This window comes from Sulfurimonas sp. (assembly GCF_026196735.1).
GTDB lineage: Bacteria > Campylobacterota > Campylobacteria > Campylobacterales > Sulfurimonadaceae > Sulfurimonas.
The window spans coordinates 57,672-173,014 of sequence record NZ_JAPHUF010000007.1; the positions used below are offsets into that span (position 1 = coordinate 57,672).

Here is a 115,343-nt window from a genome sequence, read left to right on the forward strand (position 1 = left end):
TGTTAGGGCGCGTTTACGAATTTTCATTGGTTTCCTTTTGGTAATAAAAGTCTGTTTTCTAAAATTCTTTGGATTGTATCTTTTTTCTTGTTAAAAAGAGGTTAATAAAAGCCCTTAGCCTGCAACACCGTTGCAATCGGGCGGTACAAAATTGTACCTTTTTAAACAACCTTAAATCTAATTTTGGGGTTGTTCAAAAATCTTTTTTAAATCTTTCTCAATTACACTACTGCTAATGGCACCTAAATAAAAATTATTATTTGGATTATTGCCATAAATATCTGTCAATTTTTGATACTTTGTATCTTTGAGAATAACTTTAAAAGGAATTTGCATAGACGGTTCGTATTTTATATCTTTTAAGATTGTGTCTATAATTATATTGTTATGCTTGGAATTACTTATAAAATAAAAAGCACCGTATGAATATCTAAACTTGTCATCAATGTATGTATCGCTAACATCTTCAAAAGTATTAAGTGCTATGATCAAAAGTTTATCTAAATATTTTACCTGCAAATCTGTTAAGTGCGGTGCTTCTTTTCGACATGGCGGACAATAAGTAGCATACATGTCAAACATAATAACTTTATCTTCGTGTCCCTCTACAACAAAACCGCCATTTTCTCTTTTTAACACAAACTTCTCTCCACTACTAATATCTTCAATAGTGTATGATGATTGTGCTACAGTTGTATGTTCTTTTACGGGAGGAGTGTTCTCTTGTTCAGGTTTGTCATTACACCCTGTAAAAACTAAAATAGTAAAAAGCGCAAATAATGTGTAAATAAATTTCATTTAAAATCCTTTTTTAAAGTTCTGATTCTATCAATCTAATGAGCTGTTTTTGCCCAAATTCTTGTAACATTTTGCCATTTACAAAAAATTGAGGTGTTTTTTTAACACCTAGTGCTTTTGCATCAGACACCTCTTGCTTGATTAGCTCATCTAGTTTAGGGTCATTAAAATCTTTTTTAAGCTGCTCAATATCTAAACCTAAATGTGCCATAAGTTTCCATACCACTTGTTTATTTGGAACATGATGAACTACCCATTGATTTTGATACCTAAAAAGTGCTTCCAATGTTTCTAGGTATTTACCCTGTTTTTTAGTTGCCTCTAAAAGTTTTACTACATAATCTGAATCTTGATGAAAAGGAGCATATCTGATAACATGTTTTATTTTACCTTCGTAATTAGCCATTATTTCCTGTACAATGGGATAAAAAGCTCTACAAGTTTCACAAGAAGGATCTAGAAATTCCACTAAGGTTACTTCAGCATCCTTATTGCCAACAACGGTTGAGTAATCTCTAATGAATTTTTCTTCATTTGTTTTAGCAATTAAAGCGGCTTCGTCCGATTTGTTGTTGTTATATGCGAAAGTTCCAAATGCGAATAAAATCAGTAGTGATACCACCGACAACAGTATGATTTTTTGTTTGTTCATGAGTTTTTCCTTTTTAAAAATAAAAATAATAGAGCTAATATAATAGAAAATGCGATAAATGAAAGCATTGGTATTGATATAAAACCGAAAAAATTAATATATTTAGTCGAGCATGGTATTCCCTTAGCGCATGGTGTTATGCTCTTTGAAATAATTCCATACTGCAAAAGATTATGATAAAGTGCAGTTAACCATCCTATCACAACAAAAGGTGCAGAGTATTTAAGTATGTTTTTATCAAGCGGAAAGAGTCCAACAAGCAATATAATAACTAATGGATACATTAAAATTCTTTGATACCAGCAAAGAATGCAAGGCGGATACTCCATTACTTCACTAAAAAATAAACTTCCAAGAGTTGCAATAGTTGCAACCAGCCAAGCAAAAAAGATAATATTCCAATCTCTGCTGGATTCTATGCTATCATTTTTCATATAATAAATATCCTAATAATTATATTTTGAGTGAATAGTAGCATATTTTTTTTATGTAAAATTAACAAGAAGTTTATTTGAGCATATATTCTATTTTTTGAATCTCATTTATATCATCCACTAACTCTTGAATATTTTCAAACCCATCTTGAGAACCAAGTATCTGTGCAACGACCATAAAGCGTGCAGAACTGTCTCCTCCGGCTTTTGAATTGTTTATCATAAGAGTTTTAAAATCATCATCTATTGACAGCAGATGTATTACACCACTAAAGCCACCGTCAATTCCACAAGCTGGACCAAAACCTCTAATGGCATCAAATGTATCTATATCTTTAGAATTGACACCTTCATCTATCCACTCTGCAAGTTTTGGGTACTTAATCTTTAGTGTTTGAATATTGTTTTTTATATCTTGATTCTCTTTTGATTCCCAAAGTAGTTCGGCGAAAAACTGCGAAGCTAAATGAGCAAGCTCAGAGTTGTGAGTTATAGAAGTGAAATCTTTCACACGCGATAAAAACTCCTCTTTTGAATATACATGTATAAGTAGCGGGGCAATGCGGCCACAAATGCTCAAGTCACTTGATGTTGAACCCATCTCAACTAATGCATTGCGTGTAGCTCCATCAATATATCCATCATACTTAGACATTTTTTCTTTCCAAAATGAGTAATAATCCTCTTGATTGAACTCTCTGTTTTTTGACATGTACTCTAAAAGATAAAGAGCCTGATCGCCGTAATGAGTAAAATCACCTTTTGTCTTGCCTTTATGCCAGATTGATTGTGCATCATTAAGTGTTTGCCAGTCTATTGGTAAATTATCTAAGTCTTCTTCATCATAAATCCAATGAGCACCAAGAGCATAAGCATCCGCGGTTAATGAAGCGAGTATAGAGTTTTTAATTTTAGCATCCATTTTTTATGCCTTTTTGCAAATATTTTTTTTTATTTATATTATCAGTATAGTCTAAAATAGAGTGCTTTATTTATTTATGAAGCAATAAAATAAGTTGTAATTAAATATGTTTATTTATACATGTAGGATTAGATTTCTTCGTTTTTCCAGGCTTTTATAGCATCAGGAAGTGTTTCAAAACCGCTAACTCTTCCGATAATAAACACTTCATCAAAGACATAACAGCAGATATTGCCGTTTGGCTCCAACATAAAGACGGCATACTCATCTTCGCGTACATCTTTTGAGATAACCCTCATGCCGTCAACAGTATCATTTATCTCTACAATGTCATCATACTCTACATCAAGAAGTTCTTTGCCGTTACTAATATATGTAGCCATTTTTGCCTCTTTAAAACCAACTTCTTGGATAGTGTCTTTTTGGATTATTCGAAAGGTTATTTATTACTAAAGCTATAATGAGTAATATAAACGCCCCGACTGCAATAGGAGATATAACATACATGTAATCCAAACCATGGATTGTATCGCCTCCAATTACTGCAATAAGTGCAGTTGCTCCGCCTGGAGGATGCATTGTACATGTGTATTGCATTGCTATTATTGAGAGTGATACGGCAATGGCTCCTAACATAGAGATGTCAAGGTTGATGTATTTGTAAACTGTTATACCAATAATGGCAGATATAACATGACCGCCTATCAAGTTTCTAGGTTGTGAAAAATCAGCTTGGGGAGCACCGTAAAGGAGCACTGCAGATGCTCCAAAAGAACCCACAAGTAACATGCTGTTGAGTATATCTATTTGCATAAGTTTAGGAATAATTGAAACAAGATAAATTCCTATAAATGAACCGATTCCAGACCACATAATTTTACTAAATGGCTTTCTAGGTAAAGATCTCTCATGTCCTTTCATTCTGCTAAAATATGATTTAATCATTGTTAAATAATTCCTTGAAAAATATTAAAGTATTATAGCTATTTATAATACGAAAAATTACGATTTAAATCAAGATTTTGTTTTTAGACTGAGTTAGCCTTCTTTTTTACACCAACAAGCCAATATGCGATTGCTAAACTAACTATAACAAAACCGATAATTAAAAGATCATCTACTTTTTCGGAAGAGAGAGAATAAATCAATACCTTTCTAATAAGTGCCGCCATCGCCAACATAATAAAAGCACCAATGGCAAAGCCTTTGCCTTGAAGATGATTTATCTCTTCATGAATCAATTCAATAGCTGCCCATAAAACCAGCAAACTTCCTAAAACAGTTAATATGCCTTTTTCTATGCCGATATCGGAGAAAAACAGCAGATAAATGTCATAAACAAACAAACCAATTGCAAAAAAGGCAACAAGAGCCAATGCACCGGCAAGAAATAAATTTACATAAGAATTGAATTTTTTTAGACCGGATAAAATTGTTTTTTCAAATGAAGATAATGATAAAAATTTACTCAACTCCTCTTCTCTGTAAGAACTTGTGAGAACATCAAGGTTCATATCTATTATTTTCTCTACAGCATTGATTTCTTTAAGATGTTGCTCTTTATTATGAAAATGTACCTCTATGCTGTTTAAAACAAAAGTTCTTACAAAAGTGAAAGCTGAATTAACATAGTGAGTAGGCAGTCCAATCTTTACATGTATCTCACCAATTTTATATAGATACATAAAATACGGCATATCATATTTGCCGCAAAACAGGTTAATAAACCACTCTTTGATTTTTTTGCGATGGTGTGCAATAATATCTTTGTTCTTTAAAAATTGAGCAGTTTGTCCAAACCCCCAGATGTAATCATAAAACTCATCTATAAACTGATCTGCAAGTTCTTCCATTCTAGGTTGCAGATCTTTTAGTATTTTAGCTTCTTCTTCTGTGAACTTGTAGTCTGCTCTTAAAGAGTTATATTGTTGCATTGTTAATCCTTAGAATTTGATTGTCTAATAATTGATCTGTTTTTCCAAACTTAGCGCACCATCAAAGAGTGTCTGCTCATCATAAGCTTTAGCTATGAGCTGAAGTCCCACAGGCATGCTGTTTTTACCTTTGTTGATAGGAAGAGAAATAGCCGGAAGACCTGCTAGATTTACACTGATAGAGTAGAGATCACTCAGGTACATGTCCATCGGGTTTTTAAGCTCACCAAATTTAGGCGCAGTACCCGGTGCAATAGGTGAAAGTATCAAATTTACATCTTCAAAAATCTTAGCGTATTGGTCTTTGATGATGTGTCTAGTCTTTTGTGCTTTTACATAGTAGGCTTCATAGTATCCGCTTGAAAGTACAAAGTTTCCAAGCAGTATTCGGCGCTTGACTTCATCGCCAAAACCATTGCTACGAGTCTGGATAAAAGTATCTTCAAGATTTTTGCCCACTACACGGTTACCATAACGAACACCGTCATAACGAGCAAGGTTTGTAGTAGCTTCAGCAGTTGCCGTGATGTAGTAAGCTGAGATATCAAACTTAGCGTCCATTAACTCGCGTTCTACTATCGTATGACCTGCATTTAGAAGCTCATCTACCGCTAATTCATAAGCTTTTTTTACATCTTCACTAGCATTTTGTATGTGCTTGGGAAGTACAGCAATAGTGAGTTTTCTAGAAGAGTCTAATTTGTCTGAAACTTTGTCGTTCATATTTGCAGAAGTTGAGTCTTTTTCATCATGACCGCTGATGATGTCATATAAGATTGCTGCATCTTCAACATTTTGAGTCATCGGACCAATTTGATCTAGTGAAGAAGCATAAGCACCTAATCCATAGCGGCTCACACGACCGTAAGTCGGCTTCATCCCAACGATACCACAAAATGAAGCTGGTTGGCGGATAGAACCACCGGTATCACTTCCTAGAGCAGCAATAGCTAAACCTGCACCAACAGCAGCAGCACTCCCACCAGAACTTCCCCCCGGTACATGGTCTGCATTGTGAGGGTTTTGAGTCTTACCGTAAAAGCTAGACTCTGTAGTTGAGCCCATAGCAAACTCATCCATATTTGTTCTACCAAATGGGCTTAGTCCCGCTTTAGTCATCTTCTCTATTACTGTAGCGTTATATGGAGCTATATAGCCTTGAAGTATGTTTGACCCAGAAGTTACTGACCAGTCTTTTACTTGGATGTTGTCTTTTATAGCGATAGGCACGCCTTCGCCGACATTGTTTACATCTATGTAAGCATTTAATTCTGGTCTTGCTTGTATCTTTGCTTTTAATTCATCTTTAAATTTGTTTAATTCATCTTTATTTAATTTTAATGCTTCTTTTAGGGTAATCACAAAATTTCCTTATTTGAATTTTTTTACTAAGAGTATTCCAACAGCTACGAGAGCAAATATTGCGGCAATACTAGCTACGATAAATGAACTCTCAACAGGTTGTGAAAAATCAGGCAAGTGTTTTCCTGTCAGTATCTGCATTCTTAGAGTCTGAGTCTGTAGATGCAATTACTCTCTCACATCTTTGACATGTAGATTCTTCGTTTGGAGCTTGGTATTTCCAACATCTAGGACATTTAGCCTCTGTAGCTTTACCAAGAACAAAAACATCACCATCTACTGTAAATTTACCAAGTTCTTCTTCTGCTTCACCGCTTGTAACGCCTGAAACAACAAACCAGTCTTCTACTTCAGTTTTGTCCATGCCAAGAGCTGTTGTGGACTCAGTATATAAAACCAACTCTAAAGTATTTTTAATAATTTTTTCTTTTTTAAGAGCATCAACTATCTCATAAAGGCCTTCTCTAGCTTCATTCATATATTCAGGCTTGAAGTTTGATTCAACTGCTTCTATCTCTGTGTATAAAAAGTCAAAAATATCTGTTGCGTCACCTTTTATGATGGCAGGAGCATTCTCTACAATCTCATCTGCTGTGTAAGTTAAAATCGGTGCAACTAAAACTAAAAGAGATTTTGTCATGATTGCCATAGCGCTTTGAGATGAGTTTCTCTTAGCGTCTTTTAGACCGTCACAGTAAAGAGAATCTTTAGTGATATCTATGTAGATTCCACTTAGCTCATTAACAATAAAGTTGTTTAAAAGGCTCATACCGTGAACAAAGTTGTAGTGGCTAAATGATTTATGAACTTCGTTAAATACATTTCTAGCAACACTTAAAATCCATTTATCTAATTCACCCATTTGAGAGTATGGAGTTAGAGTTTGCAAATCATTGATATTTGCAAGCATGATTCTGAAGGTATTTCTAAGTTTTCTATAGTTTTCTGATGTCTGTTTCAAGATGCCGTTAGAGATTTTCAAATCACCTTGGTAGTCACTTGAAGCAACCCAAAGGCGAAGAATCTCACTACCGTACTCTTTTAAAATCTTGTCAGGGGCAATAACATTACCCTTTGACTTAGACATCTTTTCACCTTTTTCATCAACCGTGAAACCGTGAGTAAGAACCGCTTTGTAAGGCGCTTTATGCTCAACTGCACAAGACAAGAACATAGATGATTGGAACCAGCCGCGATGTTGGTCACTCCCTTCTACATAAAGGTCTGCTTGGTATTCACCGGCATCATAGTTGCGAGATTTTAAAACTGAGTTCCAAGTAGAACCAGAGTCAAACCATACATCTAAAATGTCAGTAACTTTTTCTACTTCATCGTGCGTATACCCAGAACCTGGATATAAAAGATGTTCTGTCGGCAGAGAGTACCAAGCGTCACTGCCTTGCATCTCAAATACCATAGCAGTAAAGTTAAGAACTTTTTCATCAAGGATTACTTCGCCTGTAGCTTTTACTCTAAAGAATGCAATAGGAACTCCCCAGTCGCGTTGACGGGAAATACACCAATCAGGACGGTTTTCAACCATAGACTTAAGTCTGTTTCTTCCAGTTTCAGGATAAAAAAGAGTCTTTTGCACTTCGCTAAGAGCAATGTTTCTTAGTGTTTCATTTTCGCCTTGTGGTTTTTCATCTACAGAGATAAACCACTGCTTAGTTGCACGAAAAATTAAAGGAGTATGACTTCTCCAACAGTGTGGATATGAGTGAGTAAACTTAGATTCATAAAGCAGAGCATCACCTAAAAGCTCTAAGATTCTATCATTGCATTTGAAAATAAGCTGACCGACAAACTCCTCAGGATTTGGAAGAAGTTTTTCTTTTACGACAGTCTCATCAAAACATCCAGTCTCATCAACGGGCATAACAACTTCAAGGTCATATTTTAATCCAACACGGTAATCGTCTTCACCGTGCCCTGGAGCTGTGTGAACACCACCGGTACCGCTGTCCATAAGTACATGATCGCCTAGAACGATTTTTGAAGTTCTGCCGTTTAGAGGGTTAGTTGCAACTTGGTTTTCAAGAAGTTTAGAGTCTACTTCTTGAGCTATTTCACCTTTTACAACGCCTAGTTCTAATAGTGACTCAAAGAGAGCTTTAGCAACGATATAACCATCAGTAGTAAGGACATACTTTTCCTCTGGATGCAAAGAGATACCTGTGTTTGATGGAAGCGTCCATGGAGTTGTAGTCCAGATAACTAAAGCAGCTTTTTTGCCAGCTAAATTGGCTTTTTCTTTTGCTGCGTCACTTAACTCAAATGCTACATAGATAGAGTGAGACTCTTTGTCTTCATACTCAACTTCAGCTTCTGCAAGTGCAGTTCTCTCAGCCCATGACCAATAAACCGGTTTACTTCTCTCAATTAAAAGACCTTTTTTAGCAACAGAACAAAGTGTACGGTAGATATTCGCCTCAAATTTAAAATCCATGGTAACATAAGGATTTTCCCAGTCGGCTAGTATTCCAAGCTGCTTGAACTCATCTCTTTGAATATCTACAAATTTAGCTGCATGAGCACGACAAAGCTCTCTTACTTTTGCAGTTTCTAAAAGCTCTTTTTTCTTTTTACCGCCAAGTTTTTTCTCAACTTGCTGCTCAATCGGTAGACCATGACAGTCCCAGCCCGGAGTAAAACGAACAGATTTACCGCTAAAATAGTTGTGTTTGACAATAATGTCTTTTAACACCTTGTTTAGTGCATGCCCAATATGTGTGTTGCCGTTTGCATAAGGAGGCCCGTCATGAAGAGTAAAAGCAGGAGCACCTTTGCGCTTAGCTTTCATTTTCTCATATATCTTTTTATCGTCCCAATCAGCATATCTTTTTGGTTCGTTATTAACAAGATTGCCTCTCATAGCAAAGTTTGTAGTAGGTAAAAGTAGTGTCTCTTTGTAGTCCATCTGTACCTCAAAAGTTTTTAAAATTTTTGGATTGTATCTTTAAAGGGTTTAAAAGCTACTTTAAAATATATAAATAGTGATATAATAAGCGAAATTGATTTGCTACAAAAGGCTCTAAACAATATGAAATTGCATGTGATATTTATCGGTAATAAATTTATATATAACACCTCTTTGCAAGAGTATGTTATTAGAAAAATAGAGCAAAAATCTGATTTTATTAGCTCAATAACATATTTTAAAGAGAGTGATAATTCACTGTTTTTATACTTAGAAAATGAATTAAATTCTTCAGCTAAGTTGTTAATCGTTACAAGTAAACATCATTTTTCTACTATAGGAAAGTTAATATGTACAGCTACAAGCGATAACCAGATTTTAAAAGACGGTATGTTAATCCCATCAAAAGTTAGTGTTTTTGAAAATGGAAGTTATCTTCTAGAGCATAACAACTCTGCTGCAAATGTTCTACATGTAGATGAGATGCAAGAACTTCCGGAGATACTTTTACACTTTGAAGATTCTAAGGCGACTATCCATATATTTGAAGAAGATAAAGATAGTGCAGCGGCTATGCTTAATCCGATTGCGCAAATGTACGATGTGAGATTAGATATTGTAAATCTAATCGATGGATGGCTTAGAGTTGATGTCAGAAGTAAAAAATATGGGGATATATCCAAGTTTATTCATTCTGCCAAGCAGTTGTTGCCAAATAAGCTTATCGGAGCCGCCTGTGTTGTCAGCTACATCATAGACAGGCTATCTGTAAATGAAAAAAGGATTACATTTGCTGAGAGTTGCACCGGCGGGCTCCTAACATACTATTTTACAAAAAACAATGGGGCTTCAAAAGTTCTTGACGGCTCTTTAGTTACTTACTCAAATGCTTTAAAAGAGAATTGGCTTGGAGTTGAAAACACAACACTAGAAAAATATGGCGCTGTAAGTAATGAAGTTGTGTCAGAGATGAGCAGTGGTGCGATAAATGTGAGCAGTGCAGATTATGCTATATCAGTCAGTGGTGTAGCAGGCGAAGGCGGCGGCACAAAAGAGAAACCGGTTGGAACTATACATGTAAGTGTTAGAACAAAAACAAAACATCAAGAAGCTCGTCTGAATTTGAGTGGAGACAGGAACTATATACAACATCAAAGTGTGCTATTTGCAATCAAAATGCTCATATTAATAGATAAAGAGATGTTTTTTTAAATTTGACTCTTTTTATCTTGACAATTGAAACCTATTTGTCTATAATTTCGACCTCTTAAGAAATAGAGAAAAATGTCTTGTTAGCTCAGCTGGTAGAGCACGTCACTTTTAATGATGTGGCCGATGGTTCGAATCCATCACAGGACACCATTTTAAACTTAAAAATAATGAATGCGGTGGTAGTTCAGTTGGTTAGAATACCTGCCTGTCACGCAGGGGGTCGCGAGTTCGAGTCTCGTCCACCGCGCCATTTTTTTGATTATTTGCACTCAAAACTTTGACTCATGTACTTTAAGTACACTTCGCCAAAGCTTTAAGCACAACTAAATTCAAAAAGCAATTTTTAAGCTTGATGGGCGCTTAGCTCAGTTGGTAGAGCGCTACCCTTACAAGGTAGATGTCACTGGTTCGAGTCCAGTAGTGCCCACCATTATTGAATAAACCTTTTGTTTATGAAAGTGACCCTTTCGTCTAGTGGCCAAGGACACTATCACTTCATGGTAGGGACAGAGGTTCAAATCCTTTAGGGGTCGCCACAAAATGGTGCTTTAAAAGTTGAAAAAATGGGCGCTTAGCTCAGTTGGTAGAGCGCTACCCTTACAAGGTAGATGTCACTGGTTCGAGTCCAGTAGTGCCCACCATTTTTTGCATTACGCTTCGTTGAATTTCAACCCGCTTAGTTTACTAAGCTTCGTTAAAATGCGCCTTGCCTAATACAAAAAACAATATTAATTATTGGTTATTAATTTTTTTCTTAGAGTGCGGTGGTAGTTCAGTTGGTTAGAATACCTGCCTGTCACGCAGGGGGTCGCGAGTTCGAGTCTCGTCCACCGCGCCACTCATAAAAATCATCAATATCTCTTATCTGTATCAATCAACACCCCAACTATAAAAAACTTTTTGTCCCTCGACCATCATACATGTCTTTATATCTGAAAGTGATTAGATTTTGCATAATTGCAAAAAGAATGATAAAGTTTATGAAACTACTTCCTCCATAGCTAAACATTGGCAGTGGAACACCAACAACCGGGGCATAACCAATAGTCATGGAGATATTTACTCCCATGTATATGAAAATCATAAAAGATATGGCTATGGTTACAACTTTTATATAATAATCATTATTAAATATACTTAAACTCATAAGATGAAGAATTAACATAACATATATGAGAATAATTCCCAATGCACCCAAAAAACCACTTCTCTCTACAAGAAAAGCAAAGATAAAGTCACTTGTAGCAATTGGCAGAAATCTCATCTGTGTTTGAGTTGCTGCATCTTTTGATTTACCTGTTAACCCGCCTGAACCAATAGCAATAATGGACTGCTGAACATGATAAGAGGGCTTTTCACTTAGAAAATCTATTATTCTTGTTTTTTGATAGTCATGTAGAAGAAATTTATATGCAAGAGGAGAAAAAAGAAGTATCCCGCCGACAATAAAAGCCCATATTTTCCAATATACGCCAATATAAAAAAGCACTCCATAACCAATTAGAAGAAGAACCAGCGCTGTACCTAAATCGGGTTCTCTAACAATTAAAAAAAATGGCAAGAGAATATAGGCGCTTATTTTTAAAAAATCTTTTATTCTGTAACCGTGTACCGGTGGCGGATTTTTATGTATAAGGTATGCCAGCATTAAAATAAGGGCAGGTTTTACAAATTCAGATGGTTGAATGGTAGCATTGATAAATGGTATATCTATCCATCTCTGTGCACCGAGTCTGGCATGTCCGAAAAATTCAACTGCTAAAAGCAGAGCTATATTTATCCAATATATTAAAGGGATAAGCCAGCTCATTCTGCGAATAGGAAGTAAAAAAACAGCGATAAATGCTAAAAATGCCACACCTACATATGCAGTTTGCTTCTGTGCCAAAGCTGGTACAACTTCGCCAATCAGCCAGTTGGAAGTAATTATTAATGGAATGATTAAAATAATAGAAAAGAAATCAAATTGTGCTAAAATACGCTTATCAATTCTCCACAAATTTATAACTCCATAAAGTTTTAGAAATTGTATCATAAAGGTTATTTAAATGGGCGAAATACAGAATTATATATGCGATAATGCACAACGATTGGATATTTTCTTGGCATCAAAACTTGAGCAGAGTCGCTCACAAATAGCACAGCTAATTAAAAAAGAGTGCGTTTATGTTGATGAAAAAAAAGTTCCTCGTGCCGGTGTTAAGTTAAAACTAGACCAAAAAGTAAGAGTCGAGTTACCAGAAGCACAAGCACAGCCGGCTTTAGAGATTGACTTTGAGGTTGAGATACTTTATGAGGATGATGATGTTTTGGTTATAAATAAACCAAGTGGAGTTACCGTGCATCCTGCTCCTAGTGTAAAAGAAGCAACTTTAGTCGACTGGCTAAAGCACAAAGGCATAAGGCTCTCAACAATAAGCGGCGAAGAGAGACATGGAATAGTACATAGACTCGACAAAGGCACAAGCGGAACAATGGTTGTTGCTAAAAATAATGAAGCTCATGAATTTTTATCTTCTCAGCTTCAGGATAAAAGTATGGGAAGATACTACATTGCAGTGTTAAATCCACCGCTAAAAGATGATATAACTACGATTGAGAAACATATTGCAAGAAATGCGCACAATAGACTTAAGATGGCATGTGAAGATAATACAGGTAAATATGCGAAAACTATGTTTAAAAATCTAGCACTCTCAAGCGATGAAAAAAATCAATTAGTTGCTTGTAAATTGTTTACCGGAAGAACGCATCAAATTCGTGTTCATTTAGAAACAATTAATCGTCATATAATTGGTGATCATATTTATGGAATAAGCCCAAAACAAGAGAAATCGGAACGCATTTTGCTTCATGCTTACATGATGTACTTTATTCATCCAACGACTAAAGAAAAGGTTTCATTTGTTGCACCATTTGATGCATATATGAAAGAATATGTTAATAAAAAATTTAATACGGAGACTATAAATGAAGTTATGGATACTAGCTACATTCTACACAGCTTCACTGCTGATTCTTAGTGGTTGTGGTGCGAAAGCCACACCAAAAAAGAAGGCGGTAATTGATGAGACACTGCCAATTGTTAAACTTACAAAAAATGGAACTATAGTAGATACTAATGCAATAGCGCTTGAGTGGGCTTCTATAAATGACCAAAGAGTAAAAGGCGTTTATATCTATAAAGCTGAACTCAATGAAGATGGAGGCGCGGCTGCTAAAGACGAATATTATGATACAGTTGACAATCGATTTTCTACTCATTATTTGGATAAAAAAATCAAGCCAAACACAAGTTATAACTATTATTTTAAAACATACAGTGCCGGAGCTGAATCTCATAAAAGTGAGACAACTCTTATAACATCTCTGCCTGTAATGGACTCTGTCACATGGATACACAGTATTGCCGGTATGCCAAGGAGTGCAAAAGTCATCTGGAGACCACATACAAACAACATTGTAAAATCATATATAATTCAAAGAAGAACTTTACAAGATACAAAATGGAAAGATATAGCGACCGTTGATGGAAGACTCAATGCAGAGTATATAGATAAAGGTTTAAAAGATAAATTTACATATAAGTACCGTATTAGAGCATTGACTTATGATGGTATGGTTTCAAATCCTAGTGAGGAAGTAAGTGTAATTACAAAAGCATTACCAAATGAACTCACCCAGATAACAGCAACAACTAACCTACCTAGAAAAATAAAAATTAGCTGGGAAAAAACAGACACTCAAGACTTCTTAAACTATAATCTGTACAGAGCTTCAAATGTTGATGGAAATTATAAACTACTTTTAGGATTAAAAGGAAATTCTTATGTTGATGTTGTTGAAGAGGATGCAAAACAGTATTTTTATAGAGTAAGTGTAGTTGATAGAGATGGACTAGAGAGTAAGTATGATAACTATTCTGTTCATGGCAAAACATTGGTAAAACCGACAACACCTTCACTAGTAGAAGCAAGGTTGATTAATGAACAAGTTAGAATATCTTGGAGTAATGCAGACCCAAGAGTTAAAAGCTACATCGTACAAAAAAGATATAAAAAGAGCCTTTTTGATGAAGCGATAGTTGATTTTGAAAACATAAAAGATGTCAAATTTATAGATGGTGAGATTAGTCCACAATCGGTTTATTATTATAAAGTGTTTTCTGTTGATGAAAATGACATAAAATCACAACCTAGTATAGAGGTTAAACTTAAAATAGGCAACATTCAACTAAATAAGCCAGAACAAACACAAACAAATTTTGTAGATACGAATTATAATGATAATAACGAAGAAGAAGAAGATGTAATCACACCAGTACAAGACTTTAACTAAACGAGGATAGATGCCACACTTACATATAGAAAAATTTAAAGAGATTACATTTCCATCTGAGCATGATGGAGTCTCTTTTAATTTTATAGCAGATAATATAAACCATAATAATGAAAAACTAATTGCCGTTACTGTTGAGGGTGATGATTTTTTTCTGCTGCTTAAAGAGGAAGAGAATAGAAGTCTTTTAAAATCAGACAAATTAACTCGACCGGCCTCTATATATAATGTGCATAAAGCACTTCTAGCTTACGCAAAAAAAGCAAATCTAAATGTTATAGCTTCAAATGTACCAGAACAGGAAAAAAATGTGCATCTTGAAGATGTAAATGCTTTAAAAAACATAGAATATTTTGCTTCAAGTTTTACTACAGATAAAGAGCTAAGAGTTGAGGTTGGTTTTGGTTCGGGCAGGCACCTTCTGCATCAAGCCGCGAATAATCCTGAAATTCTTTTTATAGGTATCGAGATACACAGACCCTCAATCGAACAGGTGTTAAAGCAGATAACTATACAAAAACTTGACAACTTGCTTGTGCTTGATTATGATGCAAGGCTTTTTATGGAGTTGATACCATCTAATATTGTGGGAAAGATTTATGTTCATTTCCCAGTTCCATGGGATAAAAAACCCCACAGAAGAGTTATTTCTACCACATTTATTGAAGAAGCAAGAAGAGTGCTTAAAGTCGGAGGACAGCTAGAGTTAAGAACAGACAGTGAAAATTATTATGCTTACTCTTATGAGACATTTATAGCCTTTAATAAAACTACTCTTTATATAAATAAAAATAAAGATATAGTAATAAGCTCTAAGTATGAAGACAGATGGAAAAAAATGGAGAAAAATATTTATGATGTAACAATGATAAATGAAGAAGATTCTCCGATTCTCTCTTTAGAAGGTGATTTCACTTTTTCTAAACCCAATCTTTCAAAAACGGACTTAGCGAAACTTCATAGTCAAACAAAAAAGTTTGATGGCGGCTTTATTCATTTTGAGAGAGCTTATAAGATTAAAGATGCGGTAATGCTTCGTATATCTATGGGCAGTTTTGACAGACCGGAGCATCTTTATCTTATAGTAAAAGATGATAGTGTAGAGTACTTCCCATCTTTACCGCTTAAGTCAAAAAGCAATCTGCTTGCGCATAAATTTCTAGATAAGGTTATTCATGGATAAGGTTATAATAGCTAAAAATTTATCTTTATCATACTCAAATAGTGAGACGATTATTAACAAAATTGATTTTTCCGTAAATTCCGGCAGCTTTGTCTTTATAACGGGAGCTAGCGGTAGCGGAAAATCCACACTATTAAAATCAATCTTTGGTGCATTAAAACCAAAACAGGGAAGTTTGATTGTTGGAGGAGTAGAACTTAACGGTGTTTCTCGTTCAAAGTTAAACTTTTTAAGACGACATGTAGGAATAGTATTTCAAGATTATAAGCTTATAAAAGAGTGGACTATAGATAAAAATATTATGTTGCCTCTTCTTATTAACGGTTATGTAAAAGATGTTGCTCAAAGCCAAGTCGATAAACTTTTAAAACATGTTAGACTAAATCATCAAACCGGAAAATATCCTTTAGAACTTAGCGGTGGTGAACAACAAAGAGTCGCTATGGCTAGGGCACTCTCACATAATCCCATACTTATTTTGGCAGATGAGCCTACGGGTAATCTTGATGAGTATTCTGCGGACTTGATTTGGAAACTATTAGAGGGTTCTAACGAGCAGTTAGGTACGACTGTCATAGTAGTCACCCATAATATTCCACAAAATCTGAATGTTGATTATAAACATTTTCACATAGAGTATGGGAGCATTCATGAAGTCAATTAAAAACCATCTCTCACTTGTAATAGCACTGCTTAGTATACTCTTCTCTATGCAGGTTTTTCTTATTGTGGATAGGTCTATAGATGCATACAAAGCAAACCTTGCAAGTAACTACTCTGTAATTGCTGTTAGTCAAAAAAAGTTAAGCAATAGTGCTATTTTAGATATAAACAAAATAATAGCAAGTGTTGAAGAGCTCTCGCCTGAGAGTGTCATAAAAAGATTAAACAGCAATATGCAGAGTAAAAATGTGGAGTTGTTGAAATTATCTTTACCAAAGTTTTATAAGTTGAGTCTTGCCTACTATCCAAGCCCAAAAGAAGTTAAAAAACTAACCAGTGATTTATTGCGTACAAGCTCTATAACAAAAGTGGAAGATTTTTCACATAATCACGACACTACCTACAAACTATTGCTCCTTTTTAAAAGTGTTGTTGCTATTTTTGCAATTGTTGTCTTAGTTGTAACGCTACTGCTTATCTTTAAAGAACTTAGAATTTGGCAATATAAACATAATGAGCGCATGAGTATTATGGGGCTTTTTGGCGCAGCAACATGGCTTCGTTCAGCAGTGCTTTTTAGATTAGCAATAGTTGATGCACTTATTGCAAGCGTTGTGGCATTTGGAGTTTTTCTATATGTCTCTTCGCTGCCTTGGGTGCTTGAGCAGTTTAATAATATAGGAATCAGTATAGTTGTTTTTAACCCAGTAGAGGACTTTTTGCTGATTTTAGGAGTTGCTATGTCTATTTCTGTTGTTTTAGCATCTTTGATAGTTTTAGGGCATAAAGAAGAGGTATGATTCGTTTATTAATAATATCAATTTTATCATTTTTGCTTCTAGAAGCAAATAGCAGTGTTGATACAAAGATAAAGAAAACAAGTTCAAAAATAAGTACATATAAAAAAGATTATAATAATTTAAATAAGAAGATGGACCAAAACGCAAAGGCCATTTTAAAACAAAAAAAAGAGATTGAAATACAGCAAAAGTATCTTAAAGAGCTAAAAGAAGAATTAGAAAGTAAAGCAAACTCATATAAAGAAAATATTACACAGCTAAAAGTATTGGTAGATCTTCAAAACAGTCTAAAACAAGACGGGAACAAGCTAGAGGAAGAACTTGCGTTTACAATAGCTCAAAGTGTCTCTTTATCAATTATACTAGAAGAAGAGTATACTGCAAATGAAGAGTCTTTGATAGAGTTTGAGGTTCTTAGTCTTATGCTCAAAAATGCAAAAGCCAAAATAGAAGATTTAAACAGTAAGTTCTACAACAATTCTAAAAACATAGATATAATTGTTTCTCAATCTGCATATTTAGAAAAAGAGATAGCGAATATTGATGCAAAAAGAAAAGATCTTATCGCTACACAAGCAAAAAATAAAAAAGCTCTGCAAAAATTAAAAACAGCAAAAGCATCATATAAAAAAGAGTTGAAAAAAGTTTTAAAAAAGCAAGACACTCTTAAAAATACTCTAGCAAAATTAAATATCATTAAAATAGATGAAATAAAAAAAGCTAAAGAAGAAGCTGCCAGAGCGAAGGCATTTGATGCCAAGAGTATTATCTCAGACAAAGATTTACCAACTGTAAAAAAACACGGCAGCAGCTATAAAGCTGCAAAAACAAAAAAATATAAAGGTGCAAAAACAATAGCACCATTTGAGCCATACACAATTACAAAAAAATATGGAACATATACAGATCCTATTTACGGCATAAAAGTTTTTAATGAATCTATATCACTAAAACCAAGCCAAAAAAATACAAAAGTTAAAACAGTATTTAACGGTAAAGTTATTTATGCCGATAAAACAGCTGTTTTGGACAATATTGTTATTGTTGAGCATAATAATGGGCTTCATACCATCTATGCAAATCTTTCTCAAATATCTCCAAATATTAAAAAGGGCAAAAAGATTAAAAAAGGTTATACTATCGGGCGAGTTAATGATGAACTAGTGTTTGAAGTGACCCAAAAATCATTTCATATCAATCCAATAAGACTTTTTCAGTAAATTAAAACTACTTTAAAACATTTTTGGTTACTATGTATTAGAAAAGTATTATTATAAATTTGTAGTGGGAGCTTTAAATGGATTCTAAAGAAGATGTTGAAAATCATCATCACAATCTTTTATATTTCAATCAAATGGTTGAAAAAGGCGGTCGCGGGGAAAAATTCAGAAAACCCAAAAAGCAGGAGCCTAGCTCTTTTTCGTCACAAAAGGTTGAATTAAGCGATTATTTAACGGTACCGGAAGGGTATGAAGGTATTGCTTACGCTTTGTATTTTTTGTTAGTTCCATATATAACAGGTCTTGTTTTCCTTTTTATATTTATAGCTGGAGGAAGTTTTGAAAATTTTGCACTCTTAGATTCAAGTGCATTTCTAATAGTTTGGATGATTGGTTATGAAATTGTTGCAAGCTGTATATTGATTGCTATTTTTATTTCATATTTGAGGTATGATAAGTCACCTAAAAAAAGAAGGCACTAAAACAGTACTAATTTTGCTATAATTTCAAAAAAATTTAGGTAAAGAAAAATATGAACTTTATTCAAACTCGCGGATGCGATAAAAACAAACCTCAAAGTGTTACATTCTCCGAAGCTATTTTATCCCCTATAGCTTCATTTGGCGGTCTTTATGTGCCCCAAAAATTACCAGACCTCGGTGAAGAGTTTTTAAACAAACATTTAAACTCATCATACAAAGAATTGGCATCTGACATGTTGAGTCGTTTTGAGATTGACATAGATAAAAGTGTTATTGATGAGGCTCTTAATCTTTATGATAAATTTGATGATGCAAATAACCCTGTTCCTGTAGTAAAAGTAAAAGAAAATCTTTATGTTAGTGAACTTTATCACGGGCCGACTCGTGCATTTAAAGATATGGCACTTCAACCATTTGGTGTTGTTCTATCTTCAATAGCTCAAAAGAAAAATGAAAATTATTTAATACTTGCTGCTACAAGCGGTGATACGGGCCCCGCTGCACTAGAAACTTTTAAAAATCGTGCAAATGTGCAGGTAGCCTGCCTTTATCCAGATGGTGGGACTTCTGATGTTCAAAGACTACAGATGGTTACAGAGGATGCAAAAAACTTGAAAGTTATCGGGATTAACGGTGTTTTTGACGATGCTCAAAATGCACTCAAAAGACTTTTGGCTTCTGATAGCTTTAAAGCTGCGCTAAAAGAGAAGCATGTCTCTCTCTCAGCTGCTAACTCTGTAAATTTTGGAAGAATTATTTTTCAAATTATTTATCATATTCACAGTTATCTAGAGCTAGTTCGTCAAGATGCTGTTGCTATGGGTGAAAAGGTTTACTTAAATGTTCCAAGCGGAAACTTCGGTAATGCTCTTGGTGGTTACTATGCTTGGAAAATGGGACTTCCAGTTGAAAAAATTATCATCTCTTCAAATGAAAACAATGTTTTAACTAAACTTATTAAAACCGGAAAGTATGATTTAAGAGACTCAAAAGTAATTTTAACCACTTCTCCGGCGATGGATATTTTAAAATCATCAAATGTAGAGAGAATTCTTTATGACATGTTTGGAGATGATAGAACAAGAGAACTTATGCAAGACTTGGAAAATCAAAATTTTTATGAATTGACAAGCGATGAGCTTGCACAACTGCAAAATAGTTTTGATGCCGATTTTTGTAACGGTGATGAGGGAAAAGCATATATTAAAGATTATTTTACAAATTTTAATTACCTTATGGACCCGCATACTGCTACATGTATTAAATCTTTTGAGACTTGCTCAAACCCAGAGATAAAAACTATCGCTTACTCAACTGCCGAGTGGACAAAGTTTTCACCTGTAATTGCCAATGCTTTAACAGGTGAAGTTGACGCAGAAGATATCATTGCTTTAGAGTCTATCTCAAAAGAAGCAAACTTAGAAATCCCGGCTATGGTCAAGGAACTTTTTTCTAAAGAGATTGTACAAAGTACAATTATAGAAAAAGAAGATATAGAAAAAGAGATATTAAAGTTTTTATAACTAACTTATGAGCAATAAATTTACACTTATTGCTCTAGGGCTACAAGTGAGTCAGAATTTACTACGATAGTATTTGAAACAATGTCATGGAGTCCTTGTTTTCTCTTACGAAAAATCACCATTAAAAATCCAAAAAGAAAAATTATACTTGATAATATATACCCTAAGAATCTTATAGTTCCTTGTTTATAGTCAATAGTCTGAAGCGTGTCGGCATCTACAATCTTTATTTTCATTATTTTTTTTCCTGGCGTAGCACCGTCAAACTTTACCCAAAATGTAATCATTAAAAAAATCAAAATAAGAGTTGTAAAAATTCTATAAAGTCCCACATTGAATGAGTTTTCAAAATCAGGAAATGGGAAAATAAGTATAATTGTAAAAATAGCAAACAACGCGTTGTCGATGGTAAAAGCTATCCATCTTGCTATGAAACTAGCATACTCAACTTTTGTTTTGTCATATTCTTTTGTTTTTTGCATATTTTCCATCCATATTTATTATGGAGATTGTAGCAAAATTGTGATAAATATTAGCTAAACAAAAAATAATATATATTTTGTAATATTAAAGCTCTGTAGCTTTTTTATAAGCTTGTGCAATAGCGTCTATACAAGCAGCTCTAACATTTCCATCTTCTAATGCACCATAACCGGCTGCTGTTGTTCCGCCTGGGCTCATAACAGCATCTTTTAATAGTGCAGGGTGGATATCTTGTATAAGTTCACCAAATCCGGCAAAAAGGCCGCGCATAGTTGCCATGGCATCAGCTCTTTTCATCCCCTGTTTGACAGCACCATCAGCCAAGGCTTCGGCAATAAGTGTTAAATAGGCAGGACCGCTTCCCGCAAGACCGGTTGCAATATCTAACTCTTTTTCAGATGATAACCAAAGTGTCTCTCCAATAGCACCTAAAAGCTCTTTGGCTTCAGCTTTAAACTCCTCATCACCGGTAAGTGTAGTCATAGATTTTCCAATACTTGCAGCAAGATTTGGCATAGCTCTTACAACAGCATTTGGATGTAGATTGTGTTTTAGCTTACTGATAGTTGTGCCGGCTAAAACCGAGTAGACAACTCTTGCTTTACCCTTGATTCTTGCAGCAACCTCTTCAACATTAACAGGTTTGACACAAAATATCACGGTTTTGTTTTCAATACTGAAATCATCCATAAGTGCTTTATCTATTTCTATGCCAAGTTCATCTTCAAATTTATTTAGTTTGTCTATGCTTCTGCCAATAACTTCGATTTTGTAACTTTCTTTTAAACCCTTAGCAATGCTAAGCGCCATATTTCCGTTTCCGATAAAAGTGATAGTTTTCATAGTAGTCCTAAATTTTTTATGGTAGTATAGCATTATTAGAACAAAGGTGAAAATATGGAACAATTTTTAAAAGAAGCTAAGAGCGGGAGTAGGGTTTTATCTACGATTAGCGGAGCAGATAAAAATAGAATTTTAAGACAGATGGCTGAAGCTTTAAGAAGCAACACTATGGATTTGCTTGAGGCGAATGCTATTGACATGTCAGATGCAGATAAAAATGACTTAAGTTCAGCCTTGAAAGATAGACTGCTTTTAGATGAGAGTCGTATTGATGCGATGGCGGTGGCAATAGAAGAGATAGCAGCGCTTAAAGAGCCGGTTGGCCGTGTTATTGATGGATGGGTGACAGAAGATGGACTAAAGATAGAAAAAGTATCTATCCCTATCGGTGTTATCGGTATCATTTATGAATCTCGTCCAAATGTAACATCAGACACTGCAGCCCTGTGCTTTAAAAGTTCAAATGTATGTGTCCTAAAGGGCGGTAAAGAAGCTGAAAATTCAAACAAAGCTATTGCAAAAGTTTTGCAAGCTGTTTTAGCTAAAAATGATTTGCCGATATCTTTGGTGTCGCTTATCCCCGATTCATCAAGAGAGGGTGTAGCAAAACTTATAAAGATGGATAAGTATGTTGATCTGATTATTCCCCGCGGCGGAGCAGGGCTTATAAAATATGTAAGTGATAATGCAACTGTGAGTGTTGTAAAGCACGATAAAGGACAATGTCATACTTACATAGACAAAGATGCAAAGCTAGATAACGCTATAGCTATCGCAATAAACGCAAAAGTTCAAAGACCAGGTGTTTGTAATGCTATGGAGACTCTGCTTGTTGATAAAGCTATAGCATCAGAAGCACTTGTAAAGTTAAAAGCAGAATTTGATAAAGCCCATACAGAGTTAAAAGGTTGTCTTGAGACTCAGGCAATTATAGATGTTGCAAATGCAACTGACGAAGATTATGATACTGAGTATTTAGCAAATATATTAAATATAAAAGTGGTTGATGGAGTTGATGGAGCAATTGAACATGTAGTTAAATTTAGTTCAGGTCACTCTGAGGCTATAATAACTGAAAATATATCTGCAGCAGAGAAATTTTTAAATGCTATTGATGCAGCAGCTGTCTATGTTAACGCTTCAACTCGTTTTACAGATGGCGGAGCTTTTGGCTTCGGTGCAGAAGTCGGAATAAGCACAAATAAGCTTCATGCTCGCGGACCAATGGGGATAGAAGGACTCACTACTTATAAGTTTAAAATCTATGGAAGCGGACAAATTAGATAATTGTTAGCAAAGGTTGACACACATCAACTAAATAAGCAAAGATATACAATATAATCAAATATATAAAAACAAAGGATTATAAACATGTCTTTAATACCAAGTGAAGCTTCTAAAGTAGAAGTTGCCGGAGCAACGGTAGATTTTTTTGAGTTAAAAAAAGATGGAGAGAGTACTTACTATTTTGATACATCAAAATGCGGTCCTCCTGATCCAATGGTAAATGCAATGAGTGGCTTGAGACTTATAAAAGGAACAAACAATAAGCTTGTTATGATTAACCATAAAACACCGGGTGGATTGTTTTCAAAACTTGAAGATGATATATCTCATGAAGCCCAAGAAGTTGATGGCGGTTTAGTAAAAATTACATTTACAAGTAATAATTCTTCAGCTGCAAATACAGATTTTGAACAAAATGCTTGTCATTAAATAATTAATGTTTTCAGTTTCGCAAGATTTTGCACCTCCATTTAAATTAATATCTCCCTTTTTTATATTGGGGAGTTTTTTTTATTTGGCAGCAATCATATATTTATTTTTTTTCTCCGCTGAAAATATATCACTTTTAGATACCAAGGTATTGAGTCTAACTCATCTTTTTTTACTTGGATTTGTTATGATGACAATTTTTGGTGCAATGGCTCAGTTAGTGCCTGTGGTTTTGGAAGTGGGACATTTTGGTGTAGAACTTTTTTATGCTATATGGCCGCTTCTGTCAATCGGAACCATACTAATGGTTTTAGGATTTTTAAATTATCCACAACTTCTTCCTTATGGTGGTACTGTAGTCCTAATCTCGATGATGATATTTGTTATGGAGATATTTTTAACAATCAAAAAAGTTGAAAAATTAAATCTTGTTATAACTAGTATTTTAATCTCAAATATATTTCTGTTTTTTGGAATAATCTTTGGTCTTGTTATGGCATTAACATACGCAGGAATCATAGAAACAGATATATATGCGCTTCTTAGAAGTCATGTATTTTTAGTAATAGGAGGTTATATAACTATAACTCTTATGGGACTTTCAGTTGTGTTGCTTCCAATGTTTGGACTTTCACATGGATTTTCTAAAAAACCACTAGAAATAGCTATGGCTATGATGAGTGTTGCTGTTTTGATAGTTGTATCATCTTCATTTATAGAGTTAAAAATTTTAAATTATATTGGCTATATTTTATCAATATTATCGCTCATTGTATATTTTTACATGGTGCAGACTATCTATAAAACAAGAGCTAGAAAAGAGATAGATATATATGTTAAATCGCTTCTATTCTCATATTTTTCTATGATTGCAGCTTTGTTTCTAGCTGCTGCTTATCTGATTTTTGATTTTGAACCATTGCTTTTGAGTTCTGCTTGGTTGATATTTTTTGGTTTTTTTGGATTTGCTATTACAGGACATGTATATAAAATTATTCCATTTCTTGTGTGGTTTGAAAGATTTTCACCGCTTGTCGGAAAAGAAAAAGTTCCAATGTTAACAGATATGCTTCCAAAGAAAAGCTCATCAGCGCAGTTTGTTTTTTCTGCAATTGGGGTGCTAGTGATTGCTATCGCAATTTTACTTCAAGATGACGCTCTCATAAAGGCAGGTGCTTCATTTTTACTAATGGGCGCATTAGCCTTAGTTAGAAGTGTGTTTTTTATGATAAATTATAAATAAAGGAATTAAGAAATGTATTCAAAAGAAGAATTATTTTTAGCTATATCAAATGTAATCGACCCGGAAGTTGGTTTTAACCTTGTTGAGATGGGGCTTATTTATGACGCTTCATGTGACGATGAAGGAAATGTACATGTGACTATGACTCTTTCAACAAAAGCTTGTCCTATGCATCAACTTATACAGCAGTGGGTAAAAGAAGCAGTTCAAAAGATGGCTAATATAAAAGAGGTAGAGATAGAGTTAGTTTGGGAGCCTGAGTGGAATGTCACTATGGCTGACGAGCATGTAAAAAAAGCACTGTCACGCTAGTACATGTAAAGAAATCTTTAGAGGATGAATGACTCTAAAGAACTTTGTAGGCTTTTATTTCTTCAATAACAAGACTGAGAGATCTTTTATAAGTTTTTAACTTATTGATGTACTCTAAATCATTAGGTTGTGCAATACTGTTTTTTAAAGCCAAGGCTGAATCATGTAGTGCATCAGCACCAATATTTGCGGCAACGCCGAGTATATCTAAGAGTATTTTATCGGCACTCGTACTGTCGCTGTTGTTGAGATATTTTTGAATTTTTTCTGAAGAGTCAGTGTATTTTGACATAAAATCATTAAGAATTTCCAGGTAAAACTCTTTATCTCCTCCACATATATCTAAGCCTTTTTCAATATTAAACTCAAGTATTTCATCATTTTGAGCAGATGTATCTTTACTTTCATTACCTGTAGTGTAAGTGTATAGTACATCATAAAGAGCATCCATTTTTAGTGGTTTTTCAAGATGTGCTTCCATGCCGACATTCATCATGTTTTTAATATCATCTGCTGCAGTATCTCCGCTAAGAGCTACAACTGGTATATGGTCGTAATTTTTGTTTTCTCTGATTAGTCTAGTGGCTTGAAAACCGTCAATATTTGGCATATGCGCATCCATTAGAATAACTGCATAATCATTGTCATTTTCTAGTATATTTAAAGCTTCTTGCCCATCATTTGCTATAGTGACTTCTATGCCTGAGTCAGCCAAAAGAGCAGTAATAACTTTTTGATTTATAATATTGTCTTCTGCTACTAAGATTTTAACACCCTCAAATATTTTAAAGTCATCTTTTACAATCTTGTCATGATAAACAGGTTCTCTTTTTTTTCTATTGATTTCAGTGGAAGCACTTTTTTCAACTTTTTTTGTTGCAGTTGATATTTCAACTTCTGGACTTTGCTCAGGTTTACTTGGAGTCTCTACCTTTGCTTCTTCTGGTTTGATTTCTTCTTTTTTTGTTTTAACATCAACTTTTTTCTGTGAGATTTTAAGAAAAATATATAAGACAAGTAGCGTTACAGCAGTAACTCCTGCAAGAACCTCTATTAAGTTTTCATTAATTATTGCTTCCATTTTTTTCACTTTTTTTGTTTAATGGTACTATAATTAAAATTAAATTAAACAAACTTAACGAACTTAATGTATAATATTGTAAAAATATCATAGGTCTTATATGCAAAACACCCCACATGTTCCAGTTTTATATCGAGAAGTTGTTGAAGTTTTTAAAGATATAGAAGATGGGATAGTGATTGATTGCACGATGGGCTATGGTGGTCACTCTTCTATGATTCTTGAAGAAAATCCAAATATAAAACTTATAGCAATTGACCAAGATCAAACAGCCATAGATTTTTCAACTACAAGGTTGAAAAAATTTGGAGATAGAGTAGAGATAAAAAAAGGTCGTTTTTCATCAGTGATCAAAGATATTGTAAAAGAGTATGATATAAATAATATAAAGGGCGTATTAGCAGATATAGGTGTTTCATCTCTTCAACTTGACCAAAAAGAGAGAGGCTTCTCGTTCGAGAGTGATAACCTTGATATGAGAATGGATAAAGAAGCAATGTTAAATGCTGCTGAAGTTGTAAATGAATATTCTACAAGCGAACTTGAGAAAATACTTTTAGATTATGGTGAGCTGAGAAACTATAAAAAAATAGCATCACATATAGTCAATAACCGACCATTTTCTTCTGCAAAGGAGCTTGGTGAGTCTTTAAAACCATTAATGCCTCATGGAAAGAAAATTCATCCAGCAACACTTTTAATGCAGGCGATTCGTATAGAGGTTAATGATGAGTTGGGTGAGTTGAAATCACTTTTAAAGACTATAGAAGATGCAAAATTTTTAAATGCGAAAGTCGCTATAATATCTTTTCATTCTTTAGAAGATAGAATTGTCAAGCAAGCGTTTAGTGATTGGAAGAAAAATTGTATCTGCCCGAGTGAAGCAATGAGATGTACATGTACAAATGATTATTCACTTGGGAAGATTTTAACAAAAAAGCCTATAATGGCAAAAGATGATGAGTTAAGACAAAACCCTAGAAGCAGAAGTGCTAAAATGAGAGTTTTTCAAATGGATAATATAAATGAGTGAAAAGATAGAATTATTAAATGAAATTGATGTAGTTCTTAATCCAAAAAAAGTGCTTGATTTTAATTATCTTTTATATGTTTTGTTAAGTGTATTGCTTGTTGCGGTAATACTTTTTCCAAAGATATATATCCAACAGCAGATATATTTTATGAGTAGAGATATTTCAAAGTTAAAAGGTGAATATGATACTCTTAAAGAAGAAAATAAAGTAATAAGCTCATCTGTTGAGTCAATTCGATTTAAAAATCAAATACTTGATACACTTTTTTAAAGATATAGTATGATTCGCCGTTTTTTAGAGTTTGCAATTGATAAACCACTTTTAAATCATATACTTCTTATCTTTATACTTTCTCTGTCTATCTTGGCATATATGAATATTCCAAAAGAGATATTTCCACCTATGACTATGGATAAAGTGACGATATCCGGTGGTTATGCTGGGACTTCCGCAGATGTACTTGACAAGATGGTTGTTCAAACAATAGAGGATGATCTAAAAAACATTGATGAGCTTGATACAATCAAAAGTACAATCAAAAACGGTTCATTTATAATACTTGCAGATATCAAAGCCGGCTCTGAAAATATTAATGTACTCAATGATGTAAAAGATGTAGTAAGTAGTGTTAAAAAAGATTTGCCTGCTGATATGGCAGAGCCAATTGCAAAAATACGATTACATAGTTTTCCCTTAGTGCTTATAGCCTTAGCCGGAGATAAAAGTAAAAAAGAGTTGTTAGATAGGGCAGAAGAGTTAAAAAGCCAGCTTAGCAACTTCAAAGACCTAAGTGAGATAACTATTCGCGGTGATGCTGAGGATGAGCTAGTAATAAAGATAAACGAGCAAAAACTTTTAGCCTTAGGACTTCAGCCGACATTAGCAGTAGCTTCGCTGCAAAATATAAGTTCTATATTTCCAATAGGTACTATTAAAGAGAGAGGCTCACATCTTTATATCTCAACATATAATGGAGAAAAAGATAAAGAGAGCATTGAGAGTACAATCATCGGTGTTGGGGATGTCAGAGTTCGTGTAGGCGATATAGCGGATGTATCGTTTAAGCTTAGTGACGAGGCTGAACTTTCTCACTATAATGGCATTAGAAATGTATCTCTAAATATTGCCAAATCAAAAGATGGCAACTCTATAGAACTCGTAAAGCAGATTAGAGCACTCTTAAAAGAGAATACTCAAAAGTATCCGGATTTGAAATATGAAATATATACGGATACATCTATCTGGATAAAAAATCGTTTAAATACAGTTTTTGCAAATATAACATTCGGGCTTATGCTTGTTTCTATTGCAATGTTGATTTTTATAAATCGTGGAATAGCAATGGTTGTGGCTATCGGTATACCTGTTAGTTTTATGATGGGTCTTATAGTCACTGAGATTATGGGCGACTCTCTAAACATGCTTTCACTTCTTGGAGCGTTAATAGCACTTGGAATGCTCGTTGATGAGGCTATTGTTGTTGCAGAAAATATATACAGACATTTAGAAAACGGTATGGATAGAAGAGAGGCTGCTATAGTTGGAGCAAGTGAAATGTTTCCAGCAGTATTAACGGCTACTTTGACAACTGTTTTTGCATTTTTGCCTATGCTTTTACTAACAGGCGAGATGGGAATGTTTATAAAGATAATCCCAATAATGATTACAGTTTTACTTCTCGCTTCACTTTTTGAAGCATTTTATTTTTTGCCTCTACATGCTCACGACTTCTTGAGAGTTTCACATGATGAGAGCTTTACAAAAAAAATCTGGAAAAAATTTGGATTTTGGCATAACAAAATTTTACATTTTGTATTTAGAAGAAAATGGATATCACTTATAGTTATGGTCGTTTCCATCTTGTCTTTGACATTTGTATTTATAAAAAATTCCAAATTTCAATTATTTCCTGATTTTGACAATACACAAATATATGTATATGGTAAAGTAAATATTAACAGTGAACTAGAAGATACAGAAGCTATTATTACATCCTTAGAAAAGAAGTTATTAGCTAATGTGGATAATGATGAGGTTTCTTCTATTACTTCAGTCATAGGCTTTAAACTCGATGCTAAAAATATGGCTGAGACGGGTGAGAATCTTTTTCATATATTTATTGATTTAAAAGAACGCGCGCCTAGCAATGCTTTTGACAAATATATCAGCCCTTATCTGTCAATAGAATACGATAAAGAGAGAATGCAGAGAAATAGAGACGGCAAAGATATCGCTCAAGACATTGAAAAGCTAATAGAACCGTTTAAAAAGTTAAGAGACAAGGGTGACCTGGTTTATGAAGAGTTAGTTGTTAAAGTTCCAGGGGCAGGTGTTGTTGCTTCAGACATCGAGATTAGTCTAAGCGGGCAAAATGAGCAAAAAACTAAAGAGGGCATTTTAGAGCTGAGAAATGCTTTGAGTGCTATAGAGGGTGTTGGAAACATATCTGACGATGCTACTTTAGGTGAAAAAGAGCTAAAACTTCGTGTCAATGAATATGGACAGCAGCTAGGATTTAATGAAGAGTTGATTTCACGAGAACTTCGTTCATATTACTTAAAAGGTGAATATGGCAAGATGTTCAACGATGAAGGACTGGTCCGTATAAGAATAGAGAGCGGAATTAATGAAGATATAGATTCTGTAAATAGTATTGAAGTTCAAGTGCCGTCTTCAAATAAATATGTACTTCTGAGCGATGTGTGTGATTTTATAATAGTTCAGGGATTTGTAGCATTGCAAAAAGAAGATGGCGTTAGAATTCGCACGGTTGTAGCTTCTTTAGATAAAAAGCTTATCACTTCTGCTGAGGTTATGAAAAAATTAAAACCTACATTTAAAAAACTAGAAAATGATGGTTATATAGTTGACATCAAAGGTGAAGAAAAAGAAAATAAAAAGAATATGAATGAGATGATGCAGTCAGCACTTATAGCGATATTTCTTATATTTATAACTTTGGTATGGCTTTTTGATTCTATTAAAAAATCACTCATAGTTATAAGCACCATACCTCTTGTACTGCTTGGAGTGTTTTTTGGGCATATGGTAATGGGGATAAATCTTACAATGCCAGGGTTAATCGGAGTTGTTGGTCTTGCGGGAGTTGTTGTAAATGATGGTCTTATAGTAGTAAACTTTATAAAAGATGCAAAAAATACTGAAGAGCTGATGAAGCAGGCACAGACAAGATTAAGACCAATTCTTTTAACATCATTAACAACAGTTTTAGGATTGTCAACACTGATATTTTTTGCCTCAGGTCAAGCAATGATACTTCAACCTATGGCAATTTCACTTGGATTTGGTATCGCTTGGGCTACTGTTTTGAACCTTATTTATGTACCACTTCTTTATGCTGTTGTTTTTAAAATAAAAGATGCCCAAGAAATCAGAAATATATAAGGATATCTTCACTATAATTGCGCCCTGATATTAGTGGGTTCGTAGCTCAGTTGGTTAGAGCCCTCCGCTCATAACGGAGTGGTCCCGTGTTCGAGTCACGGCGAACCCACCACTATTACATCGGACTTTCACATATTTTTCAAATCACTCATTTTTTAACAATCATTCCTACTGAAGTGTGTTTTATAAAAATCTACAAATCCACAGTTTAAAACAAACAAATTGATTAAGATATTTCGTTATAATCATATAAATGAAGGATACACAATTTGCAAAACACTGCATTAAATATATTAAAAACAGGGAATAATGTTTTTATTACTGGTTCTGCAGGAACGGGTAAAACCTATCTATTAAATCAATTTACATTTTATTTAAAATCAAGAAAAATAATCCCAACAATTGTAGCACCAACTGGGATAGCAGCATCACATCTACAAGGTCAAACTATTCACTCATTTTTTAGCTTAGGTATTCGTGATACAATCGATGATTATTATATTGAGTCTTTATTACAAAAGAAATATTTACAAACTAGATTTTCTAAATTAAAGATTCTTATCATCGATGAGATTTCAATGGTTTCTCCTGAGATGTTCTCTGCAATGGATAAAATATTAAGAGCTTTTAAAAAGAATGATACTCCATTTGGTGGTGTTCAAACAATACTGTCTGGAGATTTCTTCCAACTTCCTCCCATCTCAAAAATAGCTAAGGATAAACGCTTTGCTTGGCAATCTTCATCATGGAAAGAGTTGGAATTAAAAACATGCTACTTAGAAGAAAAATTTAGACAAGATGATAATGTTCTCATTAGTATTTTAGATGAGATAAGAAGCGGCAATGTATCAAGTAACTCTTATGATATTTTAAACTCAAGACATCATAAAGATCTTGACATTGATTTTACACCAACAAAACTCTACACACATAATATAGATGTTGATAGAATAAATAATGATGAGCTTAGTAAAATCAAAAATCCTGCTCATTTATTTAAGTATAAGTCAGAAGGAACAGCTAAAAATATTGAGAAAATATTTAAGTCTTCCCTTGTTTTAGAGGAGATAACTCTAAAAAAAGATGCAGTAGTGATGTTTATAAAAAACAATCATGAGCAGGGCTATATAAATGGCACCACAGGTGTAGTAGTAGACTTTGACAAGGAGACAGGTCTTCCGATAGTTAAAACATCTTATGGGTCATTGATTAAACTTGGATTGGAAGATTGGAGTATAGAAAATGATAACGGCAATATAGTTGCTAAAGTTTCACAAATTCCACTCAAACTTGCATGGGCAATTACTATACATAAATCTCAAGGTATGACACTTGATTCTGCTGAGATAGACTTGTCTAAAACTTTTGAAGTGGGGCAGGGTTATGTTGCTCTTTCTCGTATTAAAAATATAGATGGATTGCGTCTTATGGGCTTGAATGATACTGCACTAACTGTTGATCCTCTTATTTTACATATTGACGATAGAATCAAAGCAGCATCTCAAAAAACAAGAGATGAAATATCAGCACTCTTATCTGAAAATCTTGAAAAAATATTTGATTCATACATCCAGAGTATAGACGGCATTACTGATATAAGTAAAATAAAAGAACAAGAAACAATTTTAAAATCTGAGAAGAAAATAGTGGCTAAAAGTGCTACTCCTACTTATATTCAAACAAAAGAGTTGATTGAAAGTTGTAGCTCCATTGCAGAACTGGCTGAAAAAAGAGGTATGAGCAAGGGGACGATTATAAAACATCTTAGTATTTTAAAGGAACAAGAAACAGATATAAATTTGGATAAATTTATGCCAGATGTAGCTACTCTTGACCTTATAAATGATGCAGTAACGAAAATAAAAGAAAAAAACAATAAAGATGATTTTAGTGAAGACGGCAAGCCTCGCTTAAAGCCTATATTTGAAGCCCTGAATGCTAAAGTTCAATATGATGATATACGAATTGCTCTTTGCTAGCTTTAGTAAATAATTTATTTGATTGCCAAAGATAATTTGTAATATACATTACAAATATTTCTACACATACCTTACACACTATACAGATAAAATATAAAAGCTAGTAAATAATTCGGAGGTGTGTTATGAGTATTGAAGATAAAAAATATACATGTCCTATGCATCCAGAAATAATAGAGAATCATCCTGCTTCATGCCCTAAATGTGGTATGGCACTGGAACCTATGGTGGCTGTAGCAAATGATGAAGAAAACGATGAACTAAATTATATGAGTAAACGCTTTTGGATTAGTATTGTTCTTGCCTTACCTGTGTTTGTAGTAGCAATGATAAGCGATTTAGTTCCGGAGTATTTACCACAGAGCGTCACAATGAAAAATGTTCAATGGTTTTTATTTATTTTAGCCTCTCCTGTAGTTGTTTGGGGTGGTTGGCCTTTTTTTGTGCGTGGATATAACTCTATTAAAACATGGAATCTAAACATGTTTACACTAATCGCAATAGGGGTAGGAGCAGCTTATATGTATAGTTTAGTTGCACTATTTTTACCTGAAGTTTTTCCTCCGCTTATGCAAACAAAAGAAGGTCTGGTGCATGTCTACTTTGAAGCTGCCGCAGTTATTATAACTCTCGTACTTTTAGGGCAGGTGTTGGAATTAAGAGCAAGAAGTAAAACAAATAGTGCAATTAAAACACTGCTAAATCTTGCGCCAAAGCAGGCACATCGTATTGACAATGACGGTAACGAAGAAAATATAAGTTTAGAGTTAATACATGTAGGAGATAAACTAAGAATTAAACCCGGTGAAAAAATCCCTGTTGATGGTGTTGTTGTTGAGGGACAAAGCAATATTGACGAATCAATGATAACAGGCGAACCTATGCTTATATCTAAAACTAAAGATGATTCTTTAATTGGGGCAACATTAAATAAAAATGGCACTCTAGTCATGGTAGCACAAAGAGTAGGGAGTGATACTATGCTTTCACAAATCGTGCATATGGTTGCTCAAGCTCAGCGTTCGCGCGCACCTATTCAAAAATTGGCAGATACCGTAGCTAGCTATTTTGTGCCGGCCGTTGTAATATCAGCGATATTGGCTTTTTTGGGATGGTTTATCTTTGGGCCTGAACCTCGTTTAGCCTATGCTATTGTAGCGGCAGTAGCTGTTTTGATTATTGCATGTCCGTGTGCTTTAGGCCTTGCAACACCAATCTCTATAATGGTTGGAACCGGACGAGCAGCGCTGTCTGGAATCTTGATAAAAGATGCCAAAACATTGGAGACGATGGAGAAAATTAACACTTTGGTTGTAGATAAAACCGGAACTCTTACAGAAGGAAAACCTAAAGTAACTACTCTGAATGTAGAAGATGGTTTTGATGAAAAAGATGTTTTAAAATATGCTGCAAGTTTAGAACAAGTTAGTGAACATCCCCTAGCAGAGGCCGTTGTTGAACATGCAAAAGAGAGTGATTTAGACTTTCTACATGTAGATAACTTTGAAGCTATTATTGGCAAAGGTATTACAGGTGAGATAGAGAATAAAAAAATAGTTTTAGGTAGTGAAAGTTTCTTGGATAGTTTAAATATTTCAACAAAAGATACATCACAAAAAGCAGATGCTTTACGAAAAGAAGGCAAGGGTGTTATATTTATGGCAATAGATTCTAAATTTAGCGCTATTATTGGGATTGAAGACCCGATTAAACTAACATCAATTGAAGCGATTAAAGAGCTTAAAGCCGAGGGTATAAAAGTTGTTATGCTTAGTGGGGACAATAAAACTACAGCTAATGCAGTGGCAAGAAAACTAGACATTGATGAAGTTTATGCCAATATTATGCCTGATGCAAAAGCAAAAGTGATTAAACAACTACAAGATGGAGGAGCTATTGTGGCTATGGCTGGCGATGGAATAAATGATGCACCGGCACTTGCTCAAGCAGATATAGGTATAGCAATGGGAACCGGTACCGATGTTGCCATAGAGAGTGCAGGAGTTACGCTTATTAAAGGTGATTTGCTTGGAATTGTAAAAGTTCTAAAACTTAGTCATGCTACTATGAAAAATATTAAACAAAATCTATTTTTCGCTTTTGTTTACAACAGTGTTGGCATTCCGATAGCGGCAGGGGTGTTTTACCCATTTTTTGGTATTTTGCTTTCACCGGTAATCGCAGCAGCTGCAATGAGTTTTAGTTCTGTATCAGTTATAGTTAATGCTTTGCGCTTAAAAAATGTAAAGATATAGTTATATTTACAAACTGCTAACATGAGGAAGATGCATACTAAAACTTAATGTGATACAATTTCATCAATAAGGACTACCATGAAAGAAAATCATAAAATAATCAAACATGAAATATTTGCACAAGGAAAACTTGAAGAATGATAGATTCGATTATTGAAATGATAAAACTTTTATCTCTTATGATATTTGTCTCATCAATTGGTGCCCAAGGCTGGATAGCATTTTTGGATATTACAAAGTATTTTACAAATAAGTTAGAAAAATATCGTCCACTTCCATCTCAAGATAAATATTCAAGAATTGCTATAATAATTGGCGTTTTTGTAATATTAATGGACTAATGCATATTTATTATATTAATATTTTTTGTCTATACTTCGATTTAAATTAAAATTAGGAATAGTGTATGTCTTATTTACAACCTAACGACTTTGTTACAAAAATGGTTGATGCGGGAGAGTCTAAAGTCTACATGTCAACTAAAGATACACTTATCCGTGCTTTTATGGCTGGTGCAATTCTAGGCCTCGCTGCCGCATTTGCGATTACTGTTGCTATACAAACCGGTTCATTATTAGTCGGTGCAATGCTGTTTCCCGTTGGGTTTATAATGCTATATCTTATGGGTTTTGACTTACTCACAGGAGTTTTTGTACTAGTTCCGCTTGCTTTGCTCGATAAGCGACCGGGTGTTACTGTGAATCAAGTTTTAAGAAATTGGGGTCTTGTATTTTTAGGAAACTTTGCCGGAGCGCTAGTTGTGGCAGTTATGATGTCGTTTATACTGACATATGGCTACTCAATTGACCCCGATATTATTGGAGACAAAATAGCTTCAGTTGGAGAAGAGAGAACGCTGGGTTATAAGGAGCATGGCATAGCTGGATGGCTGACAATTTTTGTCCGTGGTATGCTATGTAACTGGATGGTTTCTATGGGTGTTGTAGGCGCTATGGTTTCTAGTTCTGTAAGCGGTAAGGCTATTGCTATGTGGATGCCAATTATGCTGTTTTTCTACATGGGTTTTGAGCACTCTGTTGTAAATATGTTTCTATTTCCATTTTCGATGATTATGGGTGGTGACTTTACTGTTGTGGATTATTTAATTTGGAACGAGATACCAACCGTTCTAGGAAATCTAATAGGTGGTCTTGCATTTACCGGTTTAACTCTATATTCAACACATGTAAAAACCGGGCCAAAAAGAGATTTAAAGTAAGATGCAGATTATATGAAAATTTATATCTTATATTACCAGACAATACACTGATTTAAAGCACCATAAGCATAACAACCGCTTGAGTCTTTTTTAGCGTTATAGTAGTTATGCTGTTGTATATCTTTAGTCTTTGTGAGTAAGTCTTTTGTAGTGCCATATGAGCTACTCTCTTGCTTTATTGCTATATTTTTTGTTGCTGGACTTGGTTGGCTTGCTTGATTGTTATGATTAGCATTTTGTTCATGTTGCACTTGCTTATTTTTTAAGTTTTTACTTTTTATAACCTTTACAGATTTGTGAGGCTGTACTTTTTCACTTTCTGCATGGTCACAATAAAGCATTTTTGATTTTAAAATATTTTCAACTTTTTGAATGGGGTCAATTTTTGTCATTCCCTCTTTCCAAACGAGAAAAGTTCTGTTTGATTTAGTATCTTTTAAATATATATCTAACTCTCCGATGGTAGAGGAGTCAAAATACATTACAAAGTCATAGTTTTTATTATTTGAGACAGTGTTTATACTCTCAACATATTCAGTGCGAAGTTTGGTAAAAGTTTTTCTTTTTTTAAACATTTCATATATTAAATTCTGCTCTTCATTATACGCATTTAAATAATACTCTTGTGACATAACTCCTTTATCAGACAAAGGAATTAGCCGAGTAATAGCCTCATCGGTAAGTAATAATATCTGCATTGAGAATGGGTATGACATAAATAGCGCATTTGTTTCGTTAATTATCTTATCATTTATAGGGCCATGTTTATAGTATGCAGATTTTTCAACTGCATATGAATTTATAGGAGGAGGAAGTACCTCTTTTTTAAAACATCCCGTAGTAGTTATCAAGACTAGAAAAATGATACATGTACCAATAATTTTAAATATCATTTTAACTCCAATATCTGCTAAGCTTGATTGTAAGGTAGTATTCTATACCCGATGCCATAAATACTTTCTACGCAATTACTTGGTAGTTTTTTTCTAAGTTTTGATACGAGTTTTCTAATATTTACTATATCTAGATTTTCATTTTGCGCTTTATACTCGGCAGTTATATCTTCATTTGGAAATATTTTGCCAATATTATTAGTAAGAAGTTGTAAAAAAATAATCTCGTATTTGGTTAGAGGGATTATTTCTTCTGTATTTTGAAGAATACTATTATTTTTACAAAAAGAAAAAGAATCATTAAGTTTTATTAATGATTCTTGTTTTTGCTCAACATTTGGTAATGTTAAGTTGTTTACATTTTTAGATGCGTTTAGAAGTGCTTTAAGAAATTCTTGATAGTCAATTGGTTTTTTAATAAACTGCTGTATTCCTAGGTTAATCAAAGGTAGTAGATATTTTGTATCGTCATGTGCTGAAACTATAATAATAATTTGATTTGGATTTATTTTATATATTTTCTCTACTAATTCAACTCCATTTAGACGAGGCATTCGTATGTCAGAAATAACAATGTCATAGTGCTTTGCATTGGTGTCACTATACTGCCTGTATTGAGCTAGCGCCTCTTCTCCGTTTGATGAAGAGTTAACTGTATGAAAAAAAGTTTTTAAAATTTCAGTTACATTCTCTCTCAAATCTTCGTGATCTTCCGCAAAAAGCACCGATAATTTTTGAGTGTGATTTAATAAATTTTTAGAATTTAGCATCAGAACTCTCTCGTTTGTATAGATTTATTTTAGTTATTGTATCTTTATTATTAATATATTAAACTTAATAAGATATTATTAGACAAAGAGAGAGATAAAAATGAAACTAATAATAAATGGCAATACAAAAGAATTTAATACAAATGCAACATTAGAAAAAGTTTTACAAGAGTTGGGTTTAACCGGAAAGGTCATGGCTGCAGCAGTTAATATGGAAGTAGTAAAACAAAACCTTTGGCCAACACATAAGCTAAATGATGGAGACAAACTAGAGTTACTAGATTTTGTTGGTGGTGGATGATTCAATAGCCACTACAGCGATAGCATAATCACCGTCATGTGTTATGGATAAGCTAGTATCTGTAATATTGAAGTTATTTAAAAGTTTTTGTGATAGTCTTAATACCGGCGCACCCTTTGCGGTTTTGCTAATTGAAATATCATGAAAGCCACACTCCGAACCTATACCAACTCCAAGGGCTTTTGAACATGCCTCTTTAGCAGCCCAAAAACCAGATGCCGTTTTATAGTTTTTTATAAGAGATATCTCATCATTTGAAAGAAATTTTTGAAGTGCTTTGTCGCCAAACCGCTCTATAAAGCGGTCCATACGAGATGTTTTTATAAGATCAATACCGATCATTTACTGAATAACGAACTCTGTAAAGTATATGCCTTTTATGTGACCATCAACAATCATAGCATTGAGTGTATCCATAATCTGTTGTGAAACTTTTGCCTTACCTTTTTTAGAAGAAATTTCTTCAAGTGTTTTAGAGGTTAAAATTCTAATAATTCTATCTCTGATAACAGGGGATTTATTGTCTAGTTCTATGCTCAGTTCTTCACCGTTTAACTCTAATGAGATAGTCACTTTTAAATAGCGGCTACCTGAATCACTTTTGAGATTTACAGTGAATCCGTCAAGTGGGTACAAAATACCAATATCACTTAATTTTCTTGACTCAGCCATGTCTGAGCTTCCTCTTGTCCTGTTTGATATAGTTTTAGTTTGAGCCTGAGGTGTATTTTGTTGTATTTGAGCTTCTGAACCATCATCACTCATCAATAAAATCGCAGTAACTGCAGCACCAAGAATAATAAGTACTAAAACTGCGATAATAACAATCATCAGTGTATTAGATTTTTTCTTTTCTTGAGTAGTTTCTTCTTCTTTATTCTCTTCCTCAGCCATTACTCTTCCTTGATTTTAGTTTTGTTAGTATATCAAAATTTATATTATTATATCAATTAATCACATTTTGTTATATTTAAAGTTTTCATAATCTCTTCAAATATTTCGCCAGCTTCACGATTATTGTCATCTTGATACTCTATTACAAGAACTTCTCTACCATTTGATATATTACATGTATAAGTCTCAGGTTGAATTCTATACTTAGAAGTTATTTTTTCTATTGTTGAACAAACTAAATGACCTTCTTCTTTTCCTTCATAAGCTATTGACAACTTGGAAAATTTTTCTTCACTTCTAAACTCGGCATCAATCATGTATATCCTTTAAGATAAATATATTTTTGAAAGTATACATCTTTTATAGTTAAAATGTGTTTTAATCAATACCATTCTAGAAGTTTTGTTACTTCATCTACTATAAATGTTTTAATTGCGGGTTTTTCTAGAGGCTTTTTAGATACAACTGCCTTATTGATATTTTGCATTTTTGCTTCTTTTAGTCGTACATCCATTGCATATACTTCCCTGACATCTCCAACTAATGAAACTTCACCTATAAAAATAGTCTCTTTAGATATGACTCTATCTCTAAAACTACTAATAATTGCGGCTAATATGGCTAAATCTGCAGAAGTTTCTGTAATCTTTATACCGCCGGTTATATTGATAAAAACATCATAACCAGATAAAGGAATTTCGAGTTTTCTCTCAAGAAGTGCTAAAAGCATGTTTAATCTATTGTTATCAAATCCGGTAGCTTGTCTTTTTGAGTTTGGAGTATGTGACTCAGAGACAAGGGCTTGTACCTCCAAAATTATAGGACGAGAACCTTCCATGATAACCGTTAAAGCAGAGCCTGCCTGCTGGGAATTGCGATTGAAAAATCTTGATGCGACATCTGTTGCAGATATTAGACCATCGCTTCTCATCTCAAATACACCAATCTCACTTGTCGGTCCAAAACGATTTTTAAAGCCTCTTAGTATCCTAAGTTCTTGTGATGAATCGCCTTCAAAATACAATACAGTATCTACCATATGTTCAAGGACTCGGGGACCGGCTATTGAGCCTTCTTTTGTAATATGCCCGATAATGAAAATTGCTATCTCTCTCTCTTTGGCTATCCTCATTAGTTCAAAAGTAATTTGTCTTACTTGAGTTACAGAACCAGGTGCTGATGTTATGTTTTCAGAGTACATTGTTTGAATTGAGTCAATAATTAAAAAATCATATTCACGATGTTCTAACTCCACTATAACTTGTTCTAGCCTTATTTCACTTAACAGGTAAAGTGTGTCTTGATTTGCTTTTAGTCTGTTGGCACGAAGCTTAATCTGTCCACTTGATTCTTCACCCGTTACATATAAAACTTTTTTTCCAGTTGAGGCTATATCACCTCCGACTTTTAGCAGTAGGGTTGATTTTCCAACTCCAGGAGAACCTCCGATAAGAGTTAGTGAACCTGGCACAATGCCACCACCAAGTACAGTGTCCAGCTCAATATCCTCAGAACTAAATCTAAATACTTCTTCTTCTTTTATATCATTAATGCTTACGGCTTTTGTAGAACTCGAAGTATTGGACTTTGTTTGCTTAACTACTTCTTGTTGATGTTCGCTGAGTTCGACAAATGAATCCCATGATCCACAGTTGGTGCATTTCCCCATCCACTTCGGTGTTGTAAGTCCACAGTGTTGACACTCAAAAAGAATTTTTTTCTTAGCCATATAATCAGCCTTATATTTAATTATGCAAAATTATATACCCTTTTACATGTAAATATAAAATATATGACAATTTGCCATATTTTAGTTTTTGCAATATTTATAAGCTATCTATTCTTCTTCAAATAAAATATCAAGTAGTCCGTCAACAAACTCATACTTGTCAAACGGTGTTAGATTCTCTGGCTGTTCACCTGTTCCAACAAAAAGAATAGGAAGTTCAAGCGCGTAAGCGATGCTAAAGATACTTCCACCTTTTGCTGTTCCATCAAGTTTGGTGATAATTATGCCATCGATTCCTATCATTTCGTTAAATGCTTTTGCCTGAGCTATGGCAGAGTTTCCTTGTGTTCCATCAATGACAAGAATAGTCCTGTGTGGTGCACCGCTATGAGCTTTATCGCAGATGCGGTTTATCTTTTTAAGCTCGTTTGCAAGGTTTGTTTGTGTGTGAAGTCTTCCAGCAGTATCTATGATAACATTGTCAAAACCTTTTGATTTTGCAGAGTCTATAGCATCATAAGCAACAGCAGAACTGTCATGTCCTTGTTTTGAAGAGACTATTGGAATATCAAGTTTTTGAGACCATTGCGTCAGTTGCTCAATAGCAGCTGCACGAAAAGTGTCTCCAGCACCAAGTAAAACTTTTTTACCTTCATTTTTGTATCTTTGGGCTAATTTAGAAATAGTAGTAGTTTTTCCTGCACCGTTTACTCCAACTATCAGCTCTACAAAAGGTTTTGTAAACTCAGGTTCCTTATATGTAGTGTACGCCAGCGTTGCTAAAAGTTTTGAGCGAAGAATATCTCTTGTGATTTTACTCTGATACATTTCATTTAAAATAATCTCTACTAAATCGTACTCGACATCAGCTTCGAGTAAAATATCTTCAAGTTCATCTTTTGTAAAACTGACTTTTCTTTTTGGAGCTACTGTTTTTATCGCCTCGGCAGTTTTGGCGAGAGATTTTTTTATAAACCCAAGCATATTATATGTCTCCTTTTTCCAGAAGTATACCCACAAGAGGGCACGCTGATTCTGTAAAAATTCCTCTCACTAAAGCTTTGCCTATCGGCAAGAAAAAATAATTTCATTATTTATATATCCAAAGCTCTTTTGATATCACTCTCTACAAACTCTTCTTCAGTCGCGCCGACAAAGTAGTTTATTAGTTTCCCATCTTTATATAATGCCATTGTTGGAATAGGGTATCTGTCTCCAAGTTCTAGCTCTGTAGCTATTGCATTGCATAAAGGGCGGTTTTGCTTTGAGTTGACTATGATGTACTCTGCGTTGTACTCTTTTTTAAACTCTTGTAGTTTTTCATCTAAAATACCGTCTTCAATAGTTATGCCGATAATTACTAAATCATCTTTATATTTTTCTTGAAGTGAAGTTAGGTGTGGTGCTGCTGCGCGACAAGGTGGACACCATGTTGCAAATATATCAAAGATTACAACTTTTCCCTCTGCTCCATCGAGTACAAATCCTTCACCCTCTTTTTTTACAATATACTGTTTTTTATCAAGACCTGTTAGGACATACTCATTACTAGAGACCATATCGTTTACATTTGAATCTTCCCCGCTTGAACATCCTTGAAATATTAGTGTAAAAAGGATTGATATAAATAAAATAGACTTTTTGAACATTTGTGTTACCTTGTTTTCTGTTTTTAGAGTAAAATAAGCCAAATTATATCCACAAAGATTTAACATGCCTCTTACAAAGACAATATTTAGGCAAGATTGCTTAAAAAAGATTAAAAATAGTCCAAAACATAATGCTATGTATAAGAATGCAAAGTTAAATAATCAACTGCTTTATGAGATAAGCAAATTTAAAAATCCTAAGGTATTGTGCTATGCACCACTGCCTTTTGAGCCGGATATTAGAAAAACAATCAATACAATACGAAAAAAATGTGATATTTTTGTGCCATTTATGGAAGGCGAAAGTTTTAAGATGGTACCATTTAGGTTACCGCTTAAGAAAAAAAAGTTTGGTATTTATGAAGCGGGAAATACTTTAAGAAATATAAAAAAAATTGATATAGCTATAGTGCCAATAGTCGGTGTAGACGGAAGATTTCAAAGAGTTGGTTTTGGAAAAGGGATGTATGATCGTTTCTTTGCAAAGTTAAAAAAGAGACCATATATAATTTTTATACAATCAGAATTTTGTTATACAAAAGAGTTTATTTGTGATGATTACGATGTCACATGTGATTTAATTATCACGCCAAATTTTAAAATAAAAAATAAAACTATTGACACAAGAGCTAGAAATAGGAAATAAGAATGTTGACAGAGATACTAATGGGTGGCTTTATTGCTACTGTTGGTGGAGTTGTGGGATTTTTTGTTTCTAAGAAAATAACTAATGCTAATTTTGATATTTATGTCGATAAAGCAAAGGCTCACGCAAGTGCTATAGAGAATGAAGCACATATACTTTTGAGTAAATCTAATATCAAAGCTCAAGAGATTGAACTAGAGGCAACAAAAAAGTATGAAAATGCAAAAGCTAGAGCTAAAGAAGATCTCAGTCAAAGAGAAGATGATTTAATACGAAAAGAGCAGAGTTTTAAACGCTATAAACAGAGTGAAGAGAGACGACTTCATGATGATATTGCTGCACTTAAAGCTAGAAAAGTTGATTTACAAAGAAATGAAAAATCTCTAGAGTCACTAAAAAAGAGATATGAAAAACAAGTTGATGAAGCATTAAATGCAATGGAGCATTGTGCAGGAATGACAACAGATGAAGCTAAAAGTTTATTGCTTGAAAAAGTTGAAGAAAAATCTCGTGCGGATATTGCTCATATTGTCAGAAAGTATGAAAATGAAGCAAAACAAGAGGCGAAGAAAAAAGCAAATTATATTTTAGCACAGGCAACGAGTCGTTTTGCCGGAGATTTTGCTTCTGAAAGACTTACAAATTTGGTGCATCTTAATGATGATGAACTTAAAGGCCGTATAATTGGAAAAGAGGGCAGAAATATTAAAGCCCTTGAGACGCTGCTAGGTGTTGATATTATTATTGATGATACGCCAAATGCAATCTTAGTTAGTAGTTTCAACCTTTATCGTCGAGCTATTGCAACTAAGACAATACAGCTTCTTATAGAAGATGGCCGCATTCAGCCGGCTCGTATTGAGGAAATTTATACAAAAGTTTGCAATGAGTTTGAAGACTCAATACTAAATGAAGGTGAAGAACTTATAGCTGACATGGACATAGGTGTTATGCACCCTGAACTTGTTAAACTTATAGGTAAACTTCGTTATCGAGCAAGTTATGGTCAAAATGCGTTGGCTCATACGCTTGAAGTTGCTCATTTAGCCGGAATTATGGCTGCTGAAATGGGTGGAGATGTAAGACTTGCTAAACGCGCTGGCTTACTTCATGACATAGGTAAAGCGCTGACTCATGATCACGACGGAAATCATGTTGATTTGGGTGCAGATATTTGTAATAGATACAATGAAAATAGCGTTGTTATAAATGCTATTTATGCGCACCATGGACATGAAGAGATTAATAGTATTGAGTGTGGGGCTGTTTGTGCTGCCGATGCGCTCTCAGCTGCTAGACCGGGAGCTAGAAGAGAAGTACTAGAGAGCTTCTTAAAACGCGTTACAGAGATAGAAGAGATAGCATCAGAACATACAGGCGTAAAACAAGCATATGCAATTAATGCCGGACGAGAGGTAAGAGTTTTAGTAAATGCTTCGCTGGTTAATGATGACGAGTCTGTTTTAATGGCTAGAGAGATTGCTAAAGAGATAGAAGAAAAAGTTCAATATCCAGGTGAGATAAAAGTAAATGTAATCCGCGAGAGCAGGGCTGTGGAGTTTGCTAAATAATATAACATGTGAAAAGTCACATGTTATATTATTTTTTAGGAGCTATTTTACACTCTCCAATGCTTCTTTTTTCACAAATACTGCCATCTATCCAAGTCGCGCCTTCAAATCTTGCTCGATTTAATGTTGCATCTTTAAAATTGGCACCTTTAAGATTTGACCATCTAAAATCTGTTACAGTAAGATTTGCTCCTGTAAAATCAGCTTTTTGAAGGTTTGCACTTTTAAAAGTTACTCCCATTAAGTTTGCTTCTTTAAAGTTTGTTCCCGATAGTGAGGATTTTATAAACTTAGACCCTCTAAGATCAGCTTTTTCAAAATTTGTATTATCTAGATTTTTTCCAGATAAATTTTCACCTCTGAATTTAATGTGACTTTTAACTACTTTATTTTTTGAATCACTTGTAAAACGACAGATGCCTATGCTGTTTTTTGTACATTTTAATCCATTGGACCATGTTGCACCGCCAAGTTTTGCATTTTTAAATTTTGCAGAGGTTAAATCTGCATTTTCTAAATTAGCATTACTAAGGTCAGCATAACTAAAGTTTGTCTCTTTGAGATTTGCATCTTTAAGATTTGCATCTTTAAGGTTTGCAGCTTGAAAATAAGAACCTTGAAGATTTGCTTTTGAAAGGTTTGCTTTTGACAGGTTAGCACCGTGAAATTGCAAATGTGATAAGTCTTTTCCTGACAGGTCTGCTTTAGAAAGATTTGCTTCGGGTTTTATAGTGTATTTACCCACAGTAACCGCAACTAATTGATACGGTAACAATAGTAACATTATGCTTATTAAGTGTCTTTTCATATAGTATCACCTTCCTTTTCAAGTTAAGATTGTAATAAAAATTTAAACGGATGATAACATATAAAAAAGTAATCTAATATGCCACACATCAATAAAAATAATAATCTATCTTTTGTGATGATGTATTTTTAGAGTTATATAAGCCTATCACACATCTTCTATTTCATTAATCTCAGAGTCATCATAGGGGTCCATATGTATTATAATATGAACTTTTTTATCCTCAAATAATTCTTTGATTTTTGCTTCTATTTTATCAGAGATAAGATGTGCATCATATAGAGATATGCTAACATTAAAGACTACATGTACAGATATGAAAATGTCTGAACCAGACTCTCTTGTTTGAAGATAATGGTAATCTGTACTTCCATTGTCACTCTCAAGAATATCTTTGATTTTTTGTATATCTTCTTCAGGCAGAGATGCATCAAGAAGCATTAATGTTCCCTCTTTAATAATAGGAAAAGATGAGTAGATCATATAGATTGCTATACCAATACCTAAAATAGGGTCAATTAATTGCTCTCCTGTCATAGAGATAAGAACAAGTGCCATTAAAACCGCACCATTTGAGAAAAGATCTGTTTTATAGTGAAGCGCATCGGCTTTAATAACCATATTGTTTGTTTTATTAGCAACATAATTTAAAAATGTAACAAGTAAAGCTGTTATTATTATGGATATTAACATTACCCAAATACTCTCTGCCATAAAACTCATCTCTCTTGGATGAGCAATTTTAACAAGTGCTTCATATAGGATAAACAAAGCCGATAAAGATATGACTGTTCCCTCTATAACGGCAGCAAGAGGTTCTATTTTGCCCCTACCAAAGTTAAAGTCTTCATCTGGATTTTTTTCGGCATTGTGCAGTGCAAAATAGTTAAATAGAGAAACTGTTAAGTCTAAAAAGGAGTCAATAGCCGAGGCTAAAACAGCAATGGAACCACTAAGCACTCCTACCGTCATTTTAATAAGAACCAAAACAGCAGCAACAGAAGTTGATACTACGGTAGCTTGTTTTTCCAATCTCATGTGAATATTCCTTAACTGGCATTGGTATTTGTTTTAGGTACAATTATAATTAAATAAATATATTATAGTGATTAAAATGAATTTAAAACAGATACGAATAGATAGAGAAAAATGGATGACATGGAAAAATATACTTCCACTTCGTGAGGCACTTGAGAGTTTACAAGAGGGAACTTGGAATGTAGAGCTTGGTGATGTCATCAAAATCAGCGGCGAGGCACCAGAAAATATACAAGAGATAGCTAAGTTGATGATGCCTTGGAGAAAAGGTCCATTTGAACTTTTTGACACTTATATAGACAGCGAATGGCAAAGTAACATAAAATATAACCTATTAGGCAAGCATTTTAGTTTAAAAGATAGAAGAGTTGCCGATATAGGTTGCAACAATGGTTACTATCTTTTTAGAATGCAAGAAGATAGTCCGAAGTTGTTGGTTGGATTTGATCCATCACCTTTGTATAAAACGCAGTTTGATTTTGTAAACCATTTTATTAAGAGTGAAATAGTTTATGAACTTTTAGGTGTGGAACATTTAGAATTTTATGAAGAGAAGTTTGACACCATTTTTTGTTTGGGTGTTTTGTATCACAGAAGTGATCCTGTGGCAATGTTAAAGTCTCTTTTTAAAGGGCTTGATAAACAAGGTGAGGTTATCTTAGACACTTTTTATATAGAGGGTGATGATGAGATGTGTTTGTGTCCGGAGTCTTCATACTCCAAGATACCAAATATATATTTTGTTCCAACTATAAAAGCTTTAAAAAACTGGTGTTTAAGAGCAGGGTTTTCTAGCTTTGAAGTATTGGAAACTTCTGTAACTGAGGCAAATGAGCAGAGAAAGACAGAGTGGATTGATGGTCAATCTTTAGAGGATTTTCTTGATCCAAACGATAGTACTAAAACTGTAGAGGGTTATCCGGCACCTGCAAGAGTGTATGTTAAACTTATTAAGGATAAGAAATGAGCGAGTTGAAATTTGAAGATGAAGTAGAAGAAGAGCTATCAGAAAAACAAGAGAAAGATTTAAATATTGAGCAATATAGTGATAAAAATGAAGTTGATATAAGAACTCATCAAAAAATCAACCATGATTTATGTGGAGAAATACAAAAATTAGAAAATGGATATGTTGAGTTAAAATTAGTAACTACACACGAAATGATTGCTGATGATCAGGGTTTGATACACGGTGGATTTATTTTTTCTGCGGCAGATTATGCCGCTATGCTCGCTGTTAATGAAAAAAATGTTGTTTTAGTCGGCAGCGATTGTCAATTTTTATCTCCTGTTAAGTTTGGAGATATTGTAAACTTTGTTGCAAAAGTGCGACATAAAGAGGGAAGAAAAAGAAATGTACATGTAACGGGGCATGTATTGAATATAAAAGTTTTTGAGGCAGAACTCAAGACAGTTGTAACAGAGAGGCATGTTCTAAAGTTAAATCTTCTTGAAGCTGAAAAAGAAGATTAACTATTTTTAGAAGTTAGTGAAAATATACCAATATCATAGATTTGCTATCCAGTAATCTGCGTATTGCTGCTCTTGCTTTATAGTTGAAGTACCACCATGACCAGGATAAATGGTCTTGTCATAATCTAGCTCTTTAAATCTCTTAAGAGAAGCTCTCATATCATCAGGCGATGAGTATGGAAAATCTGTCCGACCAATTGAGCGCTCAAAAATAAAATCACCGCTAAACATAGCGTCACCTATCTCTATAGTTGAATTTCCTTCACTGTGTCCGGGAAAGTGACGAAATTTTACTTTTACTCCGTCAAAATCAAACTCTTGATTTGGTTGGACTTCTACATCAGGCTTTGATGGTGGTAAGTCAGGTCTCCATCCACTGCCGCTAAGAAGCATAACATCACCTATTGGAGTATAGAGCGGGATATTTAATTTCTCTTGAAGTTCGGCATTAGACCAAACATGATCAAAATGTCCATGTGTGTTTAAAATAGCTACGGGGTTTGTAACATTCTCCATTACCCATTTAGTAGCACCAAGACCAGGGTCAATGATAAAATCTTTGCCATCAATAGTGGCAATATAACAGTTCGTTTGGTACTCGCCCATAGGTTGAACTTTTATCTTCATTTGTACTCTTTTTTAACATGATTATAACATTAAAAAATATTGGAGTTGTTAACACTCTATTAACAAAAAATTAACACCTAGTTTATATAAAACTCATATACTTATAACAATAAGTTTCTTCCCCAAGAGATTTAACATTAAGACCCTTAAATGAGGTCAATTTAAAGGATGTGTCAAATGAAAAAAATTCTACTAGCGTGTATCTTAGCTGTTTCTGTGTGGGCAGCACCAGATACTAATGTATATACGGTTTCTTATAAAGCTGATATGGATACAGTTGAAAAAAATATACTTTCTCACTTTAAATCAGTGAAGCTTGTTGTTACTTATAAGTTGGATATTCTTGAAGAGTTTAAACATAAAGGTCTAGACAAAAAGTTTGGTGCTGAGTTTAATAAGAATAAGCTTACTAGTGTAAGAACTATGATTATTTGTAACGGTAAATTTGGAAACATGATAATGAATACTGACCCTAGTATGATGGCTTATTGTCCAGTTCGTCTTACACTTGTTGAAAAAGATGGTAAAACTCAGGTTTTATTTGTTCGTCCAAGTTCAGCTCCAAAATCTTCAAAAGCTTACGGGGCTCTAGTTAAATTAGAGCAAAAAGTCGTAGGTGCGATTGAAGCTGCAAATGAAATGGAAGAAAAAGTAAAATAGTCTCACAGAGCTTTCGCATCAGCCGAAAGCTCTGAACATATGAATCCTCAATCAAACCTTTTTTAAACCTCTTAAACCCATCAACTAAGCAATTATACACTATCGTAATTTATCTGTAAATCAATCGTTAAACCGCATATTACATGTACATGATCATAAGCTTCTATAATCAATTAAACAGCATCAATTAACAGTGTGTGAAGTATCTTGTTAAGAGGTTACTCTACAACAGATAGGCTCTTGTATGCTATAAATAGATTATGTTAAGTAGATGAAAGTCTTCGAAGGTTTAGAGCAATACAGGTTGCTGAGAATGACAACCTGTATTTAAGTATAAGACAGTTTAGGAGATATATTATACTTTTTAGATCTAGGCCAGAACCTGGCCAAGATATTTAACATCGTAGGAGAATGTTAATTTTAGATTAGAATGTGTATGAAGCAATCAAACGATAATGATTTTGTCTTGCACCGTCTGTTGATGCACCTGTAGTACTATTATACTCACTAACGCGTCTAGCATTAAAAACTTTAAACATCCACTCTTTAGATGGCTTATATACTAAAACAGTGTCTATTTCGTAAGCATCATTTCCTGCTGCTACATTTGTAGGAGATAAATCACGACTACTTTGTTCAGTTTTTGACTTACCATAATCAGCATAGTTAACCATTAGCTTAAGACCCTTCATGATAACATAATGTGCACCAATTTTATATGCATCTACATCTTCACGGTATGCATTACGAGAGAAGATTGAGCTTGTGTACGCAGGATCTGCACCCCATGCATTAAAGTATTGACCTTCTGTGCCATTGTCTTTACTGCCAGATGAGTTAAATGCAGCAAAAACACCCCATTTTTTAGTACCAAGTGCTGCTTTAGCACCCATCATATTAAAGTCTATATCACCGGCAAGCGAATCACCAGTATCTTTTTGCATTAGATATTGAGCACTTAGGTTAACAGCCATTCCTTTTGCTACCGGGATTTTATATTTTAATTCTGTGTAGAAGTCATTTGCAATATCATATGCGTGATAAGCCCAAAAATCAGCTTGTAGGTTTTTAATGCCAGTATATGTAAGACCAAGTACCGAGCGACCATCACTATCAGAAAAACCAGCTGCTTCACTCATGCTGTAAAATTCAGCTTGTTCAACGAGTGCTGCGTCTGCACCGCTATAAAATGGATCATTTTTTGGATCATTGTATAGTCTGGTAGCAACACCGGCTGTTCCGGTTCTCTCACCGATCATACCCCAGTCAGCCATTGCACGAGAACCAAAAGACATCTGTGCCATATGTCCTGCAGTCACTTTAAGACCGTCAATTATATCTGTATCTAACATATATGCTTCATAAAAATTCGGCATTAGAGATGTTTGAATAACTGTCAGTGGAGTATCAATTGTTTGGCGACCAATTCTAGCATGAAAATAATCATTGGTATAGTCAAGATAAGCCTCACCCATTAAAGATTTTGTTTTACCGTCACGGTCAACAACCATACCGTAAGCACCCTTGTCCCAATCACCACCGGCAGCTGGTTTTTTCTTTACATCCCAGTTAGTTAAGCCGGCATCACCATTGACATACATACCAACACCGACTTTAAGTCCATCTGTAAAAACTTCAGGAGTCTCATATTTTAACTTTACAAGATAACCAGAACCGTTACTTGGAGCATAACCATTTTTTTCATCATCTATAACTGTCATTGCTTTAAGCTGTAAGTCTAAGTTTCCGCCTCTGACACCGTCAATAGTAACATCTGCTGCTTGAGCCATAGTAGAACTTACTAATGCTGCTGCAATCGATAGCTTTATTGCTTTTTTCATTCTTCACCCTTTTTTTATTTGTCTGCAGTCTAAATAACATCTTTAAAAAGAGTATTAATTAAACTTCATATTTGTAGTATAAGTAAATAATATAAATCTGATGTTAATTTTTTGTTAATGGAGTGTTAACAAGATAGTTTAATTAAAGATGAATAATAAAAGAATTTATTCCATTTTCATATTTGTACGAAAGTGAAAAATCATGTTTTTCTAAGATATAGTAAACAATATACAGCCCTAATCCAAAACTATCTTCCATATTCATATCACATTTTGTAAATGGCTGAATACAATAGTCTAAATCATGCTCCATTGCATCGCCTTTACTACAAAAAGATAAGTTATCACCATCAAGTTCAAGATAAATATTAGAGTCAGTTGAGTACTTAATCCCGTTATCAATTAGATTTTTAAATACAATGCTCATTAAATCAAAATCTGCATTAATAGTTCTATTGGAAAGATTATGTTTAATAGATTGAGGTTCTAAAAATAGTAAATCTGTTGCATTGTCGAGTATATCGATGAGATGGTAATTTTTTTTGTTAATTTGACAGTCACATGCTGTTATGTTTTCTATCTGTAAAAACTCTCTAGTTAGTAGATTAAGGCGAATAAAAATATTTGTCAATATCTCTTTAGTTCGAGACGCTTCTAAAAATTCCAAAGAGAGTTGCCCCTTTGTTATAGGTGTTTTTAACTCATGTGTAATATTTCTTAAAAATATTGTTCTTGAAGTCATCATCTCTTTAATTTTTCGAACAGCCTTGTCAAACTCGTTTGAAACTTCAGCAATCTCGTCTTTTCCGTTTGAGCTAAGAGATAAGTTCATTTCTCCCTCTCCAAAACGGCGAATCTGTATTTGAAGATGCTTTAATGGATAGATACTAATGGCAATTGAGATAAAAAGAGCAAACTGAACTATAACAAATGCTCCATATAGCCACCACATGTAGTATACATTTATAGGTTTAGTATTCATGTCTTTTAGAAGCATTGAACCGGTTTTTTCCGGAGTTAGCATATATCTGTAACCATCTTTTTCATAAAGATTAAAATATAACATTCCGCAAGATATAGAGTCTATCTCTTCGTTTTTGATTATATTTTCTTTTTCATTGTCGACTATTTTTATATGTTTTGATTTGAGATTTTGAAAAAACTTCTCATCTGTGTCCATACCTACATGTCTCTGCATAACGAATCTCGCTACTTTATGGTAATGAGCTTTAAGTTTTTCATTTACAGATAAAAATTCATAATCATACATGAATTTAAAGAGTATTGTAATAATTGCAAATGCTATAAGAAATAATACACCAATCCTTAGTAGTATGGAGTGGCGGTTCATGCCATCATCCTGTAGCCTACACCGCGGATGGATTCAATATATATAGGAGAACGAGGATTGTCTCCGAGTTTGGAGCGAATACGACTTATGATAACATCAATACTGCGTTCATCACTTTCCCAGCTTAGCCCTTCAACTCCATCAAGGATTGTTCCTCGACTCAGTACCATTCCTCTTTGCTTTAAAAAAAGAGATAGTATGCCGTATTCTGCAACTGTTAACTCCAGCAAAGTACCTTTGTGGGCAATAAGCATTTTTGCTTCATCAATACTAAAATCTCCATAGCTTTCTTCAGATGCAGAAGATGAAGAGTTTTTTTTCCGTCTAAGCATCGCGTGTATACGGGCTACAAGCTCGCGAGGGTCATAAGGTTTAGGCAAATAATCATCTGCACCTTTTTCCAGACCTAAGACTTTATCGCTCACCTGGTCTCTTGCTGAGGATATAATAATTGGAGTGTCAAATGCATTGGAAATTTTTTCACAGAGGAACAGACCATCCATTTTAGGCAGGGTTAAATCAAGTACAATAATGTCAAAATGTTTTTTTTCAAGATGTGCCAGTACTGTGGTAGGGTCGGAGTTTACTTCAACATCAATGTTGCTGTTGGTTAGGTAATCAGACAACAATTCAGCCAGTACAGGATCGTCCTCAATCATTAATAGTTTTATATTGTTTTGCATTACCACTCCTACTTAGTGGCGTTATATTAACAGATAGATGTTAAATATGATATTAATTTAGTAGCAATTTGTTACCAAACTTTGATATAATATTTTTTATTAAAGTTACTTAAAGGTTGGTGATGAAAAAGTACGAGCAGATTACGGAATATCTGCAGCATTTTTTAGATAACGAAGTTCGTAAAACAGGACTTAACAGAGTGGTTTTAGGGCTTAGTGGCGGGCTAGACTCTGCTGTTGTTGCCGTACTTGCTCAGAGAGTTTTTAAAGATGACCTTGTGTGTGTGAAAATGCCATCTCAGTACTCTTCGCAAAATTCTTTGGATGATGCTGACGAACTTTGTCGTGATTTTAGCATAAATGTTATTACAGCTTCAATTGAGCCGATGTTAAGGGCATATGAAGATATGAATCCGGATATGGACAATCTTAGAAAAGGCAATCTTTCTTCAAGGCTTAGAATGACGACACTTTTTGATATATCTGCTAGAGAAAATGCTTTGGTGCTTGGCACAAGTAATAAAAGTGAGTTGATGTTGGGTTATGGAACCCTTTATGGAGACCTCTCAAGTGCCATCAATCCAATAGGTGATTTATATAAGAGTGAAGTGTATGAGTTGGCGGAGTATTTAGGTGTGTCAAGGAGTATTATAAAAAAACCTCCTTCAGCTGATTTGTGGGATGGTCAGAGTGATGAAGCTGATTTAGGTTATACTTATGCAGAGTTAGATGCTGCAATGAAGCTGTATGTAGAAGATAGATTGAGTAAAGAAGAGATAGTTAAACAGGGTTATAGTAAAGATATGATGGACATGATTATAAACAGAATCTTTCGCAATCAGTTTAAAAGAAAGATGCCCGTTATTGCAAAGCTGACATCAAGAACAATCAACCATGATTTTAATTATCCAAGAGATATAACATTATAAAATAAATTAAGGAGTTAAGTGATGAATGTACCATTTTGTAAATATGAGAGCAGTAGAGATGCGCACTCAAATGTAAGTGATGTTTTAGATGGAGAAGATTTAGATCAAGTAGAGGAGTTAGAAAACGACTTTATTGATTATATTGGATCGGAGTATGCATTGGCTACTTCACACGGAACATCTGCACTTCACTTAGCGATGCTGGCATTGGACTTAAAGCGTGGTGATAAGATAGTTTGTTCTGTAAATGCTCATCCTAATGTACCTGAAGTTGTTCGTCATTTTGACGCAGAGCCTATTTTTATAGATATAGATGCTGATACTTATAACATTAACCTTGACAAATTAGAAGCTTACCTAGAAGATAACAAGTCAAAAAAACTAAAAGCTGTGATAGTTACTCATGTTGCCGGTCAATGTACCGACTTAGACAGATTGTATAATATGGCTAAGATATATGATGTAAAAATTGTTGAAGATGCAAGTGAAGCATTGGGTGCTACATACAATGGTAAAAAGATTGGTTCAACAGGAGCAGACATCACATGTTTTAACTTCTCATCTCACTTGAAAAAAGATGTTTGTAATGGTGGTATGCTTGTATCAAATAGCGAAGAGATAATTAAGCGAGCCAAGCTTTTAAGCAAACATGCAATGGTAAGAGACGAAGACTCTTTAGAGTATATTTATGATGTTGTAGATATTGGATTTGATTACTCTATGAGTCAACTAGATGCCGCATATATCAGAGCACAAATAAAAGAACAAGACAAAAATCTACAGAGAGTTAAAGAGATTGCCGGGATGTATAGCGAAGCTCTTAAGTCAGTAGACCATATAACTATTCCCAAGCCTGTCAGCGATGAACATCCCTTTTCTTTATATATAATCAAGATAGATAAAAACAGAGACTCTTTTGCATTAGAGCTTAAAAAAGAGGGTATTAATGTTGGACTTCATTATATACCACTACATTTCTTAACATACTACAAAGCCAAATATTCACTTAAAATAAATAACTTTCCTGTTGCGCTTAAGAGCTATCAACAAGTTATGTCTCTGCCTATTTATGCAGGCATGTGTAATAAAGATGTTAATCTTGTGATAGATAAAATCAAGTTAGTTTCATCAACAAGAGTTTAAAAGCGTAGCATTGAAAAAAAATCTAGTTTTTTGGGTTGAAGAGTATTTCTACAATCCAAATGCGTTTCAAAAACTACTATCCTTATTACTTCTTCCTCTTAGTTGGATTTACTGTTTTGTTATGTACTTGAGATTTAAAAGCAAAACTGCCCAAGAGTTTGGTATAGATATAGTAAGTGTTGGAAATCTTAGTGTTGGAGGAAGCGGTAAAACACCACTTGTTACGGCATTAGCCCTAAATTACGAGAATGTTGCTATCGTTCTGCGCGGTTATGGACGACAAAGCAGCGGTTTACATGTCGTTAGTAATGGCAATGAAATTTTAACTGATGTGAATATTAGTGGTGATGAAGCTATGATTTACGCCCATAAAGTTCCAAATGCAATTGTTATTGTAAGCGAAGATAGAAAAGATGGAATTTTAAAAGCAAAAGAGCTTGGTACAAAAATTGTATTTTTGGATGATGCGTATTCCAAACATGATATAAAAAAACTTGACTTACTCATAGAGGTAAATTCTAGCAATGATTTTTGCTTACCATCAGGAGCATTTAGAGAGAGATTATGGGCTTCAAAAGAGGCCGTTATAGTTAAAGAGGGCAAAGATTTTAAAAGAGTAGTTGAACTTAAAAATAAAAGTGATAAAATGTCACTTGTAACTGCCATCGCAAGACCAAATCGTTTGGATGGCTTTTTGCCACATGTAGTCAGTAAGAACTACTTTGAAGATCATCACTCATTTACAAAAAGTGAGATACAAGAGATACTTCAAAGAGATTCCTCAGAGACAGTTTTGGTAACTTATAAAGATTTTGTGAAATTACAACAGTTTGATTTACCACTATCGTTATTAGACTTACATGTTGAAGTTGATGATAGAATATTTAAAATTATAGAGGATTACCGTGCAAAAAAAGATTGAAACAGTTAAAACACTGCTTGAAGCATTACCATTTATAAAAGAGTTCAACAAAGAAATAATTGTTATAAAGTATGGCGGTTCAGCTCAAGAATCTCCTCAGCTAAAAGAGAAGTTCGCAGAAGATATTTTACTTATGTATCTTGTTGGAATTAAGCCCGTTATTGTTCATGGCGGCGGTAAGAAGATTACTGAGATGTTAGATGCGCTAAAAATTGATACAAAGTTTATAGATGGACAGCGTGTAACTTCAAAGGATGTCATGAGAATCGTTGAGATGGTACTAAGCGGAGAGATAAACAAAGAGATAGTCTCACTGCTTAACTCTCATGGTGCCAAAGCCATAGGTATAAGCGGAAAAGATGCTCACTTTGTAACGGCTAAGCCAAAAGATTTTTCCAAATGGGGATTAACCGGAAATATTACAAATGTAAAAGCTGAGGTTATCTCAAATCTTATTGCAGAAAAATTTATTCCTGTAATCGCACCTATAGCAGCTGGTGAGGAGATGGGACATCCAGGTTATAATATTAACGCAGATCTTTGTGCTTCTTATGTTGCTAAAGCAATCGGCGCAAATAAAATAATATTTTTAACAGATACCGCGGGTGTTTTAAACAATGACAAAGAGCTTTTAAGTACTCTTACAAAAGATGAGGTTGAAGCTCTAAAAGCTGATGGAACGATTCACGGCGGCATGGTTCCAAAAGTAGATGCATGTCTTGAAGCAATCGAAGGCGGAGTTCAAAAAGCACATATAATTGACGGAAGACTTGAGCACTCAATGTTGCTGGAACTTTTTACATCTGCCGGAGTCGGTACAGAGATAATTAAGTAGTTCGAGCCATTTTATAGAAAAGTTTTTGAGTTGATATCTCTTTAGATATCTCTCTATCATATAAAATATTTTCACCTAGAATTTTTGCCAGATATGGGCCAAGAACAAACCCTCTTGAACCAAGAGCATTGATGACATGTAGATTTGGATAGTATTCTAGTTCTTGCACTGGAATTTTTGTACCCTTTTTAATTGATGGATGTTTTTTTATAGAGTTTTCATAATCAATTGCTTTGCCAATTACAGGAAAATAACTCTTGATGGTAGCTCTAGCACCCTTGTAAGTCTTAACTACTTCCAAATTTTCTAATTTTATCAGCTCATCGGCTTGTTTTAGAAGAGTTTTTGTCTGTTGTTCATCTGTATTTACATAAAACGAACATTTATCACATGTAGTTAAACACTCCATTTGTTGTGTGTCATGTCTCTCTTGTGTTGCTCCGATGGATAGTGTGCCATCATTTTTATTACTTGATACAGAGATGGATTTGTGAAGATTAAAAGGAACATTAGTTGTTGTTTTAACATCAATTCTAAGTCCAAAAACTGGGGATATCTTCATATATGGCAGCTCTACCAATGAGTTGCTTACTCCTTGAGCTAAAATAATGTTTTTTGCCTGTAAATCTTCTATTTCATACAAACCATTTTTAAAGCTTAACGCTTTTACATCTTTAATATAAAAATCGCAATTCTCAAGCAGTTTATTGCAGGTAGTTTTAGGCTCTAAAACAGCTGCATCCTTATAAAAATATCCATTAATCTCTCTAAAGTTTTTTGATATATTTTGTAGTTTTTTTGTATCATAAAAATCGTATCTGATGCCGTTGTCTTGAAGCTTTTTTTGATTGAAATTATCATTTGGAACTCGCAATACACCGTGTATATCGATGGCATTTGGAATTAGTTTTTTATAAAAATCTATAGAGTATTTTAAAGCATCATTAACAAGAGTATTATAAGAGTTTTGTTTACCGGGAAGCGGAGACAAAAATGCCCCTGCAGCACCGCTAGCACCGCCGGCAATGCCTTCTCTGTCTACAACGGCTACGCTTTTGTCTTCTTGGCTTAAAAAATGGGCAATATTGCATCCGGCACTTCCGGCACCAATAATTAAAAAGTCATATGTTTTCATTGTTGTATTATAGAAAAATAAGACTTAATGTCAGGTGTTAAGCAGTTATTATTATAGTAATGATATAATCGCAAAAATAATTAAAATTAAGGAACAAAAGATGAAATACAGTGCTTTATTTGAAGACGAAGATGATGTTTTTTTAGGTTCTCCTGTAAGTAAGCTTATGGATATTGTATTTACTGCAAACAATGATGTTGTAAGATTTGATTTAGAAAACTTTATAAGACATCGCGCAGCATTAGAGATGGTTTTAGAGAAACATCTAGGTGATGATTTCAACGATGAAGTCAACCGTTTTGTAGTTGAAAACCGTGATGAAGTTGAGACTAAAATGAAAAGTTTATGTATCGAATTGATGGGTGAGATAGTTTCAAAAAGTGAATAATTGAAAAATTTTTTACAAGTATTAATTCTTTTACTTTTTAGTTTCAGTTTCATTTTTGCCAATGATTTTAGAGAAATCAAGAAAATATCACTGAAAAAAGATGAGCAAAAGAAAATTCTTGTAAAATACAATGATAAAGAAAGACTTTTTAAATTTAGATGGACACTTTATAAAAATGGCGGGCTTGTTGTTTTAAGATCATACGACACAATAGTTGCTCAAAATATTTTATACTTGAGACATAAAAATCAAAGTTTTAGGTTTGATTTAAAAACAAAAGGGACAGATTTTTATAATGTGCCTTATTTACTAGTCAAATTCAAAGAGTTTGATAGCAATTCAAATGAGGCAAAATTTGAGCTTATGTTGTCTGATAAAAAAATGCAAATAACATTGGAAGATTTGAAAAATGATTAAAGAGAAGTAATGCACAGAGTTGAAAAAGAGATAGCAAGACTGATTAATGAGTGTGAATATGATGAAGTGACTCGTCTATTTGGGATGCTCTCAGGCGGTAAAAGACTTCGTGCTAAATTGATTTTAAAAATAGCAGATAAGCATGAAAAAGCTCCTCTTCTTGGGGCAATTGTTGAGCTTATACATGCCGCAAGTTTACTTCATGATGATGTTATTGATGAAGCAAGTCTTAGACGCGGCGTGCCTTCTGTAAATGCAACAGACGGAAGCAAAACAGCTGTAATGCTTGGAGATATTCTCTATTCCAAAGCTTTTACAGAGTTAGTGTCATTTGACAAAGATATTGCTAAAATAATTGCATCTTCTGTTACTGCACTATCTAAAGGTGAAATGCTGGATGTAAAAATGGCGGATGAATTTAACTATGATGAGGATAAATATCTTGACATGTTATATCTTAAAACTGCCACTCTCATAGAAGCTGCTGCAGAGGCTAGTGCTATTTTAGCTGGTAAAGACTCTGTTTCTCATGCACTTTATGGGAGAAATCTTGGTCTATCTTTTCAGATTATTGATGACATTTTAGATATTACAGCAGACGAAGCCACTCTTGGCAAACCTGCGATGAATGATTATGTGGAAGGTAAGTGTACTCTGCCATATATTTATCTCTATAAGCTTTTAGATGAGGATGATAAACAAAGATTGGTATCTCTTCATGCAAAAGCTTTAGATGAGTCAGATTCTGCATGGATAAAACAGAAGATGAATGAGCATAAAACAATTGAGAAGTCATTTGAGTTAGCACAAAAGCTTTCAAATGAGGCAATGAACGCTATAAAAGATGATGCCCAGCTTATAGGCATCTTACAAACTATGATAAAAAGAAGTTACTAATGCACTATTTAATTATAAGTTTTTCACATAAAAATTCTACTATGGATGTTAGGGAAAAACTCTCTTATAAAGATGACAAATCTAAAATAGGTTGTTTAACAAAGTTAAATTCAGGTGATTCGATAAATGAATCTATTCTTATCTCTACATGTAATCGTATGGAAGTGTTTTGTAGCTGTAGTGATGTATCATCTGCGACAAAGCATATTTTTGAGATGTTGAGTGCAAGGTCCGGCATCTCTATCGATGAGCTTGAAGGAAGAGCTGATATATATGATGATAGTAGTGCCATTCATCATATATTTACAGTTGCATCTTCACTTGACTCAATGGTTGTCGGTGAGACTCAAATTGCCGGTCAGTTAAAAGATGCTTTTAGATTTTCATATGACAATAAATTTTGCGGTCAAAAATTGGCAAGATCTATGCATCACGCTTTTAAGTGTGCGGCAAAAGTAAGAAATGCGACAGATATATCTTCTAAACCCGTCTCTATTGCGAGTGTTGCCGTAGCAAAACTAAAATCAGTTTTAGATAGCGTTGAAGGTAAAAAAGCTCTCGTTATCGGTGTTGGAGAGATGTCTGAAATAACAGCAAAACACCTGATCTCAAACGGTGCTGATGTATATATTATGAACAGAACAAAAGACAAAGCTTTTGCTTTAGCCGAGGAGTGCGGTACAAATGTTCTAGATATGGACCAACTTCCACATGTTATAAATGAGTTTGAGATTCTTTTTACTGCGACTTCTGCGCCAGAAGCTATTATTACAGATGATATTATCAAACCTTGCGATTTTGACAGATACTGGTTTGATATGGCGCTTCCAAGAGATATAAGCTATCACAAGGGTGAAAGAATAAGCCTGTATGTTATCGATGATTTAAAAACAATCGTAGATGAAAACAAAAGTATTCGTGAAGATGCTGCAAGAAAGGCTCATGGAATTATCGGTAGAAGCACTGTAGAGTTCTTTGAGTGGTTAGATACTTTAGATATTGAGCCGATGATAAAAGAGATTTATGAAAAAGCATTCCAAGCAGCAAAAACTGAGAGTGATAGAGTTTTAAACAATGGTTTTATCCCAAAAGAGTACGAAGCACAGGTTCGTAAAATGGGTGAGCAGGTAATGAAAAGATTTTTACACGATATGACTTCAAAGATGAGGGATGTCTCAGAAGATTCAAAATCAGATATGGTAACAAGTGCCTTACAGTTTTTGATAAAAAAAGATAATAATGAAATGCCTGACAAGTATAAGTGTGAGCATTCTCTTAATATTATACAAGGAAGTTAATTGAGAAGAAGTAGAGCATTTATTCCAACAGCTAAAGAAGCACCAAATGATGCAACTCTGCCGAGCCATCAATTTTTAATTCGTGCTGGTTTTATAAACCAACAAGGTGCTGGGCTTTATAACTTTATGCCACTGGGAAAAATTGTACTAGAAAAGATTAGAGCTATTGTTAAAGAAGAGTTGGACAGTGCCGGTTGTAATGAAGTACAGCTTAGTTTTGTTACTCCTATTGGTTTGTGGGACAGAAGCGGTCGCGCTGAAACTATGGGTAAAGAGATGCTGCGCATCAAAGATAGGCATGAAAATGATTTTGTGCTAAGTCCTACAAATGAAGAAGCTATGGTAGAATTGGTCAAAAACAGAGTAACTTCATATAAAGATTTGCCTCTTAATTTATACCAGATCAATACTAAATTTCGTGACGAAGCTAGACCTAGATATGGACTATTGCGCGGTCGTGAGTTTCTGATGAAAGATGGTTACTCTTTTCATGCATCAACTGAAGATATGGTCAGAGAGTTTGACTTGATGGAAGTGACTTATAAAAAGATATTCACTAGACTTGGACTTGACTTTAGAGTAGTTGAAGCTGACAGCGGGGCTATTGGCGGAGAGGGAAGCAAAGAATTTCATGTTTTAGCAGATAGCGGAGAGGATACTATAGTTGTATGTGAGGCTTGTGATTATGGAGCAAATATTGAGACAATTTTTGACAATGAGCAAGAAATCGATTCTTTAAATGAAAAATCTTATGAAGAATTGCAGACACAAAAGTTAAGTGAAAAATGTACATGTGGCGGAGAGCTTAGCTTTAAAAAAGGTATTGAAGTTGGTCATATTTTTCAACTTGGAGATAAATACTCATCAGCTTTAGAGGCAACTTTTAGTGATGAAAACGGCAAGCCAAAACCATTTGAGATGGCAACCTTCGGTATAGGTGTCAGCAGGCTTGTAGCAGCAGTTATAGAGCAAAATCATGATGAAAATGGTTGTATCTGGACTAAAGAGACAGCTCCATATACTGTAAATATCATGGTCTCAAATATTAAAGATGAAGAGCAAGTGACACTTGGGGAAGAACTTTATTTGAAACTTTTAGGCGAAAATATTGAAGTTATGTTTGATGATAGAAAAGAGAGATTTGGCTTTAAGATGAAAGATGCAGAGCTTATCGGCTTCCCATATACTGTCATTATAGGAAAAGAGTTGGCTAATGGACATGTTCAAGTATATGATAGAAAAACAAAAGAAAAAACCGAGGTTAAGATAGGTGATATTTTTGAAAAAATTATGGAATTAATATAATATGATATATTTTATAATTTATCTATTTTTAGAAGTACTTATCTCTGTTAACATCTCATCAGCTATTGGTGGGTTGGCAACCTTTTTTGAGATACTTATAACTGCTTTTTTTGGTATATCAATATTAGTAAATTTTAGAAAAACTTTACTTGAAAACATGAATGCAGTTTCATATAACTGCATAGATTTAGAGCAGTTTCAGCGTCTAAATCTTTTTACAATCTTAGGCGGTATCTTATTGATAGTACCTGGTTTTTTAACAGATATATTAGGTGTGCTGTTACAGTTTAGCACCTTTACGACGATGGCTGTTAACCGTTATAATGTAAAATACGGAAATTGTAAAACAGACTTTGAAAATAAAAATTTAAAAAAGGATTCAGATGTCATTGATGTCGAAATTATTAGCGATAACAGTTCTATTAAGTAGTTTAGTTGAAGCAAGTTCTTCAAATGAGAAGATAGAAGGTTTTTTAAAAAAAACTTATGGTGCAAATCCTAATATAAAATCAATTAATGTGAAAATCACTAATAAAGTTGAAATTCAAGAACGAAATGGCTGGGATGCGTATTTTATTGAGTTAGATGCGATATTAAAAAAAGACAAGCGCCAAGTTGTGCAAAAACAAGTCTGGTTCTCTGATGGTAAAGTACTTTCAAAAGAGCTATATGACTTAAATAGCGGTCAAGACATGAGAGATTTGGTTTCGGTGCCATTTAAAGATGAATATTATAAAAAAGAGAATCTGATTTATGGAAATGCCAATGCTAAACATAAAGTAGCTATTTTTTCAGACCCACTATGCCCATTTTGTAAAGTTTTTGTTCCAGAAGCTATAAATGAAATGAGAAAACAACCAAATAAATTTGCAATATATTACTACCATTTTCCACTTCCATCACTTCATCCTGCTGCTGTAGAATTGGTGAATGCAGCAGTAGCATTAGAGTTAAAGGGTAGAAAAAATGTAGTTCTTGATCTTTATAAAGTTGAAGTTGATCCAAAAGAGAAATCTGTTGAGAAGATACTTGAAGCCTTTAACAAAGTTATGAATTCAAATATCAGAATGTATGACTTAATGCAAAAAGATGTAGTTAAGCATATCAAATCAGATTTAACAATAGCAGATGAACTGATGGTTCAAGGAACACCAACAATATTTTTTGATGGAAAAATAGATAAAACTAAAAATAAATATAAAGCAGTAAAATAGATGAAAAAACTCACAATTGCAACAAGAGTGTCAGATCTAGCACTTTGGCAGGCTTATCACATAAAAGATAGAATAGAAGCTTCTTACCCTGAAATAACAGTTGAATTAAATGAAATTGTTAGTAATGGGGATAAGGTTTTAGACAAACCACTGGCATTAATTGGCGGCAAGGGGCACTTTACAAAAGAGCTTGAAGATGAGATGCTAGCAGGAAATGCTGATATAGCTGTTCACTCCCTTAAAGATGTTCCAACATACATACCTGATGGTTTAGAGTTGGTAGCTGTAACTGAGCGTCAAGACCAAAGTGATGTTTTTTTGTCTCATAAGTATACAAGTCTTGAAGAGTTACCTCAAGGTGCAGTTGTTGGGACAACAAGTCTAAGAAGAAGAATGCAACTTTTGCAACAACGACCCGACCTTAAAGTAAAAGATTTAAGAGGCAATGTAAATACAAGATTGAGAAAACTAAAAGAAGGTCAATATGATGCGATTATTTTAGCATTTATCGGTCTTCATAGGTTGAATCTATTAAAAGACATTCCTTATACACAAAAGTTATCACTTGATATGATGATTCCTCCAATGGGACAGGCTGCTCTTGGCATAGAGATAGTTACAGGAAATGAAAAAGTAAGAGAGATAGCAGAGAGTCTTAAAGATGAAAAAACATTTATTTGTACAAAAATTGAAAGAGATTTCATTTCCAAAATTGGAGCCGGATGTTCTGCACCGGTGGCTTGTAATGCGGTAATTAATGATAATACAGTTACATTTAGAACTATGATAGGCTTTCCTGATGGCACAAATATTATGCAAGAAAAGATAGTTAAAAATATTGAACAGAGTGACAATTTAGGTTTTGAAATGGCTCAACTGATGATAGACAATGGTGCCATGAAATTGCTTGAAGATGCAGAAAAAACCGCATTTAAAGATGAAATGCCTCAAAGATTATAAAATAGTATATTATTCTCGCCTTTAGGCGTAGCTTTTATTTTGTGTTTTTAAATAGCGCAAAATACACACGAATGAGGAGAATTTTTAAAAGGATTCACTTCTTTTAAAATGGAGATAGATGTGCAAAAAACAATAGAACTTTTAAAAAAAAATGATGAACTAAAGATTATTGATGAAGAGCTTGATATATATTTGGAAATCTCTCATTTAGCATACGCAGAGGTAAAGAAAAAAGATGGCGGCAAAGCTCTTCTTTTTACTAATGTAGTTGAAAAGGGCAGTGGAAGAAAGTTTGATGAGCCTGTGCTAATGAATCTGTTTGGTTCATATAAACGCTGTGAAATTTTATTTGGCAGAACCATAGAATCTATAGCTGATGAGATAACAAAGCTTTTACACATGAAACCACCTGCCGGATTAATGAATAAAATATCCATGGCGAGCGAACTGTTTGCATTAAAAAATATATTTCCTAAAAAATTAAATGGCGAGGGTGCTTGTCAGAAGATTAAGTATTTAAAAGATGATATTGATCTTCATAAATTACCGGTGTTAACAACATGGGAACAAGATGGTGGACCGTTTATTACAATGGGGCAGGTATATACTCAAAGTCTAGATGGCGAGATGGTCAATCTTGGAATGTATAGACTTCAAGTTTATGATAAAAACCATTTGGGCATGCATTGGCAAATACATAAAGACTCTTCTCACTTCTTTGATCAGTACCAAAAAGCCGGCAAAAAAATGCCGGTAAGCGTTGCTATCGGCGGTGATCCGCTATACACTTGGTGTGCAACTGCTCCGCTTCCTTATGGAGTTAACGAGCTTTTAATGTATGGACTTATAAAAAAGCAGCCTGCAAAATTAGTCAAATCACTAACAACGCCTCTGTATATACCACAGGATGTAGATTATGTAATCGAGGGTTGGGTAGATACACAAAACATGAAAATAGAAGGTCCTTTTGGTGACCATACAGGTTACTATACTCTAGAAGAACCTTATCCTGTGATGGAAGTATCTGCAATTACTATGAAAAAAGAGAGAGCTTTTTTGGCGACCGTTGTCGGTAAACCGCCTTTAGAAGATAAGTATATGGGCTGGGCAACTGGAAAAATATTTTTTCCACTTTTAAAAACTACTGCACCAGACTTGTTAGACTACCATATGCCTGAAAATGCAGGTTTTCATAATCTTATTTTGGCAAAAATGCAGCCTCACTATAAAGGACATGCAAAACAGTTTATGCATGCTTTTTGGGGTGCCGGGCAGATGAGTTTTGTAAAGCATGCTATTTTCTTAGACGAGAAGGCTCCAAAGTTAGAAAATTATGAAACAGTTGCTTCATACATTTTAGATAGATTTACTCCTAAATCACTCTTTATCTCCGAAGGGATTTTAGATGCACTTGACCACTCTTCACCAGAAACATTAGTCGGTGGAAAGTTAGGTATTGACGCGACAGCAGCAAACAAAGTTGAAGCACCACAACTTTTAGGTGATGAAGAACTTTTACTTAGAGTAAAAGAGCTAGTTCCAGATGCCGTAGACCTTCATCAGTTTATGAGAAGAACTAAAAATCCCATTACTGTTATATCTGTAAATAAAACAAAAAATGCAAAGGAATATTTTGATGCATTGGTAAATTTAAGTACAAATATAAGAATAGTTGTTTTTGTGGATGCAGCTAAAAATGATATATTTAACTCTTACATGTTAATTTGGAGAGTTACAAATAATATAGATGCTATTAGAGATATATTTATATCTGGATTGATGGTTGGGATTGATGGAACTAATAAAAATCTTTTAGATGCTTTTAACAGAGAATGGCCTGATGATGTTGAGTGTACACCGAGTGTTGTAGAGTCACTAAAAAGTAAAGGTATATGGGATTTAGACGAGAAAATTTATAAAAAATTTCAATTGTGATTAAATTGTAACATATTGTGTTTAAATAGGCTTATACTTTATTCAATATAAGGTTAATATAATAATTTGTAATGTAGTATAGTTTATTATTATTAAGGTTATTAAATGAATAAATTTTTTCTTTTCTTATTTTCAGTATTAGTTTTAACATCACTAACAGCAAATGCAGCGATTTATAAGGGTCAACGAGAATTTGTAAAAAGATGTATAAAATGTCATAAAGCCGGTCAATCTTTTGTTGCTACGAAGAAAAAAAGAGAGTGGAAAAAGTTAATGGCTAAAAAAGGAAAAAAACTAGCTGAAATACATATAAACAGTAATGATAGAAAAGCTAAAAAATCCAAAAGATACTTTGAGAGTAGAAAGTACATAAGAAAAACTAAACATTTAAAGCAATTCTTGATGGAGTATGCTCAAGATAGCGGGAATGTGCCTGCTTGTAATTAACTAAGCACCTAAACATCTTCAAGATAGAGACTTGCTCTGTCTTATTTACTTCACTTTGTAAAATCACTTAATTTAGCTAAAATACCAAACTTTTAAAATAACTATTATGAAATAAAATCAAGGAAATTACAATGGATAAAATGTGGTCAGGCCGTTTTTTGGCAAGTGCATCAAATCTCTTAGATGAGTTTAATGCCTCAATCATGTTCGATAGAAAACTTTATCAAGAAGATATAGAAGGTTCACTCGCACATGCTGCAATGCTTGCAAAACAAGGTATCTTAACAAAAGAAGAACTTACTCAAATAACTGACGGGCTTAATCAGGTTAAAGCTGAGATAGAATCCGGAGAGTTTGAGTGGAATATTTCTGATGAAGACCTTCATATGGGTATTGAGAAAAGATTGACTGCAATTATAGGTGATGCCGGTAAAAAACTCCATACTGCAAGAAGCAGAAATGACCAAGTTGCTGTTGATTTTCGCCGCTTTGTTTTAAAAAGAAATCTTGAAATAGTAGATGCTCTTAAACTTTTAATGAAAGAGATTTTAGTTGTTGCAGACAAGCACACAGAGACTCTTATCCCCGGTATGACACATCTGCAGCACGCCCAGCCGACCAACTTTGGTTTTCATCTAGGTGCTTACCTTTCTATGTTTAAAAGAGACATCGCTAGATTTGAAGACTCATACAAAAGAAATAATGTATCTCCGCTTGGTTGCGCTGCACTAGCCGGAACACCACACAATATAGACAGAAATATGACAGCTGAGCTTTTGGGCTTTGATAGTGTAAGTACTAACTGTTTAGATACTGTAAGCGATAGAGATTTTGCACTGGAGATTTTGTTTAATATATCAACTATGATGATGCATATTTCGAGACTTTCAGAAGAACTTGTCATGTGGTCAAGTTACGAGTTTAGTTTTGTTGAGCTTAGTGATGAGTACTCTACAGGCTCATCTATTATGCCTCAAAAGAAAAATCCTGATGTTCCTGAGCTTCTTCGTGGTAAAACAGGTCGTGTCTATGGTTCACTAATGGGACTTTTGACTGTTATGAAAGGTCTTCCACTAGCGTATAACAAAGATACTCAAGAAGATAAAGAGGGTGTTTTTGATTCAGTTGAGACGGCTCTTATATCTTTAGAAATTTTAAAAGAAGCTATAAAAACAATGGAAGTGAAGGCTCACAATATGGAAGCAGCATGTTCAGTAGGGCATTTGGCCGCTACTGATTTGGCCGATTATCTAGTTGAAAAGTGTGATATTCCTTTTAGAGAGGCTCATTTTATTACAGGTCGTGCCGTAGCCAAAAGTGAAGAGTTAAAGATTGACTTGAGTGATATTGAATTTAAATATCTTAAAGAGATTGATTCTAGAATAAGTGAAGATGTACTGGACTTTTTAGTACTGAGAACATCTATGAATGCTAGAACATCCGAAGGCGGTACTTCAACTGCAAGAACAAAAGAGCAGTTAGAGAGCTTTAAGACTTTTTTACAAGGATAAGAAGATGAACATAACTGTTTCACATCAAGATGGGATGAAGTTTGAAGCTAAAACTGCTAATAGCAGTTTTATAATCGATTGTCCTGTAATCTCTCCAATTGAGTATTTTTTGGCTGGGATTATTACATGTAGTGCAAGTGATATGGTTTTAATACCAAAAAATCAAAATAAAACTGTAACTGACTTGGTAATTGATGGTGATGTTGTTAGAAACGATGACCATCCAAGAAAGTTCAACACTCTACACCTTGATTATAGGTTTAATTCAGATGCAGATGACATAATGGCAGCTCGTTGGGTTATGGCCTCTTTGGAGACATACTGCTCAACAATAAACACTATCAGAGATTCTGTTTGTATATCTTACTCTATAAGACACAATGGAAATCTTATCAAAGAAAATGAAAAGATGATTTCCGGTGCCGGATCAAATATAGATATGGGTGAAATTGAGAGTTGTCCAAGCTAAAAATTTTTATAAAAAAGACTTAGGATTTGAGTCACTGAGGTGTTCCCATCTTAATTTTGCACCACCAAGTATGTGAAAGTGCAGATGTTTAACCTCTTGTCCGCCATTGTCACCAATGTTTGTAATGATTCTATACCCAGATTTTTCAATATCCATCTCTTTGGCAACATTTTGCATAAAAGTAGTCATGCCAGCCATTGTGTCAGAGCTTACATCATTAAAACTTTCTACATGAATTTTCGGTATAGCCAATATGTGAACAGGAGCCTTTGGATTGATATCGTGAAAAGCTATAAAATTGTCATCCTCTAGGATAATTTCTGATGGTATTTCTTTATTAATTATTTTACAAAATAGACACATTTAACTTCCTTTTTTTATTTATTGTAACACATAAATTGATAAATGAAGCTATATATAAATTATATTTGACTATAATCTCTTTTAAAATTTAAGAGGGTATATCCCTCAATTACGGGTGAATCTATTGAGAGAGTGGTACGATGCAATAAAAGATGCACAGAGTGTTGAACAAATAGAAGAGATTCGCATATCTGTGTTTGGTAAAAAAGGTGTTTTAGCAGAACAGTTTGCTAAGATGAAAACAGCACCTAATGAAGAAAAATCAAAGATAGCACAAGAGTTAAACACTCACAAAAGTGCACTTATGAATGAGCTGACCGCAAGAAAGATTACTCTGCAGACTTTAGAGTTAAAAGAAGCTATGAAAGCAGAGTCTATTGATGTTTCTCTTTTTAGTTCAAAAAGTGAAGCTGGCGGTCTGCATCCTGTTATGGAGACAATGGATAGAATTGTCGAGTATTTCTCTTCTATGAATTTTGCTGTTAAAACTGGCGGGATGGTCGAAGATGATTTTAATAATTTTGAAGCTCTAAACCTTCCAAAATATCATCCGGCTCGTGATATGCAAGATACATTTTATTTTAAAGATGAGATGCTTCTTCGCACTCACACTTCTCCTGTGCAAATTAGAACAATGATGAATACACAACCGCCTATTCGTATGATAGCTCCGGGTGCAGTTTTTCGTCGTGATTATGATATTACGCATACACCGATGTTTCACCAGATTGAAGGTCTCTTAGTAGATGATGAGGGAAAAGTCTCTTTTGCAAATCTAAAGTTTATTTTAGAGGATTTCTTAAAATACATGTTTGGTGATGTAGAAGTTAGGTTTCGTCCATCTTTCTTCCCATTTACAGAGCCATCAGCAGAGGTAGATATCTCTTGTGTATTTTGTAAAGGCAAGGGCTGTCGAGTCTGTTCTAAAACTGGTTGGCTGGAAGTATTGGGATGTGGAATTGTTGATCCTAATGTATTTGAAGCAGTTAAATATAAAAATGTTAGTGGATACGCATTTGGTTTGGGTGTTGAGAGATTTGCGATGCTTATTCACCAAATAGGTGACTTGCGCTCACTTTTTGAGGGAGATATTAAATTGTTGGAGCAGTTTCAATGATAGTTACTAAAAGTTGGTTAAACGAGTGGATAGATTTAGATGGAATCTCAACAGATTATTTAGCTAAGACATTAAACTCTATAGGTTTAGAAGTAGACAGAATCCAAAGTTATAGCGTTCCCAATAAAATAATATTTGGTAGAGTGTTAGAATGCGAAAAACATCCAGAAGCTGACAAGTTAAATATTTGTCAAGTGGATATTGGAGCAAGTACCCGTCAAATTGTATGTGGTGCATCAAATATTAGAGCTGGACTTGATGTCGTAGTTGCAACTATAGGTGCGACTATGCCAGATGGTACGATAATCAAACCTGTTAAGCTTCGTGGTGTTGAATCTGATGGCATGATTTGCTCCGCTAAAGAAATTGGTCTTGAAGATACTCAAGATGGAATCCTTGAACTTGACAGCAGTATCGGTGAGTATACTTTAGGTCAAGAAGTTAGTGAAAATTCTACTTTATGTGATGACCTTATCGAAATAGAGTTGACGGCTAATCGTGGGGATTGTTTAAGTGTTAGAGGTATAGCAAGAGACCTTAGTGCCGCATTTGACAGACCTCTAAAAGATAAAAGTGTAGAAGAAAATGAAGATAAAAGAGTTGGGATAGGGAGAATATTGTCTCTTTCTCATGAGCCCAATCTACATGTTAATCTCCGCTATAAAGCAGTTGATCTTAAGGATTTGGTTTTACCTTGTATAGTTAAACTTAGACTTGCCCAAATAGAAGAAAAAAGAGAAACGGATATAGAGTCTGTAATGCTATATGCAACTCACAGTAGTGGCGTTATTTTGAGAGCATATAACTATAGTTTTTTCTGTGAAGACAACAATACTTTAGCAAAGGCTCATTTAGCATCTGATGATAATGGTTATGCATCGATAATGGCAAAAGAGAAAGCTTCTACTGTTGGAATTATTCAAGAAGATGTATCTAAGGTCACATATGATGAGGGTACCGTTCTTATAGAAGCTAGTTATATCCCGCCAGATATAATCTCTAGAAAAATGCAAGAGGTTAAAATGCCTTCTGGTCCAATGTACTACAGAACATCAAGAGGTAGTGAACCTGAACTTGACCAAGGACTTGATTTTTGTCTTAGGCTGATTGATTCAAATTCTAATTCATCATTATATGGCGGTAATATAGAGCTTGGTAATGATTATGAAGATACAGTTATCAGTGTAAGTAAAAAAGAGATTGATAAAATTATAGGTGCAGATATTGATAAAGTTAAAATAACTAATATACTAAATAATTTAGGTTTTAGCACAACTAAATCATCATCAGATAAATTTGTTATATCTGTTCCAAGATACAGACATGACATATCTCATAAGCAAGATATAGTTGAAGAGATTGTCCGTCTTGTAGGAATTGATAACATCCCATCAAAAGCCTTTTGTTTTACAGAAGACAACAGACTAGGAGATGATTATTTAACTTATAAAAAAAGACAATCCTACAGACATAAAGCTGCTTTTAGCGGATTTTTTGAGTCTGTGCATTTTGTTTTTGATGAAAAAAAAGTTTTACAAAAATACGGTTTTGAAACACTCAATGAAGAGCTTGAGCTTCTTAACCCGATTGTAAATACATTAGATACTTTAAGGTCTACGCTTCTAACCGGTTTATTAAAGGCTGCATCTCACAATAGTAAAAACGGTTATTTATCGATAAAACTATTTGAGATTGGTTCGCTGTTTAATTCAAAAAGAGAAGAATCACTAAAGATGGCAATGCTGTTCTCGGGAGACAGAGAGTCTCAAAATTTATCTAATGCCGGAAAACCTGCTAAAGTTGATTTTGGATTTTTTGCTCAAAAATTATCTGATATTATCGGTGATTTTAAACTTCGTGAGTTTGAGACTTCTCATTCGTTGTCGCATATTTATCAATGCGCAGAAGTAATGATAGACGGCAAGCCAGTTGGAGAGTTGTTTCGTGTTCATCCTACTGTTGAAGATGATTATGATTTAGATGTTACATATATGTGTGAATTAGATTTTGGGAAACTTCCCTATGGTCTTAAAACTGCTACAAACACATCAAAATATCAAGCATCTTTTAAAGATTTAAGTTTGATAATGCCTCAAGATATGAGTTATGAAAAAGTAAAAACTACTATAGAATCAGCTAATGTAAATAATTTGGTTCGTTTTTACCCTGTAGATAGATATAGCGATGAGTCTTTGGGTGAAAACATGAGTCTATCAATTAGATTTGTGCTTCAATCATCTGAAAAAACATTAGAAGAAGAAGACATTACTTCTTCGATGGATAGTATTTTAGAATCGCTTCAGAGTAGCTTAGGAATTGGCTTAAGATGAGTAGTGTAGAAGTTAGTAGAGCGACAGAATTTTCATTGTCAATATCTGAAATAGCACCTGATAAGTCTATATCTCATCGTAGTGCAATGTTTTCTATGCTAGCAAATGGAACTAGCGAGATTAAAAATTTCTTGCGTGCTGAAGACACTATGAACTCTTTGGAGATAGTAAGAAATCTGGGTGCAACAATCGAAGATGATGGTGTAACTATTAAAATATCTTCAAATGGCATACAAGAGCCATCTGAGATACTTGATTGTGGTAATTCTGGTACAGGAATTAGACTTTTTTGTGGACTTTTAAGTTCCGCAAATGGTCATTTTGTATTAACTGGAGATAAATATCTTCGTCACAGACCTATGAAAAGAGTTACTAATCCACTTCGTGATATCGGTGCAAAACTTGATGGCAGAAACGATGGTGATTTAGCTCCGCTTAGTATAAGAGGTGCTTCACTTAAAGCATTTAATTATGAGAGTAAAATAGCTTCTGCACAAGTAAAATCTTGTATGATTTTAGCAGCTTTACACGCAGATGGTGTTTGTACATACAGTGAACCTGAACTCTCTCGTGACCATACTGAGAGAATGTTAAAAGGCATGGGTGCTGATTTACATGTAGATGGTCTAAAAACCACTATAAAACCAATGAAAGAGCTTCTTTCACCTTTAAACATAAGAGTTCCTGCCGATCCATCAAGTGCATTTTTCTTTGCAGTTGCTGCTGCTATTACTCCAGACTCAAATGTGACTTTAGAAGGTGTTACACTTAATTCTACTCGCATAGAAGCTTTTAAAGCCTTAGAGAGAATGGGTGCAGATATAAGATATGAGCAAATTGATAATAAATATGAGCCAATTGGAAATATACATGTAAAATATGCACCACTAAAAGCTATTACGGTTGAAGATAATATCTCTTGGCTTATAGATGAACTTCCGGCGCTCTCGATAGCTTTTGCTTGTGCGGACGGTGTAAGTATTGTTAAAAATGCAGAGGAATTAAGAGTTAAAGAGAGTGACAGAATTTCTACTGTTGTAAATGGTTTAAATGCTTGTGGTATAACTACCACAGAGTATGAAGATGGCTATACGGTAACCGGCGGCAAGTTAAGTAAAGCTAGCGTTGATAGTCATGGTGATCATAGAATTGCTATGAGTTTCATCATTGCAGGGCTTAGATGTGGCATGAATGTGACAGATTTAGAGTGTATAAACACATCATTTCCAAACTTTTTTGAACTGTTACAAAAAATCACAAAAGTAGAATTTAAATAGATTCTCGGAGATACATAATTATGAAGATAGAATTAGCGGAAAATTATGGCTTTTGTTTTGGTGTAAAGCGGGCTATAAAAATAGCAGAAGAGAATAAAAACTCTTCAACATACGGACCTCTCATTCACAATAATAAAGAGATTGCAAGACTTGAAGAGGATTTTAAAGTTGGCTTAACAGATGACCATAAAAGCTTTAAATCTGGAGATAAGGCAATTGTGCGAACTCATGGGATTCCCAAAGATGAACTAGCAGAATTAAAAGAAAACAGAGTCGATGTTGTCGATGCAACATGTCCGTATGTTACAAAACCGCAGCAGATCTGTCAAGATATGAGCGAAGAGGGTTACGATATTATTATCTTTGGAGATGAGGCTCACCCTGAGATAAAAGGGGTAAAAAGCTATGCAACACACGGCGCAAGAGTTGTTACCTGCCCAAAAGATTTAGAAGATTTAAAATTAAAAGACAAAATTGCTTTAGTTGCGCAAACGACAAGAAAAGTTGAAGATTATATGGAAGTAGCAAATTATTTAATACCTCGTTATAAAGAGGTTAGGGTGTTTAATACTATATGTAATGCGACATTTGAAAATCAAGAAGCTGTAAGAAAAATTTCAACTCAAGCTGATGTTATGATAATTATTGGCGGTAAAAACTCATCAAATACAAAGCAATTATTTAGTATTTCACATGACAATTGTCCAGATAGTTACCATATAGAAGACGAAAATGACTTAGATTACTCTTGGTTTATAAATAAAGAGTTTTGTGGGATAAGTGCCGGAGCATCTACACCGGATTGGATTATACAAAATGTCGTTAATTCAATACAAGAACAGATAAAATAGACAATTTAATTCCAAAATAATCAATATTTAGATATAATCACGAAATTTTTATGTAACAGAGGATAGGTAATGGCGTTCGATAACGAATCATTTGAAGAAGAAGAAAATTTTGCAGAGATGTTTGCTGCAAGTGAGAAAAAGCAAGAAACAACTCGCATTGTAGAGGGTGAGATTGTTGAGATCCAAGCGGATGAAAATAGAGCATTAGTTGGTGTAGGCGACAAGCTAGAGGGTATTTTAAGTTTAGACGAAATCAGTGAAGATGGTGTTTTAAAGTTTAATACCGGCGATAAAATTAAAGTAATGGTTACAGGATACTATAATGAGCGTCCTAAAATATCATACAAAAAAGTTTTAGAGCAACAAAAAACTATTGAATTTATTGATGCACACAAAGAAGACTTCGAAGACATAGTTATTGAAGGTGTTATCACTAAGAAAAATCGTGGTGGTTATGTGGTAGAAGCTGATGATGTTTCATTTTTCATGCCTCGTTCATTAGCGGCTTTTAAAGAGAGTGATGAAGTTGTTGGTCGTACGATTAAGGCACAAGTTGTTAAAGTTGATGCAGAGCAAAATTCAATTGTAATTTCTCGTCGTAAACTTTTTAACGATGAGCGCAAGAAGAAAAAAGAAATCATTGACAAATTGATGGAAGATGATGCTGTTATCGAAGGTACAATCAAAAAAATCACTAGCTACGGTATGTTTGTTGATGTTGGCGGTGTTGATGGTTTAGTACACTACAATGAAATCAGCTATAAAGGACCTGTTAATCCGTCAAAACTTTATAAAGAGGGCGACAAAGTAACTTGTAAAGCCATCTCTTATGATAAAGACAAAAGACATCTTTCATTATCAATCAAAGCTGTTCAGCCAGACCCGTGGGCAGAAGTAGAGAGTGAATTAGATGAAGGTGATACTATCACTGTTACTGTTTCAAATATTGAAGCTTACGGTGTGTTTGTTGACCTTGGAAATGATATTGAAGGCTTCTTACATATATCAGAAATTTCTTGGGACAAAAATGTAAAAAATCCTAATGATTACCTAAGTGTTGGTCAAGAGATTGATGTTGAAGTTATTGAGATTAATTCTAAAACTCATAAGCTTCGCGTTTCTTTAAAAAGACTTTTACCAAAACCTTTTGATGAGTTCATTAAAAACCATAACGAAGGTGATGTTGTAACCGGTACAGTTACTTCTTTAACTGACTTTGGTGCATTTGTTCGTATAGATGGCGTTGAAGGTCTTTTACATAATCAAGATATCTCTTGGAATAAAAATGACAAATGTAAAGATATATTAAAATCTGGTGAAGAGATTGAAGTTAAAATTGCTAAAATCAATGCCCAAGATCAAAAAATATCTTTAAATAGAAAAACTCTTTTAGAGTCTCCAATAGATAAGTTTGCTACAACACATAAAGTAAACAGTATCGTAACTGGAACTATCCGTGATATTAAAGATTTCGGTGTATTTGTATCATTAGAAGATGGTGTTGATGCTCTTATCCGTGATGAAGATTTAGATCCATTAGTGAAAGAAGAATTAGAATCAGGGCAAGAGATAGAAGCTGTAATAGCTGTGATTGACACTCGTCGTGACCGTATTCGTCTTTCTGTTAAAAAATTAGACTATATAAAAAGTCAAGCAATGCTTGAAGAGATTAATGATGATGCATCACACTCTTTAGGTGATCTTATTAAAGATAAATTCAAGTAGATATAGTGCAAAAGATTTTAAAATGGCTTACTCCACTCATTGCAGCTGGAGTTGCTGTTTTTATAATCAATTTTCTCATTTCAATTAACTCAGATGAAACTCTTATTACACTTGCACCAATTGAACAAAGAAGTGAAACTGTTACAGAAAAAACAAAGAAAGTTTGGTTAAATCACTTCTCTAAAACTGAAAGATTAGGATATTTTTATCCTGTAAATGAAGTTTTAATTCAAGTTGATTTAGATGAAGAAGTACCTAGTCAAACCATATATAAATTATCAGCGCCTCTTTTAGATCCATATCAACTTTTTTGTTTAAAAGAAGAGCTAAAACAACATCAATTAAAGTATTATCTAAAACGAGATAAAAATGGTGTAGAATTGCTTATATATTCAAAAAATAGAGATAAGTTAGATTCTCTTGTCAAAGTATTAAAAAATTATCAAATTTTAGCCAAAATCGGGCTACATAAAAAGGATACATAAATGAAAAAACATACTGTAGTAGTTTGTGACCATATACATGAAGCAGGGTTAAAAATGCTTCAAGAAGATGAAAATATAAATTTTATAATGGCAGCAGATGTTGATAAAACAGAATTAGTAGAAAAAATTATTCCAACAGCAGATGTAGCAATAACAAGAAGTTCAACTGATGTTGATGAAAAGTTTATAGCAAATGCTAAAAATATGAAAGCTATTGTCCGCGCGGGTGTTGGTGTTGACAATGTAGACATCCCTGGTTGTTCAAAAGAGGGAATCATTGTAATGAATGTTCCTACTGCCAACACTATTGCTGCAGTAGAGCTTACAATGGCACATATGCTTTCATGTATGAGAATGTTTCCGTATTCACATGATCATCTTAAAAACCAAAGAATATGGAAAAGAGAAAAGTGGTATGGACATGAGATGAAAGGTAAGAAGCTTGGTGTTATCGGTTTTGGTAATATCGGTTCTCGTGTAGCAAAGCGCGCTAAAGCATTTGAGATGGATATTGTTGCATACGATCCATATATCAGTCCATCTAAAGTTACTGACCTTGATATGGAGTACACTAAAAACTTTGATGATATTTTAGCTTGTGATATTATTACAATTCACACTCCTAAAAATCAAGAAACTATCGGTATGATAGATGAAGCAGAATTTGCTAAAATGAAAGACGGTGTAGTCGTAATCAACTGCGCTAGAGGTGGTCTTTATAATGAAGAAGCGCTTTACAACAATCTAAAATCCGGTAAAATTCGTTTTGCCGGCATAGATGTGTTCAACAAAGAGCCTGCAACTGATCATCCCCTGCTAGACCTTGATAATGTAACCGTATCTCCCCACTTAGGTGCAAATACATTTGAATCTCAGTATAACATCGGTACACAAGCTGCTGAGAATGCAATCGCTGCTGCTAAGGGAATGTCATATCCACATGCAATGAATCTACCGATAGATGAGAGTAAAATACCATCATTTGTTAAGCCTTTCTTAGAGATGGGACAAAAGATTGGTTTCTTAGAGTCTCAGATGAGCAAGTCTCAGATTATAGCAATAAAAGTTAGCGGGCAGGGTGAAATATCACAATATGTGGATTCTCTTGCTACTTTTGTTGCAGTTGGTGCAATGAGCCAAAACAGCGGTGATACAATTAACTATGTAAATGCTGATTTCGTTGCAAAAGAAAAAGGCATTAAAATAGAGTCTGAAGCTTTAGCTGACTCATCTGTATTTAAAAATCTTATTACAGTTAAGCTTACAACTTCAGAGGGTACTACAACAATCTCTGCTACTATCTTTGATGATGGCGTAAAGCGTATTGTTGCTATTAACGGCTTTGACATCGAAGTGGCACTTAAAGGCGATATGATTTTATTGAAAAACAGTGATGTCCCCGGTGTTATAGGCAGTATCGGCTCAATATTAGCAAAAAACAATGTTAATATTGCTGACTTTTCACTTGCTAGAAATGAGCATTCAGAAGCATTAGCTGTTATTTTAGTTGATAATGCAGTTAATGAAACAACTTTGAAAGAACTTTCACAACTTGATGCTTGTCTAAGCGTTAATTACGCAAAACTTTAATCTTTAAGGCTTCTACATGTATCTACATGTAGAAGTTTCTTCTCTTGTTTCTAATTTAAATTAAAATGTCTCTGTAAATCTGAATTAAAAAGTAGTATAGGAACAACTATCAATGATGCTACAACTGCGGCAATTGTTCCAAATATTAAAGCAACTCCAAGACCACCAAAAACAGCGTCACCAGCAAGAAGTGTTGAAGCCAGTATAATAGCCGCGGCTGTTAAAAAGATTGGCTTAGCACGAGTTGCTGTTGCATATGCAATTGCCTCAGCTTTTGGCATATTTTTATCGCTCATTAAAGATTTTGTAAAGTCTATTAAGAGTAGAGAGTTTCTTGAACTGATACCAATTAGTGCAATAAAGCCTATAAGTGATGTGGCAGTTAAAAAGAATGTGTCTGTGGTGAAAATATCCATAATATAGTGCCCGACAATCACTCCGATTATTGATAAAAAAGATCCTAAAAGTATAATACCGCTGAGAGTGTAGCTTTTATAGTAAACCACCATAAGCAAAAATATCAGTACAAGAGCAGCAATAAAAGCAGCACCTAATTCTACAAATGTATCTAATGTGACTTCCATCTCTCCATCCCAAATAAGTTTATATACTTTAGCGCTCTCTTTTTCTGTAAGTTGCAGGTTAAACAGACCGATTTTTTCTATCTTATATTTATCATTAAAAGTGTTTAATATTACATCTCTAGCATCCATAAGAGGGTAAACTTGAGAAACCATATCGGTCTTTGCCATTACATTTGTCATTTGGTGAAGATTTTTACTCATAATCATCGGATTTGATTTTTTGGGATAAAAACTTACCAATTCGGTTAATGGTATCATCATACCCATCTTATTCATTAGTTTAAGAGAAGTTAACTTGGCTTTGATTGAGTTTAGATCTTTAGATGAAAATTTCTTAGACTCTTTACTCAAGGATAAATATATAGGTATCTGATCGCTTATAACATCAGAATTTTTAACGGCTATCTGCATACCTTCAAATGCGAGATAAAGTATATCATTTAACTGTTTTATATCTACCCCAGATAGAGCAACTTTGGTGCTGTTGACATGTAACTCAAAGGTGTCATAAATTTCATCTTGCATTACTTCTACATCAACTAAGCCATCAGTATTTTTAAAGACTTCTTCTACTCTATTTGACAACTCTCTGATACCGTCTGCATCATCTCCATAAATTTCAGCTACGATTGCAGCTAAAACAGGAGGACCCGCCGGCGGCTCAACAAAAGAGATTGTTGTGCCTTTATGTATGGAAGCACATGTTTTTTGTATATCAGGTCTCATTCTTTGGACCATAAAGTAAGATGGCTCACTTCTGTCATGTGCTTTTGATAGATTTAGAACTATCTCTGCAACATTCTCAGAGTTTTTAAAGTGCGAGCCTTTTATCAAACCTGCAAAATCAAGAGGTGCACCCATACCAAGAAATACTTCTAAGTCTTTGACCTCTTTTTCTTTTTGTACAAAAGAGACTACACAGTCTGTTACTTCTTTTGTCTGCTGAATCGAACTTCCTTCACTAAGTGTAGTATAAATCGTAAATGTGTCATTGTTTTTTCCAGGCAGCATCTTTGCTAAAACCATTTTGCTTGGAGCTATCATAAGTACGGAGAGTATGAATGCTAAAAGAGTTGCAAAAAGTATCAGGTTTCTTTTTTTAGGATTTTGTATGCCGTTTAAAACAGTATCTTGAAATTTTTCAAACATTAGTGACTCTCCTTTTCTTTATGGTCTGGTTTTTTTAGCATTCTCAGAGCTAGATAAGGAGTGAAAATATATGCTACAAAGAGTGAAGCTATAAGAGCAACAGGAACATTTGCAGGGATTGGTTTCATGAACTGACCCATCATCTGTCCAACAAATGCCATCGGAACCATAGTCATTATGATAGCAAGAGTTGCAATATTTGTTGGTGGACCAATCTCATCTGTTGCTTCGACCATAATGTTTTCTGGAGTTTTGTCTGCAGACTCCTTAGAATGATAGTGTCTATGAATATTTTCAATAACAATAATAGCCGCATCAACCAAAAGACCAAGCGAGAGTAAAAATGCAAAAAGGGTAATACGATTGATTGTCTGATCTGTTAGATAAGCAACAAAAAGCGTAATTGCAAGAATAGCCGGAACGGTAAAAGTAACGATTAATGATTCTCTCCAGCCAAGGACAATTACAAGTAAAATTGCAATTATGACAATAGATAAAACAAGATGATAAACAAGTTCATTAACCGCTTCGTTAGCTCTTTGACCATCATTTCTAGTTATTACAAAGTTGATTCCGTCTTTGTTTAGAGTCTCTTTGTAAGTTTCTAGCTCTGTTTTAACTGCATCTGCAATGATTACAGCATTGGTTCCTTGAAGTTTTGATACGGTTAAAGTAACTTGTTCTTGAAGAGGTGTAAACTCTCCTTTTTCATCTCTTTTACTTATTAGAGCTGATTTGAAGTTTTGTATATCGTATGAGGCTTGTACTTTAGCGATTTGTTTTAGATAAACCGGAGAACCCATGTACTTAGCAACAATAATATTTCCGATATCGTCTGCACTCTCTATGGCATTTTTTACACCAAGCATGATTATCTCGTTCTCTTTAGTTCTGTTTTTTACGGCTGGAACACTATATGAAAGGGATTTTACTCCCTCTACTATCTGACCCATAGAGATGTTATAGCCTGATAGTTTATTGATATCTACTTCAATGTTGAACTGGTGACGATTACCGCCCTTTAGCTCTGTCACGGCCACATTATCAAGTCCATTTATACGGTGCTGAATATCTTTTACTTTATCATAGAGTTCAGTTTTACTCATATCTTTATTGTTTGAGTAAAACGCAACTGTAACAACAGGAATGTCAACATCGATATCCAGAGGCTTTATGATAGGATTCATTGCACCTTTTGGAAACATGCCGGAATTTTGCATAATCTTGTCATACACTTTAAGGTTTGAATCTTCCTTGGCTTCACCTATAAAAAAAGCAGCATTAACGATACCTACATTGTCCATTGCCATACCGGAGATATGCTCAACTCCTTTTACTTCTTTGAGCTTTCTCTCAAGCGGTTTGACTATTACTTTTTGTATCTCAGATGCACTGGCCCCTGGCAGCGCAACGATGACAGTTGAGCCACTTACAACCATTTGAGGGTTCTCTTCGCGAGGCATAATAACAAGTGATAAATATCCAATAGCTAATAAGAATATACCCAGAACAATAGTTAATGGGTTTCGTAAGAATCCAGATGCAAGCTTTCCAGCTATATCTGTGGGTTTATATGAGTTCATTTCTACAACCTTATGGTACTATGACAGTGGCATACATACCAGGATATACAGACTTATATATGTTTTTAAACGATACTTTTATTTTAAAAGTGTGTGTCATAGGGTTTGAACTTGGGATTATTGCGCTTACTTTTCCTATGGTGCTAATATTTAAAGAAGGTATGTTTACAGTTACTCTTGTTCCATGTTTTATGCGTGATAAATCATTTTCTGCTATTTCAGCAGATATTTTTAGATTGCTTAAATCTGATAAAACAATTGCCGGCACACCAGGCATAGCCATTTCGCCCACTTTAATATTTTTGGCAACTATAACACCAGAGTTTGGAGCTTTTATGTTTAAGTACTTATATTGATTCTTAACTTCTGCGAGTTGTGCTTTTGCTTGTTCAACCTGCTTGGTTGCTATAATAATCATATTAGCGAGATTTTGTTCAGCTAAGGCAAGATTTTCAACTTCAAATTTTGAGACCATGTCTTTTGCCAAAAGCCTTCTGTGTCGCTCTAAATTTAGTTTTATATTTGTATATTGGTTTTGGTACATTTGAAGAGAAAGCTGTGCTTGTGAAATACCAAGTTGAACTTGTGTAAGAGCAGAGTCAATCTCTTTTGAATCGATTGTATATAGCAGTTGACCTTTGTCTACATAATCGCCTTCTGAAACTTTTACTTCAGTAACAAAACCCATAAAACGGCTTGTAATCATTTTTTTGTTATCACTAATAACAGTTCCGGAGAGAGTTATGCTCTCTGCTATTAGTGAAGCTGTAAGTGCTAAAAGTATTAAAAGTTTGTTACTGAAACCATTTAGTGGTTTCATGCATTGCAATTTATTGCTTATCATTGTAAATCTCCATTTGCTAGTTTTTCAAGTGCGAAAATTCTCTCGTTGCGCTTATTTCTTGTTTGTTGCAGTTGCAATATCTTCTCTATTTGTTCAGACTGTTTAATGATAACATCAGCCATAGAAGAGAGTTTTTCTCTGTATCTTCCCTCATAGTTTTTATATATCTCATCAGCGAGTGCCAACTCTTTTTCAAGTGATTCTATATCTTTATCAAAGGTCTCAATCTCTGTTCTTATTTTTTGTACTTTAAGAGAGATTCCACTTTTTGCAAGAGCGACTTGTGTTTTACTCTTTAAAAAATCCAGGCGTGACATCTCAACATTTGCACTGTCTATACCACCATTAAAAATATTCCAAGTAAGTCTTGCTCCAACAGTATAAGATGCATGATCTGATGCATCGCCAAGAAAATTATCATCAGCTGTTGACACCTCTGCGAAAGCTCCAAGTGTCGGATAGTACGATGATTTTGAGACATCAATCATGCTCTTTCTTACATTCAATCCACTAGCTGCTCTTTGAATGTCTAGATTAGAATTTAGTATCTCCTCATTTGACAACAGAGGCATTGTGACATTAATAGATGGTGTTTTTATATCAGTTATTTTTTGATTTAGCAAAAAACTTATGTAGTGATATAAAAGTTTTTGATTTGAGTGCATTTGAGATATAAGTCTCTCAACATTACCTTTTTTTGCTTTAACTTCCAGCAAGTCTACTTTTTTAGCATAACCGACTTCAATCATATTTTGCGTAATATTTTGCAGAGTGTTGATATTTTGTAAAATTATATTTAGATTAAGAGTTGATTCACGCAAAAGAGCCATATCGTAAAAACTTTTTCTCAGTTCATATATTTTTTCATGTATAACTTTAGATTTTTCAAGTTTTTTTAGTTTACTCATAGATTTCATAACATCTACATAACTTGAAATTTTAAAACCCGTAAAGAGTGGAATCTCATACTTTAGTTTACTTTGAAAAAAGTTTCTCGAATCAGGATAGTTTAAATCTTGAGGAGGTGTGTCATTGCTTATAGTTCCAAAATCTGCAAATCCAAAGTCGTTAAATGTAGCTTCTCTAGAGGCAAGTTTAAAACCAAAAACATTTCCGGCATCATCAGAAGTTGCAAAATCTTGTATAAAATCAAGTTTCCCCCAATGATTACCCGAAGCTGTATATATGTTCTCTTTTGCATTTTGAACATCAAGAGAAGCAGATTTTATTTCTAGGTTATTTGATTTTAAAATCTCTATCGCTTCATCTAGGCTCAAAGCTGATGATGCAGCTAATATAGAAGTATTTAGTATAAAGATGGTGAGTAGTATGTTAAATATTTTTTTCATAAATTTCCTTTATGTATTTAAAAATAAGTAAGTTAAGTTGATATTATAACCTATATATCTTTAACTTATATTAATTATTAAAGCCCTACTTTTTTAGATAAATACCCCTTAAGTTATAGATTTAAGACCAAGCATTAGATACTTTTGGTTGAATTTATTCATCATTGATGTATCTTTGATCATCATTTTTAAAGCATCAAAAGAGCTGTACTCTTTTCTGTGAGGTCTATTATTTGTTAGTGCATCAAAAACATCACAAATTGCTAAAATAGACGCAAAGTCACTTATCTCATCACTCTGTAAGCCCTCTGGATAGCCGCTGCCGTCGTATCGTTCGTGATGATGAATAATTGCATCAAGTATGTATGGGTCATGTATATGATTTTTTTTGACAATATCAACACTGTATTGGCTGTGTTTACGAATCTCTTTGGTCTCTTGTGGTGTGAGTTTGTTTTTTTTATCTATTATCATTTTATCGATTTTTTTATAGCCAACATCGTGCAGAAGTGCTGCGATACCGACTTGTGTTAATTTCTCTTTAGTAAAATTGAGCTGCACACCGAGTTTTACTGCATAAATAGCTACATGTATTGAGTGAGTTGATAATTTATTGTCATTTAGTAAAAACGGCAGTGTCTTTTTCATAAAATTTTCATCGTACTTTATTAGATAGATAATGGATTGAACAATCAAATTAGCGCAGTTTGAATCAAATTTATCATCTTTATTTGAGAGGTACATGTCAAAAAACTCATTAGCAATTTCATATAGTAATTTAACTCTTTTGTCTGTGTTTTCACGGTTATATCTGATATAGTATTTTAATGTTTCACAAGTTAGTATCTGTTTATCTTTATCTTTTGACAACATATAAAGTTTTTCTTGTTTTTTTAATTTGGTATATAGCGACTCAGAGAGCAGGGTTCCCGCTTCTATAATAATCACATAATCTTTGTCTTTGTTTATGAAAATATCAAATGGCACTGTGTCGCCAACTTCTACAGAATTTACATCAAACAGCAGATATGATTTAAGATAATTTAATTTCGTTTTTACAATTTTCATAACAAGAGTATATCACTATTAATGTAAAAAGTTGATGATAAATTTTGTTCATGCTACGCATAAAGTAGAGCTATATTTATGAGTTTTTAAAGAAATTCATCCAAGTAGTGTGATTTTTCAAAAGTTCTACAAAATCATGACTTGAAAGTGCTTTTGAACATATATGTCCTTGCCCTTCATCACAATCAAGTTCTTGCAAGAAACTGACTTGTTCTACTGTTTCTATTCCTTCTGCTGTTATTGATAACTCCATCACTTTTGCAAGTGCAACAATGATTTTTGTAATCTTTACATCATCATTGTTATGAGGGATGTCATCTATAAACGATTTGTCAATCTTCAAGCGAGTAATTGGCAGGCGCTTTAGATAGCTCATAGATGAGTAACCTGTTCCAAAATCATCTATGGCCAAATCTATCCCAAGCTCGCGCAGTTGGTGTAATTTTTTTATAGCCTCTTCACTATTGTCTTGGATATAACTCTCTGTAATCTCAACTTCTAACGAACTTGGAGAAATACCGCTGTTTTTAATGTTGCGTTTTAAAACTTTTACGACATTGTCCTTGGCAAATTGTATATTTGATACATTTATGCTGACTTGCTTAATATTTAGTCCAAGCTCTTTCCATAAAGCAAAATCTTTACATGCCTGCTTTATAATCCATGCTCCAATACTTACAATTTCTCCGCTCTCTTCGGCTAAAGGGATAAAAGCATCAGGTGATAAAAATCCAAGTCTTTTGTTGTTCCATCTAATGAGTGCTTCAGCACTACATATGCTACCGTCTTTGAGTGAAAATTTTGGTTGATAAAAAAGGTCAAACTCACCCTTTTTGAGTGCTGATTTTAGCTCACTGAGCATAAGAGCTCTATTTTTAAGAGAAACACTAAGCTCTTCACTGAAGAATTGGTAAGTGTTTCTACCTGTATCTTTAGCATGGTACATTGCCAAGTCGGCATTTTTTAGCAGTGATGTAGCATTATTTGCGTCATGTGGATAAATAGATATACCGATGCTGCCGGTTATATTAATCTTGTGATTATCAATAATAATCGGTAAAGTAAGCTGTTTAAGAATTTTTTGAGCTATCTCTTCAGCTACAACAATTGAGTTTAAATCTTCTATAAGCACATTGAACTCATCCCCTCCGATTCTAGCTAAGAGATCGTTTCTTCGCATTATCTCAACTAGGTTTGAAGAAACTTGCACAAGAAGTTTATCTCCAAAATTATGACCAAAAGTATCGTTTACATTTTTAAAGTCATCAATGTCTAAAAAGAAAACCGCTATTTTAGTGCCTAGTCTGTCTGCTCTGCTTATTGCATCTTCTAGGCGCGCGTTAAACATGTATCTGTTTGGAATTTTAGTGAGCAGGTCTTGCTGGACCATAGAATCAAGAGCATACTCACGCTTTTGAATTTCATTGGCCATTTCGTTAAAGCGAGTAGAGATTAAACCAAATTCATCATTATTTTTTATTTTTGATCTATATGTATAGTCGCCATCAGCAATAATATCAATTCCTTTAATTAATCGGCGAAGAGGGATGGATAAGAGTCTATTTAAGATGATAAGACTGATCAACACTGTTATTACAACGATAATAAGTATGTTTTCTACCAGATTGTATCTGCTTTTTAAAAGTGCAGAATAAAGTTCCGTCTTATCCATTGTTGCAGTAAAAACTACATGCTGAGTGTCCAAAGGAATGCTTGCTTTGCTAAAATATTTATATTTATCTTCATTCAAGGGCAGGTCAATTATTGTAAATCTTGAAAAAATCGAGGGTGTGTTTCTCTCTTCTTTGCTGTCGTTAAAATAGTAATCAACAGTTATATTTTCTTTGTATACTTGTTTATTTAGATATTTAGTTGAAATATTATTGTTTATTTTTACATATCCGATTATCTCATCTGGCTTATTTTGGTTTTCTTTGATGATAGTGTGAGTAGTCTCTAGATTTAAATAGTTAAGTGAATGTTGATAAAGTATTTTTTTGTTGTTTTTTAATGTAGCTGCTTTGTAGAGCTTAGTAGCTATATGATCCGGCGCAGAAGACAGATGATACGGGCTGTTTGCGCCGATTTTTTTTGTATGATAGCTTGCTTTTTTATTTTTGTAAGATACAAATCCTTGAAATAGCTCATATTCTTCATGATCTGTATAAGCAAGTAGCTCGTGTTGGCTGTTGTATATTGCTATATGATCATTAAAATTCTCTTGTCCTTTATCTAAAATTATTTTGAGCAGCTTTTTTTTCTCTTTATCAATCTCTCTGCTGCTTGCTGTTTTTTGATAGTTTTGTATAGTATCCAATGAGTCTATTATTAATTTGTTTTTAGAAATGAAGTAAGCATCTGAAAGTACTTGTTTTTCGGTGCGTTTAAGTTCTGAAGAGATACTGTAAAAGACTTCTTTAAAGTTATCTTTTAAATCTTTATGAAAAAAAGAGTGTATATAACCATCAGCAGTCAGACCCATTGTGACAGAAGAAGCTATAATGAAAAAGAGAGTGTAAAACATAAGTTTATATTTTAGTGGAAAAAAAACTTTCAAGTAACATCAACCTTTTTTAAAAAAAATTATACCAATATTATGAAAAATATAGCTTAATAAGCATTGTTTAGATAAAATCATAAAATTAATCAAAAGGTGAAAACATAGATATGCAAATGGTAGTTGACTCCCTAAGAGCCAAAGGGAAAATTTATAAAAAAATGCAAGAAGTAGCTCCTAAAGACTTAGGTATAAGAAATAAAATAAAAATATATAAAGCTACGGATGTATCTGGCTATTTTTGGGCAATTTTTGCAGTTAGTCAAAAGAGTAGAGTGCTGATGAAAGATGTTCACAAATTTGAAGAGATTTATGCAAAGCTGACTCTGTTTTGCGAACATAATTTTAAGCATAAGATTATCTTTATCGATGCACCGCTTTGCTCTAAAGCTAAAGATGCCTTTAAAACTCAAGGCTGGAAAATCCAGTAATGCTCCTATGTGATATTGGAAACACCTCGTACCATTTTTTAAAAGATGAGCAGGACTTTAAAGAAGATGCTCTTTCGTTTAATCCCTCAAGTATCAAAGAGAGAGTTTTTTACATCTGTGTAAATCCACATGTCAAAACTGCTTTAAAAGAGTTGCAAAACTGGATTGATTTGTCTCTACATGTAGATATGTCAAAGTACTATGAAACCATGGGTATTGACAGAGCGGTTGCTTGTGAAGCGATAAGTGATGGAATCATTATAGATGCTGGAAGTGCCGTTACTGTTGATGTAGTGAATAATAAAAAATATGAGGGTGGTTTTATCTATCCGGGTATTAAAGCTATGCATGAAACTTATAAAAATATTTCATCCGCACTCGATTATTCATTTAACTTTGAGTGTGACTTAGATATAATGCCAAAAAATTCCCAAGATTCCATAAGTTATGGATATCTAAAAACATTTTATAGCGAAGTTATGTCACATAATAAAAAGATATTTTTAACAGGCGGAGATGCAAAAAAGTTTGCAAAAATATTTCCAGACGCTAAAATAGATGATAAACTGATATTTAACTCAATGAAAAAGATAATAAAAAAGGCTGATTTATGCTAACAGTTGCACTTCCAAAAGGTCGTATTGCAAAAGAGACTTTAGAGATTTTTGAGACTATCTTTGGTAATAGTTTCAAGTTTGATGATAGAAAACTTATTTTAGATACACCAAAATTTCGTTTTTTACTTGTAAGAAACCAAGATGTGGCAACCTATGTTTATCATCAAGCAGCTGATATCGGAGTAGTTGGACTAGATACTTTAGAAGAGCAGGGCTTGGATGTCATTAGATTGCTTGACTTAAAGCGCGGTATCTGTAAAGTCTCTATCGGTATGAAAAAAGGTGAAAAACTTGACCTTAACAAGCCCGATATAAAAGTGGCATCTAAGATGGTAAACATCACTAAGCGTTACTTTGAAGAAAGAGCTGTTTCTGTTGACATCATCAAACTTTACGGTTCAATTGAGCTTGCTCCAATCATCGGGCTTGCAGATATGATAGTTGATGTTGTTGAGACCGGCGCTACAATGAAACAAAACGGTTTGGAAGTTGTAGAAGATATCATGACATCATCAACTTATCTTATAGCTAACAAAAACAGCTATATCGCTAAAAAAGATGAAGTTTTAGACATCTATGAAAAAATCAACAAAGTTATTCAAGCGGAACAAAAAGCCTAGATGACAAATTTAGACCTTTATGCAAAAGCTGAACATCTTCTAGGAATCGAAGAAGCTACTGAGGCTCTTTACGACCTCTACCGCTCAGAACTAGATGATTACAATATAAAAACACTATTAGATGTTGGTTGCGGTCGCGGCGGATTTATGCAACGAATGATAAGCGACGGAGTGACATGTAGAGGTGTTGACCTTAGCTCTGTTATGGTTGAAGAGTGTAAGCAGCAGGGTCTTGACGCTGAGTGTATAGATGTAAGTGAAGTGCAGGGCAAATATGATGCTGTTGTCAGTATATTTGATGTGCTGAACTTTTTGAATGAAGAGGAACTTGTTAAATTTTTAGATGCAGTTGCCCAAAGATTAAATGATGATGGAATCTTTATAGCAGACATTAATACCCGTTATGGTTTTAGTGATGTTGCAGAAGGAACTATGAGCAATGATACAGACAAAGAGTTTTTGGTTGTTGATGCTGCATTTGAAAATGATGAATTACACACAAAATTTACTCTGTTTCAAAAAGAAAATTCAGAAAAAAACCAAGATAACATGTATAAAAAGTACCAAGATACTATAGTTCAGTATTTTCATAAAATAAAAACATTTCAAAATCTTTCAGGCTTAAAACTTATAGATAAACAGACTTTTTCACTTTATGACACAGAAGATAAAACACTTCTTATATTCAAGAAGAGATAGCATTTTGTTGCGTTTTGTTTTTGTTCTTTTGTTAGTGCTGCTAAGTGGCTGCAGTGATAACTCCATTGTTAAAATCTACGATAACAGCATCTCAGATAAAAAAATAACATGTATGCGGCTTGTAGTTTTTCCTCCCAATGAAATGATTGAGATCACTCTTAAAAACAAATTTACATTTGAAGATAGTTGTGATTTAAGATTGGAAGTTTTTACAAAGGGAAATATACATTGCAACTCAAATCAAAACTCACAAACAAAAGCCTTAGGTAGTATGCCTAGTTCTTATCTGCGCATGAAGATAACTAAAGATAACAAAACACTATACAGTTACTATATAGATATAAAAGATGAGATAAAAGATACACATATAAAAGCCGGATTCTCAAAGATGCAAAAAGATTTGATTATTGTTCGTTGATTACAGACAATTAGTAGTATAATTTAAAATAAAACATAAGGAAATAAAATGAGTCATAAACATCAAGTTAAAATAGAAAAATTGTTCGAGCACCCGGCATCAGGTAATATAGATGTAAGAAGATTGATAAGTGCGTTAGAGCATTATGGTGCAGAGGTTGAGATTACAAAACATAACAAGGCTAAGATTCATATTCGCGGTAAAGAGCATGTTTTGGCACTTCCTCATAATAACGACATGTCAAAAGACAGTCTTTCACAGTTAAAACACTTCTTAGAAGAAATTGATTTAGTTCCGGGTAAGCTGTAGGTTCGCAAAACAGTTTTAAAATAGTGAAAAAATGTAAAATCTGTCAAAGTGACACAGATGTTATTAGTGATAAAAAAACACAAAAAATCTACCACACCTGTTTGACATGTGAGTATATATTTTTGGATGAGAAGTTTTACATAGATGAAACTCATGAGAAAAAACACTACGATAAACATCACAATAATTTTGAGTCGCTTGGATATGTCCAAATGTTCGATAATTTAATAGATGAGTTTATAGAGCCGAATAAAAACAGTATAAATACTGCGCTTGATTTTGGTTGTGGCGAAGGTGAAGTCTTGCCCATTTTATTAGAAAACCGAAATATTAGCTGTGACAGATATGATCTGTTTTATTTCCCCAAAAAAATATATGAAGACAAAGAGTATGATTTAATCACTTCAACGGAAGTCGTTGAGCACTTGGCAAATCCACTAGAGATGTTAAAAAAGTTACTCTCACATGTAAAAAGAAACGGATACCTGCTTCTTATGAGTGCCTTTCATCCAAGCGATGATGAAAAGTTCTTAAAATGGTGGTATATTCGTGATATAACACACATAGGTTTTTTTAACATGTCAACATTTAAGTACCTTGCAAAAGAGTTAAATATGAAAATAATCAACCACAATAATAAGAATATTATTATTTTTCAAAAACAATAAAATAGTTTACTTTATTGTAAGAATGAGCAGTTATACTCACACTGAAAAATAATTTAAGGAAAATCATGAAAAAAATAATTCTTTTGTCGTTAATGATAATAGCTATGGGTGCTTCTGCGAGTGCGAGTGCAAAAAGTAGTTGTGAACTCTCTCAAGTTGGAGCTGTTAATGTGAGCTGGGAAGCATACAAAACAGCTTCAAAAGCCGGTGTTGGCGGAATATTTGACTCTGTTAAATATACTCCAATTGAAAAAATGGGAAAAAACTTTAGTTCTATTTTAGTTGGTTCAACAGTTAGTATAGATACTACAAGTGTTAACACTAAAAATAAAGGTCGTGATGATACGCTGGTTAAATTCTTTTTTGAGCAGATGAGTAGTAAAAATATAGATGCTAAAATAGTAGATATTAAAGCTGATAAAAGAATCAAAGATGCTCCAAGAACCGGAGTAGTAACAATAGATGTTACAATGAACAGTGTTACTAAATCAGTACCGATGAAGTATAGCTTTAGCAAAGGACTCTTTACAGCAAAGGGTGTTATTGATATTTTAGATTTTTCTGCCTCTAAAGCATTAAATTCAATAAACAAAGCATGTTACGATCTTCATGCCGGTAAGACTTGGAGTGATGTAGCAATAAGTTTTAATACTAAAATTGAAGCAGTTCTTTGTAATACAAAACCATTAGAATAGTTTTAATATAGGTTTTACCACCACTTAAGTTGTTTTGTGCCAATATTGTCATATAAATAACTTAAGGAACTTCCCTCCAATGTATAAAAATCTCTCAATAAAGATGAAAATCTTTGTCCCTGTAATACTCGGCTCTATTATAAGTATAATATTTATAGCATATACCGTTAATGTTATTAATGAAAAAAATATGCTCCAGCAGAGTGTAAAAGCAGGTGCTGCCACAGTTGAGCAATACAAAAAAATTCGTGAATATTACACAAAAAAAGTTGTTGTTCCTGTTAAAAAAGAACAAGCTATGAAGATTAATTTTGACCATGCATCAAAAGCAGATACTATCCCACTTCCGGCAACTATGGTTCATGATTTGAGTGAAATAATCTCTGAAAACGGCGATGGAATGCAGCTAAAACTTTATAGTAGCTATCCATTTCCTAATCGTGCTTCAAGAGAACTAGACTCATTTGCTAAAGATGCACTTGCTAATTTTGACAAAGGCTCTACGGAAGCTTTTTCAAGGTATGAAACCTTAAACGGTAAAGAAGTAATCAGGGTGGCTATAGCTGATTATATGGTCGCTGATGCTTGTGTTAAGTGTCATAACACAAGAGCCGATACTCCTAAAAATGATTGGAAACTTGGGGATGTGCGCGGTGTTTTAGAAGTTGTCGTTCCGATTGAAGACCAAATAGCTGCATCAAATAATATTATTAAGATAACTGTTGCTTGGATATTTTTACTTGAAGTCCTTACATTTATATTGCTGTATTTTGTTATAAACAGATATGTAATAAAAGAGCTTAATAATTTTTCAGGCGGATTGGCTAATTTCTTTAAATTTTTATCAAAAGAAACGAACGAAGCTGAAACGATCAAAGTTAACAGCAATGATGAAATTGGTAGAATATCTGCCTCTATTAATGAAAATATTGAAATGGTTAAGAAAAGTATTGAAGAAGATATCGCTCTAATAAATAATGCTACATTGATTACTAAAGCTATATCTGATGGAGATATATCTAAAAGAATAAGTGTAGGAACATCAAATCCAACTCTTACAAACCTAAAAAATGTGTTTAATTCAATGTTGGATAACCTAGAAGCTAATGTTGGTTCAGATATAAACAGTATTGAAGAAAGTTTGACTTCGTTTACAAATATGGATTTTACGGCAGGATGTCCTGATTGTAATTCAAAGCTTGATGATATGATATATCAACTGGGTGAAGATATATCCAAAATGTTGGTTAACAATTCAAATAACGCACATGAACTTCAAAATAGATCAAGTTCGCTAAACGAATTTGTAAAAGAACTTATTGAAGCTGCCAATAATCAGTCAGAAAACACTCAAAAAACTTCAGAAGCAACTCATGATATTACAGTAAGTATTAACAGCATGGTTGAGCAGGCAAGTGAAGTTGGCGTGCAGTCTCAAGAGATTAAAAATGTCATTAATATTATTGGAGATATTGCAGAACAGACAAATTTATTGGCTTTAAATGCTGCTATTGAAGCTGCTCGCGCCGGAGAACACGGTCGTGGATTTGCTGTTGTAGCAGATGAAGTTAGAAAGCTTGCTGAGAAAACTCAAAAATCACTCTCAGAGATTAATATTAGTGTTAACACTTTAGTTCAATCAATCTCTACTATTGTCGAAGGTTTGGAAATACAAGCAGATAAGCTAGATAGTTTTAATGAGTTTATAGACTCAATGAACAGTAGTACTCAAAACTCATTGGATGTTGCCACTAAAACAGGCTCTCTGGCTAAAGAGTTAGACAATAGTGCTACTGTAATCCTTGATGATATAAATAGTAAGAAGTTTAGGCAATAAAACCAATAGCACTCTTAATCGCATTTATATAGCTAAGAGTATTTGCCTCTCCCTTATATGCGATATCAAAAGCAGTTCCATGATCAACTGATGTTCTGATGATTGGCAGGTTTAGTGATATATTTACACTCTCATCAAAGTAGAGTGCTTTTAGAGGCGTTAAACCTTGGTCGTGATACATTGCAGCAAAGTATTTGAATTTTTCTCTATTGTGTGGTGTGAAAGCAACATCCGGAACAAGGGGACCGACAAACCGCTCAAAACCAATTTGTAGATTTGCGCTTTTTATTGCTTTTGTGATTCTAAGCTCTTCATTACCTAAAACACCGTTGTCACCGGCATGTGGATTTAGTCCAAGAACAGCTATCTGCTCTTTTGGGATGGATTCATTTAAATCTAAAAAGAACTGTTTTAATTTTTTGTATTGTATCTCATGAGCGACATCTTTTAGTGGAATATGTTCAGTATATAGAGCAACAAACATCTTTTCGCACCCAAGCATCATAATGGCATCTTTTTTAAAGTACTGACGCAAAGCATCGGTATGCCCTTTGAATTTTAATCCTGATTCCATCCATGCCTCTTTATGAATCGGCATAGTTACAAGAGCATCAGCTTCTTCGCGTTGACAAAGAATAACTCCGTGCATAAATGACTCAAAAGAGTAACGACCAGAAGGAACTGAAATTTCTCCCGGTTTGATATCAAAATCACCATCAACAAATGATACTTCTAAGTCATCGGGCAAATCTACATGTAGAAGTTTGGCAGCTTGACTTAACATGTATTTGTTTATGCAGTATATTGGAGTACATAACTCTGATATCTCTTTATGGGCTTTTAGAGCTATCTCTATTCCAACCCCGTTTAAATCACCAACACTTATAGCAATTTTAGGCTTACTCATCTAGTTGTTAACTTTTTCATCTCTTTAACAGCTTCTGCCAAGCCGCTAAAAACACTTCTTGCAATGATACTTTGCCCGATATTTAACTCTGTTATCTCTTGTATATTCATCATATGTGAAACATTATGATAGTTAAGACCATGTCCGGCTGCAACTTCAAGTCCAAGTTTTTTTGCATGTTTAGCTGCTATTTCAATATCTTCTAATGATTTTTCAAGTCTGCTTTGAAGCTCATAGCGGGGAAGCTGTAACTCTTTTATAGAGTGATTTGAGTAAGAAAGTGATGAGTTAAGCATAGCAAATATATTTGCAAATGAACCGGTATGAAGTTCAACCATCTCTGCTCCCAACTCTTTAGACTTATCCATAGCTTCTATAGTCGGGTCAACAAAGAGTGAAACAGGGATGATAGAATCGTGCAGCTGTTCTATAGCATATCTTATCTCATCTTCATAAGTAAAAACATCAAGTCCGCCTTCAGTAGTTACTTCTTCTCTTTTTTCAGGAACAAGAGTAGCACGGTGCGGTTTTAAACTAGAGACTATATTTAAAATATCTTTATCTATCGCACATTCAAGGTTTACAGGCAGAGTAGAATGCCGTATGATATCTTTTACATCAATATCTTGTATATGACGCCTGTCTTCTCGCAAGTGTATAGTAATTTGATCAGCACCATTTGCACATGCAACATAAAGTGCATTTAAAATATCCGGATCATTTACTCTTCTTGCTTCTCGAAGCACTGCTACATGGTCTATATTTACACCAAGTGTCATTTTGTTCATATATTATTTAGATCTGTGTAAAGGATGCTGATAATCATTACGCTCACAAGCAGTAAATATAGATGCGATTCCAAGTGCTAATATAATAGCTAAAGTAATTTTTTTCATTTTAATCCTTTGTTGTTAAAAAGTATTTGAGATTATATCATTAATTTTATTTATACTGTCTGTATTGGCAAAACAGCTTTTAGAGCCACAAATCATGTAGTCTGTATCATCGGTTGATTTTTTCAGAATAAACGGATACTTAAGTGAAGCAAGCTCAAAAGAGTTTGCTTCTATATTGTTTTTAGTTGATTTTATAATTCTGTCACCTTTTAAATACCTTAGTGTTTGTTTTAACATGTAAGGATAGATGACAGGTCTGCGTCCAAGTTCATAAGAGTTGTATTCTAAAGTTTTAAATGCAAAATGAGTATACTTGTCATCTTCAAGAAGTGTCGTTAAAGATATAAGTACATCAATCATAATACTAACTGAACTTGTGTAAGTGTTGTCTGCTATGTCCGCTTTTGTTTCAAACTCTCCAATGCTAAACTTCCAAGTACCATTTTTGTAAAATTTTTCTAACGCTATATTTGTCAGATGCTGAGCACGGATTAGATAAACCTCTTCAGATGTTGCAGTATATGCAGATATTAAAGCTTGTGAAAGATAAGCATAGTCTTCAAGAAAAGCTTCAATTTTTGGAGTTTTATGTATAAGAGTTGTGTGGTAAAGTTTGCCGTCAATATACATAGTGTTTAAAAGAGCATTTAAGCTATCAATGCCCCTTTGCTTGTAATTTTTAGATATATTCCCTAAAGAAAAAAGTGCCTTAATCATCATACTTGACCATGATGTTTGAACTTTTCTATCTACAAACGGATACTCTCTTTTAGACCTAATGCTGCTTAGTAAGATCTTGATATTATCAAAATCCTTTGGTATTTGACCTTCTTCAAAACGAATGATGTTTTTGCCTTCAAAGTTTCCATCTTTTGTAACACTGAGTGATTTTAAAATATCTTCTATATTTTCATAATCGTTTTGTTTTAAAATCTTGTAAACTTCATCGTATGTGTATGTAAAGTATGTTCCCTCTTCACCTTCGCTATCTGCATCACTCGCAGAGTAAAAGAGGTCATCTTCACTCATAAAATTATGCCAAAAGTCAGCAATCTCTTTTGCTACATGTAGATGTGCTTCGTCTTTGTATGTCAGGTAACTATTTGTGTATAATTCACAAAGCAGGGCGTTATCGTAAAGCATCTTTTCAAAATGAGGTACTATCCACTCGTTATCCACAGAGTAGCGGCAAAATCCGCCGTCAACCAAATCATACATACCGCCTTTTTTCATACTGTTTAGGGTGTGTGTCAGCATTGCTTTGGCCGCTTTATCATCATAGAGTTTATCAATTGTTAAGAGTGTACCGAGTGTACTTGCATGTGGAAACTTAGGAGCAACGGAAAAACCGCCGTCTTTTGTTTCATAGTTGTTTTTTACTTGAAGCATAAAGTTTTTAACAAAGTCCTCTTTTAAAACAGTTGCTTCTTTTGGATGCTCTTCGTGGTTTAAAAAACCTTCAACTTCATCGGCATTTTTATACAGCTGCTCATCATTTTGAGAGATTTTTTCACCTATAAGTCTTGTCAGTTCCTTAAAACCCATCCCCTCAATACTGCCTTGCTTTGACTCAGGCGGTATGTAAGTTCCAGCAAAAAATGGTTTGTTTTGAGGTGTACAAAAGATAGAAGTAGGCCATCCTCCCGGTCTACGGTTTAAGAGCATGTGAACTTCTTGATAGTGTTTATCTATATCTGGTCTCTCTTCGCGGTCAACTTTTATAGACACAAAGTGCTCATTTAAAATATCTGCACACTCTTGGTTTTCAAATACTGTCTCTTCCATTACATGACACCAGTGACAAGAGGAGTAACCTATACTTATAAAGATTGCTTTGTTCTCATCCTCTGCTTTTTGAAATGCCTCGTCACACCATGGGAACCAATCTACAGGGTTGTTTTTGTGCTGTTGTAAATATGGACTATCTTCTTTTTCTAGTCTATTTGACATGTTAAATTCTTTATATTAATTTATTAATTGTAGAGTATGAAAATATTGATGATGTTTTGCTTAAAATTTTTATTATTAATTTAATTTTTGTTTTCCTTGATACAAGCACCGTTATTTACTATAGGAAATTCGTTATAATTACTACATTGTTCTTACGGTTGGTAGCTAATACAATTTATAACAAGAGAGACATATGAGCTTTAGTAAAAAAATAATAATAAGTATTTTGTTTTTGCATTTTGTAACTTCTGCAGTTCTTATGTATCTAGGTCATTATCAATATATTACAGTGTTAGATATGACTGTCAAAAAGAAAGAGCGGGATGCTGTTTACTTGGTTAATAGTGTTTTTGATGAAATAAAAAATGAATACACCTCCATAGGTCATGAAATATCAACAAATAAAGATATTGTTGCAGCTTTTGCCAATAAAGACCGAAAAAAACTTTTAAATTTGACACTTCCAATCTATAAAGAATTAAAAAAAGAAAATGAATATTTATATGTAATGCATTTTCATACTGTTGATACACATAGTTATTTACGCGTACATAAACCAGAAAAATTTGGAGATGACCTTTCTCTTTTGCGACCGCTTATTGTTAAAACAAACGAATCAAAAAAAATGCAAAAAGGTTTAGAAACAGGGAAGTTTGGTATTTATTATAGAGTGTCCTTTCCTGTATTTAAAGAGGGAAAACATATAGGTGCTTTTGAATTGGGTGTCGATATAAAATACTTAATGTCAAGAATTTCGACATTAAATATATTTAAACCTGTTTTAGTTCTAAGAAAAAAAGCTGTTGAGCCGATACACAAATATAATAATAATTCCAATGAATATCTGAGTGAATATACAAAAGATTATTTCATAGTTAACTATGAATCTGAGATTAAAGATAAAATACATGTAATTGATATTATGGATAAAAACATAATTGATGATAGTTATTATATTACAACAGTCAATAATGAAAAATATTTAGTTTTTCATAGTGTCTCTTTAAAAAATTATAAAAACGATTCAATAGGTTATTTCGTATTTATAGATAAAATGGACTACTATATGGATACCATAATGTTTTTAAGATATTTTTCTATTATAACTTCGTTTGTACTTATTTTAATAATTGTTGTATTAATTATTAAACTAATCAGTAAATATACCTCTGCGCTTAATAAACAAAAAGATATTTTAGCTTATCAGGCGCATCATGATGTTCTTACAGGCTTGCCAAACCGTATACTATTTAATGATAGATTAATGCAGTCGATTAAAAACGCAAAACGAAATAAAGAAGAAGTAGCACTACTGTTTATCGACCTTGACAGATTTAAACATATTAATGACTCTTTGGGTCATGTGGTTGGAGATAAAGTTCTTCAAGTAATAGCAGGCAGACTTAACAATATTGTTCGTGATGAAGATACTGTAGCACGCTTGGGAGGCGATGAGTTTACAATTATTTTACATGGACTCAAAAAAGAAACAGATGCATCTCTTTTGGCGCAAAAAATACTTCGATCAATAGCTGAAGTAATGTTTATTGACAGTCATACTTTATATATTAGTACAAGTATTGGAATTAGTGTATATCCGGAAGATAGTAAAGATATAAACCATCTTATAAAGTATGCTGATGTTGCCATGTATAAAGCAAAAGAAGAGGGTAGAAATAATTTTCAGTATTATTCATCAAATATGACAGACCTTGCATTTGATAGAGTTGTTATGGAGACAAATCTTCGTATAGCATTAGAAAAAGAACAGTTTGTCGTCTATTATCAGCCGCAGGTAAATGCTCAAAACAATAAAGTTATCGGTATGGAAGCTTTAGTTAGATGGCAGCATCCAACTATGGGACTGCTGCTTCCCGATAAGTTTATCCCATTAGCTGAAGATACGGGATTGATTGTTCAACTCGATAGATGGGTTATGAAACAAGCTATGCAACAGATTGCAAAATGGAATAAACAGGGTATAAATACCGGAGTTCTTGCTCTGAATCTCGCGATGAGACAACTTTATGAAGAAGATTTTATTCATATGTTTAAAAAAATGATAAATAAAACAGGGTGTAAACCGGAATGGCTTGAACTTGAAGTTACTGAGGGAGACATAATGAAAAAACCTCAAAATACAATTGAAATTTTAAATCTAATCAGTGATATGGGTGTAGAATTGGCAATTGATGATTTTGGAACAGGTTATTCATCTCTATCTTATTTGAAACGCCTGCCAATAAATAAATTAAAGATTGACCAGTCATTTATTAAAGATTTACCAAATGATGAAGAGGATGCCAGTATAACAAAAGCAATAATATCTTTAGCAAAAAGTTTAAAGCTAAGTGTGATTGCCGAAGGTGTAGAAAATGAAGAACAAAAAGAATTTTTACTAGAAAATGGTTGTACAAACATCCAAGGTTACTTCTACGCTAAGCCGATGCAAGCGCAAGATATTGAACAGATTTTAAAAGACGAATACATAATATAAGCAATTGAGTGTATTGGTTGGTACTTAATTTGGTATAATTGCATATGTTATATTAATTGAAAGATATTTTATGAAAAAACTTATTTTGCTTCTGTGTTTACCGCTATTTTTATTTGGAGCGCAGCCAAAATTTTTGATGCCAGATGAAGCATTTATCCCAACTGCTAAACTTAATGAAAAGATGCAGATTGAAGCTACAGTTGGAACCGGTAAAGATATATATCTATATGCGGATTCAATTAAATTCAAAATCAAAGACGGAAGCGGCATAAGCGTTAAAGATTTTACGGGTCCAAAGAGTGTAGACCATGATGGTGAGATAGTTTATTTAGATTCACCTACTTTTACGATAAATTTACAAAAAAATGCTGATGTAACCGGCATTAAAACTGCAGAGTTTCAACTATCTTATCAAGGCTGTTCAGAGCAGGGACTATGTTATGAGCTATATACAAAAGCCTTTAAATTTGACATAGACAGTTCAAAACTCCCATTATCCTTATCTGCTTCTACAAAACCAACAGAAGATAAAAATGTAAAATCAGACTCTAAAACTGAGTTATCCACTACGGATAGTATTGCTGAGAGTATAAAATCAGGTAATGTATTGGTTGTTCTTTTGACTTTTTTTGGATTTGGACTTCTTTTGTCGCTTACTCCATGTGTTTTTCCTATGATACCAATTATCTCCGGTGTAATAATGAGTCAAGGCGAGGGTATTACAACTAAAAGAGCATTTATGTTATCAGTTGTATATGTTCTTGCTATGGCAGTGGCATATACGATAGCGGGAGTTTTAGCAGGTCTGTTTGGCTCAAACTTACAAGCTGCTCTTCAAACTCCTTGGGTTATTTACTCTTTCTCGGGCGTCTTTGTCGCACTTGCTTTGAGTATGTTTGGTTTTTATGAACTTAAACTTCCAGACTCTCTTGTAGCTAAAGTCAGCGCAACTAGCAAACACGGCGGCTACATCGGCGTGGCGATAATGGGCTTTTTGTCTGCTCTTATAGTCGGACCTTGTGTTGCTGCTCCTCTGGCTGGTGCTTTAGTATACATAGGTCAAACCGGTGATGCTATGTTAGGTGGCGGTGCGCTCTTTTTTATGAGTATAGGTATGGGACTTCCTCTTATTGCAGTTGGTGTTAGTGCAGGTAAGTTTATGCCTCGTCCAGGTGCATGGATGAATATGGTAAGTGCTATATTTGGTGTTATGATGCTTGGAGTTGCTATTTGGATGCTAGAGCGAATTGTTGACAACTCTATAACAATGCTTCTGTATTCAATGTTAGGAATAGGTTTTGCAACCTACTTGAACTCTTTTGACAAAGAAGAGTCTCATACATTTAGTAAAAGTATGGCAGTTATAATTTTTATCTACTCCGTTGCTCTGTTCATCGGTGTGCTTGGCGGCTCAACAAGTATGACAAAACCTTTAGAGTTTTTAAAACCACAAGCTGGCTCTTTTTCTGCAACTTCTGATAGAGAACATCTCAAGTTTACTAAAGTGACTTCTATAGAGCAATTAAATGTAGTTTTGGCAAAAAACAAGGGTAAAAAAATCTTGCTTGATTTTACTGCTGAGTGGTGTGCTGTATGTAAAGAGCTAGACGAAATAACATTTGCTGATAAAAAGGTAAAAGCTAAAATGGGTGAGTTTGTTCTTGTTAAAGCGGATGTTACCGAGAATAACAAAGCCCAAAAAGACTTAAGTAAAAAGTACGGTGTCTTTGGTCCGCCGGTAATAATGTTCTTTGACGAGGATTCAAAACTTCTAAAAGCTAAGACAATTGTTGGATTTATAGGGCCAGATGAGTTCTTAACTCATCTAAGCGGTATATAGTATATCTAGTTAAATATTGCTATTGGCAATAAAAGAAGTGAATTTTTTAACATACTCATTTTCGTGAGTATCTGCTATTTCACGAGCAAGCTTTTTATCTACACCGTCACCTAAAACTTTTTTATATATAGCTTTAATCTCTTCTATGTCATCTTTATTTTCCAGTCTCCTTCTGAGACCGATTATGTTAAGACCTTTTACTGTGGCAGTATTGCCCTCAACAAGAGTAAAGGGAGGTATGTCGTGATTTACAACTGATGCACCACCAATCATAACTCCCGTGCCGATTGTGTTATTTGCTTCAACAGTGCTAAGTCCTCCGACGATAACCCTCTCTTGACATTTTACATTTTCATAAAGCTTAACAGCATTTGTAAGTATGCAAAAATCACCCATCTCTACACCTGAGAGTATTTGAACATAGCCCATTAAAAAGTTATTTGCACCGATAATGATTTTTTTATTGGTTCCATCATCAGCTTCTTGAGCCCCTATTTGAGAAAATTCTCTAATATGTGTTTTGGTGCCTATTTCTATTTCTGAGTCTTCGTTTCCAATAGCAGTAAAACTAAATATCTTAACATCTTCATCAACTGTGAGTTTGCCTTTTAAGATAACATTTGATTCAAGTCTGCATCCGGATTTTAGTTCAACATCTTTGCCGATGTTGCAAAAATGTCCTATAACTACATCAGACGCTATCTTGGCACCATCTTCAATAACAACTGATTTGTGTATGTTAGCTTTTGACATTATTTGCTCGCAATTTCTAGTGTTATTATGCTGTCTTGTACAGAAGCCAACGAACCAATATCTCCAGTTTCTAAGTAATGCACAAATGCTTCAAGTTCATCTTGCAGGGCATTACTTCTTTGAACAAAGCAGTTTTTAGTTATGTGAGAATTGGCATTTATATTTATGCGCTCTTTAAGGCTTTGAGACAGCAAATCAGCCTCAAAATATTTTATCTTGCTCTCTTTGTCAACCCTACATGCTACTGCAATACTTCTTTTTCTGTACGGAGTAAGCCAGTTTGTAGTTATATCTCCGACTATCTCATCTTCTAGTTCAAATGCCAGTATTGCATTGTCTTCGTGAGTTTTATGGATTTTTTGAGATTTAAATACGGCACTTTTTACAATATTTTTATTTGTGATAAATCTAATCAAGTCGCTGTCGTGTACTGAAAGGTCAGTTAATATCCCAACATCTGCGATGCGCTCTGGAAAAGCACCGCTGCGGGTAATAGAGATAGAGAGTATCTCATGGTCTTTGATTTCATTCATTAAAGATTTTACAACCGGATTGTATCTTTCAATATGTCCTACACAGCTTTTGAGGTTGTGTGCCTCTATAGCTTTTAGCATCTCTTTTGCATCTTCTACACTTGAAGCTGCCGGTTTTTCGATGAACATGTGGATTTTTCTGTTTGCACAGTTTATAGCTATATCTTTATGTAAAAAAGTTGGAGTAACTATTATGATGGCATCAGGTAAGGTTTCATCTAACATAGTATCGAGGTCTGTAAAAAATGGCTCTTCATATTCATCGTTTTTTACTACATCACAAAGACCTACAATTTTTACGCCGTTTATTTTTTTTAGAGTATTGTAATGGTTTTTGCCCATTACACCAAGACCAACAATTGCTATGTTTTTCATATTAACCTTTTATCGCTTGGACTATAAAGTCTTGTTCTGCTTCTGTAAGATAAGGACTCATCGGAAGAGACATTATTTGAGAAGAGACTTCTTCGCTAATTGGAAAGTCTCCCTCATCATAATTTAAATTTTTAAATGCTTCTTGCAAGTGAAGAGGAACAGGGTAATGTACAGCAGTTGGAATATCCAAGGCAGATAATTTTGCAATCATCATTTCTCTATCTTTAACTCTTATAGAGTACTGAGCATATACGCTTGTATTTGATTCTGCAATTTTTGGAGTAACTACATCAGCATCTTCTAAGAGATCGCTATATCTTGACCCGATCTCATCTCTGAGTTGTACCTCTTTGTCAAAGTGGCGAAGTTTTACATTTAAAATTGCTGCTTGAACTGCATCAAGACGACCATTGATACCGATATATTTATGTTTGTATCTCTCATTTTGTCCATGATTTAAGAGCATTCTTATTTTGGCAGCTAGTTCATCATCGTTTGTAAATATTGCTCCACCGTCACCATATGCACCAAGAGGTTTAGACGGGAAGAAACTTGTACAGCCTATAGTCGAAAGATTACATGACTTTTTGCCATTGTAAGTTGCGCCAAAACTCTGACATGCATCTTCAATAACAGGTATATCGTTATGTTTCTTTGCTATATCATTTATAGCATCCATATCTGCACATTGACCATAAAGAGAGACAGGTATAATAGCTTTTGTTCTGTCAGTTATGGCAGCTTCAATTTTAGACGGGTCAATATTGTAACTATCCTTATCTATGTCAACAAACACACTTTTTGCACCTAAAAATGCTATAACTTCAGCAGTTGAAATAAATGTAAACGGAGTTGTTATGACTTCATCACCATGACCAATATCTAAAGCCATAAGAGAGAGTAAAAGAGCGTCAGTACCACTACTGCATCCAATAGCGTGTTTGGCACCTGTATATGTAGCTAAATTGTTCTCAAATGAGTTTAGTTTTTCTCCGCCAATAAATTGTGCTGAGCTAAAAACTTCTAAAACTTCACTATCTATCTCAGATTTATACTCTCTATATTGTGCTTGTAAATCTATAAAATTAATCTTCATTTTTATCCTCTATAATATTTGCTACTGTTTTTGAACTTCCATGTTTCAGGTAAGCTCTTAGTGCTTTTGAGTCTCTTAAAAATTTATCTCTGTCATAATTATTGAAAGCTTCTGCAAGATTATCAACTCTCACATCCTCTTGAATAAATTCAGGGTGCAGCTCTCTGTCGTTAAACTGAGTGAACATAATGTTACTAAGTCCTATATGGCTTAACTTAACCAATTTGCTTGCTATGAAGTAATCAAGAGGTTTAGCAATATAAGTCAAAACAAAAGGTATTCCTATTAGTGATGCCTCCAAAGTAGCTGTTCCGCTACATATAAATGCAAAATCTGCTTCAAGAAGCGTCTTATGTGCGTTATGAGCTATTTTAAAATCCGATAGGGTACCATAAAGTTTGTTTATATCTTCTTTATTGAAGTGTTTTGGGATGATAATCGTAGCCTGAATATCAGGATTTTTTTCTCTAAGAGTGTGAAGCAGCTCTTTAAAAATAGGCATAAGCTTTTTGATTTCGCCTTTTCTGCTTCCGGGCATAAATGCAATCTGTTTTACTTCTTTGTTTAACTCTTCTTTATACTCTTTTATGATATCCAAAAGAGGGTGTCCTACATAAGTTATTGGAGCTGTTTTTGAGTAGTAATCTTTTTCAAAAGGAAGAATAGAAGCCAAGTGATCTATAGTCTTTTCTAGCACAGGGATTCTTTTTGGTTTCCAAGCCCAAGCCTGAGGTAAAATATAGTAGATTATCTCTTTATCCGGGTATCTCTTTTTGATTTTTTTAGCCAGAGGCAGATTGAAACCTGATGAGTCTATAAGTAAGACCTTGTCTGCTTCTTTTGCCAAGTCTGCCATTTGCGAATTTAGTTTAAAAAAGAATCTAAGTTTTTTTATAGCATCCACAAAGCCCATGATTGCCAAGCTTCTCAAATCAATAATACTGTTGCCTAATTCATTGTCAAATATACCTATAAACTCTACATCTTCACTGAGCTCTTTTTTTAAAGATTTTAAATGCATATTTGCTGAATGTTCTAAGGCGCTTATCAATATTTTCATGAACCGCCGTCTCCTTCTAAGCGAAAACTGTCATCATATCTCTCTGCACTCTCTTCATCTACATATTCGCTGAAAAATGTTGTCAAATTGTCTATGTCCTCATCGCTTAAGTCTACTGCGTAAGCTATCATCATCTCTTGCTGCTGGTTATCAGATATTTTTGAGCGTAAGCGTTTTAGTTTGTAAGTCATATAGCCCTTAGCTCTGTTTGCAAGTGCAGGGTACGCATGCATGCCCTCAGCCTTGTGTCCGTGACAACTATAGCATCCTTTTTGTTTATATAAATCTTTGCCTATCTCATATGAAGTTTTTGCCTGTAAAAATGATAGCAGCAAAGAATAAATAAGAAAAAAACGCAATCTAAGCCTTTATGATTTATAATACTGAAATTATATCTAAGGTGGTCTGAAACAATGGTTATATCAAAAGCAATTATTTGTGATGTAAACGGTGAAAGAAAAGTTGATATTCGCATAGAAGACGGGGTTATTAAAGAGATAGGTTCAAATCTCTGTTCAGATGAGACTATAGACGCAGATGGTTCATATTTTATGCCGCTTTTAGTTGATACAAATGTCAGGCTTCAAGATTCTACTCTTAATTCAAAAAATATAAAAATAATCTCTGATGAAGCACTTACAGGAGGTGTTGGACATGTCATCCTGAATGCAGATAGTTCACCTGCTATAGATAGTGAGATTGTTCTGGAATTTGCTCAAAATGGACTGCATAATCTAAATGGAGCAAAAGTAGACTTAATGATAAACACACTAAAAGAGGACTCTACACTTAGCAATATAGCTATTTTGCTTAAAAGAGGGGCAATAGCACCATATATGAGCACTATCGCTAAAAATGACATAGCAATAAAAATAGCTGAGTATTGTCAAATGTATGATGTGACTCTATTTTGTAAAGCAGAAGACAACTCGCTTATAAACTCTGGTGTGATGTTAGATGGAGATGTTAGCTCAAAGCTTGGTCTTGCAGGAATCCCAGACCTCAGTGAAGTTCTACATGTATCAAGGATGATAGAGATAGCAAGACACTTTAAAATAAAAATTCTTTTTAAATCAATAGCTTCACCTCGTTCAATATATCTAATCGATAAAGCAAAAAAAGATGGTGTAGATGTTAGATGTGAAGTCTCAATTCATCATCTTGTAAATTCAGATGAAGCCTGTGAAAATTTCAATACAACAGCAAAACTTGACCCTCCTTTGGCATCAAAAGATGATATGGAGCTTTTAAAAGAGGCGCTTAAAAATAACCAAATTGACATATTGACAACTCTGCATCAACCAAGTTCTCCGCTAAATAAAGAGGTTGCATTTTATGACGCTGCATATGGATGTGAAGCACTTAGCGATGCACTGCCGCTTTATTACACTAAGCTAGTTCAAACCGGATTGATAACAATGAGTGATTTACTAAAGTTGACAGTTCAAAACAGTGCTAAAAGCATAGGTCAAAAAGCAGGAGTTATTGAAGTTGGAGCTAGTGTGAATGCTATGGTGTTTAATCCTAATAAAAAGAGTGTTATTTCAAACAAACAGTCTTTATACAGTGATGAAGAGTTAAGTGGTAAAGTTATTATGACATTTCAAGAAAAAAGAGTAACCAAGTTTTAAAACTTAGCTTCTTTTTTTATAAAATTCTGTTTTAAACTCGGCAAATCTGTCTTCAAGTATCGCAGCTCTCACTTCTCTCATTAGGTTGAGGTAGTAGTGAAGGTTATGAATAGTCGCTAGTCTAAAATAAGTTATCTCACGAGCGCGAAAAAGATGGTTTAAATAAGCTCTGGTATATCTTTTACATGTAATACAATCGCACTCTTCATCTACGGGTTTGTTATCCTCTTTAAACTTTGCACCTTTGATGTTTATCTTTCCAAATGAAGTAAAAAGAGTACCGTTTCTTGCATTTCTTGTTGGCATCACACAGTCAAACATGTCAATTCCGCGTTCTATATTTTCAATCAAATCTTCTGGAGTTCCAACACCCATCAAATAGCGAGGTTTGTCCTTTGGCATATACTGCACAGTATGCTCAACCGTGTCATACATGTCTTGGTTTGCTTCACCGACTGATAGTCCGCCGATGGCAAAACCATCGTAATCACTCAAGGCACAAAGCTCAGTTGCACTCTTAGTGCGAAATGCTTTATCCGTTCCGCCTTGGATAATGGCAAATATATTTTGATCCAAGCCAATACCTTTTGCCTGATTGGCTTTATGATACTCAATAGACTCTTTTGCCCACTGAGTAGTTCTTTCAATTGAGAGCGCAATGCGTTCTTGTGTAGCTGGAAGTGCTACTAAATCATCTAAAATCATCATAATGTCTGAACCGAGATTGTTTTGAATATCTATAACTTTAGTAGGGGTAAAGAAGTGTTTTGAGCCATCTATGTGACTTCTGAATTCTATTCCATTTTCTGAGGCTTTTGATATATCGCTAAGGCTGAATGCTTGAAAACCGCCACTATCTGTCAAAAAACTTTTAGGATAGGTTGTAAACTTATGAAGTCCACCCATTTTAGCAACTGTTTTATCTCCCGGACGAAGGTACATGTGATAAGTGTTTGCTAAAATAATCTCAGCTCCCAACATGTCAACTACATCTTGCATATCCAAAGCTTTAATGCTTCCAATAGTTCCAACCGGCATAAAAACCGGTGTTTGCACAGTAGAATGCTTGGTTTTGATAGTACATGCACGAGCATTACCTGAGGTTTTTTCTAAAGTAAATTCCATTGATTATTAGTTCCTAAAGCGTATGATTTTTCGACATTATAACATTAACTGCAATGATGGCTGACTGATACCTTCTTCTCTTTAATTGTATAGAGAATATTATGGTAAGATACAATCAAAGGATAATTGTTATTCCTTAGAAATAAAGGAGAGTAAAATGAAGAAAAAACTTACAACTGCTTTTGGCGCACCCGTTGCTGATAATAATAATTCACTTACTGCAGGAGCTAGAGGACCAATGCTCCTTCAAGATGTATGGTATTTGGAAAAAATGGCACATTTTGATAGAGAGGTTATTCCTGAGAGGCGCATGCATGCAAAAGGTTCTGGTGCATTTGGAACATTCACGGTTACACATGACATAACAAAATACACTAAAGCAAAAATTTTCTCTGAAATTGGCAAAAAAACAGAGATGTTTGCAAGATTTTCAACTGTTGCTGGCGAGAGAGGTGCTGCGGATGCTGAGAGAGATATTCGTGGGTTTGCTCTTAAATTTTATACAGAGGAGGGAAACTGGGATTTAGCGGGTAACAATACTCCTGTTTTTTTCCTAAGAGACCCACTAAAATTTCCAGACTTAAATCATGCTGTCAAACGAGATCCAAAAACAAATATGAGAAGTGCAAAAAATAACTGGGATTTTTGGACTAGCTTGCCAGAAGCTCTGCACCAAGTAACAATAACAATGAGCGATAGGGGGATTCCTTATTCGTACCGTCATATGCATGGCTTTGGCAGTCACACTTTTAGTTTTATAAATGATAAAAATGAAAGAAACTGGGTTAAATTTCACTTTGTTAGCCAACAAGGCATCAAAAATTTAACAGATGAAGAAGCTCAAATATTGGTTGGAAAAAATAGAGAAAGCCATCAGCAAGACTTATTTGAGAGTATAGAAAAAGGTGATTTTCCAAAATGGAAAATGTTTGTACAGATAATGAGCGAAGAAGATGCAAAACACTATAAATTTAATCCTTTTGATTTGAGTAGAGTATGGCTTAAAAAAGATTATCCACTTATTGAAGTTGGAGAATTTGAGCTAAATCGCAATCCAGAGAACTATTTTGCAGATGTGGAACAATCAGCTTTTAACCCTGCAAGTGTCGTCCCAGGTATTGGTTTTTCGCCTGATAAGATGCTTCAAGGAAGACTTTTCTCATACGGCGATGCGCAAAGATACAGACTAGGTGTCAATCATAACCTAATCCCGGTCAATGCTCCAAAATCTCCAACAAACAGTTACCACAGAGATGGTGCTATGAGAGTTGATGGCAATGCGGGAGCTACTATAGGGTATGAGCCAAACTCATATGAGGAGTGGCAAGAGCAAAAAGAGCATGCAGAGCCGACACTAGATATTGATGGTGGAGCTAATAGATGGGAGATGGATGATGATAACTTCACACAACCTAGAATGCTGTTTCAACTTATGAGTAAAGAACAACAGCAGGTTCTTTTTGAAAATACAGCAAGAGCGATGGGTGATGCTCCAGAGATGATTAAACAAAGACATATTGACAACTGTTCAAAAGCAGATCCTGCTTATGGAGCAGGTGTTGCAAAAGCTTTAGGTATGATGACAAAATCTTAAATTCAACTATCTACATGTAAAAGTTTTTTTACATGTAGATTATTCATAAACAGACCTCTCTATAGCTGGTTAGATATTTTCTTAAGTCCACTTATTGTAGAATTCATAAAAATAATTAACCAAAGGGTCTGTTTATGGCAACTATCTCAATGAGTGATATCAAAAAAAATGTTCGTCTAATTGTAGGCGAAGTTCCTTGCAAAGTAGTAGAATTTCAGCATGTTAAACCAGGTAAGGGTGCAGCCTTTGTTCGTATGAAGGCAAAAAGTTTTTTAAACGGCAGAATAGTTGAAAAAACTGTTCATGCAGGCGATAAATTTGAAGTTCCTGTAATTGACTACAAAACTATGCAGTATCTTTATGATGATGGTGAAATGTACCAGTTTATGGATAATGAGACTTACGATCAGCTGGGTCTCACTTATGATCAATGCGATGATGCAGCTAAATGGTTAAAAGACGGAACTAATGTTGATATGATTTTTTATAAAGGTGATGCAATAAGTGTTGCTGTTCCCGATACAATGGAACTTATAGTTACAGAGACTCCTCCAAACTTTAAAGGTGATACTTCAAGCGGAAGCAAAAAGCCTGCTACTTTAGAGACCGGCGCAGTTGTTCAGGTGCCTTACCATGTGCTTGAGGGTGATCTTATTAAAGTAAATACAGTTGATTGTGAGTTTTTAGGAAAAGTTAAATAATTATTTTCATATTCAAGGTTAATGATGACAGATTTTTCACTTTTTGATATTTTACCAAATGGTGTGCTTATATTTAAAAACAAAAAAATAGAGTATATAAATCAGCATCTTACAGATATTTTGAGTATTGGTTATTTTAGCAGAAAAAATTCCGTTGAAATTATTCTCAGAATATTAAATGTCAAAAGCGAAGATGATTTATTTGATTTTTTTATTAATCATGATTATTTCAGTTCGAAAAAAAAAGTTATACAGATAGAACACTCTCGTCATGCTGAATATGATGTTTTCACATTTACGCTGATTAATGACTTGTTGCTAAAAAAAGACCTACAAGTAAATGCAACGACTCAAAAAGTATATATAGACGAAAAAGTTGCCAAACATTTTAAACTAAACAACATACAAAAAGTTAATGTTCTAACCTTTTACAAGGGTGTTCCTATAAAAAATATTGGAAAAATAATTAGAATAAAAACGGACTCTATAGAAGTTGTAGTGAACTCAAAACATTCTATTTCCCTGCTGGAGAGAGATGATATTTTGTTAATGATGAATACAAAAAAAGGTGCATCAGTACTGCATGGAAGTGTTGTAGATCATAACAAAAATACTTTTACAATTAAAAATTTTTATCTTTCAAATGATGATATGCACCTCAGAAACGGACTAAGGGTTAAGTCTGACAACAATATGATAATAAATGTCAATGAACAAAACTTTAGAGTCTATGATATATCGACAAGAGGAATAAGTATTTATATAAGCAGTACTGAAGAGGAAGAGCTGTTAAAAAGTACAAAATCTGCGAAGCTTTTTTTAGATGACAAGGTATTGAACTTGAGTATGAGATATCTTAAAACAATCACTGAAAATGATAAAATATTGAAAATAGTATTTATCATATCATCTACAGAAAACGACAAATCAATTCTTAATCAGTATATAGTCAACAAGCAAAATAAAATATTACGCGAAATTCACGACTATGTCGAATAGGGTTTTGTATCCATATTGAAACATAAGTATGTTATATTACGATTTAAATATTCATAGATAGGAAGAAAATGGGATTAAGCAACAAAAAATTACCAAAATTAGGGTTTTTATATCTTGATTATGTACTTAGGTTTTTCGATTATTCAAACTTTAAAGGGTGGCCGAATAAAATTGAAACTGTAACTTATCATTGGAAAAATGATAAAGATAGATTCATCAAAGAAGTTAAAAGAAAAAAAATCGATGTACTTATCGGTAATATTCCCGCTACTGCATATGAAACATTTAGAGAGATAGCTCGCGAACTTCCTCATGTTAGATTTATCCCCTCAATGGATACGCAATTTTCTAATAAATCTAAAGAAAATGTTACAAGATTTGCTTGGAAATACGACCTTCCAATTCCTAAAACATATATCTATTACAAGCATAAAAATGCAGATAAGTTTTTAAAAGAGTGCAAATATCCTAAAATAATAAAAAAATCTTACGGACCTTCAAACTACGGCGGATATTTTGTTCATAAAGTCGATAATTATCAAGAAGCAAGAGCGCTTTTTGACGAGAAGAAGTATCATCCACAGTATTTTCAAGATTTTATACCAATGGAAGCAGATATCCGTGTAATGCTGATAGGGCACAAACCGGTTTGTGCATTTTGGAGACGCGCGCCTGAGGGAGAGTGGTTGACTAACACTTCTCAAGGTGGTAGTATGGATTATATGAATGTTCCAAAAAGCGTACTTGACCTTGCTGTAAAAACAAGCAAAGCTGCAAAAGCTGAGTATTGGGCTTGTGATATTGCTTATGGAAGAGATGGTAAAGTAAGAATTTTAGAGTGTGCTACTGCATTTGCCGCATTTCCATACATACGAGACTGGATTGGTCAGTATATAATGTGGAGTCTGAGCGAAGGCAGATTTAAAAAGCCGCATATGCCAATGTTTAACTGGGAAGAGTTAGGCAAATTAGACAGCTCTATTCTTAGAACTCTTAGACATATCACTTTTGGCAAGTACACCCCAAGTTATGATAGTGAATACTTTGGCAAAAAGAAAAAAATTTATGGCAATAGTGAAGTTTATCTGCACACTCTGGATGAAAAATATAAAGTTTATGATATTAAACCAAGAACTGAAGAAGAGTGGCCAAGTGAAACATTTAATTATCAAGATAATCTTGCCCTAAAAGTATCAAAAAAATCATCAAAACTAAAATTGCCCAAAAAGCAAGATGTGCCCAAGCCAACGGATGAATCATCAGAATCCGTTGAAGTTGCTATATCTATGACAGAAGATGAAGTGCTAGATTTTTTGACATCTGTCAATGGTATAGGAGCAGCAAAAGCTAAAAACATTGTTCAACACTTTGGAGGCGCTTATGAGGTTGTAGGTGCATTAAGTCAAAACCCTATGCTAATAGCGGATGTTAAGGGTATAACTGAAAAAATAGCCAAAAATATTTCACAAAAGTGGAGTGAACTAAACTAGCAAACAAGTTCATACAGGTTAAGATACTTATTAGAAATAATGATGTATCATCCTTTAATTAGTATAAGTAAAGGTGATTAGATGCTTAAATTAATATTTTTATCAGCTTTTTTTACTCTTATTCTTATTATGCCTTTGAACGCCAGAGGCACATTTAAGGGACAAAAAATCTACCTAAAAGAGTGCAGAACCTGTCATATGGGCAGTAAGATTTTTTTAAACAAGTATACATTAGATGAGTGGGAAAAAGCACTAAGAAGCTCTGATACGCTGGCTTATGTGCATTTAAGCAAAAATGTAAAAAATGTTAACTCCAAAGATGGAACTATTAAAGATTCTCACTCTTATTTTAAAAGTAATAAATACAAAAAACAATACCATCATCTTAAAAACTTTATAATAGAATTTGTCAGAAAGAATGATAAAAATTTTTATAATCAATAAATAAATTACTTCATATTAAGACAACTTTACTATAATCAGGCTAATAATTTTTGATTTTTAGGACTTGATTTGAGTGCACAACCTTTCACACATTTACATCTGCATACAGAGTACTCATTACTAGATGGCGCAAATAAACTTACAAATTTGGTTTCACAGGTTAAAGAACTTGGTATGACATCTGTAGCTATGACAGACCATGGCAATATGTTTGGGGCGATAGATTTTTACCAGCAGATGAAAGCAGCCGGTATTAAGCCTATTATTGGGATGGAAGGCTATATTCATAATGGAGACACTCTTGATGACAAGAGTACAAAGCAGCGTTTTCACATCTGTCTTTTTGCTAAAAACCAAAAGGGTTATGAAAATCTTATGTACCTGTCTTCAAAAGCATTTATTGATGGCTTTTACTACTTTCCCCGCATAAATAAAAAAGAGCTCAGAGAGCATAGCGAAGGTTTGATTTGTACCTCTGCCTGCCTTCAAGGTGAGGTCAACTGGCATCTAAACCTAGAGAATGAGAGAAATGTAAGAAATGGTGCTTTAGGGTATGAAGGAGCTATAGAAGTAGCTCGTGAGTATCAAGATATATTTGGCGATGATTTTTACTTGGAGCTTATGCGTCACGGGATAGGGGATCAGCTTTTTATTGACGATCAGATACTTCGTATTTCAAAAGAGACGGGCATAAAAGTTGTTGCAACAAACGACACGCACTATACATATCCAGATGATGCACAGTATCATGAAGCGTTTATGTGTATAGGAATGAATAAACTATATGATGATCCAAATCGTATGCGTCATTCAGTTCATGAATTTTACCTGAAATCACCACAGCAGATGGCAAGACTCTTTGCTGATATACCAGAGGCAATTACACACACTCAAGAGATAGTAAATAAGATTGAAGACTTTCCTTTAACAGTAAAAGAACCAATACCGCCAAACTTTAAGTTTACTCCGGAGTATGCTAAGAATGACGGACTTAACATAAACCATGAAGATGATGCTCCTCTTAAAGATGATGCTTCAGAAGCTCAAAAGAAAGCTTGGAGAAGCGCAATTGATAAAAATGATGCTGAGTATTTTATATACAGATGTGAATTGGGACTTACACAGAGACTTAGGCATGTGCCACAAGAGAGACATCAAGAGTATAGAGATAGACTAAAGTTTGAGATGGATGTTATAAACTCTATGAAGTTTCCGGGCTACATGTTAATCGTCTGGGACTTTGTAAAAGTTGCTAAAGAGATGGATATAGCCGTTGGTCCGGGGCGTGGTTCAGCAGCAGGAAGCTTAGTTGCATATTCACTTAATATTACAGATATTGACCCTATGAAGTATGACCTGCTATTTGAGAGATTTTTAAATCCTGAACGCGTAAGTATGCCAGATATCGATATGGACTTTATGCAGGCTCGCCGCGGTGAAGTAATAGATTATGTAGTACAGAAGTATGGTCGCAATCAAGTAGCGCAAATCATCACTTTTGGCTCACTCCTGGCAAAAGGGGTTATTCGTGATG

General features: G+C 34.1%; 112 protein-coding genes and 7 tRNA genes (2 of these 119 cut by a window edge). 74 read left to right on the top strand and 45 right to left on the bottom strand.

Features of this window, described 5'->3' with window-relative positions; all coding sequences use genetic code 11:
• From guaB to ileS, 10 genes are all read right to left on the bottom strand, one after another.
• A protein-coding gene (gene guaB / locus OQK60_RS03570) for an IMP dehydrogenase (protein WP_297684148.1) crosses the window boundary here: on the bottom strand, window positions 1-27 show its start. The gene continues 1,419 nt to the left of window position 1, outside the view; the window shows 27 of its 1,446 coding nt (coding positions 1-27); its start codon is at window positions 25-27; its stop codon lies off the left edge, out of view.
• Window positions 28-177: 150 nt separating this feature from the next.
• On the bottom strand, window positions 178-798 hold the full coding sequence (locus tag OQK60_RS03575) for a thioredoxin domain-containing protein (RefSeq protein WP_297684150.1): 621 nt from the start codon (window positions 796-798) through the stop codon (window positions 178-180).
• Window positions 799-811: 13 nt separating this feature from the next.
• Window positions 812-1,450, bottom strand: coding sequence for a thioredoxin domain-containing protein (locus tag OQK60_RS03580; RefSeq protein WP_297684152.1), 639 nt, complete (start codon window positions 1,448-1,450; stop codon window positions 812-814).
• On the bottom strand, window positions 1,447-1,884 hold the full coding sequence (locus OQK60_RS03585; protein ID WP_297684154.1) for a disulfide oxidoreductase: 438 nt from the start codon (window positions 1,882-1,884) through the stop codon (window positions 1,447-1,449). The genes OQK60_RS03580 and OQK60_RS03585 overlap by 4 nt, the downstream gene beginning before the upstream one ends.
• 73 nt (window positions 1,885-1,957) lie before the next feature.
• The gene (locus OQK60_RS03590; protein ID WP_297684155.1) at window positions 1,958-2,806 is read right to left on the bottom strand and encodes an ADP-ribosylglycohydrolase family protein; all 849 of its coding nucleotides are present in this window, start codon (window positions 2,804-2,806) and stop codon (window positions 1,958-1,960) included.
• 128 nt (window positions 2,807-2,934) lie between these two features.
• Window positions 2,935-3,189, bottom strand: a complete 255-nt coding sequence (locus tag OQK60_RS03595; protein ID WP_297684157.1) for a hypothetical protein — start codon at window positions 3,187-3,189, stop codon at window positions 2,935-2,937.
• Window positions 3,190-3,199: 10 nt separating this feature from the next.
• Window positions 3,200-3,751, bottom strand: a complete 552-nt coding sequence (locus OQK60_RS03600) for an HPP family protein (protein ID WP_297684159.1) — start codon at window positions 3,749-3,751, stop codon at window positions 3,200-3,202.
• Window positions 3,752-3,834: 83 nt separating this feature from the next.
• Window positions 3,835-4,740, bottom strand: a complete 906-nt coding sequence (locus OQK60_RS03605; protein WP_297684161.1) for a protoglobin domain-containing protein — start codon at window positions 4,738-4,740, stop codon at window positions 3,835-3,837.
• A 24-nt stretch (window positions 4,741-4,764) separates the two neighbouring features.
• Entirely contained in the window at window positions 4,765-6,102 is a 1,338-nt protein-coding gene (gatA, locus tag OQK60_RS03610; protein ID WP_297684164.1) for an Asp-tRNA(Asn)/Glu-tRNA(Gln) amidotransferase subunit GatA, read from the bottom strand.
• Window positions 6,103-6,211: 109 nt separating this feature from the next.
• Entirely contained in the window at window positions 6,212-9,022 is a 2,811-nt protein-coding gene (ileS, locus tag OQK60_RS03615) for an isoleucine--tRNA ligase (RefSeq protein WP_297684166.1), read from the bottom strand.
• A gap of 123 nt (window positions 9,023-9,145) precedes the next feature.
• Here ileS and OQK60_RS03620 point away from each other — a divergent pair, with 123 nt between their 5' ends.
• The 7 genes from OQK60_RS03620 to OQK60_RS03650 all read left to right on the top strand — a co-directional run bounded on the left by OQK60_RS03620 (window position 9,146) and on the right by OQK60_RS03650 (window position 11,072).
• On the top strand, window positions 9,146-10,234 hold the full coding sequence (locus OQK60_RS03620) for a CinA family protein (protein ID WP_297684168.1): 1,089 nt from the start codon (window positions 9,146-9,148) through the stop codon (window positions 10,232-10,234).
• 74 nt (window positions 10,235-10,308) lie between these two features.
• Window positions 10,309-10,384 (top strand) — tRNA-Lys (locus OQK60_RS03625).
• A gap of 23 nt (window positions 10,385-10,407) precedes the next feature.
• Window positions 10,408-10,484, top strand: a tRNA-Asp gene (locus OQK60_RS03630).
• A gap of 104 nt (window positions 10,485-10,588) precedes the next feature.
• A tRNA-Val gene (locus tag OQK60_RS03635) sits at window positions 10,589-10,664 on the top strand.
• A 30-nt stretch (window positions 10,665-10,694) separates the two neighbouring features.
• Window positions 10,695-10,770: transfer RNA gene (locus OQK60_RS03640), tRNA-Glu, on the top strand.
• 29 nt (window positions 10,771-10,799) lie between these two features.
• A tRNA-Val gene (locus OQK60_RS03645) sits at window positions 10,800-10,875 on the top strand.
• Between the two features lie 120 nt (window positions 10,876-10,995).
• Window positions 10,996-11,072: transfer RNA gene (locus OQK60_RS03650), tRNA-Asp, on the top strand.
• A gap of 48 nt (window positions 11,073-11,120) precedes the next feature.
• Here the strand turns inward: OQK60_RS03650 and OQK60_RS03655 are convergent.
• Entirely contained in the window at window positions 11,121-12,233 is a 1,113-nt protein-coding gene (locus OQK60_RS03655) for an FtsW/RodA/SpoVE family cell cycle protein (RefSeq protein ID WP_297684808.1), read from the bottom strand.
• Between the two features lie 49 nt (window positions 12,234-12,282).
• Between OQK60_RS03655 and OQK60_RS03660 the strand changes: the two genes are divergently transcribed.
• The 8 genes from OQK60_RS03660 (at window position 12,283) to thrC (ending at window position 20,443) form a co-directional block, all read left to right on the top strand.
• Window positions 12,283-13,257 carry an RluA family pseudouridine synthase gene (locus OQK60_RS03660; protein WP_297684170.1) on the top strand — a complete coding sequence of 325 codons (975 nt, stop codon included), beginning with the start codon at window positions 12,283-12,285 and terminating at the stop codon, window positions 13,255-13,257.
• Complete coding sequence (locus OQK60_RS03665; protein ID WP_297684172.1) at window positions 13,205-14,572, top strand: hypothetical protein; 1,368 nt, start codon at window positions 13,205-13,207, stop codon at window positions 14,570-14,572. The genes OQK60_RS03660 and OQK60_RS03665 overlap by 53 nt, the downstream gene beginning before the upstream one ends.
• A gap of 10 nt (window positions 14,573-14,582) precedes the next feature.
• Window positions 14,583-15,755: a tRNA (guanosine(46)-N7)-methyltransferase TrmB gene (gene trmB, locus OQK60_RS03670; RefSeq protein ID WP_297684173.1), complete on the top strand. Its 1,173-nt coding sequence runs from the start codon at window positions 14,583-14,585 to the stop codon at window positions 15,753-15,755.
• The gene (locus OQK60_RS03675) at window positions 15,748-16,419 is read left to right on the top strand and encodes an ABC transporter ATP-binding protein (RefSeq protein ID WP_297684175.1); all 672 of its coding nucleotides are present in this window, start codon (window positions 15,748-15,750) and stop codon (window positions 16,417-16,419) included. The genes trmB and OQK60_RS03675 overlap by 8 nt, the downstream gene beginning before the upstream one ends.
• Window positions 16,406-17,218 carry an FtsX-like permease family protein gene (locus tag OQK60_RS03680; RefSeq protein WP_297684177.1) on the top strand — a complete coding sequence of 271 codons (813 nt, stop codon included), beginning with the start codon at window positions 16,406-16,408 and terminating at the stop codon, window positions 17,216-17,218. The genes OQK60_RS03675 and OQK60_RS03680 overlap by 14 nt, the downstream gene beginning before the upstream one ends.
• Window positions 17,215-18,438 carry a peptidoglycan DD-metalloendopeptidase family protein gene (locus OQK60_RS03685; protein WP_297684179.1) on the top strand — a complete coding sequence of 408 codons (1,224 nt, stop codon included), beginning with the start codon at window positions 17,215-17,217 and terminating at the stop codon, window positions 18,436-18,438. Before OQK60_RS03680 ends, OQK60_RS03685 begins: the two co-directional genes overlap by 4 nt.
• A gap of 77 nt (window positions 18,439-18,515) precedes the next feature.
• Window positions 18,516-18,920 carry a hypothetical protein gene (locus tag OQK60_RS03690; protein ID WP_297684181.1) on the top strand — a complete coding sequence of 135 codons (405 nt, stop codon included), beginning with the start codon at window positions 18,516-18,518 and terminating at the stop codon, window positions 18,918-18,920.
• Between the two features lie 50 nt (window positions 18,921-18,970).
• On the top strand, window positions 18,971-20,443 hold the full coding sequence (gene thrC, locus OQK60_RS03695; protein WP_297684182.1) for a threonine synthase: 1,473 nt from the start codon (window positions 18,971-18,973) through the stop codon (window positions 20,441-20,443).
• 26 nt (window positions 20,444-20,469) lie between these two features.
• On the opposite strand, the gene OQK60_RS03700 is transcribed toward thrC, so the two are convergent.
• Together OQK60_RS03700 and OQK60_RS03705 are read right to left on the bottom strand one after the other, a co-directional pair.
• Window positions 20,470-20,925 (bottom strand): RDD family protein, encoded by a 456-nt coding sequence (locus tag OQK60_RS03700; RefSeq protein WP_297684184.1) that lies wholly within the window; start codon window positions 20,923-20,925, stop codon window positions 20,470-20,472.
• Between the two features lie 85 nt (window positions 20,926-21,010).
• A complete protein-coding gene (locus OQK60_RS03705) occupies window positions 21,011-21,769 on the bottom strand; it encodes a pyrroline-5-carboxylate reductase (RefSeq protein ID WP_297684186.1) in 759 nt (252 codons plus the stop codon).
• Between the two features lie 54 nt (window positions 21,770-21,823).
• Here OQK60_RS03705 and OQK60_RS03710 point away from each other — a divergent pair, with 54 nt between their 5' ends.
• The 4 genes from OQK60_RS03710 to OQK60_RS03725 all read left to right on the top strand — a co-directional run bounded on the left by OQK60_RS03710 (window position 21,824) and on the right by OQK60_RS03725 (window position 25,040).
• Window positions 21,824-23,056 carry a glutamate-5-semialdehyde dehydrogenase gene (locus OQK60_RS03710; protein ID WP_297684188.1) on the top strand — a complete coding sequence of 411 codons (1,233 nt, stop codon included), beginning with the start codon at window positions 21,824-21,826 and terminating at the stop codon, window positions 23,054-23,056.
• Window positions 23,057-23,140: 84 nt separating this feature from the next.
• Window positions 23,141-23,485 (top strand): hypothetical protein, encoded by a 345-nt coding sequence (locus OQK60_RS03715; RefSeq protein ID WP_297684190.1) that lies wholly within the window; start codon window positions 23,141-23,143, stop codon window positions 23,483-23,485.
• 187 nt (window positions 23,486-23,672) lie between these two features.
• The gene (locus OQK60_RS03720) at window positions 23,673-24,728 is read left to right on the top strand and encodes a hypothetical protein (protein ID WP_297684192.1); all 1,056 of its coding nucleotides are present in this window, start codon (window positions 23,673-23,675) and stop codon (window positions 24,726-24,728) included.
• A gap of 12 nt (window positions 24,729-24,740) precedes the next feature.
• Window positions 24,741-25,040: an iron-sulfur cluster assembly protein gene (locus OQK60_RS03725; protein ID WP_297684194.1), complete on the top strand. Its 300-nt coding sequence runs from the start codon at window positions 24,741-24,743 to the stop codon at window positions 25,038-25,040.
• 34 nt (window positions 25,041-25,074) lie between these two features.
• Here OQK60_RS03725 and OQK60_RS03730 read toward each other — a convergent pair whose 3' ends face one another.
• Entirely contained in the window at window positions 25,075-26,121 is a 1,047-nt protein-coding gene (locus OQK60_RS03730) for a response regulator (RefSeq protein WP_297684197.1), read from the bottom strand.
• 100 nt (window positions 26,122-26,221) lie between these two features.
• Here OQK60_RS03730 and rsmH point away from each other — a divergent pair, with 100 nt between their 5' ends.
• The 8 genes from rsmH (at window position 26,222) to OQK60_RS03770 (ending at window position 36,013) form a co-directional block, all read left to right on the top strand.
• Window positions 26,222-27,154: a 16S rRNA (cytosine(1402)-N(4))-methyltransferase RsmH gene (gene rsmH / locus OQK60_RS03735; RefSeq protein ID WP_297684199.1), complete on the top strand. Its 933-nt coding sequence runs from the start codon at window positions 26,222-26,224 to the stop codon at window positions 27,152-27,154.
• Window positions 27,147-27,425: a hypothetical protein gene (locus OQK60_RS03740; protein ID WP_297684201.1), complete on the top strand. Its 279-nt coding sequence runs from the start codon at window positions 27,147-27,149 to the stop codon at window positions 27,423-27,425. Before rsmH ends, OQK60_RS03740 begins: the two co-directional genes overlap by 8 nt.
• A 9-nt stretch (window positions 27,426-27,434) precedes the next feature.
• Entirely contained in the window at window positions 27,435-30,560 is a 3,126-nt protein-coding gene (locus OQK60_RS03745; RefSeq protein WP_297684202.1) for an efflux RND transporter permease subunit, read from the top strand.
• 35 nt (window positions 30,561-30,595) lie between these two features.
• Window positions 30,596-30,672: transfer RNA gene (locus OQK60_RS03750), tRNA-Ile, on the top strand.
• A 157-nt stretch (window positions 30,673-30,829) separates the two neighbouring features.
• Window positions 30,830-32,539 (top strand): helix-turn-helix domain-containing protein, encoded by a 1,710-nt coding sequence (locus tag OQK60_RS03755; protein WP_297684203.1) that lies wholly within the window; start codon window positions 30,830-30,832, stop codon window positions 32,537-32,539.
• A 125-nt stretch (window positions 32,540-32,664) separates the two neighbouring features.
• Window positions 32,665-34,794, top strand: a complete 2,130-nt coding sequence (locus OQK60_RS03760; RefSeq protein ID WP_297684205.1) for a copper-translocating P-type ATPase — start codon at window positions 32,665-32,667, stop codon at window positions 34,792-34,794.
• Between the two features lie 137 nt (window positions 34,795-34,931).
• The gene (locus OQK60_RS03765; RefSeq protein WP_297684207.1) at window positions 34,932-35,135 is read left to right on the top strand and encodes a hypothetical protein; all 204 of its coding nucleotides are present in this window, start codon (window positions 34,932-34,934) and stop codon (window positions 35,133-35,135) included.
• A gap of 65 nt (window positions 35,136-35,200) precedes the next feature.
• The gene (locus OQK60_RS03770) at window positions 35,201-36,013 is read left to right on the top strand and encodes a formate/nitrite transporter family protein (protein WP_297684209.1); all 813 of its coding nucleotides are present in this window, start codon (window positions 35,201-35,203) and stop codon (window positions 36,011-36,013) included.
• Window positions 36,014-36,045: 32 nt separating this feature from the next.
• Here OQK60_RS03770 and OQK60_RS03775 read toward each other — a convergent pair whose 3' ends face one another.
• The gene (locus OQK60_RS03775) at window positions 36,046-36,906 is read right to left on the bottom strand and encodes a hypothetical protein (RefSeq protein WP_297684211.1); all 861 of its coding nucleotides are present in this window, start codon (window positions 36,904-36,906) and stop codon (window positions 36,046-36,048) included.
• A 17-nt stretch (window positions 36,907-36,923) separates the two neighbouring features.
• Window positions 36,924-37,676 carry a response regulator transcription factor gene (locus OQK60_RS03780; protein ID WP_297684213.1) on the bottom strand — a complete coding sequence of 251 codons (753 nt, stop codon included), beginning with the start codon at window positions 37,674-37,676 and terminating at the stop codon, window positions 36,924-36,926.
• Between the two features lie 100 nt (window positions 37,677-37,776).
• Between OQK60_RS03780 and thiS the strand changes: the two genes are divergently transcribed.
• Entirely contained in the window at window positions 37,777-37,977 is a 201-nt protein-coding gene (gene thiS / locus OQK60_RS03785) for a sulfur carrier protein ThiS (protein ID WP_297684216.1), read from the top strand.
• On the opposite strand, the gene acpS is transcribed toward thiS, so the two are convergent.
• The 6 genes from acpS to OQK60_RS03815 form a co-directional block, all read right to left on the bottom strand.
• Window positions 37,954-38,319 (bottom strand): holo-ACP synthase, encoded by a 366-nt coding sequence (gene acpS / locus OQK60_RS03790; protein ID WP_297684218.1) that lies wholly within the window; start codon window positions 38,317-38,319, stop codon window positions 37,954-37,956. The genes thiS and acpS overlap by 24 nt on opposite strands.
• The gene (gene fliL / locus OQK60_RS03795) at window positions 38,320-38,871 is read right to left on the bottom strand and encodes a flagellar basal body-associated protein FliL (RefSeq protein ID WP_297684220.1); all 552 of its coding nucleotides are present in this window, start codon (window positions 38,869-38,871) and stop codon (window positions 38,320-38,322) included.
• Between the two features lie 56 nt (window positions 38,872-38,927).
• Window positions 38,928-39,188, bottom strand: coding sequence for a hypothetical protein (locus tag OQK60_RS03800; protein ID WP_297684222.1), 261 nt, complete (start codon window positions 39,186-39,188; stop codon window positions 38,928-38,930).
• A gap of 65 nt (window positions 39,189-39,253) precedes the next feature.
• Complete coding sequence (gene radA / locus OQK60_RS03805) at window positions 39,254-40,600, bottom strand: DNA repair protein RadA (RefSeq protein ID WP_297684224.1); 1,347 nt, start codon at window positions 40,598-40,600, stop codon at window positions 39,254-39,256.
• 108 nt (window positions 40,601-40,708) lie between these two features.
• Complete coding sequence (gene ftsY / locus OQK60_RS03810) at window positions 40,709-41,584, bottom strand: signal recognition particle-docking protein FtsY (protein ID WP_297684225.1); 876 nt, start codon at window positions 41,582-41,584, stop codon at window positions 40,709-40,711.
• Window positions 41,585-41,694: 110 nt separating this feature from the next.
• Entirely contained in the window at window positions 41,695-42,249 is a 555-nt protein-coding gene (locus OQK60_RS03815; RefSeq protein WP_297684227.1) for a TlpA disulfide reductase family protein, read from the bottom strand.
• Between the two features lie 64 nt (window positions 42,250-42,313).
• Here OQK60_RS03815 and OQK60_RS03820 point away from each other — a divergent pair, with 64 nt between their 5' ends.
• Both OQK60_RS03820 and rny read left to right on the top strand, forming a co-directional pair.
• Window positions 42,314-42,895, top strand: coding sequence for a 5-formyltetrahydrofolate cyclo-ligase (locus tag OQK60_RS03820; RefSeq protein ID WP_297684229.1), 582 nt, complete (start codon window positions 42,314-42,316; stop codon window positions 42,893-42,895).
• Window positions 42,896-42,897: 2 nt separating this feature from the next.
• Window positions 42,898-44,466 carry a ribonuclease Y gene (rny, locus tag OQK60_RS03825; protein WP_297684231.1) on the top strand — a complete coding sequence of 523 codons (1,569 nt, stop codon included), beginning with the start codon at window positions 42,898-42,900 and terminating at the stop codon, window positions 44,464-44,466.
• 28 nt (window positions 44,467-44,494) lie between these two features.
• On the opposite strand, the gene OQK60_RS03830 is transcribed toward rny, so the two are convergent.
• Together OQK60_RS03830 and OQK60_RS03835 are read right to left on the bottom strand one after the other, a co-directional pair.
• On the bottom strand, window positions 44,495-45,274 hold the full coding sequence (locus tag OQK60_RS03830; RefSeq protein ID WP_297684233.1) for a pentapeptide repeat-containing protein: 780 nt from the start codon (window positions 45,272-45,274) through the stop codon (window positions 44,495-44,497).
• A 147-nt stretch (window positions 45,275-45,421) separates the two neighbouring features.
• Window positions 45,422-46,312: a cation diffusion facilitator family transporter gene (locus tag OQK60_RS03835; protein ID WP_297684235.1), complete on the bottom strand. Its 891-nt coding sequence runs from the start codon at window positions 46,310-46,312 to the stop codon at window positions 45,422-45,424.
• A gap of 76 nt (window positions 46,313-46,388) precedes the next feature.
• Between OQK60_RS03835 and cmoB the strand changes: the two genes are divergently transcribed.
• Both cmoB and OQK60_RS03845 read left to right on the top strand, forming a co-directional pair.
• On the top strand, window positions 46,389-47,279 hold the full coding sequence (cmoB, locus tag OQK60_RS03840) for a tRNA 5-methoxyuridine(34)/uridine 5-oxyacetic acid(34) synthase CmoB (RefSeq protein WP_297684237.1): 891 nt from the start codon (window positions 46,389-46,391) through the stop codon (window positions 47,277-47,279).
• Window positions 47,276-47,785 (top strand): PaaI family thioesterase, encoded by a 510-nt coding sequence (locus OQK60_RS03845; protein WP_297684239.1) that lies wholly within the window; start codon window positions 47,276-47,278, stop codon window positions 47,783-47,785. The genes cmoB and OQK60_RS03845 overlap by 4 nt, the downstream gene beginning before the upstream one ends.
• 33 nt (window positions 47,786-47,818) lie before the next feature.
• Here the strand turns inward: OQK60_RS03845 and OQK60_RS03850 are convergent, their stop codons facing one another.
• Window positions 47,819-48,412 (bottom strand): MBL fold metallo-hydrolase, encoded by a 594-nt coding sequence (locus OQK60_RS03850; RefSeq protein WP_297684241.1) that lies wholly within the window; start codon window positions 48,410-48,412, stop codon window positions 47,819-47,821.
• Between the two features lie 177 nt (window positions 48,413-48,589).
• Between OQK60_RS03850 and OQK60_RS03855 the strand changes: the two genes are divergently transcribed.
• A complete protein-coding gene (locus tag OQK60_RS03855; protein ID WP_297684243.1) occupies window positions 48,590-49,072 on the top strand; it encodes a DUF302 domain-containing protein in 483 nt (160 codons plus the stop codon).
• A 425-nt stretch (window positions 49,073-49,497) separates the two neighbouring features.
• Here OQK60_RS03855 and OQK60_RS03860 read toward each other — a convergent pair whose 3' ends face one another.
• The 3 genes from OQK60_RS03860 to OQK60_RS03870 form a co-directional block, all read right to left on the bottom strand.
• Entirely contained in the window at window positions 49,498-50,913 is a 1,416-nt protein-coding gene (locus OQK60_RS03860; RefSeq protein WP_297684245.1) for an OprD family outer membrane porin, read from the bottom strand.
• Window positions 50,914-51,055: 142 nt separating this feature from the next.
• On the bottom strand, window positions 51,056-52,264 hold the full coding sequence (locus OQK60_RS03865) for an ArsS family sensor histidine kinase (RefSeq protein WP_297684246.1): 1,209 nt from the start codon (window positions 52,262-52,264) through the stop codon (window positions 51,056-51,058).
• On the bottom strand, window positions 52,261-52,947 hold the full coding sequence (locus tag OQK60_RS03870) for a response regulator transcription factor (protein ID WP_297684249.1): 687 nt from the start codon (window positions 52,945-52,947) through the stop codon (window positions 52,261-52,263). Before OQK60_RS03870 ends, OQK60_RS03865 begins: the two co-directional genes overlap by 4 nt.
• A gap of 122 nt (window positions 52,948-53,069) precedes the next feature.
• Between OQK60_RS03870 and OQK60_RS03875 the strand changes: the two genes are divergently transcribed.
• Genes OQK60_RS03875 through argB form a run of 4 tightly spaced genes read left to right on the top strand, consistent with a single transcriptional unit; the run spans window position 53,070 to window position 56,776 of the window.
• Window positions 53,070-53,876, top strand: a complete 807-nt coding sequence (locus tag OQK60_RS03875; RefSeq protein WP_297684251.1) for an NAD+ synthase — start codon at window positions 53,070-53,072, stop codon at window positions 53,874-53,876.
• A gap of 21 nt (window positions 53,877-53,897) precedes the next feature.
• Window positions 53,898-55,019 (top strand): DegT/DnrJ/EryC1/StrS aminotransferase family protein, encoded by a 1,122-nt coding sequence (locus tag OQK60_RS03880; protein WP_297684253.1) that lies wholly within the window; start codon window positions 53,898-53,900, stop codon window positions 55,017-55,019.
• Window positions 55,020-55,029: 10 nt separating this feature from the next.
• The gene (locus tag OQK60_RS03885; protein ID WP_297684255.1) at window positions 55,030-55,941 is read left to right on the top strand and encodes a tetraacyldisaccharide 4'-kinase; all 912 of its coding nucleotides are present in this window, start codon (window positions 55,030-55,032) and stop codon (window positions 55,939-55,941) included.
• Window positions 55,925-56,776 (top strand): acetylglutamate kinase, encoded by an 852-nt coding sequence (gene argB, locus OQK60_RS03890; RefSeq protein WP_297684257.1) that lies wholly within the window; start codon window positions 55,925-55,927, stop codon window positions 56,774-56,776. The genes OQK60_RS03885 and argB overlap by 17 nt, the downstream gene beginning before the upstream one ends.
• Here the strand turns inward: argB and OQK60_RS03895 are convergent.
• A complete protein-coding gene (locus tag OQK60_RS03895; RefSeq protein ID WP_297684259.1) occupies window positions 56,769-57,911 on the bottom strand; it encodes an FAD-dependent oxidoreductase in 1,143 nt (380 codons plus the stop codon). The genes argB and OQK60_RS03895 overlap by 8 nt on opposite strands.
• A 100-nt stretch (window positions 57,912-58,011) precedes the next feature.
• Between OQK60_RS03895 and OQK60_RS03900 the strand changes: the two genes are divergently transcribed.
• From OQK60_RS03900 to OQK60_RS03955, 12 genes are all read left to right on the top strand, one after another.
• Entirely contained in the window at window positions 58,012-58,299 is a 288-nt protein-coding gene (locus tag OQK60_RS03900; protein ID WP_297684261.1) for a DUF2018 family protein, read from the top strand.
• Window positions 58,300-58,716: a hypothetical protein gene (locus OQK60_RS03905; protein ID WP_297684263.1), complete on the top strand. Its 417-nt coding sequence runs from the start codon at window positions 58,300-58,302 to the stop codon at window positions 58,714-58,716.
• Between the two features lie 9 nt (window positions 58,717-58,725).
• Window positions 58,726-59,613 carry a polyprenyl synthetase family protein gene (locus tag OQK60_RS03910; RefSeq protein WP_297684265.1) on the top strand — a complete coding sequence of 296 codons (888 nt, stop codon included), beginning with the start codon at window positions 58,726-58,728 and terminating at the stop codon, window positions 59,611-59,613.
• A complete protein-coding gene (gene hemA / locus OQK60_RS03915; protein ID WP_297684267.1) occupies window positions 59,613-60,911 on the top strand; it encodes a glutamyl-tRNA reductase in 1,299 nt (432 codons plus the stop codon). The genes OQK60_RS03910 and hemA overlap by 1 nt, the downstream gene beginning before the upstream one ends.
• Window positions 60,912-62,216, top strand: coding sequence for a proline--tRNA ligase (gene proS / locus OQK60_RS03920; RefSeq protein WP_297684269.1), 1,305 nt, complete (start codon window positions 60,912-60,914; stop codon window positions 62,214-62,216). It abuts the gene before it with no gap.
• A gap of 1 nt (window position 62,217) precedes the next feature.
• Entirely contained in the window at window positions 62,218-62,646 is a 429-nt protein-coding gene (locus OQK60_RS03925) for an FxsA family protein (protein WP_297684271.1), read from the top strand.
• Window positions 62,609-63,430, top strand: a complete 822-nt coding sequence (locus OQK60_RS03930) for a thioredoxin domain-containing protein (RefSeq protein WP_297684273.1) — start codon at window positions 62,609-62,611, stop codon at window positions 63,428-63,430. The genes OQK60_RS03925 and OQK60_RS03930 overlap by 38 nt, the downstream gene beginning before the upstream one ends.
• Window positions 63,431-64,390, top strand: a complete 960-nt coding sequence (hemC, locus tag OQK60_RS03935) for a hydroxymethylbilane synthase (RefSeq protein WP_297684275.1) — start codon at window positions 63,431-63,433, stop codon at window positions 64,388-64,390. It begins immediately after the preceding gene.
• A gap of 120 nt (window positions 64,391-64,510) precedes the next feature.
• Complete coding sequence (locus OQK60_RS03940) at window positions 64,511-66,325, top strand: menaquinone biosynthesis decarboxylase (protein ID WP_297684277.1); 1,815 nt, start codon at window positions 64,511-64,513, stop codon at window positions 66,323-66,325.
• A 105-nt stretch (window positions 66,326-66,430) separates the two neighbouring features.
• Window positions 66,431-66,772 (top strand): cytochrome C, encoded by a 342-nt coding sequence (locus OQK60_RS03945; protein ID WP_297684279.1) that lies wholly within the window; start codon window positions 66,431-66,433, stop codon window positions 66,770-66,772.
• A 131-nt stretch (window positions 66,773-66,903) separates the two neighbouring features.
• Complete coding sequence (gene argH / locus OQK60_RS03950) at window positions 66,904-68,283, top strand: argininosuccinate lyase (RefSeq protein WP_297684281.1); 1,380 nt, start codon at window positions 66,904-66,906, stop codon at window positions 68,281-68,283.
• A gap of 4 nt (window positions 68,284-68,287) precedes the next feature.
• A complete protein-coding gene (locus tag OQK60_RS03955; RefSeq protein WP_297684283.1) occupies window positions 68,288-68,752 on the top strand; it encodes an OsmC family protein in 465 nt (154 codons plus the stop codon).
• A 6-nt stretch (window positions 68,753-68,758) separates the two neighbouring features.
• Here the strand turns inward: OQK60_RS03955 and OQK60_RS03960 are convergent, their stop codons facing one another.
• Entirely contained in the window at window positions 68,759-69,115 is a 357-nt protein-coding gene (locus OQK60_RS03960; protein ID WP_297684285.1) for a histidine triad nucleotide-binding protein, read from the bottom strand.
• 124 nt (window positions 69,116-69,239) lie between these two features.
• Between OQK60_RS03960 and pheS the strand changes: the two genes are divergently transcribed.
• The 7 genes from pheS (at window position 69,240) to serA (ending at window position 78,490) form a co-directional block, all read left to right on the top strand.
• A complete protein-coding gene (gene pheS, locus OQK60_RS03965; protein ID WP_297684287.1) occupies window positions 69,240-70,232 on the top strand; it encodes a phenylalanine--tRNA ligase subunit alpha in 993 nt (330 codons plus the stop codon).
• A complete protein-coding gene (gene pheT / locus OQK60_RS03970) occupies window positions 70,229-72,562 on the top strand; it encodes a phenylalanine--tRNA ligase subunit beta (protein WP_297684289.1) in 2,334 nt (777 codons plus the stop codon). Before pheS ends, pheT begins: the two co-directional genes overlap by 4 nt.
• The gene (gene aroA / locus OQK60_RS03975; protein ID WP_297684291.1) at window positions 72,559-73,839 is read left to right on the top strand and encodes a 3-phosphoshikimate 1-carboxyvinyltransferase; all 1,281 of its coding nucleotides are present in this window, start codon (window positions 72,559-72,561) and stop codon (window positions 73,837-73,839) included. Before pheT ends, aroA begins: the two co-directional genes overlap by 4 nt.
• 20 nt (window positions 73,840-73,859) lie before the next feature.
• A complete protein-coding gene (locus tag OQK60_RS03980) occupies window positions 73,860-74,690 on the top strand; it encodes a 4-hydroxy-3-methylbut-2-enyl diphosphate reductase (protein ID WP_297684292.1) in 831 nt (276 codons plus the stop codon).
• Between the two features lie 69 nt (window positions 74,691-74,759).
• Window positions 74,760-76,415, top strand: coding sequence for a 30S ribosomal protein S1 (locus OQK60_RS03985; RefSeq protein ID WP_297684294.1), 1,656 nt, complete (start codon window positions 74,760-74,762; stop codon window positions 76,413-76,415).
• Window positions 76,416-76,420: 5 nt separating this feature from the next.
• Window positions 76,421-76,900, top strand: a complete 480-nt coding sequence (locus OQK60_RS03990; protein ID WP_297684296.1) for a hypothetical protein — start codon at window positions 76,421-76,423, stop codon at window positions 76,898-76,900.
• On the top strand, window positions 76,901-78,490 hold the full coding sequence (gene serA, locus OQK60_RS03995) for a phosphoglycerate dehydrogenase (RefSeq protein ID WP_297684298.1): 1,590 nt from the start codon (window positions 76,901-76,903) through the stop codon (window positions 78,488-78,490).
• 50 nt (window positions 78,491-78,540) lie between these two features.
• On the opposite strand, the gene OQK60_RS04000 is transcribed toward serA, so the two are convergent.
• From OQK60_RS04000 to OQK60_RS04025, 6 genes are all read right to left on the bottom strand, one after another.
• Entirely contained in the window at window positions 78,541-80,223 is a 1,683-nt protein-coding gene (locus OQK60_RS04000) for an efflux RND transporter permease subunit (RefSeq protein WP_297684300.1), read from the bottom strand.
• Window positions 80,223-81,806, bottom strand: coding sequence for an efflux RND transporter permease subunit (locus OQK60_RS04005; protein ID WP_297684302.1), 1,584 nt, complete (start codon window positions 81,804-81,806; stop codon window positions 80,223-80,225). The genes OQK60_RS04000 and OQK60_RS04005 overlap by 1 nt, the downstream gene beginning before the upstream one ends.
• A 10-nt stretch (window positions 81,807-81,816) precedes the next feature.
• Window positions 81,817-82,650, bottom strand: a complete 834-nt coding sequence (locus tag OQK60_RS04010; protein WP_297684304.1) for an efflux RND transporter periplasmic adaptor subunit — start codon at window positions 82,648-82,650, stop codon at window positions 81,817-81,819.
• Window positions 82,647-83,999, bottom strand: a complete 1,353-nt coding sequence (locus OQK60_RS04015; RefSeq protein ID WP_297684306.1) for a TolC family protein — start codon at window positions 83,997-83,999, stop codon at window positions 82,647-82,649. The genes OQK60_RS04010 and OQK60_RS04015 overlap by 4 nt, the downstream gene beginning before the upstream one ends.
• Window positions 84,000-84,107: 108 nt before the next feature.
• Entirely contained in the window at window positions 84,108-85,067 is a 960-nt protein-coding gene (locus OQK60_RS04020; RefSeq protein WP_297684308.1) for an HD domain-containing phosphohydrolase, read from the bottom strand.
• Between the two features lie 76 nt (window positions 85,068-85,143).
• Window positions 85,144-87,624 (bottom strand): EAL domain-containing protein, encoded by a 2,481-nt coding sequence (locus OQK60_RS04025; protein ID WP_297684311.1) that lies wholly within the window; start codon window positions 87,622-87,624, stop codon window positions 85,144-85,146.
• A 110-nt stretch (window positions 87,625-87,734) separates the two neighbouring features.
• On the opposite strand from OQK60_RS04025, the gene OQK60_RS04030 reads away from it, so the two are divergent.
• From OQK60_RS04030 to OQK60_RS04070, 9 genes are all read left to right on the top strand, one after another.
• Window positions 87,735-88,055: a hypothetical protein gene (locus tag OQK60_RS04030; protein WP_297684313.1), complete on the top strand. Its 321-nt coding sequence runs from the start codon at window positions 87,735-87,737 to the stop codon at window positions 88,053-88,055.
• Window positions 88,055-88,672 (top strand): type III pantothenate kinase, encoded by a 618-nt coding sequence (locus OQK60_RS04035; RefSeq protein ID WP_297684315.1) that lies wholly within the window; start codon window positions 88,055-88,057, stop codon window positions 88,670-88,672. The genes OQK60_RS04030 and OQK60_RS04035 overlap by 1 nt, the downstream gene beginning before the upstream one ends.
• Window positions 88,666-89,292: an ATP phosphoribosyltransferase gene (hisG, locus tag OQK60_RS04040; RefSeq protein WP_297684318.1), complete on the top strand. Its 627-nt coding sequence runs from the start codon at window positions 88,666-88,668 to the stop codon at window positions 89,290-89,292. The genes OQK60_RS04035 and hisG overlap by 7 nt, the downstream gene beginning before the upstream one ends.
• Complete coding sequence (locus OQK60_RS04045) at window positions 89,293-89,991, top strand: class I SAM-dependent methyltransferase (RefSeq protein WP_297684319.1); 699 nt, start codon at window positions 89,293-89,295, stop codon at window positions 89,989-89,991.
• A gap of 7 nt (window positions 89,992-89,998) precedes the next feature.
• Window positions 89,999-90,409, top strand: coding sequence for a hypothetical protein (locus OQK60_RS04050; protein WP_297684321.1), 411 nt, complete (start codon window positions 89,999-90,001; stop codon window positions 90,407-90,409).
• Window positions 90,410-90,457: 48 nt separating this feature from the next.
• Entirely contained in the window at window positions 90,458-90,718 is a 261-nt protein-coding gene (locus OQK60_RS04055; protein ID WP_297684323.1) for a hypothetical protein, read from the top strand.
• 23 nt (window positions 90,719-90,741) lie between these two features.
• Window positions 90,742-91,386, top strand: a complete 645-nt coding sequence (locus OQK60_RS04060; protein ID WP_297684325.1) for a class I SAM-dependent methyltransferase — start codon at window positions 90,742-90,744, stop codon at window positions 91,384-91,386.
• 65 nt (window positions 91,387-91,451) lie between these two features.
• Window positions 91,452-92,081 carry a YceI family protein gene (locus OQK60_RS04065; protein WP_297684327.1) on the top strand — a complete coding sequence of 210 codons (630 nt, stop codon included), beginning with the start codon at window positions 91,452-91,454 and terminating at the stop codon, window positions 92,079-92,081.
• A 79-nt stretch (window positions 92,082-92,160) separates the two neighbouring features.
• Window positions 92,161-93,918: a methyl-accepting chemotaxis protein gene (locus tag OQK60_RS04070; RefSeq protein WP_297684329.1), complete on the top strand. Its 1,758-nt coding sequence runs from the start codon at window positions 92,161-92,163 to the stop codon at window positions 93,916-93,918.
• Here the strand turns inward: OQK60_RS04070 and pdxA are convergent.
• The 3 genes from pdxA to OQK60_RS04085 all read right to left on the bottom strand — a co-directional run bounded on the left by pdxA (window position 93,908) and on the right by OQK60_RS04085 (window position 97,671).
• Window positions 93,908-94,825, bottom strand: coding sequence for a 4-hydroxythreonine-4-phosphate dehydrogenase (gene pdxA, locus OQK60_RS04075; protein WP_297684331.1), 918 nt, complete (start codon window positions 94,823-94,825; stop codon window positions 93,908-93,910). The two genes, OQK60_RS04070 and pdxA, sit on opposite strands and share 11 nt — an antisense overlap.
• Complete coding sequence (locus tag OQK60_RS04080; protein WP_297684811.1) at window positions 94,822-95,604, bottom strand: pyridoxine 5'-phosphate synthase; 783 nt, start codon at window positions 95,602-95,604, stop codon at window positions 94,822-94,824. The genes pdxA and OQK60_RS04080 overlap by 4 nt, the downstream gene beginning before the upstream one ends.
• A gap of 132 nt (window positions 95,605-95,736) precedes the next feature.
• Complete coding sequence (locus OQK60_RS04085; RefSeq protein WP_297684333.1) at window positions 95,737-97,671, bottom strand: thioredoxin domain-containing protein; 1,935 nt, start codon at window positions 97,669-97,671, stop codon at window positions 95,737-95,739.
• A 193-nt stretch (window positions 97,672-97,864) separates the two neighbouring features.
• Between OQK60_RS04085 and OQK60_RS04090 the strand changes: the two genes are divergently transcribed.
• On the top strand, window positions 97,865-100,168 hold the full coding sequence (locus OQK60_RS04090) for an EAL domain-containing protein (protein ID WP_297684335.1): 2,304 nt from the start codon (window positions 97,865-97,867) through the stop codon (window positions 100,166-100,168).
• Between the two features lie 70 nt (window positions 100,169-100,238).
• Window positions 100,239-102,008, top strand: a complete 1,770-nt coding sequence (gene dsbD / locus OQK60_RS04095; RefSeq protein WP_297684337.1) for a protein-disulfide reductase DsbD — start codon at window positions 100,239-100,241, stop codon at window positions 102,006-102,008.
• A 9-nt stretch (window positions 102,009-102,017) separates the two neighbouring features.
• Here the strand turns inward: dsbD and OQK60_RS04100 are convergent, their stop codons facing one another.
• Genes OQK60_RS04100 through OQK60_RS04120 form a run of 5 tightly spaced genes read right to left on the bottom strand, consistent with a single transcriptional unit; the run spans window position 102,018 to window position 106,184 of the window.
• Window positions 102,018-102,761: an acyl-ACP--UDP-N- acetylglucosamine O-acyltransferase gene (locus tag OQK60_RS04100; protein ID WP_297684339.1), complete on the bottom strand. Its 744-nt coding sequence runs from the start codon at window positions 102,759-102,761 to the stop codon at window positions 102,018-102,020.
• On the bottom strand, window positions 102,761-103,669 hold the full coding sequence (locus OQK60_RS04105; protein ID WP_297684341.1) for a Gfo/Idh/MocA family oxidoreductase: 909 nt from the start codon (window positions 103,667-103,669) through the stop codon (window positions 102,761-102,763). The genes OQK60_RS04100 and OQK60_RS04105 overlap by 1 nt, the downstream gene beginning before the upstream one ends.
• Window position 103,670: 1 nt before the next feature.
• Window positions 103,671-104,765, bottom strand: coding sequence for a DegT/DnrJ/EryC1/StrS family aminotransferase (locus tag OQK60_RS04110; protein ID WP_297684343.1), 1,095 nt, complete (start codon window positions 104,763-104,765; stop codon window positions 103,671-103,673).
• Window positions 104,755-105,825, bottom strand: coding sequence for a lipid-A-disaccharide synthase (lpxB, locus tag OQK60_RS04115; protein WP_297684345.1), 1,071 nt, complete (start codon window positions 105,823-105,825; stop codon window positions 104,755-104,757). The genes OQK60_RS04110 and lpxB overlap by 11 nt, the downstream gene beginning before the upstream one ends.
• Complete coding sequence (locus tag OQK60_RS04120; RefSeq protein ID WP_297684347.1) at window positions 105,822-106,184, bottom strand: c-type cytochrome; 363 nt, start codon at window positions 106,182-106,184, stop codon at window positions 105,822-105,824. The genes lpxB and OQK60_RS04120 overlap by 4 nt, the downstream gene beginning before the upstream one ends.
• A 54-nt stretch (window positions 106,185-106,238) precedes the next feature.
• Between OQK60_RS04120 and OQK60_RS04125 the strand changes: the two genes are divergently transcribed.
• A complete protein-coding gene (locus OQK60_RS04125; RefSeq protein ID WP_297684349.1) occupies window positions 106,239-107,456 on the top strand; it encodes an amidohydrolase family protein in 1,218 nt (405 codons plus the stop codon).
• 3 nt (window positions 107,457-107,459) lie between these two features.
• Here the strand turns inward: OQK60_RS04125 and tgt are convergent, their stop codons facing one another.
• On the bottom strand, window positions 107,460-108,581 hold the full coding sequence (tgt, locus tag OQK60_RS04130; protein ID WP_297684351.1) for a tRNA guanosine(34) transglycosylase Tgt: 1,122 nt from the start codon (window positions 108,579-108,581) through the stop codon (window positions 107,460-107,462).
• Window positions 108,582-108,738: 157 nt separating this feature from the next.
• Here tgt and OQK60_RS04135 point away from each other — a divergent pair, with 157 nt between their 5' ends.
• From OQK60_RS04135 to dnaE, 6 genes are all read left to right on the top strand, one after another.
• Window positions 108,739-110,175, top strand: a complete 1,437-nt coding sequence (locus OQK60_RS04135) for a catalase (RefSeq protein WP_297684353.1) — start codon at window positions 108,739-108,741, stop codon at window positions 110,173-110,175.
• A gap of 134 nt (window positions 110,176-110,309) precedes the next feature.
• Window positions 110,310-110,876: an elongation factor P gene (gene efp, locus OQK60_RS04140; RefSeq protein WP_297684355.1), complete on the top strand. Its 567-nt coding sequence runs from the start codon at window positions 110,310-110,312 to the stop codon at window positions 110,874-110,876.
• Between the two features lie 24 nt (window positions 110,877-110,900).
• Window positions 110,901-111,875: a hypothetical protein gene (locus tag OQK60_RS04145; RefSeq protein WP_297684357.1), complete on the top strand. Its 975-nt coding sequence runs from the start codon at window positions 110,901-110,903 to the stop codon at window positions 111,873-111,875.
• A 68-nt stretch (window positions 111,876-111,943) separates the two neighbouring features.
• Complete coding sequence (locus tag OQK60_RS04150; RefSeq protein WP_297684359.1) at window positions 111,944-113,365, top strand: hypothetical protein; 1,422 nt, start codon at window positions 111,944-111,946, stop codon at window positions 113,363-113,365.
• 81 nt (window positions 113,366-113,446) lie between these two features.
• Window positions 113,447-113,809, top strand: a complete 363-nt coding sequence (locus OQK60_RS04155; protein WP_297684361.1) for a hypothetical protein — start codon at window positions 113,447-113,449, stop codon at window positions 113,807-113,809.
• A 69-nt stretch (window positions 113,810-113,878) separates the two neighbouring features.
• Window positions 113,879-115,343, top strand: the 5' portion of a protein-coding gene (gene dnaE, locus OQK60_RS04160; RefSeq protein ID WP_297684363.1) for a DNA polymerase III subunit alpha. The gene runs 2,144 nt beyond the window's last position; 1,465 of the gene's 3,609 nt are visible here — the first part of the coding sequence; its start codon is at window positions 113,879-113,881; its stop codon lies off the right edge, out of view.

Excerpts from the sequence above, each read along its gene's own strand:
- OQK60_RS03830 (WP_297684233.1), bottom strand. The coding sequence starts at position 45,274 with ATGAAAAGACACTTAATAAGCATAATGTTACTATTGTTACCGTATCAA.
- OQK60_RS03730 (WP_297684197.1), bottom strand. The coding sequence starts at position 26,121 with ATGGAAGCAATAATTAATGAAAACTTAATAGAGGTTCTTGCAGGAGTT.
- OQK60_RS03980 (WP_297684292.1), top strand. The coding sequence starts at position 73,860 with ATGAAGATAGAATTAGCGGAAAATTATGGCTTTTGTTTTGGTGTAAAG.
- fliL (WP_297684220.1), bottom strand. The coding sequence starts at position 38,871 with ATGGCTGAGGAAGAGAATAAAGAAGAAGAAACTACTCAAGAAAAGAAA.
- OQK60_RS04085 (WP_297684333.1), bottom strand. The coding sequence starts at position 97,671 with ATGTCAAATAGACTAGAAAAAGAAGATAGTCCATATTTACAACAGCAC.
- OQK60_RS04100 (WP_297684339.1), bottom strand. The coding sequence starts at position 102,761 with ATGTCAAAAGCTAACATACACAAATCAGTTGTTATTGAAGATGGTGCC.
- OQK60_RS03680 (WP_297684177.1), top strand. The coding sequence starts at position 16,406 with ATGAAGTCAATTAAAAACCATCTCTCACTTGTAATAGCACTGCTTAGT.
- efp (WP_297684355.1), top strand. The coding sequence starts at position 110,310 with ATGGCAACTATCTCAATGAGTGATATCAAAAAAAATGTTCGTCTAATT.
- acpS (WP_297684218.1), bottom strand. The coding sequence starts at position 38,319 with ATGATCGGTATTGATCTTATAAAAACATCTCGTATGGACCGCTTTATA.
- OQK60_RS03605 (WP_297684161.1), bottom strand. The coding sequence starts at position 4,740 with ATGCAACAATATAACTCTTTAAGAGCAGACTACAAGTTCACAGAAGAA.
- OQK60_RS04090 (WP_297684335.1), top strand. The coding sequence starts at position 97,865 with ATGAGCTTTAGTAAAAAAATAATAATAAGTATTTTGTTTTTGCATTTT.
- OQK60_RS03875 (WP_297684251.1), top strand. The coding sequence starts at position 53,070 with ATGAAAAAGTACGAGCAGATTACGGAATATCTGCAGCATTTTTTAGAT.
- OQK60_RS04155 (WP_297684361.1), top strand. The coding sequence starts at position 113,447 with ATGCTTAAATTAATATTTTTATCAGCTTTTTTTACTCTTATTCTTATT.
- OQK60_RS03745 (WP_297684202.1), top strand. The coding sequence starts at position 27,435 with ATGATTCGCCGTTTTTTAGAGTTTGCAATTGATAAACCACTTTTAAAT.
- OQK60_RS03985 (WP_297684294.1), top strand. The coding sequence starts at position 74,760 with ATGGCGTTCGATAACGAATCATTTGAAGAAGAAGAAAATTTTGCAGAG.
- OQK60_RS03780 (WP_297684213.1), bottom strand. The coding sequence starts at position 37,676 with ATGCTAAATTCTAAAAATTTATTAAATCACACTCAAAAATTATCGGTG.
- OQK60_RS03740 (WP_297684201.1), top strand. The coding sequence starts at position 27,147 with ATGAGTGAAAAGATAGAATTATTAAATGAAATTGATGTAGTTCTTAAT.
- OQK60_RS03855 (WP_297684243.1), top strand. The coding sequence starts at position 48,590 with ATGAAAAAAATTCTACTAGCGTGTATCTTAGCTGTTTCTGTGTGGGCA.
- OQK60_RS03765 (WP_297684207.1), top strand. The coding sequence starts at position 34,932 with ATGATAGATTCGATTATTGAAATGATAAAACTTTTATCTCTTATGATA.
- OQK60_RS04150 (WP_297684359.1), top strand. The coding sequence starts at position 111,944 with ATGGGATTAAGCAACAAAAAATTACCAAAATTAGGGTTTTTATATCTT.
- pheT (WP_297684289.1), top strand. The coding sequence starts at position 70,229 with ATGATAGTTACTAAAAGTTGGTTAAACGAGTGGATAGATTTAGATGGA.
- OQK60_RS03945 (WP_297684279.1), top strand. The coding sequence starts at position 66,431 with ATGAATAAATTTTTTCTTTTCTTATTTTCAGTATTAGTTTTAACATCA.
- cmoB (WP_297684237.1), top strand. The coding sequence starts at position 46,389 with ATGAATTTAAAACAGATACGAATAGATAGAGAAAAATGGATGACATGG.
- OQK60_RS03675 (WP_297684175.1), top strand. The coding sequence starts at position 15,748 with ATGGATAAGGTTATAATAGCTAAAAATTTATCTTTATCATACTCAAAT.
- OQK60_RS04055 (WP_297684323.1), top strand. The coding sequence starts at position 90,458 with ATGAGTCATAAACATCAAGTTAAAATAGAAAAATTGTTCGAGCACCCG.
- OQK60_RS04045 (WP_297684319.1), top strand. The coding sequence starts at position 89,293 with ATGACAAATTTAGACCTTTATGCAAAAGCTGAACATCTTCTAGGAATC.
- OQK60_RS03860 (WP_297684245.1), bottom strand. The coding sequence starts at position 50,913 with ATGAAAAAAGCAATAAAGCTATCGATTGCAGCAGCATTAGTAAGTTCT.
- OQK60_RS03595 (WP_297684157.1), bottom strand. The coding sequence starts at position 3,189 with ATGGCTACATATATTAGTAACGGCAAAGAACTTCTTGATGTAGAGTAT.
- aroA (WP_297684291.1), top strand. The coding sequence starts at position 72,559 with ATGAGTAGTGTAGAAGTTAGTAGAGCGACAGAATTTTCATTGTCAATA.
- OQK60_RS03600 (WP_297684159.1), bottom strand. The coding sequence starts at position 3,751 with ATGATTAAATCATATTTTAGCAGAATGAAAGGACATGAGAGATCTTTA.
- OQK60_RS03910 (WP_297684265.1), top strand. The coding sequence starts at position 58,726 with ATGCACAGAGTTGAAAAAGAGATAGCAAGACTGATTAATGAGTGTGAA.
- OQK60_RS03685 (WP_297684179.1), top strand. The coding sequence starts at position 17,215 with ATGATTCGTTTATTAATAATATCAATTTTATCATTTTTGCTTCTAGAA.
- tgt (WP_297684351.1), bottom strand. The coding sequence starts at position 108,581 with ATGGAATTTACTTTAGAAAAAACCTCAGGTAATGCTCGTGCATGTACT.
- OQK60_RS03850 (WP_297684241.1), bottom strand. The coding sequence starts at position 48,412 with ATGAAGATAAAAGTTCAACCTATGGGCGAGTACCAAACGAACTGTTAT.
- OQK60_RS03925 (WP_297684271.1), top strand. The coding sequence starts at position 62,218 with ATGATATATTTTATAATTTATCTATTTTTAGAAGTACTTATCTCTGTT.
- OQK60_RS04035 (WP_297684315.1), top strand. The coding sequence starts at position 88,055 with ATGCTCCTATGTGATATTGGAAACACCTCGTACCATTTTTTAAAAGAT.
- hemC (WP_297684275.1), top strand. The coding sequence starts at position 63,431 with ATGAAAAAACTCACAATTGCAACAAGAGTGTCAGATCTAGCACTTTGG.
- OQK60_RS03895 (WP_297684259.1), bottom strand. The coding sequence starts at position 57,911 with ATGAAAACATATGACTTTTTAATTATTGGTGCCGGAAGTGCCGGATGC.
- OQK60_RS03930 (WP_297684273.1), top strand. The coding sequence starts at position 62,609 with ATGTCGAAATTATTAGCGATAACAGTTCTATTAAGTAGTTTAGTTGAA.
- OQK60_RS04005 (WP_297684302.1), bottom strand. The coding sequence starts at position 81,806 with ATGAACTCATATAAACCCACAGATATAGCTGGAAAGCTTGCATCTGGA.
- OQK60_RS03960 (WP_297684285.1), bottom strand. The coding sequence starts at position 69,115 with ATGTGTCTATTTTGTAAAATAATTAATAAAGAAATACCATCAGAAATT.
- rny (WP_297684231.1), top strand. The coding sequence starts at position 42,898 with ATGTTGACAGAGATACTAATGGGTGGCTTTATTGCTACTGTTGGTGGA.
- OQK60_RS04030 (WP_297684313.1), top strand. The coding sequence starts at position 87,735 with ATGCAAATGGTAGTTGACTCCCTAAGAGCCAAAGGGAAAATTTATAAA.
- OQK60_RS03660 (WP_297684170.1), top strand. The coding sequence starts at position 12,283 with ATGGGCGAAATACAGAATTATATATGCGATAATGCACAACGATTGGAT.
- OQK60_RS03715 (WP_297684190.1), top strand. The coding sequence starts at position 23,141 with ATGTCTTTAATACCAAGTGAAGCTTCTAAAGTAGAAGTTGCCGGAGCA.
- ileS (WP_297684166.1), bottom strand. The coding sequence starts at position 9,022 with ATGGACTACAAAGAGACACTACTTTTACCTACTACAAACTTTGCTATG.
- OQK60_RS04110 (WP_297684343.1), bottom strand. The coding sequence starts at position 104,765 with ATGAAGATTAATTTTATAGATTTACAAGCACAATATAGAGAGTATAAA.
- thiS (WP_297684216.1), top strand. The coding sequence starts at position 37,777 with ATGAAACTAATAATAAATGGCAATACAAAAGAATTTAATACAAATGCA.
- OQK60_RS03665 (WP_297684172.1), top strand. The coding sequence starts at position 13,205 with ATGAAGTTATGGATACTAGCTACATTCTACACAGCTTCACTGCTGATT.
- trmB (WP_297684173.1), top strand. The coding sequence starts at position 14,583 with ATGCCACACTTACATATAGAAAAATTTAAAGAGATTACATTTCCATCT.
- OQK60_RS03620 (WP_297684168.1), top strand. The coding sequence starts at position 9,146 with ATGAAATTGCATGTGATATTTATCGGTAATAAATTTATATATAACACC.
- OQK60_RS03865 (WP_297684246.1), bottom strand. The coding sequence starts at position 52,264 with ATGAACCGCCACTCCATACTACTAAGGATTGGTGTATTATTTCTTATA.
- OQK60_RS03580 (WP_297684152.1), bottom strand. The coding sequence starts at position 1,450 with ATGAACAAACAAAAAATCATACTGTTGTCGGTGGTATCACTACTGATT.
- OQK60_RS03585 (WP_297684154.1), bottom strand. The coding sequence starts at position 1,884 with ATGAAAAATGATAGCATAGAATCCAGCAGAGATTGGAATATTATCTTT.
- hemA (WP_297684267.1), top strand. The coding sequence starts at position 59,613 with ATGCACTATTTAATTATAAGTTTTTCACATAAAAATTCTACTATGGAT.
- pdxA (WP_297684331.1), bottom strand. The coding sequence starts at position 94,825 with ATGAGTAAGCCTAAAATTGCTATAAGTGTTGGTGATTTAAACGGGGTT.
- lpxB (WP_297684345.1), bottom strand. The coding sequence starts at position 105,825 with ATGAAAATATTGATAAGCGCCTTAGAACATTCAGCAAATATGCATTTA.
- OQK60_RS03710 (WP_297684188.1), top strand. The coding sequence starts at position 21,824 with ATGGAACAATTTTTAAAAGAAGCTAAGAGCGGGAGTAGGGTTTTATCT.
- OQK60_RS03845 (WP_297684239.1), top strand. The coding sequence starts at position 47,276 with ATGAGCGAGTTGAAATTTGAAGATGAAGTAGAAGAAGAGCTATCAGAA.
- OQK60_RS03760 (WP_297684205.1), top strand. The coding sequence starts at position 32,665 with ATGAGTATTGAAGATAAAAAATATACATGTCCTATGCATCCAGAAATA.
- OQK60_RS03800 (WP_297684222.1), bottom strand. The coding sequence starts at position 39,188 with ATGATTGATGCCGAGTTTAGAAGTGAAGAAAAATTTTCCAAGTTGTCA.
- OQK60_RS03820 (WP_297684229.1), top strand. The coding sequence starts at position 42,314 with ATGCCTCTTACAAAGACAATATTTAGGCAAGATTGCTTAAAAAAGATT.
- OQK60_RS03690 (WP_297684181.1), top strand. The coding sequence starts at position 18,516 with ATGGATTCTAAAGAAGATGTTGAAAATCATCATCACAATCTTTTATAT.
- OQK60_RS03700 (WP_297684184.1), bottom strand. The coding sequence starts at position 20,925 with ATGCAAAAAACAAAAGAATATGACAAAACAAAAGTTGAGTATGCTAGT.
- OQK60_RS03575 (WP_297684150.1), bottom strand. The coding sequence starts at position 798 with ATGAAATTTATTTACACATTATTTGCGCTTTTTACTATTTTAGTTTTT.
- OQK60_RS04015 (WP_297684306.1), bottom strand. The coding sequence starts at position 83,999 with ATGAAAAAAATATTTAACATACTACTCACCATCTTTATACTAAATACT.
- OQK60_RS04105 (WP_297684341.1), bottom strand. The coding sequence starts at position 103,669 with ATGAAAAACATAGCAATTGTTGGTCTTGGTGTAATGGGCAAAAACCAT.
- rsmH (WP_297684199.1), top strand. The coding sequence starts at position 26,222 with ATGCAAAACACCCCACATGTTCCAGTTTTATATCGAGAAGTTGTTGAA.
- radA (WP_297684224.1), bottom strand. The coding sequence starts at position 40,600 with ATGGCTAAGAAAAAAATTCTTTTTGAGTGTCAACACTGTGGACTTACA.
- OQK60_RS03835 (WP_297684235.1), bottom strand. The coding sequence starts at position 46,312 with ATGAGATTGGAAAAACAAGCTACCGTAGTATCAACTTCTGTTGCTGCT.
- thrC (WP_297684182.1), top strand. The coding sequence starts at position 18,971 with ATGAACTTTATTCAAACTCGCGGATGCGATAAAAACAAACCTCAAAGT.
- OQK60_RS03900 (WP_297684261.1), top strand. The coding sequence starts at position 58,012 with ATGAAATACAGTGCTTTATTTGAAGACGAAGATGATGTTTTTTTAGGT.
- OQK60_RS04125 (WP_297684349.1), top strand. The coding sequence starts at position 106,239 with ATGGTTATATCAAAAGCAATTATTTGTGATGTAAACGGTGAAAGAAAA.
- OQK60_RS03705 (WP_297684186.1), bottom strand. The coding sequence starts at position 21,769 with ATGAAAACTATCACTTTTATCGGAAACGGAAATATGGCGCTTAGCATT.
- OQK60_RS03815 (WP_297684227.1), bottom strand. The coding sequence starts at position 42,249 with ATGTTCAAAAAGTCTATTTTATTTATATCAATCCTTTTTACACTAATA.
- OQK60_RS03880 (WP_297684253.1), top strand. The coding sequence starts at position 53,898 with ATGAATGTACCATTTTGTAAATATGAGAGCAGTAGAGATGCGCACTCA.
- OQK60_RS04135 (WP_297684353.1), top strand. The coding sequence starts at position 108,739 with ATGAAGAAAAAACTTACAACTGCTTTTGGCGCACCCGTTGCTGATAAT.
- argH (WP_297684281.1), top strand. The coding sequence starts at position 66,904 with ATGGATAAAATGTGGTCAGGCCGTTTTTTGGCAAGTGCATCAAATCTC.
- OQK60_RS03590 (WP_297684155.1), bottom strand. The coding sequence starts at position 2,806 with ATGGATGCTAAAATTAAAAACTCTATACTCGCTTCATTAACCGCGGAT.
- OQK60_RS04145 (WP_297684357.1), top strand. The coding sequence starts at position 110,901 with ATGACAGATTTTTCACTTTTTGATATTTTACCAAATGGTGTGCTTATA.
- OQK60_RS04070 (WP_297684329.1), top strand. The coding sequence starts at position 92,161 with ATGTATAAAAATCTCTCAATAAAGATGAAAATCTTTGTCCCTGTAATA.
- OQK60_RS04010 (WP_297684304.1), bottom strand. The coding sequence starts at position 82,650 with ATGATAAGCAATAAATTGCAATGCATGAAACCACTAAATGGTTTCAGT.
- OQK60_RS03725 (WP_297684194.1), top strand. The coding sequence starts at position 24,741 with ATGTATTCAAAAGAAGAATTATTTTTAGCTATATCAAATGTAATCGAC.
- OQK60_RS04020 (WP_297684308.1), bottom strand. The coding sequence starts at position 85,067 with ATGAAAATTGTAAAAACGAAATTAAATTATCTTAAATCATATCTGCTG.
- OQK60_RS04080 (WP_297684811.1), bottom strand. The coding sequence starts at position 95,604 with ATGACACTTGGTGTAAATATAGACCATGTAGCAGTGCTTCGAGAAGCA.
- OQK60_RS03720 (WP_297684192.1), top strand. The coding sequence starts at position 23,673 with ATGATGACAATTTTTGGTGCAATGGCTCAGTTAGTGCCTGTGGTTTTG.
- dsbD (WP_297684337.1), top strand. The coding sequence starts at position 100,239 with ATGAAAAAACTTATTTTGCTTCTGTGTTTACCGCTATTTTTATTTGGA.
- OQK60_RS03770 (WP_297684209.1), top strand. The coding sequence starts at position 35,201 with ATGTCTTATTTACAACCTAACGACTTTGTTACAAAAATGGTTGATGCG.
- serA (WP_297684298.1), top strand. The coding sequence starts at position 76,901 with ATGAAAAAACATACTGTAGTAGTTTGTGACCATATACATGAAGCAGGG.
- OQK60_RS03775 (WP_297684211.1), bottom strand. The coding sequence starts at position 36,906 with ATGATATTTAAAATTATTGGTACATGTATCATTTTTCTAGTCTTGATA.
- hisG (WP_297684318.1), top strand. The coding sequence starts at position 88,666 with ATGCTAACAGTTGCACTTCCAAAAGGTCGTATTGCAAAAGAGACTTTA.
- OQK60_RS03870 (WP_297684249.1), bottom strand. The coding sequence starts at position 52,947 with ATGCAAAACAATATAAAACTATTAATGATTGAGGACGATCCTGTACTG.
- OQK60_RS03955 (WP_297684283.1), top strand. The coding sequence starts at position 68,288 with ATGAACATAACTGTTTCACATCAAGATGGGATGAAGTTTGAAGCTAAA.
- OQK60_RS04000 (WP_297684300.1), bottom strand. The coding sequence starts at position 80,223 with ATGTTTGAAAAATTTCAAGATACTGTTTTAAACGGCATACAAAATCCT.
- ftsY (WP_297684225.1), bottom strand. The coding sequence starts at position 41,584 with ATGCTTGGGTTTATAAAAAAATCTCTCGCCAAAACTGCCGAGGCGATA.
- OQK60_RS04065 (WP_297684327.1), top strand. The coding sequence starts at position 91,452 with ATGAAAAAAATAATTCTTTTGTCGTTAATGATAATAGCTATGGGTGCT.